The sequence below is a fragment of the Catenovulum maritimum genome, from assembly GCF_001050375.1.
In the GTDB taxonomy this organism is placed as follows: domain Bacteria; phylum Pseudomonadota; class Gammaproteobacteria; order Enterobacterales; family Alteromonadaceae; genus Catenovulum; species Catenovulum maritimum.
This window is the reverse complement of sequence record NZ_KQ130487.1, coordinates 115344-218697: the sequence shown is the minus strand read 5'-3', so window position 1 is coordinate 218697 and position 103354 is coordinate 115344. Positions and strand designations below refer to the sequence as shown.

At 37.3% G+C, this 103354-nt stretch carries 80 protein-coding genes and 2 tRNA genes; 43 read left to right on the top strand and 39 right to left on the bottom strand.

The genetic code is table 11. The annotated features are described in order from the left end of the window. The first annotated feature begins 112 nt into the window (after window positions 1-112). A complete protein-coding gene (locus tag XM47_RS08445; RefSeq protein ID WP_048691590.1) occupies window positions 113-2716 on the top strand; it encodes a sensor domain-containing phosphodiesterase in 2604 nt (867 codons plus the stop codon). Here XM47_RS08445 and rep read toward each other — a convergent pair. Beyond that, complete coding sequence (gene rep / locus XM47_RS08440; RefSeq protein WP_048691588.1) at window positions 2683-4695, bottom strand: DNA helicase Rep; 2013 nt, start codon at window positions 4693-4695, stop codon at window positions 2683-2685. The two genes, XM47_RS08445 and rep, sit on opposite strands and share 34 nt — an antisense overlap. A gap of 134 nt (window positions 4696-4829) precedes the next feature. On the opposite strand from rep, the gene XM47_RS08435 reads away from it, so the two are divergent. Next, on the top strand, window positions 4830-6308 hold the full coding sequence (locus XM47_RS08435) for a sensor histidine kinase (protein ID WP_172656511.1): 1479 nt from the start codon (window positions 4830-4832) through the stop codon (window positions 6306-6308). An 8-nt stretch (window positions 6309-6316) separates the two neighbouring features. On the opposite strand, the gene XM47_RS08430 is transcribed toward XM47_RS08435, so the two are convergent. Genes XM47_RS08430 through XM47_RS08415 form a run of 4 tightly spaced genes read right to left on the bottom strand, consistent with a single transcriptional unit; the run spans window position 6317 to window position 9790 of the window. Then, window positions 6317-7135, bottom strand: a complete 819-nt coding sequence (locus tag XM47_RS08430) for a glycosyltransferase family 2 protein (RefSeq protein WP_048691585.1) — start codon at window positions 7133-7135, stop codon at window positions 6317-6319. A 41-nt stretch (window positions 7136-7176) separates the two neighbouring features. Continuing rightward, window positions 7177-7953 carry a glycosyltransferase family 2 protein gene (locus XM47_RS08425; RefSeq protein ID WP_048691583.1) on the bottom strand — a complete coding sequence of 259 codons (777 nt, stop codon included), beginning with the start codon at window positions 7951-7953 and terminating at the stop codon, window positions 7177-7179. Beyond that, a complete protein-coding gene (locus tag XM47_RS08420; RefSeq protein WP_048691581.1) occupies window positions 7946-9013 on the bottom strand; it encodes a glycosyltransferase in 1068 nt (355 codons plus the stop codon). The genes XM47_RS08425 and XM47_RS08420 overlap by 8 nt, the downstream gene beginning before the upstream one ends. A 27-nt stretch (window positions 9014-9040) precedes the next feature. Beyond that, window positions 9041-9790, bottom strand: coding sequence for a glycosyltransferase family 25 protein (locus XM47_RS08415; protein ID WP_048691579.1), 750 nt, complete (start codon window positions 9788-9790; stop codon window positions 9041-9043). Window positions 9791-9900: 110 nt separating this feature from the next. Between XM47_RS08415 and XM47_RS08410 the strand changes: the two genes are divergently transcribed. Continuing rightward, the gene (locus XM47_RS08410; RefSeq protein ID WP_048691577.1) at window positions 9901-10695 is read left to right on the top strand and encodes a glycosyltransferase; all 795 of its coding nucleotides are present in this window, start codon (window positions 9901-9903) and stop codon (window positions 10693-10695) included. A 21-nt stretch (window positions 10696-10716) separates the two neighbouring features. Here the strand turns inward: XM47_RS08410 and XM47_RS08405 are convergent, their stop codons facing one another. Beyond that, window positions 10717-11586, bottom strand: coding sequence for an ATP-grasp fold amidoligase family protein (locus XM47_RS08405; RefSeq protein ID WP_048691575.1), 870 nt, complete (start codon window positions 11584-11586; stop codon window positions 10717-10719). A gap of 82 nt (window positions 11587-11668) precedes the next feature. Next, on the bottom strand, window positions 11669-13159 hold the full coding sequence (gene ilvC, locus XM47_RS08400) for a ketol-acid reductoisomerase (RefSeq protein WP_048691573.1): 1491 nt from the start codon (window positions 13157-13159) through the stop codon (window positions 11669-11671). A gap of 188 nt (window positions 13160-13347) precedes the next feature. On the opposite strand from ilvC, the gene ilvY reads away from it, so the two are divergent. The 6 genes from ilvY to XM47_RS08370 all read left to right on the top strand — a co-directional run bounded on the left by ilvY (window position 13348) and on the right by XM47_RS08370 (window position 21244). Continuing rightward, window positions 13348-14232 (top strand): HTH-type transcriptional activator IlvY, encoded by an 885-nt coding sequence (gene ilvY, locus XM47_RS08395; RefSeq protein ID WP_048691572.1) that lies wholly within the window; start codon window positions 13348-13350, stop codon window positions 14230-14232. Window positions 14233-14277: 45 nt separating this feature from the next. Further along, the gene (locus XM47_RS08390) at window positions 14278-15711 is read left to right on the top strand and encodes a protein adenylyltransferase SelO (protein WP_048691570.1); all 1434 of its coding nucleotides are present in this window, start codon (window positions 14278-14280) and stop codon (window positions 15709-15711) included. Then, window positions 15699-15992: a DUF3630 family protein gene (locus XM47_RS08385; protein ID WP_048691568.1), complete on the top strand. Its 294-nt coding sequence runs from the start codon at window positions 15699-15701 to the stop codon at window positions 15990-15992. The genes XM47_RS08390 and XM47_RS08385 overlap by 13 nt, the downstream gene beginning before the upstream one ends. Window positions 15993-16108: 116 nt before the next feature. Beyond that, window positions 16109-19000 carry an EAL domain-containing protein gene (locus XM47_RS08380; RefSeq protein ID WP_048691566.1) on the top strand — a complete coding sequence of 964 codons (2892 nt, stop codon included), beginning with the start codon at window positions 16109-16111 and terminating at the stop codon, window positions 18998-19000. Window positions 19001-19140: 140 nt separating this feature from the next. Further along, complete coding sequence (locus XM47_RS08375) at window positions 19141-19968, top strand: thermonuclease family protein (RefSeq protein ID WP_048691565.1); 828 nt, start codon at window positions 19141-19143, stop codon at window positions 19966-19968. A gap of 34 nt (window positions 19969-20002) precedes the next feature. Continuing rightward, a complete protein-coding gene (locus tag XM47_RS08370) occupies window positions 20003-21244 on the top strand; it encodes a malic enzyme-like NAD(P)-binding protein (protein ID WP_048691562.1) in 1242 nt (413 codons plus the stop codon). A 64-nt stretch (window positions 21245-21308) separates the two neighbouring features. Here the strand turns inward: XM47_RS08370 and XM47_RS08365 are convergent, their stop codons facing one another. Continuing rightward, complete coding sequence (locus tag XM47_RS08365; RefSeq protein ID WP_048691561.1) at window positions 21309-21599, bottom strand: hypothetical protein; 291 nt, start codon at window positions 21597-21599, stop codon at window positions 21309-21311. A 325-nt stretch (window positions 21600-21924) separates the two neighbouring features. Between XM47_RS08365 and XM47_RS08360 the strand changes: the two genes are divergently transcribed. Then, complete coding sequence (locus XM47_RS08360; protein ID WP_048691559.1) at window positions 21925-22992, top strand: potassium channel family protein; 1068 nt, start codon at window positions 21925-21927, stop codon at window positions 22990-22992. Between the two features lie 122 nt (window positions 22993-23114). Continuing rightward, complete coding sequence (locus XM47_RS19355) at window positions 23115-26717, top strand: methyl-accepting chemotaxis protein (protein ID WP_077066512.1); 3603 nt, start codon at window positions 23115-23117, stop codon at window positions 26715-26717. Between the two features lie 25 nt (window positions 26718-26742). Here XM47_RS19355 and XM47_RS08350 read toward each other — a convergent pair whose 3' ends face one another. Continuing rightward, on the bottom strand, window positions 26743-27498 hold the full coding sequence (locus XM47_RS08350; RefSeq protein WP_048691557.1) for a sulfite exporter TauE/SafE family protein: 756 nt from the start codon (window positions 27496-27498) through the stop codon (window positions 26743-26745). A 199-nt stretch (window positions 27499-27697) separates the two neighbouring features. On the opposite strand from XM47_RS08350, the gene XM47_RS08345 reads away from it, so the two are divergent. From XM47_RS08345 to fbaA, 6 genes are all read left to right on the top strand, one after another. Further along, window positions 27698-28588 (top strand): MBL fold metallo-hydrolase, encoded by an 891-nt coding sequence (locus XM47_RS08345; RefSeq protein ID WP_048691555.1) that lies wholly within the window; start codon window positions 27698-27700, stop codon window positions 28586-28588. Beyond that, window positions 28581-28991 carry a YeeE/YedE family protein gene (locus tag XM47_RS08340; RefSeq protein ID WP_048691554.1) on the top strand — a complete coding sequence of 137 codons (411 nt, stop codon included), beginning with the start codon at window positions 28581-28583 and terminating at the stop codon, window positions 28989-28991. Before XM47_RS08345 ends, XM47_RS08340 begins: the two co-directional genes overlap by 8 nt. Window position 28992: 1 nt before the next feature. Continuing rightward, on the top strand, window positions 28993-29409 hold the full coding sequence (locus XM47_RS08335; protein ID WP_048691552.1) for a YeeE/YedE family protein: 417 nt from the start codon (window positions 28993-28995) through the stop codon (window positions 29407-29409). A gap of 17 nt (window positions 29410-29426) precedes the next feature. After that, window positions 29427-29720: an ArsR/SmtB family transcription factor gene (locus tag XM47_RS08330; protein ID WP_048691551.1), complete on the top strand. Its 294-nt coding sequence runs from the start codon at window positions 29427-29429 to the stop codon at window positions 29718-29720. 332 nt (window positions 29721-30052) lie between these two features. Next, a complete protein-coding gene (gene tpiA / locus XM47_RS08325) occupies window positions 30053-30826 on the top strand; it encodes a triose-phosphate isomerase (RefSeq protein ID WP_048691549.1) in 774 nt (257 codons plus the stop codon). Window positions 30827-30845: 19 nt separating this feature from the next. Beyond that, window positions 30846-31925: a class II fructose-bisphosphate aldolase gene (gene fbaA, locus XM47_RS08320; protein WP_048691547.1), complete on the top strand. Its 1080-nt coding sequence runs from the start codon at window positions 30846-30848 to the stop codon at window positions 31923-31925. A 358-nt stretch (window positions 31926-32283) separates the two neighbouring features. On the opposite strand, the gene XM47_RS08315 is transcribed toward fbaA, so the two are convergent. The 7 genes from XM47_RS08315 to queF form a co-directional block, all read right to left on the bottom strand. Beyond that, a complete protein-coding gene (locus XM47_RS08315) occupies window positions 32284-33198 on the bottom strand; it encodes a DMT family transporter (protein WP_048691545.1) in 915 nt (304 codons plus the stop codon). A gap of 320 nt (window positions 33199-33518) precedes the next feature. Then, entirely contained in the window at window positions 33519-34526 is a 1008-nt protein-coding gene (locus XM47_RS08310; protein ID WP_048691543.1) for an isocitrate dehydrogenase, read from the bottom strand. Between the two features lie 31 nt (window positions 34527-34557). Continuing rightward, window positions 34558-36300, bottom strand: a complete 1743-nt coding sequence (locus XM47_RS08305) for a hypothetical protein (protein WP_048691541.1) — start codon at window positions 36298-36300, stop codon at window positions 34558-34560. A 120-nt stretch (window positions 36301-36420) separates the two neighbouring features. Continuing rightward, entirely contained in the window at window positions 36421-37119 is a 699-nt protein-coding gene (locus tag XM47_RS08300) for an SDR family oxidoreductase (protein ID WP_048691539.1), read from the bottom strand. Window positions 37120-37126: 7 nt separating this feature from the next. After that, the gene (gene ppnN, locus XM47_RS08295) at window positions 37127-38485 is read right to left on the bottom strand and encodes a nucleotide 5'-monophosphate nucleosidase PpnN (RefSeq protein ID WP_048691537.1); all 1359 of its coding nucleotides are present in this window, start codon (window positions 38483-38485) and stop codon (window positions 37127-37129) included. Between the two features lie 396 nt (window positions 38486-38881). Then, window positions 38882-40450, bottom strand: a complete 1569-nt coding sequence (locus XM47_RS08290; RefSeq protein WP_048691535.1) for a GGDEF domain-containing protein — start codon at window positions 40448-40450, stop codon at window positions 38882-38884. Window positions 40451-40662: 212 nt separating this feature from the next. Next, on the bottom strand, window positions 40663-41511 hold the full coding sequence (gene queF / locus XM47_RS08285) for an NADPH-dependent 7-cyano-7-deazaguanine reductase QueF (protein ID WP_048691533.1): 849 nt from the start codon (window positions 41509-41511) through the stop codon (window positions 40663-40665). Between the two features lie 45 nt (window positions 41512-41556). Between queF and syd the strand changes: the two genes are divergently transcribed. Further along, window positions 41557-42099 (top strand): SecY-interacting protein, encoded by a 543-nt coding sequence (syd, locus tag XM47_RS08280; protein WP_048691531.1) that lies wholly within the window; start codon window positions 41557-41559, stop codon window positions 42097-42099. Here the strand turns inward: syd and XM47_RS08275 are convergent. Together XM47_RS08275 and XM47_RS08270 are read right to left on the bottom strand one after the other, a co-directional pair. After that, entirely contained in the window at window positions 42092-42409 is a 318-nt protein-coding gene (locus tag XM47_RS08275; protein ID WP_048691529.1) for a hypothetical protein, read from the bottom strand. The genes syd and XM47_RS08275 overlap by 8 nt on opposite strands. 128 nt (window positions 42410-42537) lie before the next feature. Next, complete coding sequence (locus tag XM47_RS08270) at window positions 42538-43437, bottom strand: GGDEF domain-containing protein (protein WP_048691527.1); 900 nt, start codon at window positions 43435-43437, stop codon at window positions 42538-42540. Between the two features lie 296 nt (window positions 43438-43733). On the opposite strand from XM47_RS08270, the gene XM47_RS08265 reads away from it, so the two are divergent. Further along, window positions 43734-45692 (top strand): monovalent cation:proton antiporter family protein, encoded by a 1959-nt coding sequence (locus XM47_RS08265; protein ID WP_048691526.1) that lies wholly within the window; start codon window positions 43734-43736, stop codon window positions 45690-45692. 254 nt (window positions 45693-45946) lie between these two features. Here the strand turns inward: XM47_RS08265 and epmA are convergent, their stop codons facing one another. Both epmA and efp read right to left on the bottom strand, forming a co-directional pair. Next, window positions 45947-46918, bottom strand: coding sequence for an elongation factor P--(R)-beta-lysine ligase (gene epmA / locus XM47_RS08260; RefSeq protein WP_048691523.1), 972 nt, complete (start codon window positions 46916-46918; stop codon window positions 45947-45949). A gap of 105 nt (window positions 46919-47023) precedes the next feature. Further along, window positions 47024-47590 (bottom strand): elongation factor P, encoded by a 567-nt coding sequence (efp, locus tag XM47_RS08255; protein WP_048691521.1) that lies wholly within the window; start codon window positions 47588-47590, stop codon window positions 47024-47026. Window positions 47591-47745: 155 nt separating this feature from the next. Here efp and epmB point away from each other — a divergent pair, with 155 nt between their 5' ends. Further along, entirely contained in the window at window positions 47746-48741 is a 996-nt protein-coding gene (gene epmB, locus XM47_RS08250; protein WP_048691520.1) for an EF-P beta-lysylation protein EpmB, read from the top strand. A 122-nt stretch (window positions 48742-48863) separates the two neighbouring features. Here epmB and XM47_RS08245 read toward each other — a convergent pair whose 3' ends face one another. Then, window positions 48864-49058: a hypothetical protein gene (locus XM47_RS08245; RefSeq protein WP_048691518.1), complete on the bottom strand. Its 195-nt coding sequence runs from the start codon at window positions 49056-49058 to the stop codon at window positions 48864-48866. 151 nt (window positions 49059-49209) lie between these two features. Here XM47_RS08245 and XM47_RS08240 point away from each other — a divergent pair, with 151 nt between their 5' ends. Together XM47_RS08240 and XM47_RS08235 are read left to right on the top strand one after the other, a co-directional pair. Further along, window positions 49210-49533, top strand: a complete 324-nt coding sequence (locus XM47_RS08240; protein WP_048691517.1) for a hypothetical protein — start codon at window positions 49210-49212, stop codon at window positions 49531-49533. Between the two features lie 54 nt (window positions 49534-49587). Continuing rightward, a complete protein-coding gene (locus XM47_RS08235; RefSeq protein ID WP_048691515.1) occupies window positions 49588-49920 on the top strand; it encodes a hypothetical protein in 333 nt (110 codons plus the stop codon). Between the two features lie 50 nt (window positions 49921-49970). On the opposite strand, the gene prmA is transcribed toward XM47_RS08235, so the two are convergent. From prmA to sodB, 5 genes are all read right to left on the bottom strand, one after another. Beyond that, window positions 49971-50849, bottom strand: a complete 879-nt coding sequence (gene prmA / locus XM47_RS08230; protein ID WP_048691513.1) for a 50S ribosomal protein L11 methyltransferase — start codon at window positions 50847-50849, stop codon at window positions 49971-49973. 55 nt (window positions 50850-50904) lie between these two features. Further along, on the bottom strand, window positions 50905-52434 hold the full coding sequence (locus tag XM47_RS08225) for a SpoVR family protein (protein WP_048691512.1): 1530 nt from the start codon (window positions 52432-52434) through the stop codon (window positions 50905-50907). Between the two features lie 9 nt (window positions 52435-52443). Beyond that, window positions 52444-53718 (bottom strand): YeaH/YhbH family protein, encoded by a 1275-nt coding sequence (locus XM47_RS08220; protein ID WP_048691510.1) that lies wholly within the window; start codon window positions 53716-53718, stop codon window positions 52444-52446. A 96-nt stretch (window positions 53719-53814) separates the two neighbouring features. After that, a complete protein-coding gene (locus tag XM47_RS08215; protein ID WP_048691509.1) occupies window positions 53815-55737 on the bottom strand; it encodes a PrkA family serine protein kinase in 1923 nt (640 codons plus the stop codon). A 301-nt stretch (window positions 55738-56038) separates the two neighbouring features. Further along, window positions 56039-56620 (bottom strand): superoxide dismutase [Fe], encoded by a 582-nt coding sequence (gene sodB / locus XM47_RS08210; protein WP_048691507.1) that lies wholly within the window; start codon window positions 56618-56620, stop codon window positions 56039-56041. A 270-nt stretch (window positions 56621-56890) separates the two neighbouring features. On the opposite strand from sodB, the gene XM47_RS08205 reads away from it, so the two are divergent. Continuing rightward, the gene (locus XM47_RS08205) at window positions 56891-57229 is read left to right on the top strand and encodes a Grx4 family monothiol glutaredoxin (RefSeq protein WP_048691505.1); all 339 of its coding nucleotides are present in this window, start codon (window positions 56891-56893) and stop codon (window positions 57227-57229) included. A gap of 134 nt (window positions 57230-57363) precedes the next feature. Beyond that, window positions 57364-58323, top strand: coding sequence for a LysR family transcriptional regulator (locus tag XM47_RS08200; protein WP_048691503.1), 960 nt, complete (start codon window positions 57364-57366; stop codon window positions 58321-58323). A gap of 88 nt (window positions 58324-58411) precedes the next feature. Here the strand turns inward: XM47_RS08200 and XM47_RS08195 are convergent, their stop codons facing one another. Further along, complete coding sequence (locus XM47_RS08195) at window positions 58412-60292, bottom strand: methyl-accepting chemotaxis protein (protein ID WP_048691501.1); 1881 nt, start codon at window positions 60290-60292, stop codon at window positions 58412-58414. Window positions 60293-60383: 91 nt separating this feature from the next. On the opposite strand from XM47_RS08195, the gene moeA reads away from it, so the two are divergent. From moeA to XM47_RS08180, 3 genes are all read left to right on the top strand, one after another. Then, window positions 60384-61601: a molybdopterin molybdotransferase MoeA gene (gene moeA / locus XM47_RS08190; protein ID WP_048691500.1), complete on the top strand. Its 1218-nt coding sequence runs from the start codon at window positions 60384-60386 to the stop codon at window positions 61599-61601. 295 nt (window positions 61602-61896) lie between these two features. After that, the gene (locus XM47_RS08185; protein ID WP_048691497.1) at window positions 61897-65190 is read left to right on the top strand and encodes an Ig-like domain-containing protein; all 3294 of its coding nucleotides are present in this window, start codon (window positions 61897-61899) and stop codon (window positions 65188-65190) included. 69 nt (window positions 65191-65259) lie between these two features. Next, on the top strand, window positions 65260-66432 hold the full coding sequence (locus XM47_RS08180) for a hypothetical protein (RefSeq protein ID WP_053084530.1): 1173 nt from the start codon (window positions 65260-65262) through the stop codon (window positions 66430-66432). A gap of 71 nt (window positions 66433-66503) precedes the next feature. Here the strand turns inward: XM47_RS08180 and XM47_RS08175 are convergent, their stop codons facing one another. The 3 genes from XM47_RS08175 to XM47_RS08165 all read right to left on the bottom strand — a co-directional run bounded on the left by XM47_RS08175 (window position 66504) and on the right by XM47_RS08165 (window position 71219). After that, window positions 66504-68489, bottom strand: coding sequence for an OPT family oligopeptide transporter (locus XM47_RS08175; RefSeq protein ID WP_048691496.1), 1986 nt, complete (start codon window positions 68487-68489; stop codon window positions 66504-66506). Window positions 68490-68808: 319 nt separating this feature from the next. Beyond that, a complete protein-coding gene (locus XM47_RS08170) occupies window positions 68809-70392 on the bottom strand; it encodes a sodium:solute symporter family transporter (RefSeq protein ID WP_048691495.1) in 1584 nt (527 codons plus the stop codon). A 314-nt stretch (window positions 70393-70706) separates the two neighbouring features. Continuing rightward, window positions 70707-71219: an RDD family protein gene (locus XM47_RS08165; protein ID WP_048691494.1), complete on the bottom strand. Its 513-nt coding sequence runs from the start codon at window positions 71217-71219 to the stop codon at window positions 70707-70709. Window positions 71220-71579: 360 nt separating this feature from the next. Between XM47_RS08165 and XM47_RS08160 the strand changes: the two genes are divergently transcribed. The 4 genes from XM47_RS08160 to XM47_RS08145 all read left to right on the top strand — a co-directional run bounded on the left by XM47_RS08160 (window position 71580) and on the right by XM47_RS08145 (window position 74528). Further along, window positions 71580-71664: transfer RNA gene (locus XM47_RS08160), tRNA-Leu, on the top strand. A 521-nt stretch (window positions 71665-72185) separates the two neighbouring features. Then, a complete protein-coding gene (locus XM47_RS08155) occupies window positions 72186-72527 on the top strand; it encodes a hypothetical protein (RefSeq protein ID WP_149865483.1) in 342 nt (113 codons plus the stop codon). Between the two features lie 43 nt (window positions 72528-72570). Then, window positions 72571-73920 carry a DUF945 family protein gene (locus tag XM47_RS08150; protein WP_048691492.1) on the top strand — a complete coding sequence of 450 codons (1350 nt, stop codon included), beginning with the start codon at window positions 72571-72573 and terminating at the stop codon, window positions 73918-73920. Then, on the top strand, window positions 73917-74528 hold the full coding sequence (locus tag XM47_RS08145) for a hypothetical protein (RefSeq protein ID WP_048691490.1): 612 nt from the start codon (window positions 73917-73919) through the stop codon (window positions 74526-74528). The genes XM47_RS08150 and XM47_RS08145 overlap by 4 nt, the downstream gene beginning before the upstream one ends. Before the next feature lie 253 nt (window positions 74529-74781). On the opposite strand, the gene XM47_RS08140 is transcribed toward XM47_RS08145, so the two are convergent. After that, entirely contained in the window at window positions 74782-75648 is an 867-nt protein-coding gene (locus tag XM47_RS08140) for a hypothetical protein (RefSeq protein ID WP_048691489.1), read from the bottom strand. Window positions 75649-75839: 191 nt separating this feature from the next. On the opposite strand from XM47_RS08140, the gene XM47_RS08135 reads away from it, so the two are divergent. The 3 genes from XM47_RS08135 to XM47_RS08125 all read left to right on the top strand — a co-directional run bounded on the left by XM47_RS08135 (window position 75840) and on the right by XM47_RS08125 (window position 79659). Beyond that, complete coding sequence (locus XM47_RS08135; protein WP_048691487.1) at window positions 75840-76700, top strand: RluA family pseudouridine synthase; 861 nt, start codon at window positions 75840-75842, stop codon at window positions 76698-76700. 219 nt (window positions 76701-76919) lie between these two features. Then, window positions 76920-78578 (top strand): glycoside hydrolase family 43 protein, encoded by a 1659-nt coding sequence (locus XM47_RS08130; protein ID WP_048691485.1) that lies wholly within the window; start codon window positions 76920-76922, stop codon window positions 78576-78578. Between the two features lie 88 nt (window positions 78579-78666). Further along, window positions 78667-79659 carry a family 43 glycosylhydrolase gene (locus XM47_RS08125; protein ID WP_048691484.1) on the top strand — a complete coding sequence of 331 codons (993 nt, stop codon included), beginning with the start codon at window positions 78667-78669 and terminating at the stop codon, window positions 79657-79659. Window positions 79660-79756: 97 nt separating this feature from the next. Here XM47_RS08125 and XM47_RS08120 read toward each other — a convergent pair whose 3' ends face one another. The 3 genes from XM47_RS08120 to XM47_RS08110 are packed head-to-tail and all read right to left on the bottom strand — an operon-like array spanning window position 79757 to window position 85506. Beyond that, window positions 79757-81133 (bottom strand): TolC family protein, encoded by a 1377-nt coding sequence (locus tag XM47_RS08120; protein ID WP_048691482.1) that lies wholly within the window; start codon window positions 81131-81133, stop codon window positions 79757-79759. Beyond that, window positions 81126-84311: an efflux RND transporter permease subunit gene (locus tag XM47_RS08115; protein WP_048691481.1), complete on the bottom strand. Its 3186-nt coding sequence runs from the start codon at window positions 84309-84311 to the stop codon at window positions 81126-81128. The genes XM47_RS08120 and XM47_RS08115 overlap by 8 nt, the downstream gene beginning before the upstream one ends. A 10-nt stretch (window positions 84312-84321) precedes the next feature. Continuing rightward, the gene (locus XM47_RS08110) at window positions 84322-85506 is read right to left on the bottom strand and encodes an efflux RND transporter periplasmic adaptor subunit (protein WP_048691479.1); all 1185 of its coding nucleotides are present in this window, start codon (window positions 85504-85506) and stop codon (window positions 84322-84324) included. Window positions 85507-85823: 317 nt separating this feature from the next. Between XM47_RS08110 and XM47_RS08105 the strand changes: the two genes are divergently transcribed. Next, a complete protein-coding gene (locus XM47_RS08105) occupies window positions 85824-86789 on the top strand; it encodes a LysR family transcriptional regulator (protein ID WP_048691477.1) in 966 nt (321 codons plus the stop codon). Here the strand turns inward: XM47_RS08105 and XM47_RS08100 are convergent. From XM47_RS08100 to XM47_RS08090, 3 genes are read right to left on the bottom strand one after another with little or no spacing between them, the layout of a single operon-like run. Further along, window positions 86786-88066, bottom strand: coding sequence for a diguanylate cyclase (locus XM47_RS08100; protein ID WP_048691476.1), 1281 nt, complete (start codon window positions 88064-88066; stop codon window positions 86786-86788). The genes XM47_RS08105 and XM47_RS08100 overlap by 4 nt on opposite strands. Then, window positions 88059-88481, bottom strand: a complete 423-nt coding sequence (locus XM47_RS08095; RefSeq protein ID WP_048691474.1) for a response regulator — start codon at window positions 88479-88481, stop codon at window positions 88059-88061. The genes XM47_RS08100 and XM47_RS08095 overlap by 8 nt, the downstream gene beginning before the upstream one ends. Next, complete coding sequence (locus tag XM47_RS08090; protein ID WP_078061868.1) at window positions 88482-90818, bottom strand: PAS domain-containing protein; 2337 nt, start codon at window positions 90816-90818, stop codon at window positions 88482-88484. Between the two features lie 194 nt (window positions 90819-91012). On the opposite strand from XM47_RS08090, the gene XM47_RS08085 reads away from it, so the two are divergent. The 5 genes from XM47_RS08085 to XM47_RS08065 all read left to right on the top strand — a co-directional run bounded on the left by XM47_RS08085 (window position 91013) and on the right by XM47_RS08065 (window position 98467). Beyond that, window positions 91013-91369, top strand: coding sequence for a hypothetical protein (locus XM47_RS08085; protein WP_149865482.1), 357 nt, complete (start codon window positions 91013-91015; stop codon window positions 91367-91369). A gap of 98 nt (window positions 91370-91467) precedes the next feature. Continuing rightward, window positions 91468-92877 (top strand): TolC family protein, encoded by a 1410-nt coding sequence (locus XM47_RS08080; RefSeq protein ID WP_048691469.1) that lies wholly within the window; start codon window positions 91468-91470, stop codon window positions 92875-92877. Then, complete coding sequence (locus XM47_RS08075) at window positions 92870-94402, top strand: efflux RND transporter periplasmic adaptor subunit (protein ID WP_077066511.1); 1533 nt, start codon at window positions 92870-92872, stop codon at window positions 94400-94402. The genes XM47_RS08080 and XM47_RS08075 overlap by 8 nt, the downstream gene beginning before the upstream one ends. Further along, window positions 94399-97524: an efflux RND transporter permease subunit gene (locus tag XM47_RS08070; protein ID WP_048691467.1), complete on the top strand. Its 3126-nt coding sequence runs from the start codon at window positions 94399-94401 to the stop codon at window positions 97522-97524. The genes XM47_RS08075 and XM47_RS08070 overlap by 4 nt, the downstream gene beginning before the upstream one ends. 328 nt (window positions 97525-97852) lie before the next feature. Next, complete coding sequence (locus XM47_RS08065) at window positions 97853-98467, top strand: hypothetical protein (protein ID WP_048691465.1); 615 nt, start codon at window positions 97853-97855, stop codon at window positions 98465-98467. 68 nt (window positions 98468-98535) lie between these two features. Here XM47_RS08065 and XM47_RS08060 read toward each other — a convergent pair whose 3' ends face one another. Beyond that, window positions 98536-100530, bottom strand: a complete 1995-nt coding sequence (locus tag XM47_RS08060; RefSeq protein ID WP_048691464.1) for a cache domain-containing protein — start codon at window positions 100528-100530, stop codon at window positions 98536-98538. A gap of 190 nt (window positions 100531-100720) precedes the next feature. Here XM47_RS08060 and XM47_RS08055 point away from each other — a divergent pair. Next, window positions 100721-100811, top strand: a tRNA-Ser gene (locus XM47_RS08055). A gap of 400 nt (window positions 100812-101211) precedes the next feature. On the opposite strand, the gene XM47_RS08050 is transcribed toward XM47_RS08055, so the two are convergent. Next, the gene (locus XM47_RS08050) at window positions 101212-102600 is read right to left on the bottom strand and encodes an ApeA N-terminal domain 1-containing protein (protein WP_048691462.1); all 1389 of its coding nucleotides are present in this window, start codon (window positions 102598-102600) and stop codon (window positions 101212-101214) included. A 224-nt stretch (window positions 102601-102824) separates the two neighbouring features. Between XM47_RS08050 and XM47_RS08045 the strand changes: the two genes are divergently transcribed. Then, entirely contained in the window at window positions 102825-103097 is a 273-nt protein-coding gene (locus XM47_RS08045; RefSeq protein ID WP_048691461.1) for a type II toxin-antitoxin system Phd/YefM family antitoxin, read from the top strand. After that, window positions 103078-103347 (top strand): Txe/YoeB family addiction module toxin, encoded by a 270-nt coding sequence (locus tag XM47_RS08040; RefSeq protein WP_048691459.1) that lies wholly within the window; start codon window positions 103078-103080, stop codon window positions 103345-103347. Before XM47_RS08045 ends, XM47_RS08040 begins: the two co-directional genes overlap by 20 nt. Window positions 103348-103354: the final 7 nt, after the last annotated feature.

Genomic DNA, 103354 nt, shown 5'->3' with positions numbered 1-103354 from the left:
CTTCAAAAAAAGCAATTAAACTTGTTGAATGCTGAGCTTCTTCTAAGCTTTATGGGTCAATCTGTGTTTCTTGGATTAATTGCGTATAAAAACAAATTAGGTATCAGAATAAGTGAGTAGCCATAAAAAACTTTCTACTATCGGTTTAGATAAAAAGAAGCAATTAAAAAAATTGCTCAGATTGAGAAAGCAAGCTGAACATGTACAAAAGACTTTATTGTCTATTGCTGAGCTATCGAGTGCAGATATAGACATAGATACTTTCTATCATAAAATCCATTTGATTATTTCAGAGCTGATGCTCGCACCTAATTTATATTTAGTGATCCGCGATCCAATTACGCAAAAGCTAGAGATCCCTTACTATTCTGATTTAAGCAAACCAAATCAAAAATTGAACCTACCTAATGGTGTCATTGAGTTTGGCCTGACTGGTTATGTGCTAAGGAATAAAGCGCCTCTTTTATGTGATCAAGCCAAATTTAACCAATTAGTTGAAGAAGGAGAGGTTATTGAAATTGGCAGTCGAGCTCATTCTTGGATAGGCGTACCATTAACGAGAAACGGACTCGTTGTAGGCGCTCTAGTTGTACAAAGCTACCAAACTGATTTAGAGTTTAGCGCTCAAGATCTCGCTATTTTGCAGTTTGTTTCACAACATATTATTCATGCAATTGATAGAGTTGAGCAAAAGCAGTTGCTCGAAAGCGAAATTAAAAGCCGCACACTTGCGTTACATAAAGCAAATGTTGGCTTGAAGTCTGAGATACTACAAAAAGAGAACTTTCAACAAGCGCAAAAGTTATTGCTCGATTTAACAGAAAGACATGATTTCTCATTACCGTTTGATTCTTTATTAACTGAATTTAGTTTAGTGCTTAGTCAATTAATTAAAGTAGACGCTCAATATGTCACAATATTTAATCGCCAGTCTGCGGTCTGGGAGGTTTTTAATTCAGATCCGCCTGTCGATTTGACAGGGCATGTAGCAGCATATAGAAGTGTGCACGATTATCTGTTAATTGATCCTTGCACTTTATTACTGGAAGGGACAGATTGTAAAAAATTAGCAGAGTTAAAGGTATTACATTTATCTGATAGTCAGATCAATCACATACAAGACTATTCTTGGTTAGCCGCGCCGATCAATATAGATGGCAATAGAGTCGCTTTATTGGCTATGCTCAGAAATACGCAGACATCACATTTCGATAGTCATCATATTGAACTACTGGAATATGTGTCTAACCACTTCAGTGTAATAATCGATAAGTGGCATGCGCAACAAACACTGCATAGATCAAATCAAGAATTAGAAAAGTTAGTGCTACAAAGAACAGAAGCGCTTAATTTGGTTAATTCGGATTTACACCAACAAATTGAAGCACGAAAAAAAGTGCAAGCACAGCTATACCATGATGCAAATCATGATAGCTTGACAGGTTTGCCCAACAGACAATTGTTTAATCGCAAGCTCATGCATACGGTAGGGCGGAGTAAGCAAGATCCCGACTTTTTATTTAGTGTTTTATTTATCGACTTAGATAGATTTAAATTAATCAATGACACATTTGGCCATTTAACAGGAGATAAGTTCTTAGTTGAAGTGAGTCAAAGAATCAGTGATTGTCTGCATCATAAAGACATATTGGCTAGGTTAGGCGGTGATGAATTTGTCATCTTACTCCAGGGTAAAAGCTCCATACATGATCCTGAAACCGTCGCACAAAATATTATTGACGCTTTAAATGTCAGCTTCTTTATCGATGAACATGAGATTTATGCCGGTTGTAGTATTGGCATTACAGGGTCTGAATATAAATATCAGCGTCCAGCAGATGTTTTGCGTGATGCTGATGCAGCTATGTATCAAGCTAAAAACTTAGGCAGGGGACGCTACATAGTGTTTGATGAGAGCCTTCATCAAGCTTTAATTGCACAGTTGGAGCTAGAGACAGATTTACGTAGAGCATTAAAAGAAAATCAATTTGAATTTGAATTTGAACCTATCATTAATGTATCAAGTGATGAAATCGTTGCGATAGAAGCTTTAGTGCGTTGGCCTCACCCAGTTAAGGGGAAACTTAAACCTAAAGATTTCTTACAACTAGCTTATGATACAGGCCTTATTTTCGATATCGATTTACTCGCATTAGAGCAAGCTTGTAACTATCTTGAAAATGCTAAAAATCAAGCTAATAAGTATCTAGTTTCAGTGAATATATCGGGTAAAGTTTTATTAGATGGCCAAAAGTTTAATCAATTACTTATTTATCTGAATCAATCTAAAGTAAATTTACATCACTTAATTTTGGAGTTTAGTGAGCTGTCTTTAACTGAGGTTGATAAGGTTATTACTGCTTTTGCTCAGTTAAGTGAATTAGGGGTTAGAATTGCAATTGATGACTTTGGCGCTGCTGCTGGTGCTATGTCACTGCTGTTTAATGCCGATATTGATTTTGTGAAATTAGACCAAAGCTTGATTAAATCCATTACGACCTCGGTACAAAAACAAAGATATGCTGAACATATAGTCCAGATTGGTCAGCAAGTGGGTTACATTACGATTGCCGAAGGGATTGAAAATGAGCAGATGTTGGCCAACGCTAACCAAATCGGCTGTTTATTCGCGCAGGGCAAGCATATTCAAAATACTGAAGGCCTAAACCTTCAGCTTGAAAATCATTTTAACAAATCGCGTAAGTTAGCAATATGAGCTTTGCCTTGTTCTTTTCGCACCTCTTCCGACACCTTAGCTTTTTTTACTTCCCAGTTTAAGTCTTCCTGAGGCAGTTCGTACAGGAATCGACTCGGTTCAGGGCGTACCATTTCGCCAAATTGTCTACGTTCTTTTACTAAGGTGAAGATCAATTCTTTTTGAGCTCGGGTGATACCAACATAAGCTAAGCGTCTCTCTTCTTCTATGTTGCCTTCATCTATGCTTGATTGGTGTGGCAGTAAACCCTCTTCTGCACCGACTAAAAATACAAATGGAAATTCTAGACCTTTAGAGGCGTGTAATGTCATTAGCTGGACTTGATCGGCTTCACTTTCTTCTTCGCCTCTTTCCATCATGTCTCTTAAAGTCAGTTTAGCTACAGCTTCTTTTAAGGTTAGAGGTTCGTTATCTGCATCCCCTTCGAGCATGTCGGTTATCCATTTAAATAATTGGCTAACATTCTTCATTCTCATTTCGGCAGCTTTGCCGCTTGGAGAGGTTTCATAAAGGTAAGCTTCGTAGCGAATGCCTTTTATCAAGTCGCGAACGGCTTCAATAGGACTGCCTCTTTCACTTCTATCTTCAAGTTCGACTAACCAGCGAGTGAAGCCTTGTAAAGTCGTTAGCTTCTTTTCAGATATCGCATTACTCAATGCCAGCGTCTCAAAGCTAGCTTCAAATAAGCTGATATGACGGCTATTTGCTAGCGTGCCTAGTTTTTCTAAAGTTGCTGGGCCTATTTCCCTTTTAGGCACATTTACAATACGTAGAAAGGCATTATCATCATCCGGGTTTGTCATTAACCTTAGATACGCCATTATATCCTTTATCTCGCTACGAGCGAAAAAGGAAGTGCCGCCACTTATTTTGTAAGGGATTCTATTGGTCATTAACGTTTTTTCAAAAACCCGAGACTGATGATTGCCTCGGTATAAAATTGCATAGTCTTTGAATTTACTTTTACGCATGTATTTATGCGCAATTAATTCGGAAATAACTTTTTCGGCTTCATTTTCTTCATTTTTGGCAAATAAGACTTTGATTGGCTCGCCATAAGCCATTTCACTGAATAATGACTTATCATAAACATGCGGATTGTTTGCAATTAAAACATTGGCCGCGTTTAGAATACATTGAACACTGCGATAGTTTTGTTCTAGTTTTATTAACTTTAAACGCGGAAAATCGGTTTGGAGTAAAACTAGATTTTGTGGCTTGGCTCCGCGCCAACTATATATAGATTGATCGTCATCACCTACCACTGTAAATAAGCCTCGGGTGCCGACTAACTGTTTTACAAATTCATATTGACTGGTGTTGGTATCTTGATATTCATCTACCAGCAGGTATCTAATTTTTCGCTGCCATCTATTTCTTACTTCTTCGTTATTCTTGAGCAGTAGAGTTGGTACGAGTATAAGATCGTCAAAATCGAATGCATTGTAAGCAGATAGTTGTTTTACATAGGCCTGATAACACTGGGCATAAAACTTATCAGTATCCATTTGGGATTGCGCTATGGCTTGTTCGGGTAAAATTAAGTCATTCTTCCAGCTCGATATTTTCCTTTGCAAAGTGGCGAGTTTATCTTTATCTCCGTCTAGAGCCTTTTCTGTTAGTTGTTTTAGCAATGCGAGGGTATCTTGATCATCAAACAAGCTGAAAGCAGGTTTGATGTTGAGCGTTTTATATTCGCGCTTAATTAAATTTAACCCCAGAGTGTGGAAGGTTGAAACCATTAGACCTCGACCACTACCTTTTGGTAAAGTTGCACTTGCTCGCTCACGCATTTCTTTTGCTGCTTTATTGGTAAAAGTAACCGCTGCAATTTGATTTGCCTTGTAGCCACAATTAGTGACTAGGTGTGCAATTTTATTGGTGATCACACGTGTTTTACCACTTCCCGCACCCGCAAGTACGAGGCAAGGGCCTGTTACGTAACTAACAGCTTCGGCTTGTCCTGGGTTTAATTTCATGTAATAAATGTAGTGATAGAGTTGTATTACCGCGGATTGTAGACGATCCTTAGTGACATAAGCAAAAATTATCAACTTTCAGTGATTTACAATCGATGTTAAAAGTTTTTATTAAGCATTTCTTTGGGCTCAATATGAGTTTTCGACGCCAGCTACTCATTATTATTATCGTGAGTATTGTGCCCTTATGTGCGTTTGGCAGTTTTGTTTCTGCCTATTTAGCAAGTCAAAAATTAGAAAGTTATATTATCAATGATGCAAGACTCACCACGACTGAACTTACGGAGCAAATTAAGCTTCAGCTAGAGCAGAATACAATTGAGCTTGAACACATTTGGAAAAGTCTTAAGAGCCCAGATTTAGTCGGCGCAGCTATCTATGATAAAAACTATAATTTATTGGCTGAGAAACTATATACTCAATTTAAAATTAAACAGTTAGTCAGCATCGCGGATAATGATTATTTAGAAAGCTTGAATTACCTCTATTTTAAACAGCAGGTAAAGGATCAAGATGGCAACCCTTTTTATGTGGTCAGCCAAATTAGCAAAACCAATATTAACTCTGCGCAACAAACTATATTTATTTCCATATTCGTCATCAGCACAATTACCATCATTTTACTTGTGATTGTGATTAATTGGGCTATTTCAAAATTCACTCAACCTATTTCTGGGTTAGCGAGTGTCATGTATGAATCCGAAAAATCGGGTTTGCATATCCAGTGTAGCCCGGAGGGACCGAAAGAAATTCGTCGTATGGCTCAAGCTTATAACGCTATGATGCGAGCGCTAGACGATCAAGATGAAGAACTTAGGTTGCACAGAGATCAACTAGAAGTGGAAGTGTTACAGCGAACTAAAGAGTTGCTAGCCGCCAGAGATGCTGCATTAACCGCTTCTAGGCATAAATCTGTTTTTCTGGCCAATGTGACCCATGAACTAAGAACACCTATTCAAGCTATCATTGGTTATATAGATTTGATTCGAGAAGAGATGGAGTTAGAAGGACATGATAATTTTGTTTCAGATTTAGAGAAAGTTCAACGTAACTCAGACCGGTTACTAGCACTCATTAATAGTATATTGGAGTTATCAAAAGTTGAAGCTGGAAAAATGGAGATAGATCTAAAGCCGTTAGATTTAAAACAGTCTATCAATACTGCCATTGATGTTGTTACGCCTATGCTGGATAAAAATCAAAATTTATTGGTTGGACCGCAAAACACATTAGAGTTATTTGTTGAAAGTGATAAAGCAAAATTAGAACAAATATTGATCAATTTATTAAGCAACGCTTGTAAGTTTACCCAAAATGGAACAATCTCGATTGACTATAGATTAACAGATTTCAATTTCGAGGTGGACGTTAAAGATACAGGCGGTGGAATAGATAAGGATAAGCTAGAGTCTATTTTCGACGAGTTTAGGCAAGTTTCTCATTCAAACAAACATGAGTTAAACGCAAACTCTAAAGCATACGAAGGCTCTGGACTTGGCTTGGCCATTTGTCAAAAATTTGCAGCCTTACTCGGTGGTCGGATTAAAGTAACAAGTAAGGTGGGAGAGGGCAGCTGTTTCACACTTGAGCTGCCGTTAGAGATAACGCGATAAAAGTTTGCTTATTCTTGGCTGATCCCAAAATGGGTATAGGTTTTTTTATCTTTTATAGTTTCGTTACGAATCGCTTTGTTTTTATCTTTCATTGCTTGATTTACATAGCCTCTAGCATGATCTAAATGGACGCATATCGCGGAATATCGTATTCGTTTGACTTTTAACCCTGAGAATTTAAGTCTATCGCCCATCTCGCAATCTTCGCCACCGTACTGCATCCGTTCATCAAAACCATTGACCTTGATAATGTCGGCTTTCCAACCTGAAGCATTGTGCCCATTCCAAGTTTTTGCTGTTGGAATTAACCAATTACATAATTTGGCTTGAAAACCTGATGCGGTTAACCTTAATTTTTTACCTTTAGCTGGGTAACCATTCTTCATTAACCAGTTAATGTCAAAGGCATCTCCAGAAGCAACGTCTTGTTGTGCAATTGCCTTACTCGTTTCCATTGGCAGCTTAAAGTAGCCGCCAGATAAAAAGTAACCTGGAGTAGCATAATCCCGATGCGTTTTGACAAAGTCTTTTCTTGGAATGCAATCCCCATCAGTAAAGACCAGATAATTGCCTTCAGCCGCAGTAATCGCTTTGTTTAAAATAATGCACTTCTGAAAGCCATTATCTTCATGCCAAACGTGTTTTATTTTTAATTTCGAGGACTTTTTAAACGCATTGATGAAGTCTTTAGTATCCGTCGTCGAACCATCATCAGCAATTATTACTTCAAAATTTTGGTCGGTTTGACATTCAAAGCCCCAAAGAACTTTTTGTAACCAATCAATAGAGTTATAAGTTGTAAAAATTACTGAGATTAATTGAGGCATTTATAGTCCATAAAAAATGAAAATAGTGATTTTACCTGAAACTAAAGCTGGTTTGTATGTTTGCTTGCCCAGATCGCAGCATATTTATTAAAAACATATTGAGCTGCCATTACCGCATTTAAAAAGCCACGCTGGCCATCTAAAATACCCAGATCAATTAGATAAACTTTAATGAATCTCCACAGCGATCTAAGTAGAGCCTCTGGTATTGATGCTGACTTATTTTTGTTTACTTTTTGCTGCGCACCTCTAAGTGAATAATCTATATTCTTAGCGAGTAAATGCTGATAATTTCGAAAACTTTCATGTAACAAACGACCTTTTAAAGTCTCTACTTTTTTATTATTTAGGTGCACTTTTGGGTGGACGAGTTGGTCTTTATCAAATTGGGCATCTGAACGCTTAAATAAGCGGATGTGGCTATCACCCAAACCACCAAAGATACAGGCTTGCTTAAAGTATATAGTGGACCACTTAATGTCGTAAGCATTAACATTCGATGTTGTGTTACTGAGTTTCTGTTGAATTTCTTGTTTTAATTCTGGCGAAACCCTTTCGTCCGCGTCAATCCAAAGCAGCCATTCCCCACGGCTAAGGTCTATCATACGTTGTCGTTGTATACCTTCACCTGGCCAATCTGTTTCTACTACATTTACATTGGGATATTGGTTACATATATTGACAGTATCGTCTTGGCTTCCGCAATCTAAAACTAAAATTTCGTCAGCTAATTCCTGTAAACTTTCTAGACAAGGTTTTATTCTATCGGCCTCATTTAGGGTTAAAATCACAGCACTTAAGTTAATAGGGTTAGTCATAATTTACTCTGTTTAATAATTGATGCCAGTTTTCTATCACATTTGCCATTCTAAACTTTTCATCTAATGCTACTTTAGGTCTATGGCCATTATGCCAATTGATCAGTTTGTCTAGAACTTGCTTTTGGTCGTGCGCGTCGACAAGCTCGTCTTGTAATAATAACTCGGAGGCAGAGCCGAAATCATGCGCCAGTACAGGGGTGCCTACTGCGTGTGCTTCGGCATAAATTAAACCGAAGGTTTCAGGGAAAACTGATTGAGGGTAAAACACACATAATGCTGAACGTACATGCTGAATTATCTCGTGTTGCGGTAACCCGCCAATTAACTCAACTCCAGGCTGGTTTAATTGTTGTTCTAAATTTGGCGCTTTTTTTCCTGCTTTCAACCTGTATCCTGGGTTAGCGACTAACAACCTTAAATCTGGCAATTGTTTTTTTGCTGCTTGAAAGTGTGCTAAAACTTGAGATAACCCTTTATGTGGGGAGCTAAAAAAAACTAATTTGTTTTTATCTACTTCGGTGTCATCTGGTTTTAAATCATTTTCTATTGGATTGTAAATATAGCTAACTGGCCAATTTGCAGGCCTTACCCATGCATTTTTACTAGAAATTGTTTTAAAGTCACTTCTCACTGATGCCGCACTATGGCCCATATGTGATAGAGATACTGAGATGATCCTCACTTGGTTTTTAATATACTTTTTATTTAGCAGCATATTTTTTGCGGATAAGAAATCATGAGCCCATAAAAGTATTTTCGCATCTTGGAATAGTTCAACAAATTGGTTTAGTAATTTTGTTTTACGCATTACGATACAGACATCAATTTGGTTGTCTTTGGCGAGAGAATTCATCTCAGCTTTGTTTATGTATCGGACACCGTGGTCCTGATAGCTTTCAACACAGTTATATTGATTAACGAATACCTTGTGTGTTTTAGCAAGTTCAGTCGCTACTTTGATTAATGTTGACTCGCTACCACCAACGGCTTTTTCTTTTAATGTCGATAAATTATATTGCTCACCTTTGTAAGCCCAGTCAACAAATAGAATGTTCATATACTTCCCTGAAAGGTGGAGCCCTGATTATGATATTTTTGAGGTGTGACTTTTAAATATATATTTTTGCCTAATCACAAATCTATATATTTGTTCTTTTAATCGAGTTAACTCTCGATTAAGTTTGATTTTAATTGTTTTATTGGCTAAGGAGGACCTTAGCATGTTACTTTCAAAATCAGCTAGTTCGATTGGGTATGGCATAAGACTTATGCAGCGAACACCATGACTCCAATATCGGTCCATGTATACGTCCACAGGTAAATACCAACTTGTAGCATTATCTATCAATATTTGAGCAGTTGTCGGTGATATAACATAAGCTTGGGTTCCAGATGGACCTTGGCTATGCTCTAAAAATTCAAACTCCCCTAAGCTCTTAATAGAAGAAAGCTTACCCTTACTTGGTTCAATGCCTGCGAGCCTAATATAACCGAGTCGGGAAATATATTTCTCTGATATCTGTATTGCTGTTTTCAGCTGCTCCGTAATTCGAATATCATCTTCTAAAATTAACAGAGGCTTGTCCAATTCAACGCACTTTTTCCAAAGTAAATAATGGGATGCAAAGCAGCCTAGTTCGCCACCTGATAACTTTCCACTTCTATATTTTAACCTTAATTTATCATTATACCTGCTAAATAAAGGATGTGCTTTTGAGCGGCCATCTACCGCTTCGAACCTATTATAAGTTATTTTTAAATCATCGAGTCGACCTCTAATGTGTTGCCATCGATCCAATGATGAAGATAAATTGATTATGTAAGTTTCTAACATTAAAGACTCTATAATATGAAGGATAAAAATTTTATGTTTTGATTATTATACCGTATTTGGTTTTCAGAAATATGTTAAAATTGGTAAATATTAAGGAATAGGTAACATTAATGAAAGATAATTTATGGACAATTAAAGCGCTATGGATTGGAGAGCGCTTAAGTCTAATTGAACAGGTTTCTTTAGCTTCTTTTGTCAAAAATGGGCATAAAGTTGAGCTTTTTACTTATGGTAAAGTACAAAATATACCCGAAGGGGTTATCGTTCGTGATGCAAATGAAATTTTAGCTGAAAATAAAATCTATAAGTATAAAAAAAAGCCAAGTTATGCTGGGTTTGCCAATTGGTTTAGATACCTCATGCTTTATAAAGAAGGCGGAGTTTGGATCGACACAGATGTTGTTTGTTTAAAGCCGTTTGATTTTGACACTGACTTATTTTTTGGCAAAGAGCAATTTGATAAAGTTAATTGTGCTGTTGTTGGCGCAAAACCGGGTCTCGAAATTTTTAATTTTTTGGCTAATCAAGTTGAAAATCCGAATGATTTTTTACCGTACGATACAACTAGAGAAAAGCGAAGAAAATTATTTAGGAAGTATATAGAAGGCAATAAAAGAGGGAATGTTAAATGGGGCGAAACAGGCCCGATAGGCTTTACAAAAGCGCTTGAACATTTTGGATTATTTGAAAAACATAAGTTGCCGATGACAGCATTTTACCCTATCCATTCAACCTGCTGGGATAATATTTTTGATGAGACATTCCCTACACCTGAACCTTACTTCCCTGATACTTATGCTATTCATTTATGGAATGAAATGATGAGAAGAGAAGATGGATTTTCTAAAGATGCCACTTACTCTGAAAATTCTTTAATTGAATGTTTGAAACGCCGATATTTATAATTCTGTGATAAAACAGGTGCTTTATTGATTTAAAACACCTGTTTTAAGCAGTTTTTCCCCTAAAACGAAATCCCACTCATCAGGTGTAATTTCCATCAAACCTGAAAAAGGTGAAAATGTAAGTTCGCCAAAAAATATCTCACCATCCACGTTGTATAAGTCAACACGTACATATTTAAATGGTTTAGCCAATTTTCGCGTTAAATCACACATTAATTTAAAATTTTCAGGTGGTTTTAATTCTTCAATACACATTGGAAAGGCGACTTGTGTAGGCAATTTAGTCCAATCTTCAGTATAAAAAGCTCGCTTGATTTGTTTAAATCGACCTCTGGTTATCTCAATAATTAATTCAATATCTGAGCCGTAATTAAAGCAATAAAATTTGTAGTCATCAGGTATTTCATTTTCAGAATTCATTAGTAATTTTTCAACTAAGATTTGTGGTTTAATGTTTTTATACTGCCACTCACGTAAACCACAGTAGTAATTTTCTCTTAGCCAATCTGAAAATTGATTTTTAGAGGTGAGATGATCCAGTTTACTGATGTCATGTACGATTTTATTACCGCCGCTACCATGATTAGTTTTAATGATAAAAGGAGCCTCTAACTGAGTGAAATTGATACTGTCCCATGTCTTGCCGTAGGCAAGTAAAGGGACTAAATACTCTTCACCTATCTTGTCTTTGACATATTCTCGAACTGCTAATTTATCGCTACATTGTGTCATTAGCTTTGTTCGAATATGTAATTTACACCAGTTGATAATTTCAGTGAATCGTTTTGGGTTTTTTAGGTTAGGCTCGAAACCGAATACTTGCTTGTATTTCTTTTTAATTGTTCTCTTATCGGAAGATAAATACTTTTTTTTAAATTGACTTATTCTCATTATTACTTTCTTTAAAAATTTAATACAAAAAAACCGATGCAAGCATCGGTTTTTATATAAAAATATTATGATCTAATCTTAATTAGATAGCATCTTTATCAACAATCGCTTTCATGTCAGTCATGTAACCACGTAATTCTTGGCCAACCCACTCAACTGGGTGGTTACGAATTTCGTCGTTAATTTTAACTAATAAAGCGTTATCAACAGTGTTAGATGCAGGCGCAACATATTTACCAATGAAAGCTGAATCTAAGTCGTTAACGAAGTCTGTTAGCATAGGTACTGCTGCGTGTGCGAATAAGTAACAACCGTATTCAGCAGTATCAGAGATAACCACGTTCATTTCGTATAATTTCTTACGCGCAATCGTGTTAGCAATTAACGGAGTTTCATGTAAAGACTCGTAGTATGCAGATTCTTCAATGATGCCAGACTCAGTCATAGCTTCAAATGCTAATTCAACACCCGCTTTAACCATAGCAACGAATAAGATGTTGTTATCGAAGTATTCTTGCTCATCGATAGGCGCATCTTGTGCTGTTGATTTTTCGAAGTTAGTTTCAGCTGTTTCGGCACGCCATTTTAAAAGATTCGCATCATCATTTGCCCAATCTTCCATCATAGTTTTAGAGAAGTGACCAGTGATGATGTCATCCATGTGCTTGTAGAATAATGGACGTAAAATGTCTTTTAACTGACCAGCTAATGCGAAACATTCAACTTTAGCAGGGTTAGATAAACGATCCATCATACCAGTGATGCCGCCGTATTTAAGCGCTTCAGTGATAGTTTCCCAACCGTATTGGATTAATTTAGATGCATAACCTGGCTCGATGCCATCAGCAATCATCTTGTCATAACCTAAGATAGCGCCAGTTTGTAACATACCACAAAGGATAGTTTGCTCGCCCATAAGGTCAGATTTAACTTCAGCTACAAAAGAAGACTCTAAAACACCCGCTCTGTCACCACCAGTTGCAGAAGCATATGCTTTAGCCCACTCTAAACCGTGACCTTGTGGGTCATTTGCAGGGTGAACTGCGATTAGTGTAGGAACACCGAAACCACGCTTGTATTCTTCACGTACTTCAGAACCAGGACATTTAGGAGCACACATGATAACTGTTAAGTCTTCACGGATTTGCATACCTTCTTCAACAATGTTGAAACCATGTGAGTATGCTAAAGTTGCGCCTTGCTTCATTAATGGCATAACAGCAGTCACTACAGCTGTGTGCTGTTTGTCAGGTGTTAAGTTACATACTAAATCTGCAGTAGGGACTAATTCTTCATATGTACCAACAGTGAAACCATTGTCAGTTGCATTTTTCCATGAAGCACGTTTTTCAGCGATAGCTGCGCCACGTAAAGCATAAGAAACGTCTAAACCAGAATCGCGCATGTTTAAACCTTGGTTTAAACCTTGTGCACCACAACCAACGATAACAACTTTTTTGCCTTTTAATGCATTACAACCGTCAGCAAACTCGCTACGATCCATAAAACGACAACGACCTAATTGGTCTAATTGCTCACGTAGAGTAAGCGTATTGAAATAATTTTGACCCATTTTGATAATTCCTAAGTGAATTAATATGAAAGTAACCGCACTCAAGCATAGATGAAAAAAATCAAATTGCTGAGAATGGCGCACACTTTACCCTATCCTTTATGTTGCTTAAAGTGATATATTTAAAAAACTGTATTGCATTAAATGAAATAATGGGTACTCAGAATCATTTATCGAGGAATTAGCGATTGGAATTAAAAACTTTAAAATATTTTGTCCATTTAGCTGAATCTTTACATTTTGCTAAAACAGCTGAAGCTATGCATTTAAGTGCGCCTACTTTAAGTCGCATGATCAAAAAATTAGAAGAGGAAGCCGGCTGCATTCTATTTGAGCGAGACAATCGTAGCGTTGTGTTATCTGAGTCAGGGCTCAAATTTTTAGCCTTTGCTCGGCAAACCTTAGATAATTGGCAAGCGTTTAAAACCCAGACTCAAATTGATAGCAAAATGCTCAAAGGTCAGCTCAAAGTTTTTTGCTCTGTTACTGCAAGCTATTCTCATATTCCACCTATTTTAAACCGGCTCAGCAAGAAGCATCCTAATGTTGATATTTTGCTTGAAACAGGGGCTGCGTCCTTAGCGATTAAGAAAATAGAGCAAGGCTCGGTCGATATTGCAATTTCAGCCAAGCCGGAACAATTGCCGACTAATATTGCATTTAAGCAAATTGATTTAATTCATGTATCATTAATCGCACCTGTGATGCCTTGTGATGTGAATGATAAATTAGCCGAACCTCAGCCTTCGTGGCAAAATATACCATTTATTATTGCCGATGCGGGTTTGACTAAAACCAGAAGTGAAAAATGGTTTAGATCGCACCATATTAAACCGAATATATACGCGAGAGTTGCAGGGCATGAAGCGATTGTATCTATGGTTGCTTTGGGTTGTGGTGTCGGCTTAGCACCAGATATCGTGATTGAAAATAGTCCAGTGAGAGATAAGGTTCGTACTTTAGATGCAGGTAAAGACATAGAAAGCTTTCAACTAGGTGTATGTTGCTTACAAAAACAACTAACAGACCCTTTAGTCAGTGCTTTTTGGCAAGAAACTGCTTTATCCATTTAAAGCACAAGCAACTAGAGACCTGATAAATATTAACCGAGAAAATGAATGCAATTTAACAATACTTATTTAAATCAGTTCGCTGAGTTTTGTCATCAACAATCGCCAAATGGTCTAACTCAACCTAAGCTAGTCGCGGTTAATCCTGATTTAGCTGAATTCTTAAATATACCTGCTGACTTTCTAAACCAAGATGATTTTGTTCAAGTTTTCAGTGGTAACAAATTAATTCAGGGTATGCAGCCCAATGCACAAAAATATACAGGTCATCAGTTTGGCCAGTATAACCCTCAATTAGGCGATGGCAGGGGACTATTATTAGGCGAAGTCATAGCACAAGATAATCAGAGTTGGGACTTACACTTAAAAGGTTCGGGTATTACACCTTTTTCTCGAGGTGGAGATGGTCGAGCTGTATTACGTTCGTCTATTCGAGAGTTTTTAGCAAGTGAGGCTTTGTTTAATCTAGGTATACCGACAAGTCGAGCATTAGCGCTAACGACAGGTGAAGATGCTGTTTATCGAGAAACAGAAGAAAAAGCGGCAATGGTCACCCGAGTTTGTCCTTCTCACATTCGCTTTGGTCACTTTGAATACTTTTATTACACCCAGCAAAAAGATGAATTAAAAAACTTAGTTGAATTTACCATACAACATCATTTTCCTGACTGCGCTCAAGCTGAAAATCCAACCTATGCTTTTTTACAGCAAGTGGTCAAAAATACTGCTGAAATGGTGGCTAAATGGCAAGCATTTGGTTTTTGTCACGGTGTGATGAACTCGGATAATATGTCTATCTTAGGCATTACATTTGACTATGGGCCATATGCATTTATGGATGCCTATCAATCCAATTATATTTGTAACCATTCAGACCACACGGGTCGATATGCTTATAATAAGCAACCGAATATCGCATTATGGAATCTAAATTGTTTAGCCCATGCTTTATCTGACTTGTTACCCGTTGAGGATTTACGCGAAATATTAACTCAATATGAAACCTTATTTGTTAATGCATATGCTGAATTGATGCGTGCCAAGTTAGGTTTAATGACAACGCAAAAAGAAGATCAGAATTTAGTCGCACAGCTCCTAGTTGTAATGGAAGAAAATCAACTGGATTGGACGAATACTTTTAGGTTCCTATCCAATACACTAGAGCAAGCTGAATTGCTGGCTTGGTTTGGCGCAACCGAAAAGAGTACCGAGTGGATTAATGCTTACAAAAGACGCTTAAGTTTAGAGAAATTAAGTTGTGAGCAAAGGTTTGAAAACATGAAAAAGGTAAACCCTAAGTTCATTTTGCGTAATTATCTTGTTCAACAAGCGATAGAAGCTGCTGAATCTGGTGACTATAATTTAGTAAACCAATTATTTGAGTTATTAAAAAATCCTTTTGCTGAACAAGAAACGTTTCAGCACTTTGCGCAAAACCCACCTGAGTGGGCTCAAGAGATACAAATATCATGCAGCAGTTAAAATTAATAGCACTTACACAAGTTGAAGATGTTTTACAGTGTCACTTTAATTTAGAGTTAGACTGGGAATCCGCCCCAGAATTAATTGAATCTTGGTTAAATAGCGTTAATTTAGATTTAAAAGAAATTGTATTAGGTGCCGATAGAATTAGTTGGCGATTGTTATATGATAATCAAACAATTAATTTATGTTTTGAAGATTTATCTGGTGCAATTTGGTTTGAGGCTGATAATTATCAAATTTTGACTAAACTTAACCAAGTAATAAATAAAAAAATATAGTGTTAGGCTGCCGTTTTTACTTCTAATAATCGGCTTTTAATATATTATTTATGTGTTAATGTGAATCACAACTGACTCAAATTTATTAGTTTTATTTTAATAGGTCACTTTTATTAATGTTAATTAAGAGCTTTATTCGCTTTTTATTCGTTTGTTTATTTTTAAGCCACACCACAGCTTTTGCAAAAAACGTACAAATAGAGCTATTAAAAGAGCAAAAACAGATAGAATTAGGTTATTTTGTATCCTATCAACTGACAGACAAAGATATGAATGTCAGTAATATCACAGAAAACTTTCATATCATGAATTGGCAAGCGACCGATTCTCAAGTGCCAGTTTTACCTAGGACTGATCAAGCTTATTGGTTGTATTTCGACGTTAAAAATACAGGGCTAGAATTAGCCCAGAGTTATTTATTTATCGACTCGCCTTTGCTCGATAGCATAGAAGTCTATTTACAGGATTTGACGACTGGCAGCACAGATAAAATTGGTCAATCAGGGCTTTACCAATCAGTTTCTTCTCGGGCTGTGCCTCATAGAAGCTTTATTTTTCCTGTCAATATAGATGCTCAATCTGAATATAGGGTTTTGTTTAAAATTGAAAACGATAGTTTTTTTCAATTACCTATTTCTTTATGGTCGCCTAGTGATTTGATTGCCGAAGATGGTGCTCACTCTTTACTCTTAGGTGTTTGTTTAGGTATTTTATTAATCGCTAGTTTATTTGGTATTGTTATTTACTTTACCGCGAGTGATAAAAGCTTTCTATATTACTCTCTTTTTTCAATTTCATTCTTACTGTTTTTCTCCAGCTTAAAAGGGTTTACACTGCAATTAATCTGGCCTGGTATGCCTTATATCAGTCAAGCTGTCACTATGATAGCACTTGGTTTTACCCTTGGTTTTATCAATTTATTTATCAATGAATTTCTTAGTTTTAAAAAATACCATGATAGGTTATTTTGGGCTGCAAAAGGCTTAGCTTACGCGAGTTTTATTTTCGCTTTTATCAGTATCCCACTGCCGCATATGTGGAGAGTTTATTTATTGATATTTGTGCTGTTACTCACGATTTGCTTATTCATCTCAGCATCGATTATTTATCTTAAAAAAAGTCGCAAGAGCGCTAATCGCTTCTTATGGTGTTTTGGTATTATCAGCTTGTCAGTATTACTTTTTGTTGCGAATCGATTTGGTTGGGTACCACGTAACTTAGTCACTGAATATAGTGTGGTTATTTCGCAATTTTTTGCTTATATCGTTTTATTTGGTTCATTAGCAGATAAAATTAAAATCGAACGTCGAAAAAGATTAAAAGCTCAACTAGAAGCTATGCATCATTTTCAGCAGTTTTATGATATCTATGAGCATGCGGTTGAAGGCCATTTTACCACGACCGAAAATGGTAAAATCATTAGAGCCAATAAAGCTTTTTATGAATTATTGGGATACATAGATTTAGAAGAATTATTAGGGCATAAATCTAATACCAGAGAATTTTATGTCGTGCCAAGAGAGAGAGATAAGCTGGTTGCGAAAGCGAGGGAGTTTGGCCGGATTATAGGTTTTGAAGCCCAGTGGCGTCGAAGTAATGGTAAGAAAATATGGGTTTCTATCAATCTTAGATATGAACCAGAGAGTACCGATGGCAGCGTGTTAATTGGCTCATTAATTGATATTAGTGAAAAGAAAAAGTCAGCCAGTCAGCTCGAATTTTTAGCATCGCATGACTCTCTAACTGGCTTGCTAAATCGTCGAGAATTTGAGCGAATGCTAAACGAAGCTTTATTCGAATGCTCAGATACTAACTCCAAACATACTTTGCTTTACATGGATTTAGATCAATTCAAGTTAGTGAATGACACATGTGGGCATAAAGCCGGTGATATTTTACTTAGGCAATTAACTGAAGAGTTAAGAGATGCATTAAATCAACAAGGCTCGATTGCACGATTGGGCGGTGATGAATTTGGTGTTTTACTTAAAGATTGTATCGGCGATGCTGCTTTTGTTATCGCTTTTAGGTTAAAGCAGGCGGTTCAAGACTTTAGATTCGTTTGGGAAAATCGAGTATTCACTTTAGGCATCAGTATCGGCATGGTTGAGGTGAGTAGTGAAAACCACTCTATTGATCAAGTGTTGAGCATTGCGGATACCGCATGTTACACAGCTAAGGATAAAGGTCGAAATCGCATTCACGCTTATACTGAATCGGATGCGGATGTAAAAAATCGTCATGACGAAATGCGCCAAGTTAGCAAAATAAATGATGCGCTCGCACATGATAGATTTAGGTTGGAGTTTCAAACTTTATATCCAATCAATCGTCACACGCCAATGCAGCATTATGAAATCCTGATCCGTATGTTAGATGAAAACGATAAATTGGTACCACCAGGTGCGTTTTTACCTGCAGCTGAAAGATACGGTATTATGCCATCTATCGATAAATGGGTGATTAACCATTATTTTGCTTGGTTACAAACTTACCCACAACACATGGATAGATTAGCAAAATGTGCGATCAACTTGTCGGGACCTTCTTTAGCTGACGAAGATATGCAAATTTATATTTTGAATTGTTTCGAGAAATATCGAATACCTTACGAAAAAATTTGTTTTGAAATTACAGAGTCATTAGCAATTCAACAATTAGACGAAACTTTAAGTTTTATTAAATGCTTCCATAAATTAGGTTGTACTTTTGCACTAGATGATTTCGGTAGTGGTTTTTCTTCTTATGGGTATTTGAAAAATTTACCAGTTGACTATGTCAAAATAGACGGTAGTTTTGTTAAAGACATGCTGATTGATCCAATTGATCGCGCTATGGTTAAATCTATAAACGAAGTTGCCAAAGCAATTGGTATGGAAACTGTTGCGGAATTTGTTGAATCAGAAGAGATTTTGGCAGATCTTAAGCAAATAGGAATAGATTATGCTCAAGGATATGGAATAGCTAAGCCTAAACCTTTATCAGAGTTACTCAAATCGAAAAAGTAATGCTGTTTGAGCTATCATAGGTTTGATTTCGCCTAGATAACTCGTTATAACTTATTATAAATAAAAAATAAATTGGGCTTAGATTAAGCCAAGCTAGATAAGATAGATCACATTAACCACTAAATTTAGGTGAATTGCTTTTGAATTTAACTATCTTACAGATCTCTCAAATTATATTGACATACTGTTGTGTTTTTATCAGCTTTTCAGGCTTTGCTGATACTTGTAAGGCTAGGCAGTATCATAGCCAAGTTGAAATCAGTCAGGTGATAGATGGTGATACTTTTAGATTAACATCGGGGCAATCTGTTCGCTTAATAGGTATTAATACGCCAGAAATAAATCATAAAAATTTAGCAGACTCAGAACCTTTAGCTCGGGAGGCAAAAGCCTATCTATCGGAGCTTATTATCAATGATAAAGTCAATCTTGTTTTAGATTCTGAGTTAGTCGATAAATATAATCGGATGTTAGCGCACGTATTTAATACTAAAGGTGAAAACCTTCAACAGGCACTGATTGCCAAAGGATATGCTGATGCTCGTGTTTACGGCGATAATAAAAAGTATTGGCGTTGTTATTTTAACACTGAGCTTAAAGCTAGAAATCAGCATCTAGGTATTTGGCAGCATAAAAAATGGAAAGCGACTTTAGCGAACAAAGCGAGAGCTAAAATTAATTTTGATAAGGCTTGGTTTGGTTATGTATCTAGAGTTTTCCGCAAAGACACAACAACTTGGATGGTGCTTGAAAACCACTTGTATGTTGGAATTAGCGACTTGGAATCCGATCTATTTTTAAAACATTTTAATTTTGACCAGCTTGTTGGAAAAAATGTAATAGTTGAAACAAAAGTAGCATATAAAGATAAAAAGTGGCGTGGGGAATTGCGTGATATTTGGCAGTTATTTACGCCTAGCCAGTTAAGCTTATTGGAGAAAACGCCGGAGCTTATCTACACTAAGTAAAAGAATATTAATCTTCAACACTAAGGCTCACTATATGACTGATATCAGAGAAAAAGCTCTAAATTATCATGCTTTACCTAAACCCGGAAAAATCAGTATTGAGCTCACTAAACCAGCGGAAACAGCTCAAGATCTTGCGCTTGCTTATAGCCCTGGTGTTGCTGAGCCGGTCAGGGAAATTGCGGCAAATCCGGATAATGCCTATAAATATACAGGCAAAGGAAATTTAGTCGCAGTTATCTCAAATGGTACAGCCGTACTTGGCTTAGGTAATTTAGGTCCATTAGCTTCAAAACCTGTTATGGAAGGCAAAGCTTTATTGTTTAAACGCTTCGCTGGATTAGATTCGATCGATATTGAAGTTAAACACAGAACCACTGAAGAATTTATTAATACGGTTGCGAGTATCGCAGATACGTTTGGCGGTATTAATCTTGAAGACATTAAAGCGCCTGAATGTTTTGAAATTGAACAGGCATTGATTAAGCGCTGCAATATTCCTGTATTTCATGATGATCAGCATGGTACTGCGATTGTTACAGCGGCAGGTATGATTAACGCGTTAGAGATTCAAGGAAAAGAAATCCATAATGTGATTATTGTTTGTATGGGCGCGGGTGCAGCTGCCATTGCCTGTATGGAGCTTTTAATTAAATGTGGTGCGCAACGAGAGCGCATTTATATGTTAGATCGAAAAGGTGTTATTCATACTCGTAGAGAAGATTTAACAGAGCATAAAAAAGCCTTTGCTAACAATACAGATAGAAGAACACTTGAAGATGCGCTAACTGGGGCTGATGTCTTTGTCGGAGTATCTGGACCGGATGTGTTACCACCAGAGTCTTTAAAGCTAATGAATGAAAACCCTGTGGTATTTGCTTGCTCAAACCCAGATCCTGAGATTAAACCTGAATTAGCCCATGCACAAAGAAATGATTTAATTATGGCGACCGGGCGCAGTGATTATCCTAACCAAGTGAATAATGTATTGTGCTTTCCGTTTATTTTTAGAGGTGCCCTTGATGTGCGTGCTAAAGAGATAAACGATGAAATGAAAGTTGCTGCGGTACAAGCGATAAGTCAAATTGCGAGAGAAGAAGTACCAGAAAGTGTATTAAAAGCCAGCGGCTATAAAGAGCTTAATTTTGGCCGGGATTATATTATTCCAAAACCTATGGATCCGAGATTATTAAAGCGGGTGGCTTATGCGGTTGCTAAAGCGGCTGTCGATTCGGGTGTTGCTCAAGTAGAAATGCCAGAAAATTATATGGCCTAATGAGCCATTTGGGAAATAAGAAAAGCCGTTAATTGTTAACGGCTTTTTGGATCTTGAGACTTGATTATTGCTTTATTGATGCTTCATCTTTAAATGCAGTGACGACAATTGAATGTTGTGATTTCATCTGAATTAGAGACATAACTTTATCGGTATCGATAAAGTTTGCGTTAGCATAAATATCTTGCTGCTTCTTCTGGTTTGCTTTATTACTTTCTATTAATTTAGCGACGCATTGTGGATCTTGAGTAAAGGTCGTTTTGTCCATACAAGTAAATAAATTAGCAGTATTTGCTGATGACTGAAATGCACTCATCAAGCCAACGACGAATATAGATAATAATTTTAGCTTCATTTGATTTCCCCTAAATTCAAAACAACAAAGCTGCATATAAATAGCCCAAGTGCTTGAGTTTTATTTATGCTTGCTTCAACTTATGACTATAGGATGACTGATTTAAATTAAGAAAACTAATATTCGCCAAGTTTTTAACCGAGGGTTAACAAATCTGGTGTATCGATATCTTTACAAAGGAGGCTATTTTTTGTCTTTGTTTATGACGAAACTGTCATAAAAGTGTTATTCTAATAGCTAAAAACTGACTAAATCGCTAGCGGTATTCTGTCCCCTATGTTAAAAAGATAGCTGCCATTAAATAAAGTATAAACAATTACTTATTATGATTTTTAAACGTTTTTTAATCTATGTGCAAAGGCATTTAAATTACCTGAGCTGGCCTTTATTAAGCATTATTATTGCACTGCATTTTTGTTTAACTTGGCTTGGCTTATTTCAGGCAGAAGAAACAGCATTAACAAATTGGCATGTGTTTCCGTATTATTATGTTGTGACTACCAGTACAGTTGGCTACGGCGATTTTAGCCCAAGTTCAGAAGCGGGCCGGGTCTGGGTTTGGCTATTTCAAATCCCTTTTGGCTTAGCTTTATTTGGTACTTTGTTGGGAAAAGTAGGGCAAACAATTAAACATTTTTTAGATAGGTCTATTATGGGTGAAAAAAACTATCACAATTATCACGGTCATATACTTTTACTAGGCTACAGCAGAAAGTTTAGCCATCAAATCGTTGAGCATATTTTAGCCGACAAGTTGAGAGAGAGTCGTAGGATATTGTTATGTGATATAAATCAGGCCGAGCATCCTATCCAAGATCGACTAGATTGGGTCGATTTTGCTAAATTATCATCTTTCACCCAAACAGATGAACTCGACAGAATCGCTGTCAGCACAGCGGATCGAGTAATAATCCTTGGTGAAACAGACGATCAGACATTCACCACAGCATTAAAAATAGCGCCATTAGTGCATCCAAATTGCCATATCACAGCTTGGTTCGTAGATGACTCAAAAATTGATTTACTGCAGCAACATTGCCCAAATGTAGAATGTACTAGTTCACGAGTCGCGGAAACTTTAGTTCGCTCAATGCAAGATCCAGGCGCAAGTCGGGTCCAAGAGCAGTTACTCTCTGCTAGTAATGGCGATACTCAATATTGCATTCAAGTACCTCAAAGCCAAGAAACAGAAATTCTGTTTGAATCTTTATTTATGGCTTTTAAGAACCAATTTAATGCGACTGTGATTGGGATTGCTCGAGATAAGCATGCAACAGAATTAATATTAAACCCAGAACTTCACATGACAGTACGAAGTGGGAGCTACATTCATTATATTGCAAAGCAGCGAATTCGTTCACATGAAATTGACTGGAATAGAGTGCTTGGATAAACCATAGAGAGTTTATGGCTATCACCATTTTTTTTAGTCTACTATGTACCTTAACCCTAACCGAATGTAATCATTAAAATTACATTATGGATTTACTGAATTACCCATTATAAGGAAATCGTATGTTTACATTTGGCAGCGGCGCTAAATCTATTCTCAAAGCATTAGATAAATCTCAAGCTATTATTGAATTCGATTCAACCGGTAAAATTTTAACCGCAAATGACAACTTCCTAAAAGTGATGGGATATTCCTTAGCTGAAATTAAAGGCAAGCATCATTCTATTTTTGTCGATTCAGAATACGCCAGAACACATGAATATTCAGAGTTCTGGGCCAAACTAGGTCGTGGCGAGTATTTCTCTGACGAATTCAAACGAGTGGCAAAAGGGAATAAAGATGTTTATATCCAAGCCACTTACAACCCGATAAAGAGCAAAACTGGAAAAGTCAAAAAAGTCATCAAATTTGCTTCTGATATAACAGCTGAAAAATTAAAAGCGGTTAGTTTTGAAGGGCAAATAAATGCTATTGGAAAATCACAAGCTGTTATTGAGTTTAACTTAGACGGCACAATTCTGACTGCGAACGATAACTTTCTCAAAACTATGGGTTATCAGCTAAGTGAGATTCAAGGCAAACACCACAGTGTTTTTGTTGATTCTAATTATGCAGCTAGCGAAGAATATAAAAACTTTTGGCAAGGTTTAGCTGCTGGTGAATATCAACAAGCAGAATTTAAACGATTTGGCAAAGGCGGTAAAGAAGTTTGGATAAACGCGTCTTATAACCCAATTTATGACTTTAACAATAAGCCATATAAAGTGGTTAAATTTGCAACGGATGTAACCGAACAAAAATTATTAAATACTGATTATCAAGGCCAACTTGATGCGATTGGTAAAGCTCAGGCTGTGATCGAATTCAATTTAGATGGCACTATTATCAATGCAAATCCTAATTTCTTGAGCACCATGGGCTACCAGCTTGACGAAATAAAGGGACAACACCATAGTTTATTTGTTGACAAAAACTATGCGAAATCTGCTGAATATAAAGAGTTTTGGCTAAAACTAGCGCAAGGTAAGTACCAACAAGCTGAATATCAACGCATTGCAAAAGGCGGCCGAAAAGTTTGGATACAAGCATCCTACAACCCGATATTAGATTTAAACGGTAATCCTTACAAGGTAGTTAAGTATGCGATTGATATTACCGATGAAAAGCGCCAAACCGAAGATTTTACTGGACAACTTAATGCTATCAATAAAGCACAAGCCGTTATTGAGTTTGAATTAGACGGTACGATCATTTCTGCAAATGAAAACTTCCTAATGGCTATGGGTTACACAGCTAATCAGGTTAAGGGACAACACCATAAAATATTTGTTGCTAGTGATTATGCTAATAGTGCTGATTATCAAATGTTTTGGCAGGCCTTATCCCAAGGTCAATATCAGCAAGGCGAATTTAAACGTTTTGCAAAAGATGGCAGTGAAATTTGGATACAGGCTTCTTATAATCCAATATTTGATGCTGATGGCAAGCCATTTAAGGTGGTTAAATATGCCACAGATATTACTCAGCAAAAACTTGAAAATGCTGATTTTCAAGGCCAAATAGAAGCGATTGGTAAGTCACTTGCAGTGATTGAGTTTGAAATTGACGGTACGATTATCACTGCGAATGAAAATTTTTTATCTGCTATGGGTTATTCTCTACAAGAGATACAAGGTCAGCACCATAGAAAATTTGTTAAGCCGGAAGTCGCTACCAGTCCTGAATATCGTCAATTTTGGCAAAGCTTAGCCAATGGCGAATACCAGCAAGCCGAATATCAAAGAATTACAAAGAATGGCCAAGAAGTTTGGATCCAAGCTTCCTACAATCCAATTTTTGATATGAATGGCAAGCCATTTAAAGTGGTTAAGTATGCCACAGATATCACAGCGCAAAAACTTCAAGCAGCGGATTTTAGTGGTCAAATAAATGCAATTAGTAAAGCTCAAGCTGTTATTGAATTTAATTTAGATGGCACAGTGTTAACCGCCAACGATAATTTCTTATCCGTTATGGGCTATCAGTTAAATGAAATCGTGGGACAGCATCACAAGTTATTCGTAGAGCAGAGTTTTGCAATGAGCCCAGAGTATAGCCGCTTTTGGCAAAAGCTTGCTGAGGGTGAATATCAGCAGGCTGAATACAAACGAATCACGAAAACTGGGCAAGAAGTTTGGATACAAGCTTCCTATAACCCAATTTTTGATATGAATGGCAGGCCATTTAAAGTCGTCAAATATGCATCGGATATTACTGCAGAAAAATTAGTTAACGCTAATTATAGCGGTCAAATTGAAGCGATAGGTAAAGCTCAGGCTGTTATTGAATTTGATATGCAAGGTATCATTTTAAGCGCAAATGAAAACTTTTTAGCTGCAACGGGCTATCAATTAGCTGAAATTAAAGGCAAGCACCACAGTATGTTTGTTGAACCTAAGTATGCCTCTAGTGTTGAGTACCGAGAATTTTGGCAAGCTTTGGACCAAGGCGAATTTCAGCAGGGTGAGTACAAACGAATTGTAAAAAGTGGCAGCGAGATTTGGATCCAAGCTTCTTATAATCCAATTTTTGATTTAAATGGAAAACCATTTAAAGTTGTAAAATATGCTACTGATGTAACTGGGCGAGTGAGCGCTATCAAAGCAACTTCAGCTATTCTCGCGCTACTTGAACAAGGAAAATTAGACAGCTTAATCACGGAAGATTTCATTCCTGAGTTTGAATCACTTAAAGTTGCGGTTAACAACACGATCGAGAGGTTATCGTCAACAGTTGGTCAAATCGGAATGGCGTCAGAGAAAGTGACAATTGGTATTCAAGAAATTTCTCAAGGTAATATTGATTTAAGTCAGCGAACAGAAGAGCAAGCGGCCTCCTTAGAAGAAACGGCTTCTTCAATGGAAGAAATGACAGCCACAGTAAAACAAAATGCGGATAATGCTATTTTAGCGAATGAACTTGCTGAAGATGCGCAGAAGAAAGCAATGGAAGGGGGCTTAGTTGTCGATAGAGCAATCCATAGCATGGACGAAATTAATCAAGCAAGTCATAAAATTGCGGATATCATCAGTGTTATTGATGAAATTGCCTTCCAGACGAATTTACTCGCTTTAAATGCGGCAGTTGAAGCTGCAAGAGCAGGAGAGCAAGGACGAGGTTTTGCCGTCGTAGCTGGTGAGGTCCGAAACTTAGCACAACGTTCGGCACAAGCGGCTAAAGAGATTAAAAATTTAATTAGAGACAGTGTAAGTAAGGTTGAAGACGGTTCTTCTTTAGTCAATCAATCTGGCAATACTTTAAAAGAAATCGTTCAAGCTGTTGAAAAAGTCTGTGTAATGATCGCTGATATAAGTGTTGCGTCGAAACAGCAAAGCTCGGGAATTGAGCAGGTAAATATTGCTATTTCAAATATGGATGAGACGACTCAACAAAATGCTGCCTTAGTTGAACAAGCTTCAGCTGCAGCAACAGCGGTTGCTGAGCAAGCTCGTTCTATGCAGCAACAGGTATCTTTTTTCGATGTCGGCAATAATAAATCAATGGCTTATGATGATGTATTATCTCCAGTAATGTCTGCACTTCCAAGTAAAGGTAAGGTAGCTGGAGTAACTAACAAAGCGATATCTAACTTAGTTAACGATACAGAAGAATGGGCTGAGTTTTAATTTATAGCCAAGCCATGGCTTGGCACTAGAGTAAAGAAACACTCGTCTGTAGCAAGATACCGGCAGAAACTATGAGTAGTAAATATGCGAAACTCATTTTTACTACTTTGGCTGGCAACCTTGCTCCGAGAGGCTGAGCAAAAAAGCTACCAATTAAACCGAAAAAACTGATTAAGCCAATTAACTGCCAATTAAAATCCAAGTTGAGTTGTACGACTAGTTTTTGGTATTGGCTGAATCCATAGATAGCATTGATGAAAATGATCAATAAGCTACTACTAACCGCAGATGCTAAGTTTAAATTAGCGAGTATAATCAATACTGGCACGATTAGAAAACCGCCGCCTACGCCAACAAATCCCGTCGTGATACCAATTAATATTGCTGAAATAATCACTTTCCAATAGTTAATTGTGATTTTAGCTGTTGGCAATTCTGTCGTGATAAGCCTTAAAGCTGCTATGGCAGTTATTATGCTGAAAAGTAACATTTGAAGCCAGGGCATAGCTATTTCAGCTAAACTAACGCCGAGTTTTGTGCCAAGTGAACTGAAGATTGAGAATGTGATGGCGAGTTTCCAGTCTATTTGTTTGTTAAATAATCTAGGTAATAAATTAAATCCAGCTATGACAGCGACAATTAAAAGCGAGCTGGCGATGGCTAATTTCTCAGGCTGCTCAAAAACATAAACAAGCAAGGGGACGGTTAATATCGCCCCACCTGATCCTAATATAGCCATACTCATACCAATAAAAATGGCTGCAAAAATTGCGATAAACATTCAGTTACCTAAATCATTTGGTGCAGATTAAAATAAATCTGCCTTTAAATTAAATCGTATATTGATAATATACGATTTAGTTGCTTTAATATAGTTATATGAAATTCCCTTTTGGAATATGTTTATGGTTTTATATAACTAATTGGGTTTCAGCTGACCAATTTGCTTAGGGCATAAAACTCAAATAGCAGGAGGTATTATGTTTAAAATAGAAGCTTTCTTTCATAAGTCGAGTGCTACCATAAGCTATCTCGTTTATGACTCAAATAGCTTAGACGCGATTGTGATTGATAGTGTGCTCGACTTTGATCTTGCTTCAGGTGTTATTTCTACTGAATTTGCAGATCGACAAATTGAATTTATTAATCAGCTCGGATTAAAAGTAGGCTGGATTTTAGAAACTCATGCACATGCTGACCATTTATCTTCTGCGTACTACTTAAAGTCACAAGTCGGAGGGAAAACCGCAATAGGAGAAGGGATCAAAAAGGTACAGCAGACATTTAAAACCAAATTCAACATCAGTGATCATGAGTTGGTTGCCGACGGCAGTGCTTTTGATCATTTATTGAGAGATCAAGAGAACTTCCAGTTTGGCTCCACAACTTGCACCGTTATTGCAACTCCCGGCCATACTAGTGATAGCTTAAGTTATAAAATAGGGAATAATGTGTTTGTTGGCGATACTTTATTTTTACCTGATGTGGGCAGTGCAAGGTGTGATTTCCCAGGCGGTAATGCACAAACTTTATATGACAGTGTACATAAGCTTTATCAATTACCTGATGATACCGTGTTATGGATGTGTCATGACTATCCTGAATCAAATCGGAAGGTTTCCTTTTCAACAACAGTTAAAGAAAGTAAAGAGAGAAACATTCATTTACCTTTGGAAAACTCACTCGAAAACTTTGTTCAATTGCGAAAGACCAGAGATAAAAGCTTAGCTGTCCCCAAACTTTTATACCCAGCTATTCAGGTAAATATTCGCGCAGGACGATTCCCTTTAGCTGAAGAAAATCAAGAAACTTATCTGAAAATACCGATTACTTTAGACAAGTTTACCGACAGAGGAAGAAATAATGACTGAATTTACACCTATTAGTGCATTAATTGGTGGTGGCTTAATTGGTTTAGCCTCCGCTTTACTGCTGTTGATAAATGGCCGGATAGCTGGTGTTTCTGGCATGGTTTCGGGTCTACTTAAAAATGCTAATCAGAATCCTAGCAGTTTATTTTTTATTTGTGGGCTAGTCCTAGCTGGCTTTGTGCTGCCAATGTTCGGATTCGAGTTGGCAGCTTCGCTTGAGCAAAATAGTGTCGAGCTAATTCTAGCTGGGTTGCTTGTTGGGGTTGGGACTGTAATTGGTTCAGGTTGTACCAGTGGCCACGGCATATGCGGTATCGGTAGATTTTCACGTCGTTCAATCGTAGCGACTTGTATATTTATGTTATCCGCTATGATCACTGTTTATATATTAAGGGTTATTTAGTATGAATTTCAAATCTATGATTTCAGCATTAGCCATTGGTTTTTTGTTTGGCTGTGGTTTAATTGTTTCACAAATGGTAAATCCAGATAAAGTGATTAATTTTTTAGATCTGACAGGTAATTGGGATCCAAGTTTAGCTTTGGTAATGGTGGGGGCATTGATCGTTTTTGGCCCTATATATTGGTTTGTGATTAGAAGATCAAGTAAGCCTAAGTTAGCGGACGATTTTTGTTTACCTACTAAAAAGCACCTAGATTCAAAGTTAGTTATTGGTGCTGCTATTTTTGGTATTGGTTGGGGGCTAATGGGTATTTGCCCTGGACCAGCAATTACGAATCTTGCTAGCTTTGATTTGAGTTTTATTTTATTTACCCTATCTATGTTAGTTGGGATGAAGTTGGCCCAATTAAAACGTTAAAATAAATTGGAGTTGGTATGGATTTTTCTGCTATGCAGTCTGGAGCTGACAAGGCAATAAAATTATTAAAAGCTGTGAGTAACCAAAACCGTTTGATGATTCTATGCTGTTTGCAAGATAAAGAAATGTCAGTGACTGAGCTTAATCAAATTTTAACTATACCTCAGTCTAGTTTATCTCAGCAGTTAGCTGCACTAAGAAACGAAGGCTTAGTTAAAACTCGGCGCGAAGCGCAGAGCATATATTATTCGCTAGACAGTCAAGAAGTGGTACAACTCATTGATTTATTACACGCTATGTATTGTGAATAGCTTCAACCAGAGATGCGCGCTGTTTCTGATAGCAGTGTTGAATTTGCTTACAAAAAATTCCTTTCAATAATTGCATTAAATGAGCTAATTTCTCATTCCCAGATAAGGTTAAATAATTATATCTGCTTGATCAGGATTGTAAGCACTAAAATTAGAACCTAAATTGGCCCGTTTTAAGATTGTTTACAAAAAACAATCAAGTTACTAACAAGTGGCCGCAGATTACAAAAAATATTTAGATTAAATTGCTAAAAAATAAGCAAAGCCTCTGTTAATTAATGAGAAATTAGCTAAGCTAAGTTAAGTTTAAGTTATTTAAAGAGGGACTTTAGATGAAATCACGAAAACCCATAGTCATCGCTAACTGGAAACTCAATGGCGGTTTTGATTTACTTTGTAGTTCAGTTGCTTCTTTTGTTAAAAAATCATTTTTAGCGGAAGTTTATATTTGCCCTCCCTATTTATATATCCGAGATCTTTTACACTTTTTGCAATATTCGGTCGTTAATATCGGCAGCCAAAATGTCAGTAAATATCAATCAGGCGCATACACAGGAGAGACTTCTGCTCAAATGCTAGCAGAGGCAGGGTGTAAACTCTGCTTAATTGGCCACTCTGAAAGACGCTCCATGTTCAGAGAAAATAACGCTAGCTGTCAGATTAAATTAAAGCGAGCTTTCGAAAATAATTTAATGCCGGTGCTATGTATCGGTGAAAATTTAGAAGAAAAAAATGCAGGCATTACTAAAGATATCTTAAGCCGACAAATTAATGAATCGTTTGAGGCACTAGATATTGCAGATAACTCGTTTTGTATTGCTTATGAACCTGTTTGGGCAATTGGCACAGGCCAAGCTGCCACGCCCGAAACCGCACAAGAGGTACATGCCTATATTCGAGAACAACTCGTTTCTTTATTTGGTCAAGATAAGGCACAACAAATCAGAATTTTATATGGTGGCAGTGTCACTAAGCTAAATACGACTGAGCTATTGACTCAGCCAGATATTGACGGCTTGCTGGTTGGCGGAGCGAGTTTAGATGCTGAACATTTCATGTCGATATGTCAGCAAGTTGATAAATTTGCAATGGATTCTAATTCATAAATAAAGAGGGAGTTGAACTATGGGATCGTTAAAAAAACTGGTTAAACCTGGAATTGTAACGGGTGATGATGTTCAAATTTTGTTTACGTATGCTAAAACGCATAACTTTGCTTACCCAGCCGTGAATGTAATTGGTACTCACTCAATTAATGCTGCTTTGGAAGCCGCAGCTGAAATAAATTCACCAATTATTATTCAGCTATCAAACGGTGGGGCTGCTTTTTTTGCTGGGAAGAGCTTGAACTTGCCCGGGCAAGATAACGCTATTTTAGGTGCTATTGCAGCTGCAAAATATATACATACAGTGGCTGAAAGTTATGGGGTGCCTGTTATTTTGCATACTGATCATGCGGCTAAAAAATTACTCCCTTGGATCGATGGACTCTTGGTGGCTGGAGAACAGCATTTTTCTGAAACGGGTAAACCCTTATTTAGCTCTCACATGATAGACCTATCAGAAGAGTCATTGACTGAAAATATTGCTATTTGCCGTGAATACCTTAAGCGGATGAGTAAATTGGGAATGACGCTTGAAATCGAATTGGGTTGCACTGGTGGTGAAGAAGATGGTGTTGATAATTCTGGAATTGATAGTTCCGAGTTATATACGCAACCTGTAGATGTTGCTTTTGCATATGAACAACTTATTCAAGTGAGCGAACAATTTACCATAGCGGCTTCATTCGGCAATGTACATGGAGTCTATAAACCAGGCAATGTTAAATTAACACCTGAGATATTACTCAATTCACAGCGTTATGTGTCAGATAAATATAAGCTTTCAGACAATAGTTTAAATTTTGTATTTCATGGCGGCTCTGGCTCTTCAACTGAGGAAATCAAACAAGCGATAGAGTACGGTGTCATAAAAATGAACATAGACACAGATACTCAGTGGGCGGCTTGGTCTGGTATTAAAGAATACTACTTAGCGAATCAAGCCTATTTACAGGGACAAATCGGTAATCCTGATGGCGCGGATGTTCCAAATAAAAAATATTATGATCCTAGAGTTTGGTTAAGACATTCAGAGCAGAGTATCGCTCAAAGATTAAAGCAGTCTTTTGCTGATTTAAACTGTGTTGGTCGATATATATAACCTGAAAACTGGATTATCATTTGTTTTCTAGGGGCTATTTTTCTTTACTAATACCATATTAGGTGCATTGAACTCGTAAGTAATAGCCAGCTATTACTTACCTAGGTTCCCTTGTTCTAAGAAAAATATCACCCTAGAATAAAGTTTTAAGCCTTTGTTAATAATTACAATGCTTTAATTAACTTCGTATCCTGAGGTTAGGTTATATAAGCTCTGCTAAACTTTGTATTGTTTGTGCTTAGTTCAACTTTAAAGCAAAGCACTGCAGACCTTGCCATTTAGCATAGGGAAAAATCGTGTCAGGACTTCTCCCTATAAAGCTATTAAAGCCAAAATTATAAGCACTCACTAACCTGATTTAAATACTTTCGCAGCTTAGCTTAGGCTTCCTCTTTAACAATTGCTCTCCCCATAGATAAAGAGCCAATCCAGATAAAACACAAGCAGAACCAAGCAAGATAACCGGTGTTAAGGCTTCATTATTAAATTGGTTGCCAATTATCAAAGAAATAACAGGCGTTACCAAGGTGACAGTTGAGACTGTTGATACCGTTAATTTTTGCAAAATAAAATAGTAACAAACAAAACTCACAATCGAGCCAAATACCGCCAGGTAGCCAATGGCATACAGAGATTGTAGTGACCATTCACTCGGTTCAAAATGACCATCTATTATCAACCAAGTGACAATGTACATAGGTAATGCAACTGAAATTGCGCCAACCGTTGTCGCAAGTGGATTAATTTCTATTATGATGGTTTTAACATAAACCGCACTGAAGCTAAAAAACACCACAGCAGAGATAATAAAGATAAAACCTAACCACGCTTTATCCGATAAGGCCATACTATCCTGTGAAATAACCCCTAATCCGATTAAACAGATACTGAGGGCTAACCATTTTATCCAGCTAAACTTATTTTCCTTTAGAATTCGCTGAGCAGCTAGGCCGGCAATGATTGGCGCTGAGCCAAAAACTAAAGACATTACACCCGTTGAAATATAGCTAGAAGATAAGTAACTGAATGTCATACCGCCATACAGACCTAAACCTGAATAGAGATAAAGTTTCATGCTATTTCTTGTTAAAGGAATCGGTATTCTTAAAAATTTAATAAGCGTAAAACCAAGCAGCAAAGCCATTATCATACGTAAGCTAACGGCTAAAATTGGGTGCATAGTTAAACTGCTCCAATTGATAGCAATAGGGGTCGTTGACCATACTAATACAACCGTTAGAAATGATAATGAAGTCCAATTTGATTGAGACATGTTTGCTCCTTATGATTCATCTAAAAGATTCAGAGCAGAAGTGACTAAACAAAAAAGCCGCATCTGTCTGAATGCGGCTTTTTTGAAAATGAAGTATAAACTTTAAAAAAACGCGCATGAAGGCAAGACTGGTCGAACTGCAAAGAGTCTCCAGTTATTACGCTTCATCATAGGTTTTATAAAGTTAAGTTTCATTGTGCTAAATTTTTCCTGTTTGCTTAAATTTAGTGTCGGTTTATCGCAGTGATAAGTCAATAACTTAGTGGATGAGAATAATTAAATTTTATCATTAGATATTTTCATCCAAATTGAAGATCCAGTTAAAGCCTCTCTAAAATAGCTTGAGTGAATTCAGAGGTGCCTGCTGTGCCGCCTAAATCTCTGGTAGTTCTGTCGCCTTTCTCAATTGTATCTCGCACCGCTGCTCTTAATTTTGCAGCTTTATCTGTTAAGCCCAAGTGCTCAAGTAATTGGATTGAAGCTAATATAACAGAGGTAGGATTTGCTAGATTTTTTCCAGCTATATCAGGCGCACTACCATGAACGGCCTCAAAAATGGCACAGTCTTCGCCAATATTTGCACTCGGAGCCATGCCTAAACCACCTACTAATCCTGCACATAGGTCAGAGATAATATCGCCAAATAAATTTGTGGTGACTATGACATCAAATTTTTCAGGATTCATCACCAGCTGCATACAGGCATTATCGACTATCATTTCTTCTGTCGTAATTTCTGGATGACGTTTTGCTATTTCACGGCCAACACTTAAAAATAAGCCTGAAGTTGATTTTAAAATATTCGCTTTATGTATGAGGGTTATTTTTTTTCGGCCTTCTCTTTTGGCCAGTTTGTAGGCAAATTCAACTATGTTACTTGCGGCTTGACGGGTAATTAAGCTGGTTGCTTCTGCGCTAGAGCCATCTTCAGCCATTTTTTGTCCTAAGCCTGAGTATAGGCCTTCAGTGTTTTCTCTTATTGTTATTATATCTATTTGTTCGTATCTAGATTTAGTGCCTTTAAAAGATATTACAGGGCGTAAATTGGCAAATAGCTTAAAGTGTTTTCTAAGTGTCACATTGATAGAGGTAAAGCCTTCACCAATGGGCGTCGTTAATGGACCCTTTAGGACAACTTTATTTTGGGCAATTAAATCTAGGGTTTGTTGCGGGAGTAAATGGCCAAATTTTTCAACGGCAGCCAAGCCAGCGTAGGCGTAATCAAATTCAAAGCCACAATCGAGCTTATCGAGTATTTCAACCGCTGATTCTATAATGCTAGGACCTATCCCATCGCCTGGGATAATGGTAATGCGCTGATTTGCCATACATGAACCTCCGTTTACTTGCATTGTAAAATTACGCAGTAAATTTTATACCTGATTCGCGAGGAGAATAAAAGTGATTATTTTCGATACAATTAATTAATTTGATTTGAAACATATCGGCTGTCATTTTTAAGCTCTTTAAACACATCTGAATCTCTGAATTATCTAAGCTAATTTCTTGCCCTGAATAAATTAAATGGGTCGCAAGATTTGACAGCTTTAAAATGGCAAGCGATTGTCTGTCTTGTTTACTAGAAATGACTCTCTCTATCGGTAAGTTTTGGTTGTCAATAAGAGTGTTTATCCAAGATTTGTCTAGCCATAATTTAGATATGGTTTGAGATAAGGATATAGCTGTCTCTATTTTTAGACCAAAAACGGCTTCAGTACTGAGTGAATCTAATTCCATAGGGAAAGATTTCAATGCTAGTTGAGCGTTATATAAATAAGGGTAATAGCAAAATGTGATAATTAGTTTTGCTTCTTCGGGGTAAATAAATTCAGTTTCACTACTTAATTCATGTGCCATCGCCTGTGCGGACTCTAGGTATTTACTGAACCTATGAGTGTTCTGGTGTTGAATTTTAAATAAATTAACTTCTAATGCTCTGCGTATTATCCAATAGGGCACTCGGTTTAAGCCGAGCATCATAATGGCATTTTTACTGGTTAGGTTTGCTTCTGCGTTATTTGCGATGGTTTTTGCGTAGTTTTCTAATTCTTGCTGCCAGATAGGGTGCTGATTTAACACGCTATTTAAGGTTAAAACTGGATCATCTTGTTTCTGTTCAACTGCTTGTCTAATTTGATATATTTCCGAGCTAGGTTGAATATCTAATTCAGAGAAATGAAAGCTAGCTTCTGAAAGTTGAGGAAAACACTCAGTAATTAAGGCAAACAGTTTGCTGATATTTATCTTACTTGGTTGCTCACTAAACTGGATTTGTTTGTAAAGCGGCTCTTCTTGTTCTTCCTCTTGATAAATATAGGGTTTAGCCTTTGCCAAGTCTTGGGGTAAAAAGTAATGTCGTTTGTTTTCGCTAAAAATGTATATCAGGTCGGTTTGTTGCTTTAAGCTGCATAAGCTACCCGCTGGTATCTCGCTTAGGCTTTGGTATATCAAGGTTAGCTCTGCTAACTTGATATTAGAAGCACACTTGATTGCAAGTTTATTGACTCGACTTGGCCAGTCGCATGGAAAGTCTAGCTCATGCTGTAGCTGGATATATTCGCAGCTGGTATTAAATATTTGTTCGCCAAGTCCTATTACAGGAGGTGATTGATGTCGGTATTGATTCGCGATTAATTGCTCGCTTAATCCATAGCTTAATCCGTGCTTGGCACAAAATTGAATACATTTGATAGAACTCTTTCTGATTAGGCCATTTGCCGGCTTATCTAGCCCTCCTTTGTGTAAAACTTTAAAATTCGTGATGTCTCTAATTTGTGCTGCATAAACTAGTTGTTTAATTAAACTCAAATGTAAGTTTTTTTGCCGTGCTAGCAGCAAAATCAATAGGTTCGTTTTTAGGTATCTCGCTTGTTGTGAGGTGTTATGCTGAGTCTGGATAAATAATATCTCGAGCTCAATTGGCGCTTTTTGAAATAATTTAATCCAATGGTTTGCAATACTGAGATACTTTGTTTTTACCGCTTTAACTGCTAATTTTTGCTGTAGAAACAGTAAGCAGGTACGGTTGTGAAGTTTAGCTAGGTTTAAAGCTTGGCTAGCGGCATTATTTTGTAGGCTAGCCAATTCTTCGCTTGTTTGCATTATTTAACCTGAACTCGGGTTAAGAAATTAGCGAATTCAACGCAGTAATCAGGAAAAATGCCCTCAATAAAGCTGGTTATTCTCCATAATTCCGGCGATTTTGCTCGGAGCAAAATGGGTTTACCAACCGATGCTTTGGTTATCGTAAGCAATAAAGCTACCAGATAGTTTTTTCGTTAGTTTAGATATAACTTTTCTCATACCTGTCACAGACGTATTAGTATCAATTAAGGCATTCGGGCCACCCATTTCAGTGTGCACCCAACCAGGATGAAGTGATAAGAGTTTAACGCCTTGTGGGGCTAAGTCGACAGATAAGCTTTTGACTACTGCATTTAATGCTGCTTTTGAAGAACGGTAAATATAACAACCACCTGAGTTATTGTCACTCATACTGCCCATTTTACTGCTTAATACCACGATCTTCTTCTCTTTACTCGCCGCAACATTATCAACAAAACTTTCGATTAATTTCAGCGGCGCAATAGCGTTGATTAGCAAGGTTTTTTGCCATTCTTCGGTATTTACCTGACCAAACTGACCTTGTTCGTCTTTCGGGCCATAATATCCAGCATTGGCGATTAATATGTCAATTGCTTGGCCTGATAACATGCTTTTAAGACCTGCTATTTGTTTCTCGTCAGTTACATCCAGTGAGAATATTTTTATATTTTCTTGGGTTTGGCTAAGTGCCTTTAGTTCGTTATCTTCAAGCGGAGTGCGGGTGGTTGCTAATACTTGATAGCCTGCTTTACTGTATTGCTTAACAAACTCAAGGCCAATCCCTCGATTGGCGCCTGTAATTAAAACTGTTTTCATAAATAAGTTAATCCTGAACTATTTGATAACATGGCTCATACTTAGTGCCTGGTAATTTCATTCTACCTTGCTCTACATATGCTTGCAGCAATTTATCGATCCGTGACATTAAGTTTTTGTCGCCATTAATTTTAAACGGACCGTGTTTTTTGATTTGCTCAATTCCTTCTGCTTTTACATTTCCTGCAACTATAGCTGAAAATGTTCGTCTTAAATTGGCAGCTAACTCAGCTGTTGATTGATTTAAGTGAAGATCAAGTGCAGCGACATTATCATGCGTTGGTTCAAATGGTTGTTGGAAGTTATGTTCAATTTTTAGCGACCAATTAAAGTGGTACGCATCACCGCTTAATTTTCTATTCGCTCTAACTTCGACCATTGAATCTTTCATGTATTTTGCAACGCCAGCTGGGTCACCAACAATTATTTTATATAAGCTAGTTGCCTTTGCGCCAAGCGTTGCTTTTATGAAATTATCTATCTCTCTAAAATACTCAGCGCTTTCTGCTGGACCGGTTAAAACAATCGGTAAACATTGAGTCGAGTTTTCTTTGTTGAGCATGATACCAAGCAAATATAATAGCTCTTCAGCAGTACCTGCACCGCCTGGAAATATGATAATCCCATGGGAAACACGCAAAAAAGCCTCTAGTCGTTTCTCTATATCGGGTAATATCACTAGCTCGTTTACAATTGGGTTTGGCGGCTCAGCCGCAATAATTGACGGCTCTGTTAAACCTAAATACCTACCGTGTTTTACTCTTTGTTTTAAATGACCTATGGTTGCGCCTTTCATTGGCCCTTTCATTGCACCAGGGCCACAGCCTGTACATATGTTTAAACCACGTAAACCTAATTGGTAGCCGACATCTTTGGTGTATTGGTATTCATGTTCTCTAATTGAATGTCCACCCCAACACACTATCATATTTGGGTCTTTATGCGTTTGTAGCGCACCCGCATTTCTCAAAATGTCGAAGACATAGTGGGTAATATGGGTTGAATCCGATAAATTGATAATACCTAGTTCAGTCGTTCTGACGCCCGTATAAAGAATATCTCGGAGCACATCGAATAATAATTCTTGGATACCTATGATTAATTCACCGTCAACAAAAGCGTGTTCTGGTGGGTTTATTAAACGTAATTTAACCCCGCGCTCTCTTCTAACGACATTGATATCAAAATCTTTGAATTGGTTATAAATCTCATCACTGTTGTCAGTGTGGCTGCCGACATTCAACACAGCAAGAGAGCAGTTTCGGTAAAGTTTATATAAGGCTTTATTTGACGATTGCTTTAATTTATCAACTTCTAGTTGTGATAATAAATCCATACTACCTATGGGATTGATTTCTATTGCCATACACGACTCCATTGCCTAGTACACAGATTGAAAATCTAAAATTTAATGAGTGCTATTCATTAATAGTGTTTCACACAGACTGAGCTTAGTTGTTTAAATAATTTGCTAGATAAGGTAAGTAATACCAATCCATCCTAATTATTGCTCAATTTTACTGGTTAAAAAGCACGTAAACTGCGTTATGAATTTTGCTATTAGTTTACTAGTAGCGGCAATTAATGCCTTGTTAGCGCACTTTTTTTCTACGCAAAATATGGATCAAAAAATTAGGTGAACTGGTATAATTGATTATTGAGTAATACCTTTTAATTAAGTATTACTCAAGTTTAGAATTTTTGCTGAGTTATTTATGTTAAATTTTTAATAAATAAGCAGAAATAATAATGTTTGTTTCGCTTAACGCTTAACGATAACTTTGTTTCTGCCTGCGTGTTTCGCTTCGTAAAGCGCTTGGTCTGCGCGGTCAAATGCGCTTTGTGGTTGGTCAATTGCTTTAAATTGGGTAACGCCCATGGATATAGTTACTTTTAAATCCGAGTGCTTAAATTTAAATGGAATAGATTCAATATGTTGGCGAATCGTATTTAAGCGCTTCTCGATAGATTTTAAATTTGATTCAGGGAAAATGAGTACGAATTCCTCGCCACCATAACGTGCGATATAGTCAGTTTCTCTTAACGTTTTTTGCAGTGATTGAGCAACAATTTGTAAAACTCTATCGCCAACAGAATGGCCTAATGAATCATTGATTTTTTTGAAATGATCGATATCAGCGACGGCCAGACATAAATCATGGTTATAGCGCATCCAACGGCGATACTCTAATTCCATACGTTCATCTAATGAAGCACGGTTAGGTAATTTAGTCAGCGCATCTTGTAACGACTTAAATCTTTGTTCAGAGAGTTTCTTTTTATATTCTTCAGCTTCTACTTCCAGATCTTTTAACCTGACTTCCATTTCACTTAAGCTATCAATCAAGAGCTGATGTTCCTCTGCTTCTAACTCTTCTTTTTGATTGAGGGCCGAAACAATATCGCCAATACTGCGATTAATCTCTTTTTTCAAGCCATCTAAAGAGGTTGCTTTGGCGACTTCTTTAGACATACCCGCTAATTCTTGTTTTAGTTTGTCATTAATTTTTTGTTTAGACGAACTGATTTCTTTACTACCTGAAATAGAGGTAGATACTGCAGTATGAACAGAGCTTAAAGCGTCATTTAGACTAAATAAGAAATTTTGCGCTGATTGTCTTTCTTCTGTGATACTTTCAATTACGAGGCGAATTATTTCAACGCAAGAATCAACCAGAGTTTGGGCTTGTACTGGTTGAGCTAGTGTATTGCGGATCACGTCTATTTTTTCAGCACTGTTACCAGAGAAGGCGATATTGCTTAAAATATTGAGCAACTCAGCTGCGACTTCTTTTTGTAAGTTGTCTGTATCTAGACCAGCACTGTCATTAGACGCGGTATTATTGCTTTCCAGTTCAGCTTTAAGTGCAAGCACCTCTTGATAGAAATCAACTAGTTTTTCTAATGAAGGTAAAAGGTGAATGATTGAATCTTGTGGTACTTCAACCCCTTTTAATGTGCTTCGTAACTCTCTTCTTAAATTATCAGGCAAGCCTTTAACTTTTTGTAATTTTTTTCCTGCACCTAAAAGTGCAGTTTGCGCCTGTTTGAGATTGAGTGTAATCCGTGTTTCGTGTTGTTTTAAAAGTTCGGTTAATTCATTTATTAAAGGTGAAAGCTTATCAATATCAGTATTTTTAGATAAAAAAGTACGCAGCTTTCCTAGTTTATTGTCGAGTTCAATGTCTATGCCTTTACAGACATTTGAAAGACGTAATATAAAGTCCGTTAAAGTGCTAAATTGCTGCTCGTAAGTTCGCTCGAGCTTCTGTCTAGATTTAACAGATACGACTAATTTTTTCTTTAATAAATCTAATTGTTCGTCCGACACTCTTGAAAAACCTTGATAATCTATCGTTAGTTAAGTGTTAATTATGTTTGATATACTTTAACAAATGATCATGAAAATATATCTATATAATTCACCTAGTCCGTTGTAAGGATGATTTTAACCGTAAAATGTAAGTTTTGCCTACTCTATATCAAAAATAAGTGACTCACTTATGCTTATTTTTACCAGTTTATTCTGAATTTGAGCGCTAATTACTGTCTAACTAAGCGTAGATTATTTACTTGATTAATCAACTCTGGTGAAGATGCTCTAAGTGGGTTGATATCTAAACCACCTCGTCTGGTGTATCTGGCGTAAACTAACAATGCTTTCGGGTTGAATTTGCTTTGTATATCGCTATAAATTCTTTCTACACAATGTTCGTGGAATTCATTATGCCCTCTAAATGAGATGATATATTTGAGCAAACCTTCATGGCAGATTTTCTGTCCAGTATATTCTATAACTAGACTGCCCCAGTCTGGTTGGCCTGTCACTAGACAATTTGATTTTAACAAGTGAGAGCAAATAGATTCAGTAACTTCTTGCGATTCGCTTGCTAACTTGAGTAAATCTGGATTGTAATCGTATTCAGTGATCTTGATTGCTTGCTTATCAAGGTTGGTTGAAACTAGTTTCGCAAGGCCGAATTCAGTATATTCGGCTAAATCAAATAATTTCACTTCTACTGCTAAGCCGGACGTTTTAGCTAAATCAGTCGTCATTTTAGTGACAACCTCTTCTACAGAGCTGAATTGAGATTGGTTAAAGCTATTTAAATATAATTTAAACGATTTCGATTCCACTAAATTGTCTGAATTCGCACTAAACCTGAATTCCCCAATTTTAACAATTGGCTTTCCATTTAAATCTAGCCAAGATATTTCGTATCCTGTCCATAGATCATAACCGGTAAATTCTTGCTCGAGTTTAGGCAATGACTCTCTAGTTAAGGCTCTTGGAACTGCTTCAAGTTGGCTTGGGTCATAGTGAGAAACATAGGTTGTTTCTTTACCTAATTTAAGTTCTTTTAGTAAATTACTTGAGTTGATGTCAGACATAAGGCTAAATGTATCTATTCAGTGATAGCCTATTTTAAACTAAAAATGTCCACTCCAGTAAAATTAGCATTAGAAAATTTATTTCAGCGTTTTCAACAGCATCAAAGTTCAGTCTATCTTGGCAGATGTGAATATGAAGAGGATTGGCTAAGTCCATGCTTGGTTGGTGAAGTAGAAAACGGAACAAGTGCTTGGAATCCAGCTTTACGAAGTCAAAAACAAGATTTATCTAATATTTCTCAAGCACTTGATATTGAGCTTCATCCGAGTATTAGTGACTATTTTTGTTCTTTTTATAGTGGCTCGATCGATTGCTTATATGAGCAAGATGGTTTGTCATTAATACAAGCGTGGAATGAAGATGACTTTGATTTACTGCAACAAAATATCATAGGTCACTTATTAATGAAGAAAAAACTCAAGCAGCAAGCGACAGTTTTTATCGCTGCGACCACTGATGATATGTATGTTATCTCGGTATTAAACTCTTCAGGCGAAGTCGTTTTAGAACCTGTAGGCAAAGAGCCTGTTCAACTGTTAGCGCCTTCTATTGCTGAGTTTTTAGCGCTATTAAATCCAGCTAGCTAGTCAATTTTGCAAGTTGTTCTGTCAGGAAAGCAACTTGCTGTTCGAGCTGTTTCACTCTTTCTTCAAGTTCAGGCTTTGGATTGACGTTAACTTCCACCTGTGTTTTTTCTTCAGGTGCTTCTGTTGGCTGGTAGACACTAAGATATTGTTCTGGGTTTTCTTTAAAACTTGCAATCGCTTTAGTGATTACAGGTAAGGGCGCTTTAGTTGTCATACTGTTACGTACAGTTGCAACTGAAATATTTTTGTTCTCTAAGTGGAGTTTGCAAATAACATCAAAAACGTATTGAAAAGCAGATTCTAAACTCATGTGATAGCTCTTTGTCGTTAAAGGCCCATAGTAACATTCAAGATTACGAAGATTCAAAATACTTTTCGTAATCTATGGGGTATTTACCTTGATATTAACTTTGAGCCTTACAGCGCCACTAAACGAGATTAAGCTGATATTCTTTGTGATTTGAGTCTATGCTTTGCATCATATAATAGGCCATCCACCTTATCGAAAAGTTGTTCGCAAGTTTGGTGCCTATGCCATTGGGCATAGCCTAAAGAGGTAGTGACCGCTGTTTTTTGCATATTAGGGTTTAGAGAAACTAGGGTGTTAATTCTAGCCGCAACTCGGTCTGCAACATCTGTATTATCTGTATTTAGGATGAGGGCAAATTCATCTCCGCCAAACCTAAACGCCAGATCCGAACGTCTAACACTTTTTGATAAAATATTTGAAAACTCTTGTAAGATGAGGTCACCAGTAGAGTGACCAAATCTGTCATTGGCTTGCTTAAAGTTGTCTAGATCAAGCAGAAATAAAAATAAACTAGAATCATCTCTTTGCGCTTTCTCGACAGCTAAATCAAAGTTTTCATCAAACGAAGCCCTGTTACCTAACTTAGTTAGGTGATCTTTTAGCGCTTGTTGTTGAAGTAAAGCGTATTGCAGCGCATTTTTAATCGGAAAGCCTAGTTTTACTTGCATTTGATGTAGAATTTTAACGTCGCTAGGTTCAATTTCACTGTATGCCGCATAGGTGATGCAGCCTATCGATTGATTTTTTACTCGGATTTCGGAAATATGTTCGTAAATGCCTTGAGCGTAATTATCGGTTTCAACGCAGATAGATTCGCATTGAAAGCGTACGCCACTTATTTGGAGATATCTTGCCGCTTCATGGGTAAAGATTTGCAGCAATTCTTCTAGTTTCAAAGACGTTTGCAGTTGCTCAGTCAAGTTGGAGAAATTAGGTTCGAAGTCTGTTCTTATATTGCCGACAACGCCCGATTTTATTGGGGAAATATAACCTGTATCTGTATTTATGAAACGCTGTAAATTATCCACTATTATCACCTAACTCTTTTGATTACAGGAAATAATTAGCGATAACTGTGCCAACTAAAGAAAAGTCTTTATTTTCATTGGTTTAATTGTTTGGTGCTGGTTTTTTGACTTTGTTTTATCTGGCCGTCAAAAAAACTACAGCGTATAATTTTTGAATTGATAAATTTTTTTGTAAAAACTAAAACAAGCCTCTGTTTATCTTCTATATTTAATTGTATCCGTCAAAGCGAAGCGCTAAATACTAAATTCTGAATAAGATAGATGAAGTTAGCTTCAAAATAATTTTAAAGGATTCTATGGCGCAGAGTGTTTTTACTGAAGTCGTCTATTTACTGATTATTTCAGTCTGTTTAGTGGCTGCATTTAGGCGTTTAAAGCTCGCACCTATAATTGCTTATCTTTTAGCTGGGGTAATAGCTGGGCCATCGGTTTTAGATTTATTATCTGATGCTGCTCAAATCAGTCTAGTTGCAGAACTTGGCATCGTATTTTTATTATTTTCTTTAGGGCTCGAATTTTCATTTCCTAAGCTATTTGCCATGCGCCATATGGTATTTGGCATAGGTTTCGCTCAAGTTTTATCTTGTTTATCCATCGTTTTTGCAATTTGCTTTATTCTTGGCTTTAGCTGGCAAACATCCTTTGTTGCCAGCTGCGCATTAGCCTTATCTTCTACCGCTATCGTAATTAAACAATTAACTGAAACCGGAAAGCTACAAATTAGGCGCGGTCAGCTTGCTGTTTCCATTTTATTATTTCAAGATTTGGCTGTTGTCCCTATGTTGATTGCTATCCCGATTATTTCAGGCGCGACTAGTGACGGCTTGTTTTTAGCACTATCAACAGCCTTATTAAAAGGTACAGTTGTTTTTATTGGCATGATTGCAATTGGTAAGTGGGTTTTACCTCGTATTTTTAATGAAATAGCGCAAGCTAGATCGGATGAACTTTTTGTTTTAACCAGTATTTTGATTGTTCTGGTGACTGGGGCTATTACGCATTTTTTTGGTTTATCTATGGCGTTAGGTGCTTTTTTAGCTGGGATGATGCTGGGAGAAAGCCAATATAAACATCAACTAGAAGCAGATATTAGACCGTTTCGAGATATTTTAATGGGGCTATTTTTCATTAGTGTGGGCATGCAGCTTGAACTTAGCTTTATTGCTGAATCTTGGTATCTCGTGTTGGCTTCTGTCGCTGCAATCATGTTGGTTAAAGTACTGATGATCCAGTTAGTCGCCAGATTAATGGCACAAAATGTAACAGATTCTTGGTCTGCTGGCATTATGCTATGCCAAATGGGCGAGTTTGGCTTTGTTATCGCTGCGCTTGCATTAGATCATCAGTTAATTAACCCAAATACGGCTTCTATGATAGTTGGAATTGGTGTTGTCAGCATGGGCGTTACGCCATATTTAGTCGATAAATCAGGTAAGTTAAGTCAGTTAATTAGCCATCAGAACCTGATTGATGAAATTGAATTAGGTATTGAAAATATTGCTTTAGATAAACATGTAATTATCTGTGGTTTTGGTCGGGTAGGGCAAACCGTTAGTCGGTTTTTGAAATTAGAGGCGATACAGTTTGTCGCGCTCGATATGGACCCAACTCGAGTTAGGGAAGCTAAAGCTGCTTCAGAAAATATACACTTTGGCGACGCAAGAAAAGCTGCCATTTTAACCGCGGCAAATATTAACCAAGCCCAACTCGTTATTATTACTTTTGATGATTTGGCCAAAACCTTAAGTGTGATTGCACAGATTAAAAAATTAGAAGCGACGGCTAAAATATTAGTTAGAACCCATAGTGATGAAAATTTAGATACCTTAATTGAAGCTGGTGCTGATGAAGTTATTCCTGAAACACTGGAAGGCAGTTTGATGCTAGTCTCACATGTATTATTTCAATCTGGAGTTCCGGTTAAACGGATATTTGGCCGAGTCAGACGAGAACGGAAAAATCATTATAATGGTTTACATGGTTTTTATCGTGGAGATTCAAGCCATATGAATGATGAAGATGTGGAATTTTTGCATGCTGTCACTTTATCAAATGATGCATTTGCGATTGGTCTGCAGTTAAACGAACTTGATTTACCTTTAAGGCGAGTTGAAGTCGCAGCCGTTCGGCGTAAAGACAAGGAATACCCCAACCCTGATCCAAGTATTGAACTTGAAGCTCAAGATATCGTTATATTAATAGGTATACCGAGAAGAGTTGAAAGAGCAGAGCGCTATTTATTGGAAGGACGTTAATCCATATGTGTCGCTTTGGTTGCTCCGCTCAGGCATTTTTCAATCGGTATTTAAAGTTGAGTTAATACAGTGAGGATATGTTTTTATACCAGTTCACCTAAGTTTTTGATCTATATTTTATGTAGAAAAAAAGTGCGCTAACAAGGCATGAATTGCCGCTACCAGTAAACTAATAGCAAAATTCATAACGCAGTTTACGTGCTTTTAAACCCGTAAAATTGAGCAATAATTAGGATGGATTGGTATTACCCATTTTAACAATTATGTATATTAAAACTCAGCACCTGATCTATGTGCGGCTTGTTGAGTGCCAACATAACTAGTCTATCTATTCCAAGGGCTACGCCTGCGCAATCGGGTAATCCAGCTGACAATGCCGCTAATAAATTATAATCAATCGGTTTCGGCTTTTTACCTGCCTCTACCCTAGCTTTATTGTCTTGTTCAAAGCGTTTCGCTTGCTCATTTGAGTCGGTTAACTCATGAAAACCATTGGCGAGTTCAATCCCTTTGTAATAGATTTCGAACCTTTCCGCGACTCTGTTATCTTGTTTTGAAATTTTGGCCAAAGATGCCTGCTCAGCTGGAAAATTATAAATGACACAAGGCCTAGATTGACCTATTTTAGGTTCAATACATTGGCTTAAAATAAATTGAAGCAAATCGGTTTTATTGTCACTCATATTCGCTAAATCAGCTTCACCTTGCGACATTAAAGCTAGCTTTAATTCTTGGGCAGATGCCGTTAGAGGATCTATCCCAAGGTGTTGCTGAAATACTGCTTGGTAACTATACCTTTCCGCTTTTTCGCAGCTAAGTACTAATTGGAGTAATTGGTCTATTTCATCAATTAAATCAAAATGATTAAACCCGATTCTATACCATTCGAGAATGCTAAACTCAGGGTTATGATACCTGCCCGATTCATCATCTCTAGCTGCTTTACATATTTGGAAAATACAGCCTGAACCAGCTGCAAGCAAGCGTTTCATCGCAAATTCAGGCGACGTTTGTAGGTATAGTTCTTTCGGCGTTGCAAATCCGGGGCCTTGAAACTCAGTGATCAAGTTTTCTAAATATAAATCTGTTACACCTGCACTGGCTAACAGGGGGGTTTCAACTTCCATCACCTTACGCTCGTAAAAGAATTGACGAATTTGTTGAATGATTGCAGCCCTTTGTTTAAGAGTTTTAATGCTTGCGGTAGGTTGCCAAGTGGAAGTCATAAGCGGGTTTATTCGTGTGTTATTTTTACGCTATAAAAAAGGGAGTTAAATAACTCCCTTTTGTTAACCTGAATTCAGGTTAGTTAAATAACCGAGTTCAAAGGGTTACTTAACTCGTGATACGTATTCACCAGTTCGAGTGTCTACTTTAATTACTTCACCGATTTGAATAAATAAAGGTACTCGTACAACCGCACCAGTATTTAAAGTAGCAGGTTTACCACCTGTTCCAGCTGTGTCACCTTTTAAACCCGGATCGGTTTCTGTTACTTCTAATTCAACAAAATTTGGTGGTGTAACTGCGATAGGATTGCCATCCCAAAGTGTGATAACGCAAACATCTTGTTCTACTAACCACTTTTCATTATCACCAATTGCTTTTGCATCAGCTGCAATTTGTTCAAATGTGTCATTATTCATGAAGTGCCAGAACTCGCCATCGTTATATAAGTAAGCTAGGTCTGTATCCATAACTTCCGCTTTTTCAACAGATTCACCAGATTTAAAGGTTTTTTCTAACACTTTACCTGAGATAAGCTTACGGATTTTTACTCGGTTAAAAGCTTGGCCTTTACCCGGTTTTACGATTTCATTTTCTATTATGGCGCATGGCTCACCATCTAACATGATTTTTAAGCCACCGCGGAATTCGTTGGTACTGACTGTAGCCATGATTTCCTCTGTCATTTAATTCGTTTTTAGAACTGCGCATTTTAGCCTAATTTAACTTTTTATAAAGCCTTTTACTTAATTAAGCTTAAATCAGCTATTGATAATACTTGAGTTCAGTTAAAATACGGCGGTTGAGGAATTAAATTAGAAATTGAATGTTTAAATACGAGTCTTGTTGGCGCAAAGAGTTAGCTAAAACAGTAACTGATCCTGCTGAATTATTGTCTTTGTTAAATATAGATGCTGCCGCTTATCAAGCCGGTTTTTCTGCGCGTAAGCTTTTTCCGTTGAGAGTACCTAGGCCTTTTATTGCTAAAATGGAACAAGGCAACGAAAATGATCCGTTATTTAAACAAGTTATGACAAACCAGCTTGAGTTTGAGCAGGTTGAAGGCTTTGTCAGTGATCCACTTGGTGAACATGAATCTGTGTTACCAGGCCTATTACATAAATACAAAAGTCGCGTTTTATTTATTCTTAAAACCGGATGTGCTGTTAATTGCCGCTATTGTTTCCGCCGACATTTTCCTTATCAAGATAACGCGCCTAATCAGCAAGGCTGGCAGCAGGCTTTTGATTATATCCAGTCGCATCCGGAAATTAACGAAGTTGTGCTAAGTGGTGGCGATCCTTTAATGGCGAGTGATAAGCACCTAATTGAGCTTATTTCATCATTGGAGCAAATTCCGCATCTAACTCGAATTAGAATTCACACGCGCTTGCCTATTGTTATTCCCCAAAGAATTACACCTGAGCTAACTCATGCTTTGGTAAATAGCCGATTAAAAAGCATTATTGTGCTGCATGTTAATCATGCAAATGAGTTAGATGATTTATTAAAAGAGCATTTATCACTATGGCAAAGCAATCAGATTACTTTATTGAATCAAGCTGTGTTGCTAAAAGCGGTAAATGATAATATCAGTGCTTTGGTTAATTTAAGTGAGCGTTTATTTGAGCTTGGTATTTTACCTTATTACATCCACTTATTTGACAAAGTATCTGGTGCTGCACATTTTTATCAGGATGATGAGTATGTTGCCAAACTTCAAGCTGGATTAAGAGCTGAACTGCCAGGATTTTTAGTACCTAAATGGGTCAGAGAAGAAGCCGGAGAAGCGAGTAAAACCCCAATTGTTTTTACTGGATAAAGTTAAAAACAATACCTGCTCTGTTCCAAGCTATGATAACTTGGATTAGAGCATGCATTGTAGAGGGGCGTTAAGCTTTCCTACCATTACAAATTGGCAGTACAGCCTAACTTTGCACAAGGTTAAACCTTTATATTGATATTTTGGCCAACTGCTGGATCTGCCGATTGAGGAGGGGAAACATTGGCAGATTCTAACAATTCCACAGCGGCTTTACCCTCTGCTTCTTGTTGTGTTTTAGCTAATTTTGCAGCGCGAAGTTCTTCGCTTACACCACCAACTTGCGATTGACCAGAACTAGATGAACTTATTTGCATAAGTGTCTCCAAACAATATTAATATCCCTAAGGATATTAATGGTTTAATCGAGAGCGGGATTACCCTCATAAACTGTATCGGCTGCATTGCTCAAGACTTTAGTAAAAAAATCGAATAAAATACGCTTAATTGAAGAATGAGAGTGTTTTGATGCAAAATATTATAGAAGCCCTACGCCAAAGCTTAGCAACAGCTTATAAGCAAGCCATTGATTGTGATAAATTTTTAGATGAGATCCAAGAGCAGGGCCATGGTAAATATAAAGCTATATTTACGACAGGTTTTGAAGCTAAGTCGGATCGTTTTTTACCTTACGTAGAAGAAGTCGGTAAAGCTTTTTACGAGTTGACTGAAAATCACAAAACAGATTTTAGCCCTGAAGCAATTAAACCCATGGTAAAACAATTGGAAATAATTTTTGCCACTCAAGCTAAATTCATCAATGAGTTTAATAACGCAGATAAAATGCATTAGTTCAAAAAAACGACAAGTTGACTATAATTGAATTGAATACCTTGAGGTTCACTTATGGAAATTAACTTTAACACCTTACCTAATTCCAGTTCAGGCGTCGGCTTAAATATTGCTGAAAAGGCGAATGCTGTGCCTGAATCTCAATATCCAGCGTTAGGACCTGTTCAACAAGAAACTCAAGTTACTTTGTCACCTCAAGCTCAAATTTTGCAAAAAACAGGGGCAGATAATCAGAGTGCAGTTGATGCTCAGTTAGAAGAGTCTGGAGATAATAATGCGAGCCAATCTATTCGGGTGTCTAGCAGTCTTGGTGAAGCAGCAAGCGCTGCAGGGCTAACAGAGCAGGAAGCGATCAAGTTATATCAAAGTATCAAAGACTTGCTTTAGCTATATCAGAAGGCGAGGTGGGTTACTCGCCTTAAGATTTACTTACTCGTTTACGCTTTTTTAGTACCTGAAACACGGCACCAATCACCTTCTATTTCTGTCGGCTCTAAATCAAACCATTGGCTATAGATTTGGTGAATTGATTCAGCTTGAGACTCTAATATACCTGACATAGCGAGTTTACCACCAGGTTTAACATAGGCTGTGATAATTTCGGCTAATTCTCTGAGTGGACCGGCTAAAATATTGGCAACCACTATGTCAGCTTGGGCTTCTGGCTGATTTTCTGGTAAGTATAATTCCAATTTATCAGTGACTTGATTTCTTTCGGCATTTGCTTCTGAAGCTTGTAAAGCTTGAGGATCTATATCAATGCCTATCACTTTGTCCGCACCTAGTTTCAATGCAGCAACCGCTAAAATGCCAGAGCCGCAGCCAAAGTCGACCACTAACTCTTTTCCGCTAATTTGTTGATCTAACCATTTTAGGCATAAAGACGTTGTTGGATGAGTACCTGTACCAAATGCAAGTCCAGGATCTAAAATAACGTTGACTGCTTCTGGATCGGGCGCTTCACACCAGCTTGGACATATCCATAGTTTTTGACCAAACTGGATTGGTTTGAAACTGTCCATCCATTCTCTGATCCAGTCTTTGTCTTCGAGTTGCTCAACCTTATATTGACCTTTATTGCCAAATGGAAAGCTTTTTAGCTGCTCAATAATCGCATCTGCATCTATTTCAGCATCAAAAAGTCCAATCGCTATTGTCGTGTCCCATAAAATAAAATCACCCGGTTTAGGCTCGTAAATAGGCGTGTCGTGGGCGTCTAAAAATGTGACTGAAACAGCGCCTAATTCAGACATTTCATCTGAAACTAAATCGGCGCTTTGCTTATCTGTGGTGTAGCGAATTTGAATCCAAGGCATATAAGTATGTCGTTTAACAATTTTGTGGCGATTATACTTAAATTTGGATCCCGCGTCAGTCTAAAGACACTTTTTTGTTCTCTGTTGGACAGCGTTCTAGCTGTTTTATACTGCCATCTGACATTTCTTCCTCTAACTTCACATCGAATTGCCATAAACGATACAGGTGCTTCAGTACTTCTTTTCTGCTATCGGCTAATGGAATTCTGTTTTGTGATTTGTATCTTAAAGTCAAAGAACGATCACCGTTCACATCCACATTATAAACTTGGATGTTTGGCTCCAAGTTGCTTAGATTGTACTGGCTTGATAATGCATTCCTAATATCTTTGTAACCTTGTTCGTTGTGGATCGAAGTCACTTCAACAAAATTTCGATAGTCGTCATCATTAATATGAAATAATTTTAAATCTCGGATTAATTTAGGTGATAAATATTGGCTAATAAAACTTTCATCTTTAAAGTTTAGCATTGCAAAATGTAAGGTTTCTAACCAGTCTGAGCCTGCTATTTCAGGAAACCAATGTTTATCTTCTTCAGTTGGGTGTTCGCAAATACGGCGAAGATCAACAAACATGTTAAATCCTAACGCATAAGGATTTATCCCAGAGTAATAGTCGCTGTTATAAGGTGGTTGGTAAATAACACCAGTATGAGACTGCAAAAACTCCAGCATGAAACGATCGGATAACAAACCTTCGTCAAACAAGTGATTTAAAATTGTATAGTGCCAAAAGGTCGCCCAACCTTCGTTCATCACCTGAGTTTGTTTTTGTGGATAAAAATACTGGGATATTTTTCTTACTATCCTGACTAATTCCCTTTGCCAAGGTTCAAGCATAGGGGCATTCTTTTCGATAAAATAAAGCAAGTTTTCTTGCGGTTCTGATGGGAATCTAATATTTTCAGTTTTACTTTTTTTCTTTTTATTCGGCACAGTGCGCCATAAATCATTGACTTGTGATTGCAGGTAACTTGCTCTTTCTTGTTGTCTTCTTTGTTCTTCATGAATTGAGATTTTTTGTGGACGTTTATATCTATCCACACCAAAATTCATTAACGCATGACACGAATCTAGAATTAGCTCAACTTCTTGAAACCCATACTTCTCTTCGCATTCTGCAATGTAATTTTTGGCAAATAATAAGTAGTCGATAATTGAGCTGGCATCTGTCCAAGTTGTAAATAAGTAATTGTTTTTAAAAAATGAGTTATGTCCATAGCAGGCATGTGCCATAACTAGTGCCTGCATAGTTATGGTATTTTCTTCCATTAAATATGAGATACAAGGATCTGAATTAATCACGATTTCATAGGCTAACCCCATGTAACCGCGTTTATAATTTTGCTCTGTTTGAATGAATTTTTTACCAAATGACCAATGGCTGTATCCAATCGGCATACCTATGCTGGAATATGCATCCATCATTTGCTCAGCTGTAATTATCTCTATTTGGTTTGGATAGGTATCCAACTTATAATATTCGGCAACTCTTTTTATTTCTTTGTGATACGCATCTAATAATTCAAATGTCCACTCTGGACCGTCATCTAGAGGTGTGTGTGCTTGTTTTTTAGCTTGCATAACGCCACCTTATTTTTGTTTGATTTGTTTTTTGAAAAGTTCTCGGAATACAGGATAAATATCGCTTACGTCTTTGATATGTTGTATCGCGAAGTTACTGTATTGCTCTGCTATTTGTTCATATTCACGCCAAAGCGATTGATGATTTCTATTGGTGATTTCTATATAAGCGTAATAACGAATAGTTGGAATGATATTTTTAATCAGAAGCTCACTGCATAGTGGTGAGTCATCAGCCCAGTTATCACCGTCAGAAGCTTGTGCTGCATATATATTCCATTGATTCTCTGGATAACGCTTTTTGACAATTTCATCCATTAATTTAATCGCACTCGACACTATAGTCCCGCCCGTCTCTTGAGAATAGAAGAACTCTTGCTCATCAACTTCTTTAGCTTGGGTGTGATGTCGTATGTAAACTACTTCTACATTTTTATAGGTACGAGTTAAAAATAAGTAGAGCAAAATATAAAAGCGTTTAGCTATATCTTTTGTTGCTTGGTCCATTGAGCCAGATACATCCATTAAGCAAAACATAACGGCTTTACTGGTTGGTACTGCCTGTTGCTCAAAATTTTTGTACCTAAGATCAAACTCATCTATAAAAGGAATTTTTTTGATTTTTGCTTCAAGCTCTTCAATTTCATTTTGTAGAATTTCAATTTCTGAAGCATTCTCGTCTGGTTCTGCAAGTATTAATTCAAGTTGCTCTTTAGCTTGTTTTAAACGTTTTTTGTACTTACCAGACATAGCAGTACGGCGAGCCAATGAATTTTTGACTGATCTAACGATATCAATCCCATTTGGGTTGCCGTCTGATTTAAAACCGGCTCTTACGGTTTTATATTCTGTGATTTTAGCGAGTTGATTTTTTTGCAGATTTGGCAATTCCAAATCTTCAAATAAGATATCTAGATACTCTTCTTTTGAAATCTGGAAAACAAATTCATCATTGCCTTCGCCATCTGGACTGGCTTCACCTTGGCCTGAACCGCCGCCTTCGCCAGCAGGTGGGCGCTTTATTCTATCTCCTTGTGAGAATTGGTCGTTACCAGGGTGGACCATATCTCGATTACCGCCTTTTCCATGATGGAAAACGGGTTCAGAGACATCTTTAGTCGGAATGCTAATACTTTCACCCGAGTCTAAATCAGTAACGCTTCGCTTATTGACGGCATCAGAAACTGCTTCTTTTATTTGTTTGTTATAGCGCTGCAGAAAGCGCCGGCGGTTAACCGCACTTTTATTTTTTGCATTGAGTCGACGATCAATAAAATTCGCCATATACGCCCCTTAATTCAAGCTGAATAGTCAGATTGGATCTGAATATATTTGCTAGGCGGCATATAAGCCGCCATTATTTAACTTGCAATCAATGGCTTATGAAGATTTTCTAACTCGTAAATACCATTCGGATAGAAGTCGGACCTGTTTTCTGGTGTAACCTTTCTCCATCATTCGTTCTACAAAGTCATCGTGCTTCTTCTGGTCTTCATTTGATGTTTTTGCATTAAATGAAATTACAGGCAGTAACTCTTCGGTATTGGAAAACATTTTTTTCTCAATAACCGTTCTTAATTTTTCATAACTCGTCCATTTAGGGTTATGCCCGCCCTTATTTGCTCTCGCTCTTAACACAAAGTTGACTATCTCATTTCTGAAATCTTTGGGGTTACTAATCCCTGCCGGTTTTTCTATTTTTTCTAGCTCGCTATTTAAAGCTGAGCGATCGAATAGTTGTCCTGTTTCAGGATCTCGATATTCTTGATCTTGGATCCAAAAATCAGCATAAGTAACATAGCGGTCAAAAATGTTCTGGCCGTATTCAGAGTAAGATTCTAAGTAAGCGGTTTGTATCTCTTTACCTATAAATTCAACGTATTTAGGGGTTAAGTAACCTTTTAAGAATTCTAAATATTGCTCAGCAACTTCATTTGGGAATTGCTCGCGTTCAATTTGTTGCTCAAGCACATAAAACAGGTGCACTGGATTAGCTGCTACTTCGGCATGATCAAAGTTAAATACACGAGATAGAATCTTAAACGCAAATCGAGTCGATAAACCGTTCATACCTTCATCAACCCCAGCAAAATCTCGGTACTCTTGGTGTGATTTCGCTTTAGGGTCGGTATCTTTTAAACTCTCACCGTCATAGACTCTGACTTTAGAATAGATACTTGAATTTTCGGGTGGCTTTACTCTAGAAAGTACTGAAAATTGAGCTAGGGTTTCTAACGTACCCGGTGCGCAAGGCGCTTCGTTTAGTTGGCTGTTTTCCAGTAACTTTCTGTATATTTTAATCTCTTCTGAGATACGTAAACAGTAAGGCACTTTTACTATGTAAACTCTGTCTAAAAATGCTTCATTATTTTTGTTATTACGGAAGGACTGCCATTCTGATTCATTTGAATGAGCTAAAATAATGCCGTCAAAAGGAAGTGCTGACATACCTTCTGTTGGGTTGTAGTTGCCTTCTTGAGTTGCTGTTAATAACGGATGCAGTACTTTAATTGGTGCCTTAAACATCTCTACAAATTCCATCACACCTTGGTTTGCTCTACAAAGAGCTCCAGAGTAGCTATAGGCATCAGGATCGTGTTGAGCATATTCATCTAAGCGGCGTATATCCACTTTACCAACAAGCGCAGAGATATCTTGATTATTGTCATCACCAGGTTCTGTTTTTGCGATTCCCACTTGGTCAAGAATAGATGGATAAACTTTTACGACTTTAAATTGGCTAATATCACCATTAAATTCATGCAGTCTTTTTCGTGCCCACGGCGACATTATGGTTTTGACGTATCGATTTGGGATACCGTATTCTTTCTCTAATATTTCTCCATCTTCGCTTACATCAAATAAACACAAGGGATGATCATTAACAGGTGACCCCTTGATGATGTAAATCGGACATTTTTGAACTAGGCTTTTTATTTTTTCAGCTAGCGAGCTTTTACCGCCACCAACAGGACCTAATAGATAGAGAATTTGTTTCTTTTCTTCTAAGCCTTGAGCTGCATGTTTTAAATAAGAAACAATCTGCTCAATTGCCTCTTCCATGCCATAAAACTCATCAAATGCAGGGTACCTAGCTATCACTCTGTTGGAGAAAATACGACTTAACCTAGGTATTTTGGAGGTATCAACCATTTCTGGTTCACCTATAGCGGTCAGTAATCTTTCTGCTGAATTAGCGTAAACACTCGGATCTGATTTACACAGTTCAAGAAACTCTTGAATTGTGTATTCTTCTTCTTTCGTAGATTCATATCTTTGTTGAAAATGCTCGAAAATACCCATGCAGGCCTCCACCATCAATCGATAAATTACAGTTGTAATTGATTAATTAATTTAAATCTAAGACAAAAATTTAGTGGCGGAAGTTCATTCGCTATCCAACTAAGTCTTACATTCGTCAAATTAAGTTTGTTGATCTGGACGTCTATTAATCAATTAGAAGAACTTTTTTTATTCAATTTAAGCTTAGTCAAAGGATTGAAGTAAGGACAAGAAAATAAACGAAAAATTTGTAATAAATCACAAAGAAAGGAATAAAAAAAGGCTTACAAAATGTAAGCCTTTTAAATTTATAAAGTGGTAATTATGCTAAGTTAGCTGCTACAAATTCCCAGTTAACTAATGCCCAGAAACCTTCTAAGTAGTTAGGACGAACGTTTCTGTAATCTATGTAATATGCGTGTTCCCACAAATCAACAGTTAGTAGAGGTGTTACACCTTCTTCTGTTAATGGTGTTGCTGCATTCGAAGTATTTACAATTGCTAAAGAACCGTCAGCATTTTTTACTAACCAAGTCCAGCTCGAACCAAAGTTGTTAACTGCACTGTCGTTAAATTTAGCTTTAAATTCAGCAAATGAACCGAAAGCTGCATTGATTGCGTCAGCAACTGCACCTGTTGGCTCACCGCCGCCATTTGGGCTTAAGCTATTCCAGTAAAAAGTGTGGTTCCAGATTTGAGCTGCATTATTGAAAACACCGCCAGAAGAAGTTTTTACTACTTCTTCTAATGTTTTGTTTGCAAAGTCAGTACCTTCAACTAAACCATTTAATTTAGTTACATAAGTTTGGTGATGCTTACCATAGTGGTATTCGATAGTTTCCGCTGAGATATGTGGCTCTAAAGCGTTCTTCTCGTAAGGCAATGCTGGTAATTCAAATGCCATGATGTTCTCTCCGTTGGCTAGTTTATTGTGACTGCAATCAAAAATAAAAGCAGTTTAATTTCAATTAAGATTTTAACTAAAAAAAATAAAGATAAAACCCTTAAGTATTACGGTTTTATTCCACTCGATTAAAATAAGGGCTATTTCCTTATTTCACAAGTTTATAGCGGAAAAATATTGTGAATATTACATTCAGGGTGAAACAAAGCTTGGGCACAGCAGGCTAATACTTTAGAATATGCTTAATTAAAGCTTATTGAGGAATAAACAATGGAAACAATAGACAAAATTAAACAGCAAATTAGTGAAAACGCTATTATTTTATATATGAAGGGTAGCCCTAAATTACCAAGTTGTGGTTTTTCTTCGCAAGCTTCACAAGCATTGATGAATTGTGGCGAACCATTCGCATATGTTGATATTTTGCAAAACCCAGATATTCGTTCTGAGTTACCTAAGTTTGCTAACTGGCCAACCTTCCCACAATTATGGGTTGAAGGCGAATTGATCGGTGGTTGTGACATTATTCTTGAAATGTTCCAAAAAGGTGAACTTCAAAGTTTAATTAAAGAAACGGCTGAAAAAAATAAACCTGAATCAGCTGAGTAATCAGCTTTATAAGCTAGGTTCTGATAAATTGTAAGTCCAATGGGCTTACAATTATTGAAAACAGAACTTGAGCTTATTTCTAAAATTCACTATTATTCACAATATTAATTCCCTTCCTGCTTAAGATAATAATTGTGAATATTTCAAAGATAGATTTAAACCTCTTAATTTACTTGGACGTTTTACTTAGAGAACAAAACGTAACGCGCGCGGCACAGCAGTTAGGTATCACTCAGCCGGCGATGAGTAATGGCTTAAAACGCCTGAGAGAATTGCTAAATGATCCGGTTCTAGTTAGAACTTCTGATGGTATGTCACCAACAGAGAAAGCCCGCAAATTACAGCCAACAGTTAGAAAAATTTTACTTGAGCTAGAAGAAGCATTACAGCCTACAGACCCTTTCCACCCTGAAAGTAGTGAAAGAGTGTTTAGAATTATGGCCAGTGACTATGCTGCTTCAACCTTATTACCTGCTTTATTATCTCGTCTTCAAGATTTAGCGCCAAATGTGCGTTTAGATATAATGACGCCAAGTGATGTTACTTTCCATGATGTAGAGGAAGGTAAGATAGATATGGCGATAAATCGTTTTGATGATTTACCCTTATCGTTTCATCAAAAAGTGATATGGTCAGATAAATTTGTTTGTTTAACGCATAAAGATAACCCTCATATTGCAGATTGGAGTGTAGATGCTTATTGTAAAAATCAGCATGTATGGGTGAGTAAAACTGGATTTGGTGTTGGTTTAGGTATTGAACCTTCAGACATTAAAAAGTTAGGCTGGGTAGATGAGAAACTGGAAGAGTTAGGTAAGCAACGTAATATTAAAGTGTTTACCCGTAATTATCACGTCGCTATGCAGTTAGCACTGAAAAAGCAAATGATGGTAACCGTTCCTAGCAGAGCAACCTTAAATTATATTAATGAACCTAATATACAAGTATTAGAATTACCAATTGAGCTGCCTGAAATTAAGCTAGATATGATCTGGAGCCCATTACTTCATCATGATGCAAGTCATATATGGTTAAGACGATTGATCTCTGAGATTGCAGATAGCGCCCCTGAATGCGCTTTACCAATTATTTAATCTAAGGCGTTCTTAATAGAACGCAGAGGATTATGCTCTGTGTTCTATTAACTTTAGTTTTTAGACTCTCTATATCCTTTACTAAGTCTTATGTTTTAAACTTATCAACTGATTGGTGTAGTTCAGTTAAACTACCATTGATGTTTTGGCTGATTTTAGTATTTCTTTCAGACATTTGGTATATTTGGGCTGATATATCCCTAATTGTCACTACATTCTGATTTACTTCTTCAGTGACCGCATTTTGCTCTTCAACCGCAGAAGCGATTGTTAAATTCATATTTGAAATAGAGCTTACTTCGCCTTCTATTTGTTGTAAAAGTTCTTCGGCTAAATTGGCAAGCTCTTTTGTTTGCTCACTGATTTCAATGCAACCGTTGATTTGATTCGCTATGGTTGATGACCTAGTTTGTAGACTTTGAATATTCGACTCTATTTGACTTGTCGATTCTTGAGTTCTCATAGCCAAACTTCTAACTTCATCCGCAACAACTGCAAAACCTCTACCTTGTTCACCCGCTCGAGCAGATTCTATAGCCGCGTTTAACGCGAGTAGGTTGGTTTGTTCGGCTATGCTTCTAATTACTTCTAAGATGCTACCAATTGTGATGCTGTCTTGCGCCAATAACTGGGTTTCTTGATTAACACTTTGTAAGTCAGTTGCTAGAGCATTAATACTGTTAACAGTTGATTCGACTTGCTTCTTGCCTTTTTCTGCTATATTTGCCGTATTCGCTGCGTTTTCAGCTGCAGCCTCTGTATTTCGGGCTATTTCTGCAACCGTCGATTGTAACTCAGTTGTTGATGTTGCAGCTAAATCAGCTTGTTGTTGTTGATCTTGCATAGATTGTTGAGTGGTTTCTGTCATCTCGGCTAATTCAGACATTGCAAGATCTAGCTCTGCGGTTGTTTGGTTTATATATTTTATCGCTGTTGCAAATTCAATTTGTAAATCATTAAACGAGCTACTTAAAAAGCTCACTTCATCTTTACCTTTGGTTTCAATTCTTAAGGCTAAGTTATTTTCAGCTCTTATTTTGTTAATCGTAAAGCAGAGTTTATTGATTGGATTTATTATGCTTTTTGAAATGATATAGCCGAAACCTATAGTAAATAAGGCTACAAAACTAACAATGCCAACTAGCATGTTAATCGTTGATTGGTATGTATCTTCAATGCTAGTTTTAGTCTCTGCTAATAGTTTCGAGAGGCTTTCATCTGTTTTATGAATTGCTTGGCGCATTTCACCTTGAATTCCTGCATTTTGGTCTAATCCTAATTTTTGTTGTGCTTGTACTAAGCTAGTGAAATCAGACTGGTAATTTCTCATTTTAGTTTTTAATTGTGCTTTCACTTCCTCATCGACATCTAACTTCTTTAATGTCGCACTAAATTTTTGAATTTGATCGTTAAATTTATCTAAGTATTTAAGATCTAGTCTAAGCATAAAATCTTTTTCTGCTCTTCTAAGCTGAAGCATATTAGATAAGAGTTCAAACTCATCTAATTGTTTTAAAATTGATTCAACTTGATGAACAGCGTTTCTTAAGTTGCCATATAAGCCAGATTTGGGATCTAATCCTATGTTAACTTTTGTTTCGTGAAGTAAATGAAATTTTTGTTGGTAGATGATTATTTGTTTTTCAAATTTAATTAATTCGGAAATATCTATATCGAATTCATTTAAATTTATATGTAATGATTGTATCTTTCTTTTAAGTAAATCAATTTCTTTATCAAACTTACCTATATACTTGATGTCGTTTCTTGCAAGGAAATCTTTTTCATGTTTTCTTAATTCTAATACATGAGTTTCTAAATATGCCGTGTTGAGCCTTAAGTTACTGAGCTGGTTTAACTTGCTGATATCTAACCAAACACTAAAGGCAATTAAAATAATGCTAACTAGAGTTAGGCTTATATTTAAATAGGTCCGTTGCTGGATCGTGAGTTGGGATAGAAAAGACATAATTTCCTTATTAAAGCAAATAGACACTTAATACTAATAATTAGTATGAGATGAAATGATGATAAATCAAGCTACCTAATGGAGATATTTAATGAATTGTGATTGTAATACCAATGGCTTAATGCCACTTGAACAAGCAAAAAAACTCATGCTAGATAATATTCAGCCAGTAACCGAGACAGAGGTACTCGGCTTAGAATCGGTTAACCACAGAATTTTAGCAGAAGATCTCCATTCAACTATTAATGTACCACCAGCAGATAATTCTGCTATGGATGGTTATGCTTTACATATTTCTGAGCTCAATGAAACGGAATTTGAATTAGTTGGTATTGCTTATGCGGGGGCTCCTTTTGATGGCGTTGTTAAGCCAGGGCAGTGTATTCGCATTATGACAGGGGCTGTATTACCTAAAGGTGCCAATTCAGTTGTAATGCAAGAAAATGTGACAGTGAATTCAGCAACTGTGAAAATTGAAGTACCTACTCAGCTTGGTGAAAATATACGAAAAGCAGGTAGCGATATACAGCGCGGTCAAATTATTTTGTCTAAGCATAAAAGGTTAACTCCAGTTGATATTGGCCTAATCGCATCTGTTGGGCTGTCGAAGGTTAGTGTTTTTCGTAAAATCAAAGTTGGTATTTTTTCAACTGGCGATGAATTAGTTAAACCAGGTAATGTTTTAGATTCGGGGCAAATATACGATAGTAATCGCTATATGTTGAAAGCAATGCTAGAAGAGATGAAATTAATTGTGGTTGATAAAGGTCAAATACCAGATAAAGCTGAATTAATTAAACAAACTTTTTTAGAGCTAAGCCAAGAATGCGATGCCATTATTTCAAGTGGCGGTGTTTCTGTAGGGGATGCTGATTATACCAAAGATGTTATTGATGAAGTTGGTCAAGTTAATTTTTGGAAAATTGCGATCAAACCAGGTAAGCCGTTTGCATATGGCAAGATAGGCAATGCTGAATTTTTTGGGTTACCTGGAAATCCAGTATCAGCCGTTGTAACGTTTGAAAAAATAGCAAAATTGGGCCTAGAGAAATTGATGGCCAAAAGTACCCAAGAAAAGTTAGAACTAGAGCTTCCATTAATTGGAAACCTCCGTAAAAAGCCTGGAAGAACCGACTTTCAACGGGGTAAATTAATATCTGAGAATGGTGTGCTCGTAGGGGTTGCTAGCTCAGGTAAACAAAACTCAGGCGTTTTGTCTAGTTTGGCTCAGGCCGATTGTTATATTGTTTTGGCTCAAGATGATGCAAACGCTAGTGAAGGTGAGGTGGTGAAGGTTCAGCTTAAGTAAGTTGAATCTAGGTCATATTTATCCAAAGTAGTGTATTTTTATATGATATTTAGGGGCTTTGATCACCAATGCTAGAACTGATTAACAATAAAACATAGTTAAACCTTTTGATTAACAAAATAGCCTATTTTTTAACTGTATTTTAATGTTAAGCTGTTTGTTAACCATGCATGATTAGAAATTATTTGTTAATAGAATTGTAACATTAATAGAATTTACTATATTAAGAAATATTAGCGTTTTAGAGTGTCTTAATAACACATAGATAAAGCATACTTTATTAGGGAATTAAGCAATGAAATTACCGTCGAATTTTAAAAAATTACTCATATCAGGTGCTATCACTAGCGTATTAATTGGCTGTGGTGGTGGCGGTGGTGGCACTGCAACTCCAGGTGGTGGTGATGGCGGTGGCGGTGGCGAAACCCCTTCAACTTTGACTATATCGGGTGTGGCTTCTAAAGGTATTATTAAAAAAGGTGTTGTGAAAATTTTTCGGGTTGAAGCAAATGGCTCAACCGGCGCTCAATTAGCAACAACGGTTAATCCAATCATCACCGCTGATGACGGGACCTATAGCGCGATATTAGACGAAGACTATGAAGGCGCGATAAAGATTACGATAACTCCAAATCCAGACGGTTCTACTAAAATGGTCTGTGATGTCGTTGCTGATGATGGCTGTGGTAATAACGTTAAATTTGGTGGTGAAGTCTCATTAACGAATGATTTCTCTCTTTCTGCCGTTTCTAAAGCTAAGAAAACGGAAGGAAGTAATGCAACCGCTATTACCACTAACGTGACGCCTCTAACGAATATCGCAACTAAATTATTTGAAAAGACAGCTTCAGAAGGCAGTGTTGATTTAGAAAACGCGGTAACTGCAGCAAATAAAACGGTTGCTAAAACATTCCAGTTGGGTGAGGGTGTCGATGTTTCTGAAATTCCAGTCATTGATATTACCGATGAAACTAAGTTAGGCAACGCTGATGTTGCAGCCTTTCAAGCTGCTGCAATCTCTGCTGCTATCGCTAGTAAGGCAGTTGAATCAGGCAACTTAGAAACGTTTTTAACCTCCTCGGCAGAAAATATTGCTCAGCAAAATGGTCAAATCAAAGCAGCAGCTGATACTAATGATAATACAATTATTACATTAGAAGACACCTTGTCAGGCATCAATAAAATTAACAGCAATTTGCAAACTAAGATTGTTGAAAAAATTCAACAAGCAGGTCAAGACTCAGGTAAAACCGTAGAAGATATTCAAGCTGAAGTAGATGCCGCTTCAAACGCGATTCAAAATAACTCTAATATTAGTGGCGCTATTGCTGGTATTAAGAATGATGTTGAACAAGAAATTGAAGATGCTCAAGATAACCCTGATGGTTTAGCCGGTGAAGAATTAACCCCAGATGATATCGTTGTTGAGCCTGTTGGTCCTTCTTTAGTTGGTAAATTAAATGCGGATAATGTTGCGCTGGATGAAGATAGCAGTAAAGTTTTTCCAGTCTCTGCTAATGATAGCTTATCAGTTACTAACTTTGAGAACCCTTCAATTAGTATTACTGGTGTGACGACACCAACGAATGGTAGCGCAGCTATAGTTTCTGGCGGAATCCAGTACACGCCTAACCCTGACTATAATGGCTCGGACAGTTTTAATTACACAGTTACAGTTGAAGCTGGTAGCTTAGTTGAAACGAGAACTGCAAAGGTAACGGTTACGGTAAATGCGGTTGATGATACCTTAGACAGAACAATCGACCTTGTTGAAGATAGCAATACAGAGAATACTTCGGGTACAAACACAGATATCCAAAGTGTCGCAATTACAACAGCCCCTACAAATGGAACTGCGACTATCACCTCTGATAATAAAATCTCATATACACCGAATGCAGACTATCACGGTACCGATAGCTTAGTTTATACAGTGACATTAAATAGTGGTGCGACTGAAACTGGCCAATATGACTATGTGATTTCAGCAGTCGATGATGCAATTGATGATAGTGTTTCGATTGATAAATTTACCAATGAGAGCATTAAATTACTCGATAATGATAAATTTACAGCGACTGACCTTAGCGTTAAGTTAGTTGCTGACGATGGTAGTTTGGTTGATCAATTAACAACAGATACAGGCAATACTGTTACTTTAAATTCCTCGGGCGAAATTAGTTATGCTGCGAGCGAAGTTGGCGATGACGTGTTTAGTTACCAAGTTTCATCCTCTACTGGTATTACAGAAACCGCACAAATTACGGTTGCTATTAATGCAAACTCAGCCGTTGATAAAACAAGTTTAGTTGTTGATGATATGAGAACTTGGGGGGCTTATTTATTCCCTGATGACTTCACTTCAGCAGGTACCTTAGTGACTAATACCGAAGCTATGCTTGAGGTAGTCGACCAAGCAGGACCAGTATTTAAATCTGAACTTTCTGATTTAACCATAGTGGGCGACACTATGGATGCGATTGATAACATAGTTGATGCTTTCGACAATGATTTAACCGATTTAACTGTTTTCACAGGCACCGATTTAGAAACATTTGGTATGGTTACTGGGCTTTCGGGTAGTATTGAAATTGTCGAGTTGGTTGATACTGAAGCTAAGTTAGTTGTTGACGTTACTCAAGGCGATGACAAGTTAACACTGGACGTTAACTTTACCATACCAGCTGACGAAGAAGATGATTCAACACTTGTTACTAAAGAAATCAAAGCAACTATCATGGGTATGCTAGATGCTGGCGATACTCAAATCGAAATTAAAGATGGTAGCCAAGTTGTCGTAACTACGGCTGGTTTAGGTAATGATGGTGAAGATCAAAATGAAGTTCTTGAGATTGATGCCAACTTACATGTCATGCTTCAACAAGATGCTAAAGATGACCTGACAGAAGATGTTACTTTTGAAGGTATGCTTGAGGTTAACTTAGTTAAAGGCCAAACCATAGATGTTAAAATCTATGATGAAGAACATCCGGTTACACCGGATATGGATCAAATTGATCTGTATTTACCGACTTCTGTGGTCTTCAATGGTATCTTTACCACAGCTACGGTTAATGAGTTTGACGCTAAGTTAGCTGTGACGATTTCAAATGCTAAGCAACATACAATCCCAACTATCATAGTTGATGATTTTGATGGCGTGCAAGAAATTGAATTTGATATCGAAACGGCAGAAAACTTCTTAAATGCAGCAGCGATATTAACTTTAGACGTGAATCCAAGCGTTGCTTCACAAGGTAAAGCGACATTGACAGTAACTAGAGATGGTTATGAAGATGTAATTGCTGAGCTTAAGTTGGAGAAAGGGGATAGAGGGCTCGTAATAGACCTAGATTCTAAAACTGAAGACGGCGCAATTTCTGATTTATCAGGTTTATTTGAACTGAAATATGAAGAAGATGGTTTTGCTGGTTCAAGTGATGATATTAAAATTGTTGCAGAGATTCGTGCAAGTCGTGATGAAGATGGTTTCACTAAAGGGCAGCTTTTAGCAACGTTTGAAGAAACTAACGATGGTATAGTGACTGTTCATTACACAGGTTCATCTTTCTTTGAAACTTTCTTCTAAATAATATAAATTTGTTAAAAGAAAAAAGGGGCTTTTGAGCCCCTTTTTAGTTTGTCACTTGGAAACTAAATGCATAATTATAAAAAAGTTAGTCTAGCCTTTATCTCTGCCACTTTACCCTTTATGAGCTTGTCAGATGAAGCGCCAGACGATGTAAAGAAAACTGATAAGCATAAAGTAGAGTTTTTACTCGATTCTTTTAGTTATAGTGAAGTGATGCCAGTAATTGAAACATTTGGTGGTGTCATTCCTGTTGCCCGAATCGGCAAAGAAACCAGCCGTTCTTCTCAGCCGTCTGCTGGACGACAAGCGATTACTCATAATCGAGCTTTCCAGCGCTATCAGTATCAAGAGTTTATTTTTCAATTAACGGCAAGGTATGATTACAACATACAGTTTACCCCTGATGCTGCACAGTTATTTTTTATCGACAGAAACGATCGTGAACTCGATAAAACAGAATATGATTTATTTTTTAGAGCTAAGCACATACGAGCCAATGGCCTAGGGATAGGCTACCAGTTTAATTATGATAAATTAGTGATTAAGACAATGCTAAATTACTGGGATGTTCAACATATGGAAGACGGTTATGTTGATGGCCAGTTTTTAGTTCAAGACGATGATAGTTTTGAGGTAACAGGGGAAATAAATTATAAGTATTTTAAAGATGCTTTACTCGATAGGCAAAATTGCCCTTCGACAGATCCGCCTGTTGCAGGTTGTCATGGCGCATGGGAAACTGATGGTTCAGGTTATAATTTAGACGTAGAGTTTAGCTATCAATTTAACCAAGATTGGTTAGTCTCTGGTATTGTTTATGATTTATACAATGAGTTTAATTTTGAGCGGGTTGGAGCTACATTGGGTAGTTTAGATACCCGAAATGAAGTGATTAACCCAGACGGTTCTTTTTCTGTTCGTCCTAGTTTTAGTGGCAGCTATCCTGATGGAAAGCATAAACAGAAAGTGGATAAACAAATCAAAGTTAGGTTAGATGGCAATTTGGGATTGCCCATTTGGTCTGAAGTTTACGCGACAAACGGCCGTCACTTTCCTTCTTTAGGTATTGGATACCGAGCTTTAAACACTCAATTTGAGTTAGGCTATATGTTTGAAGCAGCCGCGACTGTGGTGAATGTAAAACATCAAAATTTCACATTATCATTAGTAACCGATACACCTGATTTACCAGCGGCAAGAACCCTAGTTATTAATTTAGGCTTTAATTACACTTGGTAAGGCGTTCCTTTAATTAAGCTCACAGAGTTTTATCAGGCTGTGAGCTCAGTTTTAACAGCCTAAGTTCAAAGTTAACCTTTGGCCCGTTTATATAAATACAATCCGACAATAGAAAAGCTTAATAGCCCTGTGTAGTGAGCGAACTCAATTGGCTCAGGTAGGCTCACAACAAATCCGGCTATAAACGCAAGTAATACTCCCATCAGAGCTTCACCTGTAATAAATCCTGAAGCTAGCAGCAGGCCATTGTGTTCACAGCTGGTTTTAAACTCTGGCGACTTATGCTTTAACTTATGCTCAACCCAAAGTTTTATGAGCGCACCAAACAGCATTGTTATGGTTAACCCAAACGGCAAATAAATCCCAATCGCAACCGCCAATACATGAATTCTGTAATTGATTTTTAATTTAACAAAAACGAAATCAACGAGTATCAGTACAGCACCTAATAGCATACCTAGTTGAATTAATAGCCAGTTTGCCGACTGATTAAATATACTCTGAGTTAACTCTTTCATTAAGTTAGCTTGTGGTGCTGCTAAAAAAGTACCGTTGTTAGAGTTTTCTGCTGGTCTGCCAATCCCATAGCTTTGATCTAATAACATTAAAATAAGCGGAAGTACTAAAGCGGCAGTAACCACACCTAAAATTTGAAATGCTTGTTGTTTCCAAGGGGTAGCGCCTAGTAAGTGTCCGCATTTTAAATCTTGTAAATTATCCCCTGCAATTGCCGCAGCTGAACAAGTCACAGCCGCTAAGAACATAACAATTAAAGGTCCTAATTGTTTTGCCCACTCAGATTCGCCAATTAGATAAAATATAATCAAGGATGATATTAACACTGTCGCTATCGTCACCCCTGAGATTGGATTATTTGAACTGCCTACAATACCTGCCATGTACCCAGCAACCGAAGCAAAAATAAAAGCGAAAAATATTAATAGAAAACACCATAAACCAGTATAAAAAGCAGGGTAGAGGCTTTGACTAAATAAAGGATAAATAGAATAAATTAACGGAATCAAAATCATTGGAACTAGGATTAATAGATACTTAAAAGGCAAGTCTTGCTCTGTTCTATTAATGTCGCTACTCATTTGGTGAAAATCTTTAAATGAGCTGAAATTGGTTTTGATACTGACATAAATGGGTTTTGCAATGAGCAGTAGCGACCAAATTCCACCCACTAACATAGCGCCAATGCCTATTCGTCTGTTATCGTGCCAGATCGTGTCTGCTAGAGATTGCCAATTTTCCGCGGTTAACTGGTTAACTGATAATTCAGCTAAATTCAGCGAGAGTATGTGTTGTTCTTGATTGAGCAACCAGTTAGTCGGAATGCCAATTAAGGTGCCAATTAAGCCACCGATAAAGACTAAGCTAACAATTTTAATGTTTAGTATGTAACCTATGCCGAGTAAAGCAGGGCTAAATTGCATATGAAAACTGGTTAAAAGATTAAGACTCGGTACCAGTATCAATTTAGAAATGGAGGTGGAAATCATACCAAAGCCACTTTCTAACAGCTTAAAAATGGCGCTAATGCCAGCAGCCTGAAATAAGTGCCGAACCCCTAAACTGCTATGTTTATCTAAATTATGTCCAACCGTTAATAATTGCGCAGTGGCAACGCCTTCAGGGTAAGTTAATTTTTTATCTACAATTAGGGCGTGGCGCAGCGGAATAGTGAAAATAACCCCTAAAATCCCACCAGAAATAGCGATTAAGACGATAGGTAAGTATTGGTAACTAGGCCATGCTTGCATGATAACTAATGCTGGCACGGTAAAAATCACACCCGCAGCCAATGCCTCTCCAGCTGAAGCTGATGTTTGTATCATATTATTTTGCAGCACATTACTATTTTTATACCAACGCAGAATCGCCATGCTAATTGCAGCCGCTGGAATGGATGCTGAAACAGTCATACCTACGAGTAAACCAATATATGCATTTGCAGCTGTCAAAATTACTGTAATGATCAGCGCTAAGCCAATAATTCGGATATTAAACTCGGCTAACTTAGTTGTACTTTTAATCAGAGGCTCTGTTGTCATTGCTTACCTATTGCCCTCACTGGGTTAAATATTGTTCTTATTAGTTGTGTCCTGGTATGTCAATAAAGCATAAATACTTCTCAATAAATAAAAATCAATAAGCTCAATTTTTAAGGTTGGGTTGCTGATTTCTTATCCAGAGTTAAGGTTAAGTTTAGATTATCAATTGGAAACAAAGAAGGGAAGTTTAGTGAGAATTTGGATTTAAATATAAGAGCTTAGCATTTATCAGCCCCGGACCTGTAAACACATTTGAAGACGAGATAGTCAGAAATAAAAAAGCCGATCAAGAAGATCGGCTTTATAAGTCTCAATCTGATTATAAGTCTAACGTGACATATAAACCGATTAAGATTAAGAACACACCAATACCAGCAAGATTAAAGCTAGGTGTTGTGTGCATGTCGATATCATCTAAATCTATAGCTTTTTCACTATCTTTGTTGCCACCTAATATAGTTACCAGTACAGATAGAGCCAAACAAATCAAGAAGATAAGTGCCATACGATTTAAGAATGGGATCTCAGGGAAGACAACTTTAAATACAATTGAAATCGCGAAAGAACCAATAGCAGCAACTAATGCTGAATTTACGTTCGCTTTTTTCCAGAACATACCCAATACAAATATGATCAAGATACCCGGAGTAAAGAAGCCGGTGAACTCTTGGATGAATGAGAATGCACCTTTAAAGTTACCTAATAGAGGCTGAGCAACCAACATAGCAATTGCTAAAGCAACTAAAGTGGTAATTCGACCGACTTTAACCAACTCTTTCTCTGTAGTCTTTTTCTTAAAATGAGCATATAAATCCATAGTGAAAATAGTTGAAATACTATTACACATAGATGCTAATGAAGAAACGATAGCAGCAACCAGCGCGGCGAATGCTAAACCTCGGAAACCTTCAGGAACGAGTTTTAGTAACTCTGGGTAAGCTCTATCAGGCGTATCTGCAATTTCTGGAGATAATAAGAAAGCGGCAATACCCGGAACCACTACGATAATAGGCATGAATAACTTCATGTAAGCAGCAAAACAGATACCTTTTTGTGCTTCTTGCAAGCTTTTAGCGGCAAGTGCACGCTGGATAATGTATTGGTTGAAACCCCAATAAGCCATGTTCACAATCCATTGACCACCTAATAGCATCCAAATACCAGGTAAATCATTGTAACCGTGATCGCCTTCTTCTAATAAAATATCAAATTTATCATTTGCATGCGCATATAAATAATCAGCACCTTCAACAACACCGGCAGTTGGCGCAACAAATTGTATTCCAATCGCTTCTAATGCAACGTAAAGGGTAATGATACCACCAATAACAAGTAGCACGACTTGAATAATATCTGTTAGTGCAACCGCTTTTAAACCACCATATAAGGAGTAAGCAACGGATAAGACACCTAAGAAGATTAGACCATACATAATATCTACGTTAGCAACTGTATTCATTGCTAAAGCACCTAACCATAAAACTGAAGTTAAGTTTACAAAGACATAAATACCTAACCAGAAAATAGCCAATACAGTACGTACGTTAGTGCTATATCTATGCTCTAAAAATTGAGGGATAGAGTAAATATTGTGTTTTAGGTAAATTGGTAGAATCCATTTCGCGATAATAATTAATGATGCAGCTGCAATTAATTCATAAGCTGAAATAGAAATGCCGACATCATAACCCGCACCTGTCATACCAACAATTTGTTCTGCTGAGATGTTTGAAGCGATTAATGAGCCGCCAACAGCCCACCATGGTAAAGATTTACTAGCAAGGAAGTAGTCAGATGAGTCTTTCTCGTGACCTGGTTTTTCACGCGACACCCAAGATGCGAGTGAAATGATGGCAACTATATAAATAGCAAATATAGCTACATCTATCGTAGATAAGTACATAAAAGGCAAAACCTCTGTTATGGTTTAACGTTTAACCCACTTAGCATGATTGTGTCAATTATGCATATTAAAGTGGATGGATTTAAGTAAAAAGATTTGCCAATGCGTAACCAAAAAACACTTGGAATTAATAGTATAGTTTTTCAGTTGGTTAAAGAGATTTCAACCAAAGCTTTCGCAAATTGGCTTGCAAATTAACATATGTCATACAAATAAACAATAAATATAAAAGTAAATTTAGTAAGGCATATGTTAATTTATGTCAATGAAATATAACAGAGAAACTTGTAATTGTTTGTTACCAAAATAAAAATTTACATATAGCCTTTCCAGTTTACATGTTTATTTTCTTCTTTAGATAAAACGATTAACTCGCATTTTGCGCAAATATCTTGCAGCCCTCTTTTTTTACACCAAGGCAAAAATACAGTCAAATTACTCAAACCTAAGCCGGCTGTTAGTAATCTAATGATGCATTGAGTGACTGATAATCGAGAGCCGTCTGTGTTTTGCAGTTTTAATCGCCATGTTTTCATACCCGCGGTTTGTCCTCCGCGGCGCCAAAAGTAAACGTAAAATCCAAAATAGCAAAAAACTAAATAAACCTTAAAAAACCAATTGTTTCGAAGGTACTCTGAGTCTTCAATGCCATCAGGTAAACTTGCGAGATTAAAATGTAAGAGCAATTGAAATACTAAAATACCAACCAATGTTGCTAACAGCATGATAGCGATAATGATGAGTAGATCATAAACCCAAGCGCCTAACCTACGGAAAAAGCCTGCTCGGTTATTAGAAGAAGGAGTTGCTGATGATGCCTGAGCCATAATAGAATTGAGTCAAATTGAATAATGAATCGTATTCTAATATATTCGTTAGTATTAGTCTTTATTAAAGCTAATATGCTAAGTGTATAAATTTTAAACATTTAGTCGAGTTTAAAATAAAAAAGCTTGCTAGTCATGGATAGCTTTGTATAATCTCTGTCACTTGATTCAATATCAAGCTTGTTTTAACGTGCCGGTGTGGTGAAATTGGTATACACGACGGATTCAAAATGCGTAGTGTCTTCATTAGCTCGGTTTGTAAGTCCTTGAGATTCATGATTATTTGTCTCTTAAGTTAGTTGAAAAATACATGCAAAGATTTGCAAAGTTTTTTAGCAATAAAATTTGTAGTTTTAAAGTGCCGGTGTGGTGAAATTGGTATACACGACGGATTCAAAATCCGTTGCCCTCGGGCGTGGCGGTTCAAGTCCGCCCACCGGTACCACGTTAAACTCTTCTAAATTACCCCTAGCTTAAAAATCTGCTTTAACCTTCATTCTTCGTTATTTCTGCTACTATTTAGCAAAACTCATTTAGAAAAATTTGTTTACCAAGTTATATAATTTTTACTTTTTTATCCCCTGATATTTTAAGTTCGTCATCTTCGCAACTGATTTTTGGCGATCTCCAAACTCAAATAAAAGGTTACGCTCTAGATTACATTGAGGAAGCTAGGTGGGTTTACCTTTTTTCCTAAGTTTTTGTTTGGTATGGCCTCACGCAATAACCTTTTAGCTAAGAGTAGCCGGTATCAAAGTTATTCGCTGCTCTCAAAAATGAGGGGATTTAAATCCCGACTAGCAACGATGCTATTGCTAATGCTTCGGTAAAATATTCCTTTTTAGCTATAACCTAACAGTTAAATTTATTGAAGATTGCAATTATAAGATATAAAGAAAAGAGTTTTATTGTCTCTGTTATTTTGTTTACAATTAACAAGATGGGGGTTGGCTAAATGAAAACACAATGGATACAGGAATAAGTTGCTTGTGCCTGCTTACACAGCTCAAGCATGTCGCTAGGGACTGGCAGCGACTTCAGCAAGTATTTTTACAATCGATCAAGCTACTCACCACTGGCGAATTGTTAAGCGTAATTAAACACAATAGTTTTAAAGCTACAAAGCAATTAATTCAATTTGATAATTCATTGCAAATTTCACCACAAACCTTATCCAAAATAGCTGAGAAAATAGGCATTAGATTGTTATTGCTAGCATGTCTGGGTAATCAGGTAGGCAGCTACATTCAATCCATGTTTCGGCTAATGGCAATTCACAGAACGGATAGCTGTTTAAAACAAAGATAATTAGATTCACAACAATTAAAAATAAAACAGGTCGTTATTTTCTATGAGTATTAAATTCAAATCGCTATTAATTTCCACGCTAGTTTTAGTCGTTATTTATAGTGCGATTAGTGCGATAGCAGGTTTAAGGTTTAAACAGGAGTTTGAGTTGTTAGTCACTAACAACCCGACAAGTAAGTTAAAAAGTTATGATTTTGGATTGTTCGAATCTAAAGCTGTTATTGGTATTGAAAACAAATATTTAACTGAAGATGACTTTTTAATCAGAGTTAAACATGGACCAATAGTACTTTCCCCTGACTTTCAATTTAATACCTTTTTACCAGATTTAGACTTCGCCACTTTTATTATTCGTTCTGATGTTGATAGGGCTTTATCTCAATTTAAGTTGTTACACAGAAAACTAGAGGTAGACCATTTAATTTCGGCCATTATGAAATATAGTTATTCAGGCGAGTGGCAAGCAAGGGTAATATCCAACAAAACCAATGTAACGAACGATTATATTAAGTTTGATTTTGAAGGAATGAATATATTAGTAAAACCCGATTGCTCAGAAATATGCGATACCGTGATAACGGGTAAAATTGGTCAACTTAGTTTAAAGGATTATACATCAGACTTTTCAATTGGCCCGATTGCTATTGACAGCGTAAACCCAGATTTTTCGCCAGAAAATAATCATTCGTCATTTAAACTTTATATTGAGCAATTTAAAAATAACAAAACCGATTCGTGGGATGTAAAGTCAATTACATTTAATTCAGACGCCAAACAAAACCAAAATGGTTTATTGGATTCTAATTTAAAATTAACTGTGGGTGATGTTTATACCCGTGAATCAGGAGTAACAATTGCTAATCTGACGTTTGACCTTGCAGGACAAAATTTTCCTCGTTTAACGGCAAGCGCTATTAATGCATTGAATGAAAACCCAAATCCAATTGCTGGTTTACATAAAATGTTAACACCGGTCAATCCAGAAATTTCGCCAGAGGCGACACTTAACCAGTTTAGTTTTTCTTTTGGTGCCAAAGACTACATTACCTCTTCTGCGTACATTAAATACAACCGCAATGGCTTTAGAGTACCTAACACGCTGCAGGATTTAATAAAAAATTGGCAAGCCAATATTAATTTAATTAGTACCCATGATGCACCAGCAAAGATTGCGAGAACATTAAAAAAAGCATGGGTATATTCATTTCCCCAGCAGTATAGCGTTCCATATTTTCATGGCAAGCAAGCGGCCAAGAAAACAGAAGAGTTCATCGCTAACTCGCTTGCTTCGGGGCTAATTGTAAAAACGGACGATGAATATCGTAGTGTTATGTTTTACAACCAAGGTGTGATAACTGCAAATGGTAAACGACTGACAGAAGCTGAAAAATGAAAGGTCAATATACCAAGCAACAGCCGAAATATAGAAGGCAAACGTTCACTCAGCCCAACCCACCAACACCTTTTTACAAAAAAGACTGGGGTATATTTTTAATTATTATGATTGGTTTTACTTTGTTTGCCCTTTCTGTTTTGTCAGCCGGGTTGCTGGGTGACTACTTAAACAGTTTAGAACCCAAAAGGTTATCTGGTGTGCTTGTATCCGTGGACAGCGACATTGTATCTATATCTACTCATCGGGGAAATTCATGGATTGAAAGACACGATCTATCAATACGTTTAAAAAATAATAAAACAACAAAAGTCCGTACTGGTTTATCCAAGATGCGAGCAAAATACCTCTCTGGGTATCAAGGCCCCATCACAATCGAATATTCCTATAGTGGACTTGTATTTTCTGTTTTGCTCAGAGGATCTGAAGCAATTCCGTGGTTTATTGAAACTGATTGGCTTGTTTCAAAAAAAGAACGGCCTCGTTTCTTCCCGTTCGACAAACCAATAGATTGTATTAAACAAGCTATTGATGATTTTGATATTTATTCATTAGAAAACCAACAAGCCTGTAAATCTTTAGGCATTAATATTAAGGAAGAAAATTAAAATGGCAACTAAGGCAACCAAACAACTTGAAGGCTACCTAAGTACACTGGCAGCAAATTCACAAAAGCAACGATAGATAAATAAGAGGCAGCAATCTATTTATAGCAAGGGTTTGGAGCCGTGAAAGGTTATGAGTCTTATTGTCAGCTGTTAAATAAAATTACTGAAAATTCGCTTTGCGCAGTTGTTTACAATCAAAGGAATAGGCTTGTAAGCATTGAGTAAAGTATGGTTGAGCGTTTATTGCCCCGATTTAATTTTGTACCGTTCGGCTTGATAGGTACTGATTTAAAAAGTTTTTCGCTATGCTTTGTAACTCGGTATTTTGGTTATAAGGATTATTCAGCTCTATCACTCTGCGTTTTTCAACAGATGCTTGTTTTATGATTGATTGAAACATATCTGAACTAATTAGCATATTCTGGTAACTGCCGTCATCGAGTGCAGCTTGCATCCCTTGAGTCAGATTTTTATGCAGTTCAGACTCTTGATCTTGAGTGTAAAAATATAAGGCAGCTGGGTAGGATAATATCCAATTTTTTTCTACGCTTAAGTGGTAACTTGGCCTCATCTTTAAATCCTTCCACGGTTCATGCAAGCCAAGTGGCAGGTAATCAAAACGCTTTAAATGGAGCATTTTCCATAGCTTACGCGCTTGGGTCGAAGTCACCACAGGTAAATTATTCGCTCGCAATACTTGAGTATCGCCCCAAAATTGACCTTGGCCTGCGGTTAATCCTTTTAATCCTGTCAGGTCTTTAATTTGATCAAATGTGCTTTGTTCGCCTTCTCGAATAACTAACAGCCTAAATCCTGTTAATCCTCTAAAAATAGGGTGCTTAACCGCTTGCAGTAATTGGCTCGATTGTGACCCCGTGCTTGCCCATTGTAAGCTTAAAATGCCTTTTTTTACATGTGAGGCTTTACGACCCTCTGTCAGCACTTGATTGTATTCATTTATGCAGTATTGAATGGAAGTTTTACTGAGTGATAATTTGAGTAGATCTAGAATTAACCTATCTTTGCTAGATTCTAACAAGGGGACAGTGACCTGTTTATCACATGCCAAAGCGGAAGTGGATAAACAGACAAAGCTTATGATTAATAATAATTTTCTCATTCAAGCAATTTTCTTATTTTTGTCGGTGTAATGTTTTTGCCTATCATTTTTGGGTTCATGTACTTTATCGCTTTAGTGGATGTTAATCATTTCCCACTTTTACCGCTCATTTTAGTGTAAAATACACTTCACTTGTTTTTTTGGTTACTTAATCATCTGGATATAGCTTAGCTCATATAAGGTAATATTTCATGTTAGAAAATATCGAAATTTGTCTAAATATAGATGCTGACAATAGTCACTTAAAATCCAGCCAAATATTGTCTAATCAAACTCAGCTATCTCAAGCTGTAATTAAAGATGCGATGCAAAAGGGGGCTGTATGGTTGATAAGAGGGAAATCCAAACAAAGATTAAGACGTGCAAGCAAGTTGCTTCAAGTTGGGGATCAATTAGCGCTCAACTACAACCCTGAATTGTTGAGTTCAACTGTTCCTCAACCTAAATTAATTCATGATGCGGGCGATTATAGTATTTGGTTTAAACCTTACGGGCTGAACTGCCAAGGTAGTCGATGGGGCGACTTTGCAAGTATAGGGCGCTGGGTTGAAATTAACTTACCCAGATTAACTAACACAACTGAACGCCCCGTGTTTTTAGTGCATAGATTAGATAGAGCTACAACTGGCTTGATTTTATTGAGCCATAGTAAAACCTCAGCGCGCTTATTTAGCGATATGTTCCAAGCCGGTCAAATGGATAAAGGCTATCAAGCTATTGTTCAAGGTGATTTTTCAGGCTTTGGGCTAAATCACAAACTTGAATGGCCAGTACAAGACAAAAAAGCTGTCAGTATTTTTTCTCATGTGGATCACTGTGATGGCGTTTCCTTGGTGGATGTTAAGTTATTAACGGGACGAAAACATCAAATCCGACAGCATTTAAGTCACTTGGGTTATCCTATCTTAGGGGATAGGCTGTATGGAAATCAAACGTCCCATACCAAAGATTTACAATTGCAATCAGTGTCATTGCAATTCAAGTGTCCATTCTCTCAAAAATTAAAGCACTATAGAGTAGAGCCTAAAATGCAGCTTTCTTTAGATAGTTGAAGCTAAATATTTTATTTTAAATCATTAATTTAGTTTATTTTCTCAATGTATAAGCCTTAATCTCCATTTTAGGGGTTATTAAATATTGTAATTGAAATAGTTAAATATACTATGGCCATCATTTTGTTTAACTGTAATATTAGCTCCATTGCCACCGGTGGCTAAATTGGGTTTGTCGGTTTTAAACAGAGAGAGCCCCTTTAAATATCTTGGATTTATATGAATAAAAAGCATTTAAGATTAGTTATTCCATTTTTTGCAACGCTCTGTTTAATTTTAGGGTGCAGTGAGGATGTTAAGATAAGTTTTAATTCCAAGCCTAATACATTACTTGCTCACAGTTATTATACTAACCCTATTTTGCATATTGACTATTCTGATCCTGATGTAGTCGCCGTTGGCAGCAATTATTACATGACGGCCTCTAGTTTTAATGCTGCGCCAGGACTACCCATATTACATTCAACAGATTTAGTTAACTGGCAATTGATTAACTATGCTTTGCCGTTACAAATTCCAACTGTGCATTATGACACGCCTAGGCACGGGGAAGGTGTATGGGCGCCTAATATTCGTTTTCATGCCGGAAAATATTGGATTTTTTACCCAGATCCTGATTTTGGTATATATGTGACAACAGCTAAAGATCCTGCTGCTACCTGGTCTGAGCCTAAACTTATTCTTAAAGGTAAAGGAATTATAGATCCAACTCCTTTATGGGATCATGATGGTCAGGCTTATCTTTTACATGCATGGGCTAAAAGCCGAGCTGGTTTCAATAACGTATTAAGTTTAAGAGAGATGTCAAACGATGCCTCATGGGTATCTAATGAATATAAAAATATCGTAGATGGTCACAAGTTAAAGCATTTTAGAACCATAGAAGGACCTAAATTTTACCAACGTAATGGTTATTATTATATTTTTGCGCCAGCTGGCGGTGTAGATTTAGGTTGGCAAACTGTTTTTCGAGCAAAAAATATTGAAGGTCCATATGAAGCCAAGGTAGTTATGGAGCAAGGGCGTAGCCGAACTAATGGCCCTCATCAAGGCGCTTGGATACACACAGAACAAAACGAAGATTGGTTTATACATTTTCAAGCCAAAAAAGCATATGGTCGAATTACGCACCTTCAACCTATGAGGTGGGTTAGCGACTGGCCAATCATAGGTATAGATGCCGATAATGACGGTATAGGTCAACCCGTTGCGCGTTTCATCAAACCGAAAACTCTTTTTCCATCAGCAAAGAACCAACTAAAAACAACAGATGAATTTACCTCTGATGGGTTAAATTTACAATGGCAATGGAATGCGAACCCTAAAGCTGATTGGTATTCTCTTACTGAAAATCCAGGGTATATACGTTTATATGCGCAGGATAAGGTTAAAACCACAGGAGATAATTTATGGATGACCCCATCACTACTTGTACAAAAATTGCCCGCTGAGTCATTTGAAGCTATCGCTAAGTTCCAGTTTTCGGCGAATAAAGCAGGCATGCAAGCAGGTTTGAGTATTTTCGGAGAAGATTACGCATGGATTGGTATCTCAGAAAATCAATCAGGGGAACACGAAATTGTTTTTATGCATTGCCATGGGGCCCGAAAAGGGTGTGATGAAAAGCAACAAGAGAAACAAGTTGCCAAATTAACAACCAATGAAATTGAGTTGAGAGTATTGGTTCAGCCGGGAGCTGAAGCTATTTTTAGTTATAAAACACCTGACATGGAGAGGTTTCGCATTATCGGAGAACACTTTTCGGCTAAAAAAGGGCGTTGGGTTGGCGCTAAAGTCGCATTATTTGCTGTTGCGCCAGCCAAGGATAAAACTAAGTACGTAGATCTAGATTATATTCGTTTTAATGAACTAGATTAAGGCTCTGATTTATAAGGTTTTTAACTAGATTGTTTGCCATTTGGCTGACATCAAACCCTGAAATAAGTCTAAATATAAAGGCTCATATATGATAAGAAAAATAATATTAGGTAGTAGTATTTGTGTGGCAGTGCAGTTACTTTCTGCTTGTGCCACAATCAACCCTCAAGCTAATGGTAACCCACTTAATTTTGGCGACAATATTAGAACGGCGGATCCTTCTGCTCACGTTTGGTCAGATGGAAAGATGTACCTTTACACCTCACACGACCAAGAATGCCAGCAAGATTTTTGGATGAAAGACTGGTATGCATTTTCTTCTAGTGATTTAGTTAACTGGCAAAAACATGGCCCTTTAATATCTGTAGATGATTTAGCTTGGGCAGACAATTATGCTTGGGCGCCCGATGCTGCCTATAAAAACGGCAAATATTATTTAATTTTTCCTGCAGGGAAAGGACACAAAGATAGAAAAAATCCTGAAAATAGTACTAAATGGATGGGCATAGGAATTGCCGAAAGTGATTCTCCGACAGGTCCTTTTATAGATAAAATTGGAGCGCCGTTATGGCAAGTGCCGTATGCGAATGATCCCAGTTTATTTATTGATGATGACGGCCAAGCATACTTATATTTTCATGCCACTAATCACGATTATTATGTGATTAAAATGGCCGAAGATATGCGTAGTACTCAAGGCGGCTTTATCAAAATGGATATGGGAGGTTACGAGCCTAAAATGGAAGGACCTTGGGTATTTAAACGAGGTGATAATTACTATTATACTATGCCGGAAAACAACCGTGTTTTGACCTATTATATGGCCAAATCGCCTCTAGGTCCTTGGCAGTATAAAGGTGAGATTATGGCTCAAGAAAATCAGAGCAATAATCATCATTCCATTGTTCAGTATCAAGGCCAGTGGGTATTGTTTTATCATAGATGGTTGGATATTAATTCAAACTGTGGCCGACAAAGGCACACAGCAGCTGAGTTACTATACTTTAACCCAGACGGAACGATTCAACCTATCAAACGCACCGCGGCAGGTGTCAGCCATTTTTTACTCAAGCAGAAATAAATCAATTCTGGTTTTAAACTAACTGCGTTTCAGCTACTGAAACGCAGAATAACTAAAATAACCTATCGCTCAAAAATAGCACAAGTGTCAACAACTCCTAGAGTATCGCTCTGCTCCAGCCACCATTGAACGCTTGATAAGCTGAAATTTTAGCCAGAATAAATTGAACCTTAGAGTCAACTTCTGCTTGCTTGGCTAATAGAGCTTCTTGTCTAGCCGTTAGTAAATCTAAATAAGGTACTTTTCCTTCTTCGTACATAGCGAGCGCTTGCGATTGAGCTTGCTCTGCGTGAAATAAGCGCTTAGTCGAAAATTGACTGATCTGCTTTGCATTTTTTATTTGGCTTAAGCTTAATTGAGAGTGAGATATTACTTCAATCAGCGTGTTTTCATATTCAATAAGCTGAGCTTCACTGAGAAGCGCTTGCGCCTTAGCTTGTGCTTTTAAAGCGGGTAAACTGAGTAATGACCAAGTTAACTTAGGTGTAACAGACCAAGCATCATGGTTACTGGATAAATCACTACCCACAGGGTTGAGTAGGCCAGCAAAACCTGTAATCGAAATACTCGGGTATAAAGCAGCTTGAGAAGCATCAGAAAGTGCACTTTGTTTCAAGAAATCATATTGAGCCATGATAATCTTAGGATGCTGTGCTATGGCTTCTTCTGGCTTAACTACACTGATAGTTAAATCTAGTTCTTGGTTGACTAGCTCAGGTTCAAAAATCAAGTTTAACTTTTCTGTGGTCACACCTGTTAAAGTGGCAAGTGTTACTTTATGTCTGAATAATTCAGATTTTATTTGAGGTATTAAAGCTTTTTGTTGATTGAGCTGAGCATAAGCACGGTTTAAATCTAAGTTAGATGCAAAACCTTCGTCAACTCTGGCTGTTAAAACTTCAATACTTTCTTCTAACACAGCAATTTGCTGCTCAAGTATTCTGAGCTTAAGTTGGTTGCCTTGCCATTGAAAAAAGCTATTATTTGTTCCAGTGATGACTTCTGATAATAATAAAACACTTTGCTCTTTCGCTTTTAAACTATCGGCTTGAGCAGCCTTCACTAGAGCTGATAATCGGCCAAATAAATCTATTTGCCAGTTAGCAGAAACGCCTAAACTGGACTCTGAGCTGATTTGACCATTTACTGACTGACGAGTCGTTTCAGCGCTCAACCCACCTTGAGGCCAGTGCTGGTTTTCTTCATAACCAAGCATGCTCATACTTGCACTATAGCGTTTTTGAGCCGCTCTTAAGTTATAGTTTGAGCTGATTGCTTGTTGAACTAAATTATTAAGCTGCTGGCTTTTATGGGATTTCCACCATGCATGTTGTGCCGATTCACTTGTTAGTGAATTGATGTACACTGTTGAGCTTGTCAATTGGTTTGGCTCAAAGTTATCCGCTGTTGAAGAGCAGCCAACTAACCAAATAGAAAAAGCAGACAATACTAAACTCTTTTTCATATTAAACATTAGGCTGCTCCTTTGATTCTAGGTTGTTTTCCATTTGGGGTAACGTCTTTGATTTCTCTTCTTTGGCGACTAGCGCATAAAACACAGGAGTGAAAATTAAGCCAAAAAATGTAACACCTATCATGCCTGAAAAAACAGCAACACCCATAGCATGGCGCATTTCGGAGCCTGCTCCAGATGCTAGAACAAGTGGTACAACACCTGCGGTAAATGCAATCGAGGTCATAAGAATTGGTCTTAATCTCATTTGCCCAGAGCGTACAATTGCTTGTAAACGGCTCAGTCCTAGTTGTTGTTGTGCTTTCGCAAATTCAACCATAAGGATGGCGTTTTTACAGGCAAGCGCGACTAATACGACTAAGGCTATTTGAGTAAATATATTATTATCACCTCCAACTAACCAGACACCCAGTAAAGCGGAAAAAATGGTGAGAGGTACTATTAGTACAATAGCCAATGGCAAGCGTAGGCTTTCGTATTGGGCTGCAAGTACCATAAATACTAGGAGTACGACTAATGGAAAAATGTAAACCATAGTGTTGCCAGCAAGTATTTGCTGATAAGTTACCTCTGTCCATTCAAATTCAAAACCATTTGGCAAATGCTCATCTAATACAGTTTCAATTGCTTGTTGAGCTTGACCTGAGCTGTAGCCGAAAGCAGGGCTACCATTTAGCTCTGCACTTGGATAACCATTGTAGTGCATAACTCTATCAGGTCCTGTTGTTGGTGTGACTTTTATAACCGAGCCTAACGGCACCATCTCGCCTTTTCTGTTTCGGACTTTAAAGTTTAATATTTGCTTTGGCTCTATTCTAAAGTCGGCATCTGCTTGTGCATTAACCTGAAAAGTGCGGCCAAACATATTAAAATCATTAACATATAAAGAGCCTAAATAAATTTGTAACGCATCGAATATTTCTGATAAAGCTATGCCTTGTAACATGGCTTGTTCTCTATCTATTTCTATATCCATTTGTGGTACTTGAACTCTAAAGCTTGAGTAAAGCCCCATTAATTCTGGTTTTTTTTGCGCTGCATTAATTACACTTTGTAAGCTGTTAAATAAGCTCTCAAAGCCTTGATTACTTCTATCTTCAATTTGAAGTTTAAAGCCACCTGTTGTACCTAATCCTAAAATAGGCGGGGGTGGGAATACAGCGACAAAAGCTTCATCAATAACCGAAAATCGTTTATTTAATTCAGCTGCAATCGCAGCCGCAGATTCCATTTTACTTGCCCGTTGTGAAAAATCTTCTAAAGGAAGAAATACTACAGCGCTGTTTGAGCTATTCGTAAAGCCATTAATAGATAATCCAGGGAAGGCAACCGTATTGGCTACGCCGTTTACAGTTGCTGCTATTTTTGACATTTCTAACACGACTTCTTCTGTTCTATCTAAACTAGATGCATCTGGTAGTTGTGCTGCGGCAACTAAATATTGTTTATCTTGTGCTGGAATAAATCCGCTGGGTACTTGGTTAAATAAGCCTCCAGTAGAGCCTAGTAACCCAAAATACACTATAGACACAAACAAACTAAATCTGACTAGTTTCTTTATAACGCTTTGGTAATTTAAAGAGGCTTTATCAAACAGTCTGTTGAAGGGTTGAAAGATAAACCGACCAAAACATTTATTTAAAACTTGGGTTAACCAGTCGGGTTTTGCATCGTGAGGCTTGAGTAATAATGCAGATAAAGCCGGAGACAAAGTTAATGAGTTAAATGCAGAGATTAAAGTTGATATGGTAATCGTCAGTGCAAATTGTTCATAAAACTGCCCAGTTAAGCCAGTTATAAATGCAGTCGGGATAAATACAGCACATAATACAAGCGCAATAGCGATTATCGGACCTGTTACTTCTGTCATTGCCACACGAGTTGCTTCAACAGGGGAGAGACCTTTTGATATATTTCGTTCTACATTTTCAACTACTACGATAGCATCATCAACAACTATACCTATGGCGAGTACTAAGCCGAATAAAGAGAGCGTATTAATACTAACGCCTAACCAGTGCATTACTGCAAATGTACCCACAAGTGAAACAGGGACAGCAATTAATGGGATAATAGACGCACGCCAGGTTTGTAAAAATAAGATAACAACGACTACGACCAATATAATGGCTTCAGCAAGGGTTTTAATAACAGCTGTAATGGAATCTCTAACAAAAACAGTTGGATCATAAACTATGTCGTAAGTGACCCCTGCTGGAAAATCCAGAGATAAGTCTTGCATTGTTTGACGCACTTGATCGGATAATTCTATTGCATTAGAACCTGGGCGCTGAAAGATAGGCATTGCAACAGCCGATTGTCCATTTAACATAGATCTTAACGCATAAGTATCTTGCCCAACTTCGACCTTAGCAACATCTTTTAATCTAGTTATTGAGCCAGTTGGATCTACTTTTATGATGACATCTTCAAACTCTTTGATACTGCTTAAGCGTCCTTTTACATTGAGCAATATTTGGAATTGTGCATGATTCGTTGTAGGTTGAGCGCCTAAAGAACCAGCCGCAACCTGTTGATTTTGTTCGCGTAATGCATTTACTACATCGCTGGCCGTTAACTGCCTAGAGGCTAGCGCATCTGGGTTTAACCAAACGCGCATCGCATATTTACCGCCACCAAACACTCTTACTTCACCAACGCCGCCTATCCTTGCAATTTGGTCTTTTACGTAAAGATCTGCATAGTTAGATAAGTAATCACTTTCTCGGCTGTTGTCTTCAGAGAATAAGTGCACCACCATAGTTAAATTTGGAGATGATTTTTGCGCAACAACACCTAACCTTTGTACTTCCTGTGGCAGCCTAGGAATAACTCTATTAACTCTATTTTGAACTCTTACTTGGGCTCTATCTAAATCAGTGCCAAGCGCAAAAGTAACCGTTATGCTCATGCGGCCATCACTTGTTGCTTGAGATGACATATACAGCATATTTTCAACGCCATTAATTTCTTGTTCTAATGGCGTTGAAACGGTTTCAGCTATAGTTTGAGGATTTGCTCCTGGAAAATTTGCTGTAACAACAACAGTTGGCGGTACAACTTCAGGGTACTCACTTATTGGTAACTGAAATAATGAAATAGCCCCCCCAATTAAAATAATTAGAGATAACACGGACGCAAAAATAGGGCGTTTTATAAAAAAATGAGAAAAATTCATATAGGTATCTTTAATTTATCGAAGTTAATAGGCTATCTTGAGGAGACTTATCTAAAGTAAAAGCAATATTGGATAGATCTAACTGTGTTTGCCTTGGACTAACAGGCATACCCGGACCTACTTTTGCTGGACCATTAACGGCTATGATGTCTTCAGCACTTAAACCTGAGTCTATTGCTCTAAATTCGCCATATTGATCGCCTAGCTTTACCACCCTATATTCAAGAATATTGTCTTTATTTAGCACTAGGACAAACTTATTTTTCAGATCTGTGCCTATCGCTTTTTCAGGGATAATGATTTTATTTTGTTCTTCACTGCTAGAAATTTTTACTCTGGCAAATGAGCCTGCTCTAAGTTGATTTGAGTTAGCTGAAAAAGTCGCTCTCACTCTCAGCGTACCAGTTGATGTATTGATTTGGTTGTCGATAAAGTCGACTTTTCCAATATGCTCAAAATCTTTGTTGCCTAGCAACTGCATGACAACCGGTAGCTGATCACTAGCACTTGTACTCGCAAAATATTGATTCCAAGTTCGCTCATCAATATCAAAGTAAGCATACATTTTTTGGCTAGAAACTATACTGGTTAAAATACTTTGCTGTGCTGTAACTGAGTTGCCTTGGGTGATTTCTGCACGCGAAATAATGCCATTTATTGGTGATTTGATTTGAGTAAAGTCGAGATCTAATTGCGCAGATGCTAGTTGTGCTTTTAATGCAGAAACTTCAGCTTGAGCTTGTTTTACTGCTGTTGTTCTTGATTCTACTTCTTCTTTTGAAATTGCATTTCTGTTACTTAATCTCACAGCTCTTTCAGCTTCACTAACTGCTTGTTCTAAACTCGCATTAGCACTTGCAACTTGAGCTGTTAACTTTGCTACCTCAGCTTCAAAAATTCTAGGATCTAAGCGGAATAATAAATCCCCTTTATTCACTTTTTGACCTTCAATAAACTCGATTGACTCTAATACACCGCTAACTCTAGGCGTTAAAGCAACTTGCTCTGGTGCTTGTAACCTTGTGGTATAGGTAAACCAAGACTGAACAGGTTTAGAGACCACATGAGCTACATCTATTGAGGTAAGCGGGCGGGCTTGTGCCTGCGAATTTGTTTGAGGCGCTTCACTACAAGCCGTAAGCATTAACCAAACTAGGTTTAAGCTAATTAAGGTTTTAAAAGAGGCTGATGACATTTACTATCTCCAAAAATCAAGTTGAGCGAGCTGCTGTTTGGGGGCGATTCTTCATGTTTATTAAGGCATGGCAATTGAAGTATTACAGGCCAAATAAATGAGTAATCAAGGCGTTATACTTGTGTAAACTTTCCATGTTTTGTACCCAAATAGGAAAAGGTAAAAATTTTCGCCTTTTTAGGTTCGCCCCAAGTGTAAACAGACACTTAAAAATAAATTATCCATATGATAAATGTTATTGATGCAATAATTAGCGTTTATTTGTCATTTTATTGATGCCATAATGGAATCAATAAAATGGTTTTATCGGAGTGAAAATGGATACAACAAGTCGCCTTCTGATGTTTTTAGAGGTTGTGGAAAGAGGGTCTTTTGCTAAGGTAGCCGAATTTCGTAGCCTTGACCGATCTGTCGTTTCTAAGCAAATGAATAAGCTAGAAAGTGACTTAGGCCTACGCTTATTAAACCGCTCAACCCGCTCATTTTCTTTAACTGCGGGAGGAGCTGAGATGCTGAAAAAAGCGAAAGAAATTCGGGAGCTGCTTGGCGAAACTATGCAGATAGCGGAAAATTTTAACACCGAACCTAAGGGTCTATTAAAAATGACAAGCTCGCCGATTCTTGGTCGGCGTTATATTCAGCCTGTTATAAATGACTTTCAAAAGCGATACCCTCAGGTTGAAGTGGAGTTAAGGCTGGAAGATAGGGTTGTGGATATCGTCAGCGAAGGCTATGACCTTGCTTTTAGAATTGGCGAACTTAAAACATCTAATTTAATTTCAAGGCATATTGCTCGAAATCGCCTACTGATTTTAGCTACCCCAGAATTTTTAAATATCTATGGTACGCCAAAAAATATAGAAGAACTCGCTAAGCTGCCAGCTGCTACTTATTCTAGCAATAGTTTAAGGATAAACAGTCTTAACTATATTGATGATAATGGGGAAGATGCCAGTATTGAAATTAATAGCTGCTTCCGCTCCAATGATGGTGAGTTATTGATGCTTAAGGCGTTGTCTGGTACTGCATATTTTGTTGCGCCTGCTTTTTTGATTGAAAATGAGATTCAACAGGGGTTGATAGAACCAATTTTAACTCAAGTTAGACTGCCTGAATTTGGGTCTATTAGGGCTGTTTACCCGCACAGGGGCTTACCTGTTAGAACTCAATTATTTTTGGATGCAGTAAAAGAATATATAGGTGAAGCAGAGCCTGTTTGGGAAAAAAACATTCCTGATTTTGAATCAATGTACCAGTTTAAAAATACGCTTAAGCAGGATTAAGTTAGTTTGGCTTCTATACATTGATTTCGACCATTTTCTTTAGCTTGATATAATGCTTTGTCTGCCAAAGCATATAAACGATCATAATTTTTTATTTGCGAGTTGCCCTGTACACAGACCCAGCCACAACTCGCCGTAGTGCTAGGGGTTGTCACGGCTGGCGATGTTTTTATGACATCATTAAAAAGCTGGCGAATGGAAGCTTTATCCTTGTCCGTTACTATGACAATGAACTCTTCACCTCCCACTCTAGATACAATATCTAACGCTCTTTTGAATTTTTTTGCCAGTAAATCCGAAAATTGAGTCAAAACAGTGTCGCCGGCTTGATGACCATGGATATCATTGATTTTTTTAAAGTTATCTAAATCAAAAATGGCAAATGCGAAAGCGTAATTTTCTCTCGTCGCAACTTGCAAAGTCTTTTCGTAGGACGCTATCAAGCCCCTTCGGTTGAGTAATTGGGTTAAAGGATCTTTGATGACTAGGGTTTGTAACTCATTTTGGATTTTTGTTAGTCGGCTAATATCTGTGCCACTAAAAAGTAAGTAGTCTTTGTTATCTATTCGGGAATAATTACAGTCTATTTCAAACGGAACTTTTTCTTTATCTAGATTGATTAAGTTGGCTTCTATTTGCATCACTTTCTTTTTTTGCAGCTCGGCAACAAACTTTCTCCATTCTGCTGGGCTGTTAAAATAATCAGTAAATGACATGAAAGAATGCGATTTTATCGCTAATTCAGATACCCCTAAAAAACGACACACTTGTTGGTTAAAGGTAATAAACAAGCCGACTTCCGGCTCACACACCATCATCAAACTTTGGCTATTTTCTATTGCTTTTCTAAGTAGGTTTAGTTCTCGGTTGGTTTTTGCTTGGGCTAACTGGTTTTGCTTTTTCTCTATAATATTTTTAACTGTGATTTCTAGTCTAGATTGGGATAAATCACTTTTGTTTAAGTAATCATCGGCGCCAAGTTTAAATGCTTTGGTTGCAATTGTCTCATCGCCAAAACCGGTTAAAAAAAGAATGCCAGAGTAAGGGGAGTGCTGTTTTATTGCATGGATTAACTCTAATCCATTTTTATTATTTTCTAGCTTGTAATCCAGCAGGACACAATCAATGTTAACCGACTTGAATATTTGCGGGATCTGATTCGGGTCTTCTAATGTTAGGACTCTGTATTCATCTTGGTTCTTGGTTGATTCCAGAAACCGAGTGTAGATAGATTTATCAAGTTCAGAGTCATCAATAAGCAATACAACATTATGCATATTGAACAGCCTCTAGCCAAAATTTAATGGTTATTTTTAATTGTTCACTAAAGCGATTGTAGTTTGGTTGCTTTACTACATAAGCATCTGCCCCTGCTTGGTATGATTGGCTAATATCTTTATCATTATTAGATGACGAAAACATAATGAATTTAGCTAAACTGGAAGGCAGTTGAGGCTTTAACTTAGTGAGTAATTGTTTGCCACTAATTCCCGGTAGGTTAATATCCACTAGAAACAGCGCTTTTTGAAATTTCAGCTCTTGCTCGGCAAAATATTGGATGCAAGTTTCAGCACTTTCAAATCGAACAAGTTGATATTCTTCATCTAATTGATGAAGTTTTAAGCTACGTTTTACCGCTATGTAATCCATTTCATTATCTTCTATTAGGAAAATAATTTTTTGATTTTGCATCTAATTTAACTCCGAATTAAGTTTGCAGCTAATACTTGTACCTTGTCCTAATTTTGATTCCACTTTAAGTTCACCTTCATGTAACTCAACTAATTTTTTGACAATTGATAAGCCGATACCATCGCCTTCTTTAGTATGGTTCAAACGTTGGAAAATAGTAAATATAGAATCTATGCTGTCCTGATCAATTCCATCGCCATTATCAGTTACACTTAGCCAACCATCTTGATTGGTACTCACGGTTATTTTTATAGGTGTTTTACTCGTGTACTTTACACTATTAGATAGTAAGTTTTGCAATATTTCATACACAGATATTTTATCCGCACAAATTTGTGCGCCTTGGAGATCGGTTGTTAGCTCTACATCTTTAAGTTGAGGTAGGGTTAATTTTAAATCATCAATAATTTCTTCTAGGTTGATTTGTTCACGAATAATGTCTCGTCTTCCTGTTCTTGAGTACAGTAATAATGAATCAATTAATAAAGATAAGCGGACGGCAGATTTAGATATTTTATTTAAATATTCTATACCTTCTTGCTCTAATACATTTTCGTAATCTTCGAGTAAAAATTGGCTTAAGTGTTGAATGCCTCTTGCTGGCTCTTTTAAATCATGGGAGGCAACATAGACAAACTCATCAAGCTCTTGGTTTTTACGTTTTAACTCCTCAAACATTTGTTTCAGTTTAAGTTCATCTGATTTCTTTCTATTAATGTTAGATTCTATACCTAACATTCTTAGCGCTTTACCGTCTTTATTTCTGGCAACTACTTGTCCTCTAGTTAGTAGCCACTCTTCTTGATTGTTATTAATGATTCGGTATTCGGCTTCAAATTGTTCGGTTTTACCTTCTAAGTGATTATTTATTTGTTCTTCAACAAAAGGTAAGTCATCTGGGTGTACTCCTTTCGCCCAAACGTTGTAATCCCAAAATGCTTCTTCTGGTAAATGATGTAAGGCTTTTAATTGCGGTGAGGCTTCAACTTTATTGTTTTCTATATCCCAATCATATAAGCCATCGTTAATGGCATTTATTGTTAGCTGATATCTATCTTCGATTTCGCTGAGGCGAACTTGATCGGTTACATCAACTGCAAACCCAACTAAAAATATAACGTCATCATATTCATTTTTTACTGCTATCCCTTTATCGCGAATGTATCGGATAGTTTGATCCTTTAATAAAATACGGTACTCAAGGTCCCATTGTTTATCTATATTCTGCTGGATTTCTTGCTTAACTCTGGGCTGATCTTCAGGGTGAACTCTGTCAATCAAGCTAGCCGGGTTACTATATAAAGATTCGCAACTTTGCTGCCAGATCACTTCATACGCTGGGTTTACATATAAGATTTCAGATATCTTGGGTGTCGACATCCACATAACCGCATCGACACTTTCCGCTATCGTCCTAAATTTCTTTTCTGATTCATTTAACTTTCGGGTGGCTTCTGCTGCGACTGTGTTATCTGTAATACTTGCTAAACAGTAGTGCTCTCCTTTTGATACATAGTCTTGAAGTTCTATAATCAATTTTTTATTTTGCTTGCTGGGCGACAGGTAATCGATTTCACGCCCAAACGCCATTGCATTTGAGCTTCCATCTTCTTGATTTTTAAAGTAGTTACTTAGCCAGTTTTGATGATTGCCTTTCATATGTGGCGCGACTAGATCGGATACATTAACATTAAGTAAATCGTCATTTTCAAAAATTGAACAGGCGGCTTTGTTCGCTCTTTTTATTGTACCAGCAGGCGTCACTAGGATGAGTCCTAATGCAGCTGTATCAATTAGCGCATTTAGGTTTTTTTCAATTTCAGAGCGTTGCTCTATTTCAGCTTCTAACGCTTTTGTTCTATCTAAAACTTTTTGTTCTAAATACTCTCTGAGTTGGATTAGCTCTTCACTTTTTAAATTACTAATTTGCAGTTCATTTTTTAGTTCACTATTAATATTATTTAATTCTAAAATACTAGGGGCAGATAACCAGCTAGGCAGATCTCTCCAAACTTTTATCGCTGTGATTGCTGAAACCATAGCCGTAATGACTTTAATTACACCTTCAAAGTGATAATAGCCGTGCCATATATTTACCATGCCTACAATATGAGTTAATCCACAACAAACAATAAATAAAGCAAATAACTTGATAGTTGAATCTATCGGTAGAGGTTTTTTGTTTAAGTAAAATAGCAGTGCAAGCGGGATAGCAAAGTAAGAAATAAAAATAATAATATCTGAGCCCACATGCATAAAGAGTAAATCAGGCCGCCATAAAAAGCAGTGCCCGTGGGGCATGAAGCTCCCATTGAGTAAATTATTGAAGAATGTCATGGTTAAATTCCTATTCTTATATAAATTTAGTATAGAGCTTAAACTGAGTTATTTTAATTTACTTTGCTCTAGGTATGCACTTTTTGTGCAGTTAGATATTAATGACTTAGTCCAGTCCTATTTACATCTTAGATTAAATAACATAGCCTTATCTTGTTTCTTTATTACTTCTACTTGAGTATGTGTTGTTTTTTATGAAGCTTTTTACTGTTATTGCTATTTTGTTGACCTTGAGTGTGCAAACACTTGCGTTGTCTTCGCCTGCATGCAGTGAAATGCAAATGGCAGGCAATACGCAAATGCACTCGGTTCAGCATATGAATGGCAAGCAAATGCAATCAAATTTAAGTTTGATAATGCAGAATGAAGCGAGTGACTGCTGTGATAGCGAATGTAAATGTTCTCATAATATCAACTCAAATTATTTAAGTGTATTAAGTTTAAAGCTAGAACTGATCGTTTTAACTTATCCAGATACGATTATTTTTAAGCCTGTCATTTTTCAATCTAATCAAGATAAATCCCTCTATCGCCCACCGATTTTAGCCTAACCTAGGATACTTGTGCCTAAAAAACGGCATTTATGCACTTTAATGACACTTTGTCGCCTTCAGACAAAGTACTCGATTTTTTTTATAGATAAAATTTTATGTTTATTAATCTTTATAAATTTTACTCAGCTCGTTTGAGCTCTAAATTATTATTAATTATTTTTGTTTCGTTGAACTCCTTTTCTGCACTCAGTCAGGCGTTCAGCATTAACTCATTAAACCAAGCTATCCAGTATGCACATCAGCATGACTTGTGGTTGCAAAAAAGTGAGCTTAACCAAGCTCAACGGCTGGCTCAAAGTATTAGCAAAAGTCAGTTAGATAACCCCAAACTCACGCTTGAGTTGATGAATTTACCGCTTGATAGTTTGAGCTTATCGCAAGAGGCAATGACCCAAGTTAGTTTTGGTATATCTCAAGAATTTGCACGTGGAGATTCTTTGGCCTTGAATCAGGCCATACTTGAAATAAGTGCGTTCGAGCTGGAAATTTTAAGGGAAAATAGGCGAGCAGAGCTAACCAGTGTGATCAGTCAAATTTGGTTTGATGCCTACCAGTCTTTTAAAACCATAGAAATGATACAGGCTGAGCAGTATCTATTTGAACAAATGCTTGAGCTGGCTCAGGTGAATTATACTTCTGCCGCTGCTGAGACTAACCAAGATGAGGTGCTCAAGGCCGAATTGGATTTGTATCAATTGCAAGATACCTTGCTAATTGAGCAAGAAAAGCTCGACGCTAATTTAGCTCGCTTATCTGAATGGTTAATCAACTTTAACCCAGAAAGAAACCTGACCCTTACGCCAAATGCTGTTAGTCATGCTCAAATTGAGATTCAAGCTTTGGCAATAAGCCAACCTAATATACTCACTCTAGCTTTAACAGATATGGCTTTGGTTAAGTTAATTATGCGCCATCCAAGTGTATATAGATTTGAGGTAAAACAGCAGCAATCGCAAAAAGAGGTCGCGTTAGCTGAGCAAAGTTATCAGCCTAGGTGGGGGCTAACTGCTAAGTACGGTTATCGAGCCGATTCTGCTGTGCATTCCGATAGTGACTTTTTTTCTATTGGTGCGAGTTTAGATATGCCTTTGTTTAGTCATAAAAAACAACAGCATCAGGTAAAGTCTGCTGTATTGGCGGGTGAAAGTATTAAAACTGAAAAACGATTAGTGATTCAGCAGCTTTTAGCTCGGTTAAAAAGAGAACTAAAATCTTTGAAGCATCTGGAATCTAGGGAAAAGCTGTATCAGAAGAAAATACTCAGCCAATCGGCTCAACAAACCGAATCCAGCTTAACCGCTTATACACATGATAGTGGTCATTTTTCGAAGGTTGTTCAGCGGAAAATAGCTCAGCTCAATGCACGTATCAAGGCGTTAAATGTGACTGTGCAAAAGGCTAAAACCATTGTTCGAGTAAACTATTTATTAACTCAAACAAGTCGCTCAAACAAAGCTAAAAACACAAAGAGTACCAATGAAAAACAAGGAACCAGTCATGAATAGATTATTAATTATTTTGGCTGCCATGGCATTTGGTTGCGTAATGACAATTTGGCTCATGCCATTAACCTATCAAGATGAAACAGAGGGCGAATCGACAGAGAAAAAGCCTTTGTACTGGGTTGCACCCATGGATGCTAGTTACCGCAGAGATAAACCCGGTTTATCTCCTATGGGGATGGAGTTAGTTCCGGTTTATACCGAATCAGAAAATCAGGCTCAAAGCGCAGGCCTAGTGTCAATTTCACCTGAGGTTATTAACCAGTTGTCGGTAAAAACGCAGAAAATAAGCTTAACTCAGGCAAGCAAACAAATTACCACCTTGGCTAAAGTTGAGTATGACCAAAATCATATCATCCATATTCACCCAAGAGTAGAAGGCTGGGTTGAGGCTCTGTTTGTCAAAGTAACTGGAGAAGAGATTAAACAAGGTCAGGCTTTATATAACTTGTATTCTCCTCAATTGTTAACCGCTCAGGAGGAGTTTTTAATTGCGTTAAAGCGCAGTAATCAGTTATTAATTCAAGCGGCGGAAGACAGGCTTAGAGCATTAAAACTGTCTGATAGTTTTATTCAAAAGTTAAGAGAAAGCCGTGAAATTAGGCAAACAGTGACCTTTTATGCTTCTCAATCTGGGGTTGTAAATCAACTCAATATTCGTGAAGGTTTTTATGTAAAACCGGGTGATACTTTAATGAGTATTGCTAAATTAGATTCGGTTTGGCTAACCGCAGAAGTATTTGAGCAGGATGCCAGTTTCATACAAGCCGATTTACCCGTTCAATTCTCATTGGATTACTTCCCTCAACAAGTATGGCAAGGCAAGGTTGATTATGTTTACCCTGAATTAGATGACAAAACACGAGTACTTAGGTTTAGAACTGAGCTGGTAAATACCGATTTAAGCTTAAAGCCAAACATGTTTGGTTCTTTAACTCTCAGTTTACCGACTAAGCCGGTACTTCAGGTTCCTGTTCAAGCCGTTATTCGTACTGGGACACAAGATAGACTTGTGTTAGCTAAAGGTGAAGGCAAGTTTAAGTCTATTCAAGTTCAGTTAGGTGCCAATTATGGCGCTAATGTTGAGGTTTTATCGGGTCTGAATCCGGGAGACGAAATTGTCACCGCAGCCCATTTTTTAATAGACTCTGAATCAAGTAAAAGTTCTGATTTTATGAGAATGGAAACTCACCAAACTGAGATAGAAGCGTCCTCAGAATACCAGTCCGCAAGCGTTAAGGGCATAATTCACCAGATAGATTTTAATAATCGTGTTTTAAATATTAGTCGCGAAGCAATTGAAAAGTGGCAAAGAAAGGCGGCAAGGCTAGATTTTATACTCGCTGAAAACATTGATATTAAGCAACTCAAGCCGGAGCAATCAGTTTATTTTACTTTTGAAGTAAGGGACGATTTGACCATAGTTGAGCTTGAAGTTTTAAATAATGTGCAAAACCACAATTTACAGAAACACAAGTCGCAATCTCATACTACTCATAGCCTAGAGCTAATGGGAGCTGAAAAATGATAGCGGCTGTCATTAATTGGTCTATTCAAAATAGAATACTGGTTTTGTTACTGGCAATTATTATTTCTGCTTCTGGTATTTATGCGGTTAAGCAAACGCCTGTTGATGCTTTGCCTGATTTATCCGATGTCCAAGTGATTGTTAAAACCAGTTATTTAGGGCAATCACCGCAAGTGGTTCAAGATCAAATAACTTTTCCTATCTCTAGCGCTATGTTGGCTGTGCCAGGCGCCAAGACAGTGCGAGGTTATTCATTTTTTGGTGACTCTTACGTTTATATCATTTTTGACGAAGATACTGATATATATTGGGCTAGGAGCCGAGTGCTTGAATACCTCACCCAAATTACGCCAAATTTACCGAGTGCAGCGCAAGCTCAGTTAGGGCCAGATGCATCGGGTGTCGGCTGGGTATATCAATATGCTTTGGTCGATAAAACGGGCCAGCACGATTTAAGCGAGCTGCGCAGTTTACAAGATTGGTTTTTGCGTTATGAGTTACAGTCTGTGCCGGGTGTTGCTGAAGTCGCGACTATAGGTGGCATGGTTAAGCAGTATCAAATACAGATAGATCCAATAAAACTGAGAGCGTATCAAATACCTTTAGCCCATGTTGCCAATGCAATTAAGCAAGCGAATCAAGAAACAGGGGCGTCTGTAATTGAGCTAGCAGAAGCTGAATATATGCTAACGACAAATGGTTATATTAAGCATGTTGAAGATATCAAATCAATCCCACTTGGCCTAACTAAATTGGGCAATACATTGACGCTTGCGGACATCGCCAATGTCAGCATCGGCCCTCAAGCCCGCCGTGGTATTGCCGAGCTTAATGGTGAGGGCGAAGTTGTTGGTGGTATTGTCGTGATGCGCTATGGCGAGAATGCGCAACAAATTATTACTGAAGTGAAACATAAAATCGCCGAGCTAGAGCCCAGTTTACCTAAGGGCGTTGAGTTAGTTACTGTTTATGACAGATCTGATCTCATCCAAAATGCGGTTGATAATTTATGGCAAAAATTAACCGAAGAGTTAGTTATTGTTGCTTTGGTTTGTTTGGTGTTTTTATTCCATTTACGCTCAGCGATTGTGGCTGTTATCAGTTTACCCTTAGGTATTTTAATCTCTTTCTTAATCATGAATATCCAAGGGATAAACGCGAATATTATGTCTTTAGCTGGGATTGCAATTGCGATTGGTGCTATGACAGATGGCGCCATAGTGATGATAGAAAATATGCACAAGCATATGGAGAGAGCTGAAACCGACAGACAAAATGTATGGCCAATTGTCACTAAAGCCGCGACTGAAGTCGGGCCAGCATTATTTTTTAGTTTATTAATTATTACAGTCAGTTTTTTACCTGTTTTTATTCTAGAAGCTCAAGAAGGCAAGATGTTTTCGCCTTTGGCTTACACTAAAACTTATGCCATGGCCGCTTCTGCTGGATTAGCCATCACTTTGATACCCGTTTTAATGGGTTACCTAATTCGTGGCAAAATCGTATCTGAGCATAAAAACCCGATAAATAGATTGCTAGTTGCCTTATATCGACCTGTTTTAAGCCAAGCGCTAAAATTTCCTAAATTGACTTTGTTGAGCGCCTTTATCGTTACTTTAATCGGATTTTATCCGGCCAATAAAATTGGCAGTGAGTTTATGCCAGATTTAGATGAAGGCGATTTAATGTATATGCCTTCTACTTACCCTAGCATTTCGATTGCCCAAGCAAGGCAGATATTGCAACAAACGGATAAGTTGATACGCACAATTCCAGAAGTTAAAACCGTATTCGGTAAAATGGGCAGGGCAGAAACCGCGACCGATCCCGCGCCGCTGACTATGATCGAAACTGTCATTCAGCTTAAACCTAAAGCGCAATGGCGAGCAGGGGTGACAACGGAGAAATTGAAACAAGAGTTAAACTCGCTGATTCAATTTCCTGGGCTCACTAATGTTTGGGTTCGCCCAATTAAAACCAGAATCGATATGCTATCAACTGGGATTAAAACACCTGTCGGGATTAAAATTTCTGGGAATCAATTAGCAGAGATCCAAAAGATAGGGACGGATATTGAAAAGATACTGACAGAGCTAGAAGGAACCGCTTCAGTTTATGCTGAACGCGTGGCTGGTGGACGTTACATCAAAATTGACATTCTGCGTCATAATGCAGCTCGATATGGCTTAAATATAGCGGATGTTCAGCAAATAATCGCAACCGCGATTGGAGGCGTTAATATTACCCAAACCATAGAGGGGCAATCTCGATTTCCGGTTAACATGCGCTATCCGGATGATTACCGAAATTCGCCTGCTAAATTAGCTCAGTTACCTATAGTGACAGCGAGTGGCATGCAGATAAAACTGTCTGATATTGCAGCAATTAAAATTGAAGATGGGCCACCTAGTATCAAAAGTGAAAATGCCAGATTGAACGGTTTAGTGCTAGTCGACATTACCGCATCTGACTTAGGTTTGTATGTCGAACAAGCAAAACAGCTGCTAAAGCAGCAGTTGAATTTACCAGCCGGATATTCAATTAGTTGGGCTGGCCAATACGAGTATTTAGAAAGGGCTAAAAATAAACTCATTTTAGTTGCGCCAATTACGCTATTGATTATTGTGATTTTGTTGTACTTGAGTTTCCGACGATTCGGTGAGGTACTGATGATATTACTGACTTTGCCTATGGCGACCATTGGCGGAATTTGGCTTATTTATCTATATGGTTATCATTATTCTGTTGCCGTTGGGGTGGGTTTTATTGCTTTGGCGGGCGTAGCAGTCGAAATAGGCGTCATTATGTTGGTTTATTTGAATCAAGCATTAAGTCAGGTCAAGCAGCAAGCAAAAACCGAAAATCGAGTATTGCAGTTTGAGGATTACCAACAGGCAATTCTGCATGGCGCAGGCCAGAGAATACGCCCGGTATTAATGACAGTACTCACGATTATATTAGGCTTATTGCCTGTCTTATTTAGCACAGGTACAGGCTCGGAAATTATGACTCGCATTGCTGCACCTATGGTTGGGGGTATGCTAAGCGCTGTTTTACTAACTTTGATTGTATTACCTGTCGTGTTTTATTTAACCGTTACACGGCTTAAACAAGCGGAGTAAAAATTGCATTTTACAGGCTAGGCCTTTGCTCTCTTTACACTTTATGCTTTACGCTTTTTGTCCTCACCGCAAGCTGAAAATTAAGTTTGCTGTGAGTGCGAGAGTGCTAGGGCTAGGGTCAGAGTGCTAGCGCGAGAGTGTCGTCATGCTGGTTTTAAGCAACTTAGTCTGTCTCACTCTTTCTTTTACTAAGTCCCATATTACTAATTTCCAGATTACTAAACTCCATTTTTATCACAGACAATAGCCGCTAGCGTATTCATCACTGGCTCCAAAGCTTAAAGCGGGTTATCTTAAAGCCCAAGCTCTAATTAAATTAGGCAAATACATGAATTTACAAAAGCTTAAGCAAGCTGAAAGTTACTTTCTTTCTCAATACCCACAGGGCTTTGCCAGTGAAGAAATGAAAGCAATCGCCAAGCGTCACAATATTTCTAAGCTAGCAGAGTTTAGCCAAACAGAATTGGCGCCAGATAATTTTTCTCAGCCTGAACGAATTTTGGATGCACTGATCAAAATAATCAGTCGTTCGTCCATGGTTTCTTTATTTGAAAAGCCAAAATTTAAAGATTTTATTGCGGATTTAAATACAGCAGAAAAAATCGCTTTTTCAGATGCGTATTACCAAAGATTGTATGGTGATGAACAATTAGGCTTTGAGCAAATTCTCGACTTGCTAAAACAGCATAAAATGGCCAAGTGGTCGATTATTTCTGTTGTGCCTTTTTACTTAAAGCCGAATGACGAGGTTTTCGTTAAGCCAACCACGGCTAAAGGAATTATCAAACACTTTGAATTATCCGATATGATCTATAAACCCACGCCTAGTTGGGCGTTTTATCTGCAATACCAAAAGTTAGTTGCCGAAGTTAAAGCTAATATTGATGATAGGATAAAAGAAAACAATGCAGCTATAACAGGCTTTTTGATGATGAGTATTTAACCCATATTGTTTTACAGATTTATAGATTCATGCCTTATGACAATGAATCTATAAATCTAGCCTAACGATTATAGTTTTATCAAAACAACAGCCAATAATGGATTGACATAATCGTTGGTATTTTTATATTCCCGATACCCTGATGATGCGGTAGCGCCAGCTAAATAGTAATTTCCATCTAGCAAAATAAGTTCTTGATTACTTTCCGCTGGTGCTAATTGAGTTAAGCTTGCAGGCAATTCTATGGTATCTAATGGAGACCATGTATCGTCGGAACAACTAATGACTTTGCCTTCAGGGGTAATAAATAGCGCTAATGCACTTTCAATAATTTGCCCATGTTCATTAAGCGGTAAGCTATCTTGTAGCATAGCTTTAAACTCTGGTTCAGAATCAAAAACTAAGCCGATTCCACCTATGTTTTCGCCTAAGTTATTTTTTATTGCGGCATTATAAATATAGGTAGATTTTCCAGCATAGAACTCAGACTGGGCAAAATCGGATACTGCATATTGCTGACTGTTTTGCAGTTTTAATGTTTGTGTACACCAAGTGTTATTCGCTACATTGTAACTATCGGTTGGCAAATCAGCTGGCTTAGACGCGGTAATGATTTTACCTTGCTTATCATAGATAAAAATATTGGTATAAACCGTATATAGGTCATTTATATAACCTAGTTGGGCACAGATCAGCCTGAGCTTGTCTTTTGATAATTCAGCCTGTTGCAATGCACTGATAAATTCTTGATTTAGCGCCCACCAACGACAATCATTTGCGCGCTCATAGAGATTCCTATCCATTATCTCTATGGCCAAATTAGAGTAGAAAATGCAATTTTCTTTAAAATTAGACAGCGCAGTACTGTTGATTTCCGCAACAGATTTATCAACAACTGTATTCATTTCGCCCCCAAGCTCTCTAAGCTTCTCTAAAATTGGCATAAATGAATTTGCTTTCAGTCGATAAGAAATACTTTTTCCATTTAAGGTTAGAACGGTTAATTCTCGATTCAGGCTTTTAGAGTCTTTATTGATTTGCTTTAATTCGTTGGATACTAAGTTTGAATCTTTCCAAAGTTTATATTCTTCACTTTTAATTATTTTTGTGTTTGATTGCTTAAATGCTTGGTTGACAGCCAGCATAGAGAGCCCACTCCAAGCCAGACCTGTATAGCCTTGATAGCCTCTAGTTGCAGAGGTATTGGCTATGTATTCTTGGCTGGTGAGTTGGTGAAGCACTTGTTGCGGATTAATTGATGCTTGATGTTGTAATTGCTGGGTGTTAGAGGTTGCTATTACTTTATGGTGATTGTCTAACAAGGCTAATACTGAGCTGTCTTCTTTAGACAGCAGAGTTGAGTAGATTCTTTCCATTTCATCTTTTAGCTTGAAGCTCATCACTAATATGCCCAAGGTTGCAGCATCTGCACCACCGTGTTCTTTTATCGGGGCACAAAATAGGTGCGAATTCTCAGTATTAGGTTTTAAATCGGTAAATCGATAATATTCTTTGTAGCCTGTTTTTAACTGTTTCACTTCACGGATGAGTGGATCAGATGATTTTTTTACTTTATTCGTTTGGTCGATATTCGCTGCTACTTCACCGGATAGTTTTAGGATAAATATTTCATCGTAAACACTATACTTAGCAACATATTGTTTTAAATGTTGGATTATTTCTGCTTTTGGCACTTCACCTAAAACAAAGTTACTTATTTTTGTATCAGTTGCCAGAAACCCAACATCTGCTGTTCTTTCAAATAAATTTCGGTTTAATACATCAATAACGTTCTGACTTTTAAAGGAAATGTCCATTTGAACTTTTAAGAAGCTTTCTTTTAATAGGCACTCGTGGAGTCTATCTTGTAGTTCGATAAAGCGAGTTTTAGTCTGCTGCATGGATTCCAATAGAGAAGCACCTTGACCATTTAAGCTGTCTTGATTGACTCTTGCAATAATAGAGGCAGCATCCCACCAGTTGTTCAACTGGAATAGCGACTCTTTAAAGTCAACTAGGTGAGGTATTTTTTCGTCTAAATTAGCAACTTTGAATTCGCTCATCGTCTTCCACTTTTTACGTTATCGGCCTAGGTCTGAGTTTGCAATATTCTGACCATTACTCAACAAATCGTAATTTTATTATACTTATTTTAAAAAAATAAGAATTTTGCCACATTAATGCTTTACAACACAAAGTATTGCCACTATTATTTGCGCCGTTGCAAAATAGAGTCTTCTGATTTGCAATAATGGTGAGGTGGCTGAGCGGTCGAAAGCACTGGTCTTGAAAACCAGCATACGTTTGTAGCGTATCCAGGGTTCAAATCCCTGCCTCACCGCCATTTTCTCTTCCTAGTTTATTTTTAAAAGCGTTTCTAGTTTTTACTTCATTGAAAACCATCAATTAACAACACAGCTTAAATTACCTTCATATGAAATTAATTAAGCCTAATCAAAGATCAGCACCGCATAATTTTCTATCAAGTTTCTTATTCAATTTTCCGTACGTCTAAGTCAATTCGCGTTAATTTCCTTTTTTCTCGCTATTTATATATTTCAATTAATAACAACTGAACGTTTAACAATTAGCTGATGCTGAAAACGCTTTAAATCCGTCTTTTGTTCTGCACAACTAAAATGACAAGCGAAGTAGATTATTTTGCTGATTAACGTGGACTTGACAACCGAAAGGTTGCCGAAAAGATCACTATTGCCTATTGACCAACGGGAGGGGCATATGTGTTAGGTTTCTTGTAGGTTTCGTTTCAGTGGATAGCAATTTTCGACTACTCCCTTAATTTCTTCATCAGTGAAGCCAACAACATTCAAAAAGTGCAAGTTGAATATAACTTCCATTTTTAAACAAAGAATCCAGAGATCTCTTCCCGTAGCGGATTCGCCTTCTAAGCTTTCACTGTAATGAGTTAAGTAGTTTCTTGTATTTACAATTTTTCTTAATAACTTACTTCTTTCTTTACTTGTTCCAAGGTGCTCTTTGAATGGCTCAATAATCTTCTTTAATCTCTTGCCCAGATTTATTTCGTTTCCATGCATTAACCTGCCTTTCAGCCAGTCAATATGCTCGACCGGACACCCATCAAGAACAGTGGAAACCAGTAACTCAAAAGATTCTGGTTCCATTAGCGTTTCTGTGCTGGTTCTTCTGTGGTAAGTCTCTAGCCCTTGTGCTAGAGCAAGAAACTTACCATCAAGGTACTTTTGAGCACCTGTTTTAGTTGAGAAATATAAACCAAATGCGGGGGATAAATACTCGTAAGCACTAATCCAATTATTGAATACTTGTTGCGCGTTATCTTTAATAGAGCCAAAAGTAAACAGCATATCATGCCAATTTTTTTTGGGCGGTTTTTCAGAATATGGATTGCTTTCATAATAGACGCTGATTGGAACAGGGTATTGTTTATCATCTCCTCCGTCACGTTGTATTTCGGATGACGTTGCTGAAACATTTTTCATGGCAACAATTTCATCCATGGCAAAGCACATAAGATTTGTAATTTTGAAGGCAACAGTCATGAAATCGTTCAGATCACGCAACTCTTCTGATTCAAGCCTAAAATAAGTTCGCTGAGTAACCTTTGCTTCTTTTAGGTTTGGGAATCCAGGAAGAGTGTATGCAAAGGAAATTTCAAGCTTCATTTCATTATCTAAGATGAAGCCTATTTTTTCTGGTGGATTGTAACTAATCGTAGCCGTCTTGCTTTCCCTGTTGTTATCTACTTTTATTCCACTAATTCCAACCCACTCATCTAGGCAATCTACTGAGAAAGAAAAGGTATTAAAAGTTACGGCTTCATCTTGATCCCAAGCCGCCCCGCTCAAGACCCTATTGACTAGAATTTTTGATTTTGAGATACCACCAAACGAGAAGTTCTTATTGGTATAAAAACAGTAATCGAGAGTTACTAGTCCACCTTTTTCAACATGACCTATGATTCGATCTATTTCATCATTACCATTTAGAGATTCTATACTCTCATCGAAATGACCGACTATTTCTAATTCTATCTTCCCTCCGTCATTGATTGAGAGTATCCCCGGAATCTTTTTCTTATCCTTTCCTGGCAGCCAGAAGTAGCCTGTTTTCTTGTATTCTTCTTCGATTCTCACGGTAAATCCTTTTGAAATCTAACTTATATCAAACGGCCAAACCAACTCTAATCCGTCCGTTATTTTTTAATTAGAATGATACTAATTTAAAAATTCTATTAATGCCAACCACTTATTAACAACTTAGAAGGTTAAGTAAAAACGGCTGCAGCGTCTATTAATTGGCTTGTTATGTTTTTTATACTACAATGTACGACATTGCCGTACAAAAGGGTTAATTTATTATGAATAGCGTAAGCGTAAATCAATTTAGAGATAATTTAAAATCTTATGTTGAGCAAACCGTTAACGAGCACCAACCATTAAAGGTCACCAGACGAGCAGGTGACGATTTTGTTGTAATGAGTGCAGATGATTGGGAACGTGAGCAAGAAACTTTGCATGTATTACAAAGTAACAGTTTAATGAAACAAATCGCTGAATCGATGAAAACTCACACAACAAACCAAGGCTATAAACCAACAAAAGAGCAGTTAGATGAGATCACTAATCTTTGAAGGTAAAACTTGGCTCGTATATGAGCAGCTAAGAGAAAAAGATAAAAAATTACATAAATCTTTATGTAAGACTTTAAAAGAAATGTTGCGAACAGACCCTAGCTCTGGTTTAGGAAAACCAGAGCCTTTAAAACATAATTTATCTGGGTTATGGTCGAAACGAATTTCACAAAAAGATCGATTAATTTACAAGTTCGATGACGAATATATTTATATTTTCGCTATTGGTGGGCATTACGAGGATTGTTAGAAAAATA

Bases quoted from the DNA above. Each gene is read 5' to 3' on its own strand.
- XM47_RS08155 (WP_149865483.1), top strand. From the start codon at position 72,186: ATGGATACAGGAATAAGTTGCTTGTGCCTGCTTACACAGCTCAAGCAT.
- epmA (WP_048691523.1), bottom strand. From the start codon at position 46,918: ATGACTTCCACTTGGCAACCTACCGCAAGCATTAAAACTCTTAAACAA.
- XM47_RS08045 (WP_048691461.1), top strand. From the start codon at position 102,825: ATGAATAGCGTAAGCGTAAATCAATTTAGAGATAATTTAAAATCTTAT.
- XM47_RS08085 (WP_149865482.1), top strand. From the start codon at position 91,013: ATGAAGCTTTTTACTGTTATTGCTATTTTGTTGACCTTGAGTGTGCAA.
- XM47_RS08150 (WP_048691492.1), top strand. From the start codon at position 72,571: ATGAGTATTAAATTCAAATCGCTATTAATTTCCACGCTAGTTTTAGTC.
- XM47_RS08345 (WP_048691555.1), top strand. From the start codon at position 27,698: ATGTTTAAAATAGAAGCTTTCTTTCATAAGTCGAGTGCTACCATAAGC.
- XM47_RS08105 (WP_048691477.1), top strand. From the start codon at position 85,824: ATGGATACAACAAGTCGCCTTCTGATGTTTTTAGAGGTTGTGGAAAGA.
- XM47_RS08305 (WP_048691541.1), bottom strand. From the start codon at position 36,300: ATGCAAACAAGCGAAGAATTGGCTAGCCTACAAAATAATGCCGCTAGC.
- XM47_RS08100 (WP_048691476.1), bottom strand. From the start codon at position 88,066: ATGCATAATGTTGTATTGCTTATTGATGACTCTGAACTTGATAAATCT.
- rep (WP_048691588.1), bottom strand. From the start codon at position 4,695: ATGAAATTAAACCCAGGACAAGCCGAAGCTGTTAGTTACGTAACAGGC.
- XM47_RS08370 (WP_048691562.1), top strand. From the start codon at position 20,003: ATGACTGATATCAGAGAAAAAGCTCTAAATTATCATGCTTTACCTAAA.
- XM47_RS08095 (WP_048691474.1), bottom strand. From the start codon at position 88,481: ATGCAAAATCAAAAAATTATTTTCCTAATAGAAGATAATGAAATGGAT.
- queF (WP_048691533.1), bottom strand. From the start codon at position 41,511: ATGTCTGACATCAACTCAAGTAATTTACTAAAAGAACTTAAATTAGGT.
- XM47_RS08195 (WP_048691501.1), bottom strand. From the start codon at position 60,292: ATGTCTTTTCTATCCCAACTCACGATCCAGCAACGGACCTATTTAAAT.
- XM47_RS08185 (WP_048691497.1), top strand. From the start codon at position 61,897: ATGAAATTACCGTCGAATTTTAAAAAATTACTCATATCAGGTGCTATC.
- XM47_RS19355 (WP_077066512.1), top strand. From the start codon at position 23,115: ATGTTTACATTTGGCAGCGGCGCTAAATCTATTCTCAAAGCATTAGAT.
- fbaA (WP_048691547.1), top strand. From the start codon at position 30,846: ATGGGATCGTTAAAAAAACTGGTTAAACCTGGAATTGTAACGGGTGAT.
- sodB (WP_048691507.1), bottom strand. From the start codon at position 56,620: ATGGCATTTGAATTACCAGCATTGCCTTACGAGAAGAACGCTTTAGAG.
- XM47_RS08360 (WP_048691559.1), top strand. From the start codon at position 21,925: ATGATTTTTAAACGTTTTTTAATCTATGTGCAAAGGCATTTAAATTAC.
- XM47_RS08075 (WP_077066511.1), top strand. From the start codon at position 92,870: ATGAATAGATTATTAATTATTTTGGCTGCCATGGCATTTGGTTGCGTA.
- ilvC (WP_048691573.1), bottom strand. From the start codon at position 13,159: ATGGGTCAAAATTATTTCAATACGCTTACTCTACGTGAGCAATTAGAC.
- XM47_RS08220 (WP_048691510.1), bottom strand. From the start codon at position 53,718: ATGGCGAATTTTATTGATCGTCGACTCAATGCAAAAAATAAAAGTGCG.
- XM47_RS08435 (WP_172656511.1), top strand. From the start codon at position 4,830: ATGAGTTTTCGACGCCAGCTACTCATTATTATTATCGTGAGTATTGTG.
- XM47_RS08130 (WP_048691485.1), top strand. From the start codon at position 76,920: ATGAATAAAAAGCATTTAAGATTAGTTATTCCATTTTTTGCAACGCTC.
- XM47_RS08070 (WP_048691467.1), top strand. From the start codon at position 94,399: ATGATAGCGGCTGTCATTAATTGGTCTATTCAAAATAGAATACTGGTT.
- XM47_RS08040 (WP_048691459.1), top strand. From the start codon at position 103,078: ATGAGATCACTAATCTTTGAAGGTAAAACTTGGCTCGTATATGAGCAG.
- XM47_RS08425 (WP_048691583.1), bottom strand. From the start codon at position 7,953: ATGACTAACCCTATTAACTTAAGTGCTGTGATTTTAACCCTAAATGAG.
- prmA (WP_048691513.1), bottom strand. From the start codon at position 50,849: ATGCCTTGGATTCAAATTCGCTACACCACAGATAAGCAAAGCGCCGAT.
- XM47_RS08310 (WP_048691543.1), bottom strand. From the start codon at position 34,526: ATGGCAAATCAGCGCATTACCATTATCCCAGGCGATGGGATAGGTCCT.
- XM47_RS08175 (WP_048691496.1), bottom strand. From the start codon at position 68,489: ATGACAACAGAGCCTCTGATTAAAAGTACAACTAAGTTAGCCGAGTTT.
- ppnN (WP_048691537.1), bottom strand. From the start codon at position 38,485: ATGGCAATAGAAATCAATCCCATAGGTAGTATGGATTTATTATCACAA.
- XM47_RS08225 (WP_048691512.1), bottom strand. From the start codon at position 52,434: ATGCAAGCTAAAAAACAAGCACACACACCTCTAGATGACGGTCCAGAG.
- XM47_RS08335 (WP_048691552.1), top strand. From the start codon at position 28,993: ATGAATTTCAAATCTATGATTTCAGCATTAGCCATTGGTTTTTTGTTT.
- XM47_RS08365 (WP_048691561.1), bottom strand. From the start codon at position 21,599: ATGAAGCTAAAATTATTATCTATATTCGTCGTTGGCTTGATGAGTGCA.
- XM47_RS08120 (WP_048691482.1), bottom strand. From the start codon at position 81,133: ATGTTTAATATGAAAAAGAGTTTAGTATTGTCTGCTTTTTCTATTTGG.
- XM47_RS08415 (WP_048691579.1), bottom strand. From the start codon at position 9,790: ATGTTAGAAACTTACATAATCAATTTATCTTCATCATTGGATCGATGG.
- XM47_RS08180 (WP_053084530.1), top strand. From the start codon at position 65,260: ATGCATAATTATAAAAAAGTTAGTCTAGCCTTTATCTCTGCCACTTTA.
- XM47_RS08065 (WP_048691465.1), top strand. From the start codon at position 97,853: ATGAATTTACAAAAGCTTAAGCAAGCTGAAAGTTACTTTCTTTCTCAA.
- XM47_RS08165 (WP_048691494.1), bottom strand. From the start codon at position 71,219: ATGGCTCAGGCATCATCAGCAACTCCTTCTTCTAATAACCGAGCAGGC.
- XM47_RS08300 (WP_048691539.1), bottom strand. From the start codon at position 37,119: ATGAAAACAGTTTTAATTACAGGCGCCAATCGAGGGATTGGCCTTGAG.
- tpiA (WP_048691549.1), top strand. From the start codon at position 30,053: ATGAAATCACGAAAACCCATAGTCATCGCTAACTGGAAACTCAATGGC.
- XM47_RS08245 (WP_048691518.1), bottom strand. From the start codon at position 49,058: ATGCAAATAAGTTCATCTAGTTCTGGTCAATCGCAAGTTGGTGGTGTA.
- XM47_RS08385 (WP_048691568.1), top strand. From the start codon at position 15,699: ATGCAGCAGTTAAAATTAATAGCACTTACACAAGTTGAAGATGTTTTA.
- XM47_RS08405 (WP_048691575.1), bottom strand. From the start codon at position 11,586: ATGAGAATAAGTCAATTTAAAAAAAAGTATTTATCTTCCGATAAGAGA.
- XM47_RS08340 (WP_048691554.1), top strand. From the start codon at position 28,581: ATGACTGAATTTACACCTATTAGTGCATTAATTGGTGGTGGCTTAATT.
- XM47_RS08240 (WP_048691517.1), top strand. From the start codon at position 49,210: ATGCAAAATATTATAGAAGCCCTACGCCAAAGCTTAGCAACAGCTTAT.
- XM47_RS08145 (WP_048691490.1), top strand. From the start codon at position 73,917: ATGAAAGGTCAATATACCAAGCAACAGCCGAAATATAGAAGGCAAACG.
- XM47_RS08235 (WP_048691515.1), top strand. From the start codon at position 49,588: ATGGAAATTAACTTTAACACCTTACCTAATTCCAGTTCAGGCGTCGGC.
- moeA (WP_048691500.1), top strand. From the start codon at position 60,384: ATGAATTGTGATTGTAATACCAATGGCTTAATGCCACTTGAACAAGCA.
- XM47_RS08390 (WP_048691570.1), top strand. From the start codon at position 14,278: ATGCAATTTAACAATACTTATTTAAATCAGTTCGCTGAGTTTTGTCAT.
- syd (WP_048691531.1), top strand. From the start codon at position 41,557: ATGTCCACTCCAGTAAAATTAGCATTAGAAAATTTATTTCAGCGTTTT.
- XM47_RS08170 (WP_048691495.1), bottom strand. From the start codon at position 70,392: ATGTACTTATCTACGATAGATGTAGCTATATTTGCTATTTATATAGTT.
- XM47_RS08140 (WP_048691489.1), bottom strand. From the start codon at position 75,648: ATGAGAAAATTATTATTAATCATAAGCTTTGTCTGTTTATCCACTTCC.
- XM47_RS08110 (WP_048691479.1), bottom strand. From the start codon at position 85,506: ATGTCATCAGCCTCTTTTAAAACCTTAATTAGCTTAAACCTAGTTTGG.
- XM47_RS08135 (WP_048691487.1), top strand. From the start codon at position 75,840: ATGTTAGAAAATATCGAAATTTGTCTAAATATAGATGCTGACAATAGT.
- XM47_RS08215 (WP_048691509.1), bottom strand. From the start codon at position 55,737: ATGGGTATTTTCGAGCATTTTCAACAAAGATATGAATCTACGAAAGAA.
- XM47_RS08080 (WP_048691469.1), top strand. From the start codon at position 91,468: ATGTTTATTAATCTTTATAAATTTTACTCAGCTCGTTTGAGCTCTAAA.
- XM47_RS08090 (WP_078061868.1), bottom strand. From the start codon at position 90,818: ATGACATTCTTCAATAATTTACTCAATGGGAGCTTCATGCCCCACGGG.
- XM47_RS08350 (WP_048691557.1), bottom strand. From the start codon at position 27,498: ATGTTTATCGCAATTTTTGCAGCCATTTTTATTGGTATGAGTATGGCT.
- XM47_RS08410 (WP_048691577.1), top strand. From the start codon at position 9,901: ATGAAAGATAATTTATGGACAATTAAAGCGCTATGGATTGGAGAGCGC.
- XM47_RS08205 (WP_048691505.1), top strand. From the start codon at position 56,891: ATGGAAACAATAGACAAAATTAAACAGCAAATTAGTGAAAACGCTATT.
- XM47_RS08275 (WP_048691529.1), bottom strand. From the start codon at position 42,409: ATGAGTTTAGAATCTGCTTTTCAATACGTTTTTGATGTTATTTGCAAA.
- XM47_RS08060 (WP_048691464.1), bottom strand. From the start codon at position 100,530: ATGAGCGAATTCAAAGTTGCTAATTTAGACGAAAAAATACCTCACCTA.
- XM47_RS08330 (WP_048691551.1), top strand. From the start codon at position 29,427: ATGGATTTTTCTGCTATGCAGTCTGGAGCTGACAAGGCAATAAAATTA.
- XM47_RS08315 (WP_048691545.1), bottom strand. From the start codon at position 33,198: ATGTCTCAATCAAATTGGACTTCATTATCATTTCTAACGGTTGTATTA.
- efp (WP_048691521.1), bottom strand. From the start codon at position 47,590: ATGGCTACAGTCAGTACCAACGAATTCCGCGGTGGCTTAAAAATCATG.
- XM47_RS08380 (WP_048691566.1), top strand. From the start codon at position 16,109: ATGTTAATTAAGAGCTTTATTCGCTTTTTATTCGTTTGTTTATTTTTA.
- XM47_RS08265 (WP_048691526.1), top strand. From the start codon at position 43,734: ATGGCGCAGAGTGTTTTTACTGAAGTCGTCTATTTACTGATTATTTCA.
- XM47_RS08125 (WP_048691484.1), top strand. From the start codon at position 78,667: ATGATAAGAAAAATAATATTAGGTAGTAGTATTTGTGTGGCAGTGCAG.
- XM47_RS08420 (WP_048691581.1), bottom strand. From the start codon at position 9,013: ATGAACATTCTATTTGTTGACTGGGCTTACAAAGGTGAGCAATATAAT.
- epmB (WP_048691520.1), top strand. From the start codon at position 47,746: ATGTTTAAATACGAGTCTTGTTGGCGCAAAGAGTTAGCTAAAACAGTA.
- XM47_RS08430 (WP_048691585.1), bottom strand. From the start codon at position 7,135: ATGCCTCAATTAATCTCAGTAATTTTTACAACTTATAACTCTATTGAT.
- XM47_RS08115 (WP_048691481.1), bottom strand. From the start codon at position 84,311: ATGAATTTTTCTCATTTTTTTATAAAACGCCCTATTTTTGCGTCCGTG.